Annotated in this window: 96 protein-coding genes and 1 riboswitch; of the genes, 41 read left to right on the top strand and 55 right to left on the bottom strand. The window is 40.9% G+C overall.

The window, feature by feature from the left end; genetic code table 11:
* Window positions 1–428 precede the first annotated feature (428 nt).
* Window positions 429–659, top strand: coding sequence for a hypothetical protein (locus H6G83_RS19775; RefSeq protein ID WP_190475426.1), 231 nt, complete (start codon window positions 429–431; stop codon window positions 657–659).
* Between the two features lie 71 nt (window positions 660–730).
* Window positions 731–871, top strand: coding sequence for a hypothetical protein (locus tag H6G83_RS35440; RefSeq protein ID WP_313936538.1), 141 nt, complete (start codon window positions 731–733; stop codon window positions 869–871).
* Window positions 872–1070: 199 nt separating this feature from the next.
* Here the strand turns inward: H6G83_RS35440 and H6G83_RS19765 are convergent, their stop codons facing one another.
* Window positions 1071–1505: an AMP-binding enzyme gene (locus tag H6G83_RS19765; RefSeq protein ID WP_190475424.1), complete on the bottom strand. Its 435-nt coding sequence runs from the start codon at window positions 1503–1505 to the stop codon at window positions 1071–1073.
* Between the two features lie 54 nt (window positions 1506–1559).
* On the bottom strand, window positions 1560–1721 hold the full coding sequence (locus tag H6G83_RS19760; RefSeq protein WP_190475422.1) for a TubC N-terminal docking domain-related protein: 162 nt from the start codon (window positions 1719–1721) through the stop codon (window positions 1560–1562).
* Between the two features lie 748 nt (window positions 1722–2469).
* On the opposite strand from H6G83_RS19760, the gene H6G83_RS19755 reads away from it, so the two are divergent.
* Window positions 2470–3786, top strand: a complete 1317-nt coding sequence (locus tag H6G83_RS19755) for an MFS transporter (RefSeq protein WP_190475420.1) — start codon at window positions 2470–2472, stop codon at window positions 3784–3786.
* A gap of 117 nt (window positions 3787–3903) precedes the next feature.
* On the top strand, window positions 3904–4920 hold the full coding sequence (locus tag H6G83_RS19750) for a S66 peptidase family protein (protein ID WP_190475447.1): 1017 nt from the start codon (window positions 3904–3906) through the stop codon (window positions 4918–4920).
* Here H6G83_RS19750 and H6G83_RS19745 read toward each other — a convergent pair.
* Together H6G83_RS19745 and H6G83_RS19740 are read right to left on the bottom strand one after the other, a co-directional pair.
* Window positions 4917–5054, bottom strand: a complete 138-nt coding sequence (locus tag H6G83_RS19745) for a hypothetical protein (protein WP_190475418.1) — start codon at window positions 5052–5054, stop codon at window positions 4917–4919. The genes H6G83_RS19750 and H6G83_RS19745 overlap by 4 nt on opposite strands.
* A gap of 234 nt (window positions 5055–5288) precedes the next feature.
* Window positions 5289–6176 (bottom strand): UTP--glucose-1-phosphate uridylyltransferase, encoded by an 888-nt coding sequence (locus H6G83_RS19740; protein ID WP_190475417.1) that lies wholly within the window; start codon window positions 6174–6176, stop codon window positions 5289–5291.
* Between the two features lie 768 nt (window positions 6177–6944).
* Here H6G83_RS19740 and H6G83_RS19735 point away from each other — a divergent pair.
* Both H6G83_RS19735 and H6G83_RS19730 read left to right on the top strand, forming a co-directional pair.
* Window positions 6945–7859 (top strand): M23 family metallopeptidase, encoded by a 915-nt coding sequence (locus tag H6G83_RS19735; protein ID WP_190475416.1) that lies wholly within the window; start codon window positions 6945–6947, stop codon window positions 7857–7859.
* Window positions 7860–7985: 126 nt separating this feature from the next.
* Window positions 7986–8522: a late competence development ComFB family protein gene (locus tag H6G83_RS19730; RefSeq protein WP_190475413.1), complete on the top strand. Its 537-nt coding sequence runs from the start codon at window positions 7986–7988 to the stop codon at window positions 8520–8522.
* A 69-nt stretch (window positions 8523–8591) separates the two neighbouring features.
* On the opposite strand, the gene H6G83_RS19725 is transcribed toward H6G83_RS19730, so the two are convergent.
* Window positions 8592–9395, bottom strand: a complete 804-nt coding sequence (locus H6G83_RS19725; protein WP_190475411.1) for a L,D-transpeptidase — start codon at window positions 9393–9395, stop codon at window positions 8592–8594.
* A 272-nt stretch (window positions 9396–9667) separates the two neighbouring features.
* On the opposite strand from H6G83_RS19725, the gene H6G83_RS19720 reads away from it, so the two are divergent.
* The 3 genes from H6G83_RS19720 (at window position 9668) to H6G83_RS19710 (ending at window position 12440) form a co-directional block, all read left to right on the top strand.
* The gene (locus H6G83_RS19720; RefSeq protein WP_190475409.1) at window positions 9668–9820 is read left to right on the top strand and encodes a hypothetical protein; all 153 of its coding nucleotides are present in this window, start codon (window positions 9668–9670) and stop codon (window positions 9818–9820) included.
* Window positions 9821–11022: 1202 nt separating this feature from the next.
* Window positions 11023–11679, top strand: coding sequence for a sigma-70 family RNA polymerase sigma factor (locus H6G83_RS19715; RefSeq protein ID WP_190475403.1), 657 nt, complete (start codon window positions 11023–11025; stop codon window positions 11677–11679).
* A 155-nt stretch (window positions 11680–11834) separates the two neighbouring features.
* On the top strand, window positions 11835–12440 hold the full coding sequence (locus H6G83_RS19710) for an anti-sigma factor family protein (RefSeq protein ID WP_190475401.1): 606 nt from the start codon (window positions 11835–11837) through the stop codon (window positions 12438–12440).
* Window positions 12441–12611: 171 nt separating this feature from the next.
* Here the strand turns inward: H6G83_RS19710 and H6G83_RS19705 are convergent, their stop codons facing one another.
* Window positions 12612–13898, bottom strand: a complete 1287-nt coding sequence (locus H6G83_RS19705) for an RNA-guided endonuclease InsQ/TnpB family protein (RefSeq protein WP_190475445.1) — start codon at window positions 13896–13898, stop codon at window positions 12612–12614.
* Window positions 13899–14308: 410 nt separating this feature from the next.
* Between H6G83_RS19705 and leuS the strand changes: the two genes are divergently transcribed.
* A complete protein-coding gene (gene leuS / locus H6G83_RS19700) occupies window positions 14309–16927 on the top strand; it encodes a leucine--tRNA ligase (RefSeq protein WP_190475399.1) in 2619 nt (872 codons plus the stop codon).
* A gap of 183 nt (window positions 16928–17110) precedes the next feature.
* Here the strand turns inward: leuS and H6G83_RS19695 are convergent, their stop codons facing one another.
* From H6G83_RS19695 to H6G83_RS19665, 7 genes are all read right to left on the bottom strand, one after another.
* A complete protein-coding gene (locus H6G83_RS19695; RefSeq protein WP_190475397.1) occupies window positions 17111–17719 on the bottom strand; it encodes a hypothetical protein in 609 nt (202 codons plus the stop codon).
* Window positions 17719–18351 carry a ParA family protein gene (locus H6G83_RS19690; RefSeq protein WP_190475395.1) on the bottom strand — a complete coding sequence of 211 codons (633 nt, stop codon included), beginning with the start codon at window positions 18349–18351 and terminating at the stop codon, window positions 17719–17721. The genes H6G83_RS19695 and H6G83_RS19690 overlap by 1 nt, the downstream gene beginning before the upstream one ends.
* Before the next feature lie 142 nt (window positions 18352–18493).
* Window positions 18494–19240 (bottom strand): cobalt-precorrin-6A reductase, encoded by a 747-nt coding sequence (locus tag H6G83_RS19685; protein ID WP_190475393.1) that lies wholly within the window; start codon window positions 19238–19240, stop codon window positions 18494–18496.
* Window positions 19241–19345: 105 nt separating this feature from the next.
* Window positions 19346–19747, bottom strand: coding sequence for a DUF1636 domain-containing protein (locus H6G83_RS19680; RefSeq protein WP_190475391.1), 402 nt, complete (start codon window positions 19745–19747; stop codon window positions 19346–19348).
* Between the two features lie 22 nt (window positions 19748–19769).
* Window positions 19770–19945: riboswitch (cobalamin riboswitch) on the bottom strand.
* A 3-nt stretch (window positions 19946–19948) separates the two neighbouring features.
* Window positions 19949–20443: a hypothetical protein gene (locus H6G83_RS19675; RefSeq protein ID WP_190475389.1), complete on the bottom strand. Its 495-nt coding sequence runs from the start codon at window positions 20441–20443 to the stop codon at window positions 19949–19951.
* Window positions 20444–20654: 211 nt separating this feature from the next.
* Window positions 20655–22829: a pentapeptide repeat-containing protein gene (locus H6G83_RS19670; RefSeq protein WP_190475388.1), complete on the bottom strand. Its 2175-nt coding sequence runs from the start codon at window positions 22827–22829 to the stop codon at window positions 20655–20657.
* A 57-nt stretch (window positions 22830–22886) separates the two neighbouring features.
* Window positions 22887–23210, bottom strand: coding sequence for a hypothetical protein (locus H6G83_RS19665; protein WP_190475386.1), 324 nt, complete (start codon window positions 23208–23210; stop codon window positions 22887–22889).
* Between the two features lie 475 nt (window positions 23211–23685).
* Here H6G83_RS19665 and H6G83_RS19660 point away from each other — a divergent pair, with 475 nt between their 5' ends.
* On the top strand, window positions 23686–24147 hold the full coding sequence (locus H6G83_RS19660; protein WP_190475384.1) for a hypothetical protein: 462 nt from the start codon (window positions 23686–23688) through the stop codon (window positions 24145–24147).
* A 108-nt stretch (window positions 24148–24255) separates the two neighbouring features.
* Here H6G83_RS19660 and H6G83_RS19655 read toward each other — a convergent pair whose 3' ends face one another.
* The 7 genes from H6G83_RS19655 to H6G83_RS19625 form a co-directional block, all read right to left on the bottom strand.
* Window positions 24256–24531: a hypothetical protein gene (locus H6G83_RS19655; protein ID WP_313936522.1), complete on the bottom strand. Its 276-nt coding sequence runs from the start codon at window positions 24529–24531 to the stop codon at window positions 24256–24258.
* Window positions 24532–24890: 359 nt separating this feature from the next.
* Entirely contained in the window at window positions 24891–25136 is a 246-nt protein-coding gene (locus H6G83_RS19650; protein ID WP_242044695.1) for a hypothetical protein, read from the bottom strand.
* Between the two features lie 402 nt (window positions 25137–25538).
* On the bottom strand, window positions 25539–26036 hold the full coding sequence (locus H6G83_RS19645) for a PEP-CTERM sorting domain-containing protein (protein ID WP_190475380.1): 498 nt from the start codon (window positions 26034–26036) through the stop codon (window positions 25539–25541).
* A gap of 236 nt (window positions 26037–26272) precedes the next feature.
* Window positions 26273–28189, bottom strand: coding sequence for an alkaline phosphatase (locus tag H6G83_RS19640; protein ID WP_242044694.1), 1917 nt, complete (start codon window positions 28187–28189; stop codon window positions 26273–26275).
* Window positions 28190–28391: 202 nt separating this feature from the next.
* The gene (locus tag H6G83_RS19635; RefSeq protein WP_190475376.1) at window positions 28392–28595 is read right to left on the bottom strand and encodes a hypothetical protein; all 204 of its coding nucleotides are present in this window, start codon (window positions 28593–28595) and stop codon (window positions 28392–28394) included.
* Window positions 28592–29437 (bottom strand): cation diffusion facilitator family transporter, encoded by an 846-nt coding sequence (locus tag H6G83_RS19630; RefSeq protein ID WP_242044693.1) that lies wholly within the window; start codon window positions 29435–29437, stop codon window positions 28592–28594. The genes H6G83_RS19635 and H6G83_RS19630 overlap by 4 nt, the downstream gene beginning before the upstream one ends.
* Window positions 29438–30198: 761 nt before the next feature.
* Window positions 30199–30882, bottom strand: a complete 684-nt coding sequence (locus H6G83_RS19625) for an SAM-dependent methyltransferase (protein ID WP_190475374.1) — start codon at window positions 30880–30882, stop codon at window positions 30199–30201.
* Window positions 30883–31199: 317 nt separating this feature from the next.
* Here H6G83_RS19625 and H6G83_RS19620 point away from each other — a divergent pair, with 317 nt between their 5' ends.
* The gene (locus tag H6G83_RS19620) at window positions 31200–31454 is read left to right on the top strand and encodes a hypothetical protein (RefSeq protein WP_190475372.1); all 255 of its coding nucleotides are present in this window, start codon (window positions 31200–31202) and stop codon (window positions 31452–31454) included.
* A gap of 13 nt (window positions 31455–31467) precedes the next feature.
* Here H6G83_RS19620 and H6G83_RS19615 read toward each other — a convergent pair whose 3' ends face one another.
* Window positions 31468–33087: a serine/threonine protein kinase gene (locus H6G83_RS19615; RefSeq protein ID WP_190475370.1), complete on the bottom strand. Its 1620-nt coding sequence runs from the start codon at window positions 33085–33087 to the stop codon at window positions 31468–31470.
* Window positions 33088–33428: 341 nt separating this feature from the next.
* Here H6G83_RS19615 and H6G83_RS19610 point away from each other — a divergent pair, with 341 nt between their 5' ends.
* A complete protein-coding gene (locus H6G83_RS19610; protein ID WP_190475368.1) occupies window positions 33429–34169 on the top strand; it encodes a class I SAM-dependent methyltransferase in 741 nt (246 codons plus the stop codon).
* A gap of 198 nt (window positions 34170–34367) precedes the next feature.
* Window positions 34368–35375, top strand: coding sequence for a biotin synthase BioB (gene bioB / locus H6G83_RS19605; RefSeq protein WP_190475366.1), 1008 nt, complete (start codon window positions 34368–34370; stop codon window positions 35373–35375).
* 72 nt (window positions 35376–35447) lie between these two features.
* Here bioB and petL read toward each other — a convergent pair whose 3' ends face one another.
* A complete protein-coding gene (gene petL / locus H6G83_RS19600; protein WP_190475364.1) occupies window positions 35448–35543 on the bottom strand; it encodes a cytochrome b6-f complex subunit PetL in 96 nt (31 codons plus the stop codon).
* A gap of 183 nt (window positions 35544–35726) precedes the next feature.
* Here petL and H6G83_RS19595 point away from each other — a divergent pair, with 183 nt between their 5' ends.
* From H6G83_RS19595 to H6G83_RS19565, 7 genes are all read left to right on the top strand, one after another.
* On the top strand, window positions 35727–36332 hold the full coding sequence (locus H6G83_RS19595; protein WP_190475362.1) for a Uma2 family endonuclease: 606 nt from the start codon (window positions 35727–35729) through the stop codon (window positions 36330–36332).
* A 362-nt stretch (window positions 36333–36694) separates the two neighbouring features.
* Window positions 36695–37786, top strand: coding sequence for a 3-dehydroquinate synthase (gene aroB / locus H6G83_RS19590; protein ID WP_190475358.1), 1092 nt, complete (start codon window positions 36695–36697; stop codon window positions 37784–37786).
* An 882-nt stretch (window positions 37787–38668) separates the two neighbouring features.
* Window positions 38669–39421 carry a peptidylprolyl isomerase gene (locus tag H6G83_RS19585; RefSeq protein WP_190475356.1) on the top strand — a complete coding sequence of 251 codons (753 nt, stop codon included), beginning with the start codon at window positions 38669–38671 and terminating at the stop codon, window positions 39419–39421.
* 1186 nt (window positions 39422–40607) lie between these two features.
* On the top strand, window positions 40608–41207 hold the full coding sequence (locus H6G83_RS19580) for a helix-turn-helix domain-containing protein (RefSeq protein WP_390822373.1): 600 nt from the start codon (window positions 40608–40610) through the stop codon (window positions 41205–41207).
* 567 nt (window positions 41208–41774) lie between these two features.
* Window positions 41775–44789: an ABC transporter transmembrane domain-containing protein gene (locus tag H6G83_RS19575; RefSeq protein WP_190475353.1), complete on the top strand. Its 3015-nt coding sequence runs from the start codon at window positions 41775–41777 to the stop codon at window positions 44787–44789.
* Between the two features lie 121 nt (window positions 44790–44910).
* Entirely contained in the window at window positions 44911–46452 is a 1542-nt protein-coding gene (locus H6G83_RS19570; protein ID WP_190475351.1) for an HlyD family efflux transporter periplasmic adaptor subunit, read from the top strand.
* A gap of 387 nt (window positions 46453–46839) precedes the next feature.
* Window positions 46840–47607, top strand: coding sequence for a peptidylprolyl isomerase (locus tag H6G83_RS19565; protein WP_190475349.1), 768 nt, complete (start codon window positions 46840–46842; stop codon window positions 47605–47607).
* A gap of 332 nt (window positions 47608–47939) precedes the next feature.
* Here H6G83_RS19565 and H6G83_RS19560 read toward each other — a convergent pair whose 3' ends face one another.
* The 10 genes from H6G83_RS19560 to H6G83_RS19515 form a co-directional block, all read right to left on the bottom strand.
* Window positions 47940–48221, bottom strand: a complete 282-nt coding sequence (locus H6G83_RS19560; protein ID WP_190475347.1) for a HetP family heterocyst commitment protein — start codon at window positions 48219–48221, stop codon at window positions 47940–47942.
* A gap of 113 nt (window positions 48222–48334) precedes the next feature.
* A complete protein-coding gene (locus H6G83_RS19555) occupies window positions 48335–49438 on the bottom strand; it encodes a T3SS effector HopA1 family protein (RefSeq protein WP_190475345.1) in 1104 nt (367 codons plus the stop codon).
* A gap of 180 nt (window positions 49439–49618) precedes the next feature.
* Window positions 49619–50797 (bottom strand): aminoglycoside phosphotransferase family protein, encoded by a 1179-nt coding sequence (locus H6G83_RS19550; protein WP_190475343.1) that lies wholly within the window; start codon window positions 50795–50797, stop codon window positions 49619–49621.
* 110 nt (window positions 50798–50907) lie between these two features.
* Window positions 50908–51153 (bottom strand): hypothetical protein, encoded by a 246-nt coding sequence (locus tag H6G83_RS19545; protein WP_190475341.1) that lies wholly within the window; start codon window positions 51151–51153, stop codon window positions 50908–50910.
* A 129-nt stretch (window positions 51154–51282) separates the two neighbouring features.
* Window positions 51283–51528 (bottom strand): hypothetical protein, encoded by a 246-nt coding sequence (locus tag H6G83_RS19540; protein ID WP_190475339.1) that lies wholly within the window; start codon window positions 51526–51528, stop codon window positions 51283–51285.
* 126 nt (window positions 51529–51654) lie between these two features.
* Window positions 51655–51906: a hypothetical protein gene (locus H6G83_RS19535; RefSeq protein ID WP_190475338.1), complete on the bottom strand. Its 252-nt coding sequence runs from the start codon at window positions 51904–51906 to the stop codon at window positions 51655–51657.
* Window positions 51907–52032: 126 nt separating this feature from the next.
* Window positions 52033–52284, bottom strand: a complete 252-nt coding sequence (locus H6G83_RS19530) for a hypothetical protein (protein WP_190475336.1) — start codon at window positions 52282–52284, stop codon at window positions 52033–52035.
* A gap of 395 nt (window positions 52285–52679) precedes the next feature.
* Complete coding sequence (locus tag H6G83_RS19525; protein ID WP_190475334.1) at window positions 52680–52937, bottom strand: hypothetical protein; 258 nt, start codon at window positions 52935–52937, stop codon at window positions 52680–52682.
* Window positions 52938–53246: 309 nt separating this feature from the next.
* On the bottom strand, window positions 53247–53528 hold the full coding sequence (locus tag H6G83_RS19520) for a hypothetical protein (RefSeq protein ID WP_190475332.1): 282 nt from the start codon (window positions 53526–53528) through the stop codon (window positions 53247–53249).
* 897 nt (window positions 53529–54425) lie between these two features.
* A complete protein-coding gene (locus H6G83_RS19515; RefSeq protein ID WP_190475330.1) occupies window positions 54426–56120 on the bottom strand; it encodes a DUF3352 domain-containing protein in 1695 nt (564 codons plus the stop codon).
* A 438-nt stretch (window positions 56121–56558) separates the two neighbouring features.
* On the opposite strand from H6G83_RS19515, the gene H6G83_RS19510 reads away from it, so the two are divergent.
* The 3 genes from H6G83_RS19510 to H6G83_RS19500 all read left to right on the top strand — a co-directional run bounded on the left by H6G83_RS19510 (window position 56559) and on the right by H6G83_RS19500 (window position 57794).
* A complete protein-coding gene (locus tag H6G83_RS19510) occupies window positions 56559–56858 on the top strand; it encodes an RNA recognition motif domain-containing protein (protein ID WP_190475328.1) in 300 nt (99 codons plus the stop codon).
* 161 nt (window positions 56859–57019) lie between these two features.
* The gene (locus H6G83_RS19505) at window positions 57020–57325 is read left to right on the top strand and encodes a P-II family nitrogen regulator (protein WP_190475326.1); all 306 of its coding nucleotides are present in this window, start codon (window positions 57020–57022) and stop codon (window positions 57323–57325) included.
* A gap of 178 nt (window positions 57326–57503) precedes the next feature.
* Window positions 57504–57794 carry a hypothetical protein gene (locus H6G83_RS19500; protein WP_190475324.1) on the top strand — a complete coding sequence of 97 codons (291 nt, stop codon included), beginning with the start codon at window positions 57504–57506 and terminating at the stop codon, window positions 57792–57794.
* A gap of 267 nt (window positions 57795–58061) precedes the next feature.
* Here the strand turns inward: H6G83_RS19500 and trxA are convergent, their stop codons facing one another.
* The 5 genes from trxA to H6G83_RS19475 form a co-directional block, all read right to left on the bottom strand.
* Entirely contained in the window at window positions 58062–58388 is a 327-nt protein-coding gene (trxA, locus tag H6G83_RS19495; protein WP_190475322.1) for a thioredoxin, read from the bottom strand.
* Between the two features lie 422 nt (window positions 58389–58810).
* Entirely contained in the window at window positions 58811–59278 is a 468-nt protein-coding gene (infC, locus tag H6G83_RS19490; protein ID WP_313936535.1) for a translation initiation factor IF-3, read from the bottom strand.
* A gap of 160 nt (window positions 59279–59438) precedes the next feature.
* Window positions 59439–59852, bottom strand: a complete 414-nt coding sequence (locus H6G83_RS19485; RefSeq protein WP_190475320.1) for a hypothetical protein — start codon at window positions 59850–59852, stop codon at window positions 59439–59441.
* Between the two features lie 96 nt (window positions 59853–59948).
* On the bottom strand, window positions 59949–60137 hold the full coding sequence (gene rpsU, locus H6G83_RS19480) for a 30S ribosomal protein S21 (protein WP_190475318.1): 189 nt from the start codon (window positions 60135–60137) through the stop codon (window positions 59949–59951).
* Between the two features lie 87 nt (window positions 60138–60224).
* A complete protein-coding gene (locus H6G83_RS19475; RefSeq protein WP_190475316.1) occupies window positions 60225–60524 on the bottom strand; it encodes an RNA recognition motif domain-containing protein in 300 nt (99 codons plus the stop codon).
* Window positions 60525–61341: 817 nt separating this feature from the next.
* Here H6G83_RS19475 and H6G83_RS19470 point away from each other — a divergent pair.
* Window positions 61342–63942, top strand: coding sequence for a M1 family metallopeptidase (locus tag H6G83_RS19470; protein WP_190475314.1), 2601 nt, complete (start codon window positions 61342–61344; stop codon window positions 63940–63942).
* Window positions 63943–64164: 222 nt separating this feature from the next.
* On the opposite strand, the gene H6G83_RS19465 is transcribed toward H6G83_RS19470, so the two are convergent.
* The gene (locus H6G83_RS19465) at window positions 64165–65271 is read right to left on the bottom strand and encodes a hypothetical protein (RefSeq protein ID WP_190475313.1); all 1107 of its coding nucleotides are present in this window, start codon (window positions 65269–65271) and stop codon (window positions 64165–64167) included.
* Between the two features lie 597 nt (window positions 65272–65868).
* Here H6G83_RS19465 and H6G83_RS19460 point away from each other — a divergent pair.
* From H6G83_RS19460 to H6G83_RS19450, 3 genes are all read left to right on the top strand, one after another.
* Window positions 65869–67587 (top strand): ABC1 kinase family protein, encoded by a 1719-nt coding sequence (locus tag H6G83_RS19460; RefSeq protein ID WP_190475311.1) that lies wholly within the window; start codon window positions 65869–65871, stop codon window positions 67585–67587.
* A 28-nt stretch (window positions 67588–67615) separates the two neighbouring features.
* Entirely contained in the window at window positions 67616–67993 is a 378-nt protein-coding gene (locus H6G83_RS19455; protein ID WP_190475309.1) for a hypothetical protein, read from the top strand.
* A gap of 496 nt (window positions 67994–68489) precedes the next feature.
* Complete coding sequence (locus H6G83_RS19450) at window positions 68490–69242, top strand: D-Ala-D-Ala carboxypeptidase family metallohydrolase (protein WP_190475307.1); 753 nt, start codon at window positions 68490–68492, stop codon at window positions 69240–69242.
* Window positions 69243–69605: 363 nt separating this feature from the next.
* On the opposite strand, the gene H6G83_RS19445 is transcribed toward H6G83_RS19450, so the two are convergent.
* From H6G83_RS19445 to H6G83_RS19415, 7 genes are all read right to left on the bottom strand, one after another.
* Window positions 69606–70535, bottom strand: coding sequence for an Npun_R2821/Npun_R2822 family protein (locus tag H6G83_RS19445; protein WP_190475305.1), 930 nt, complete (start codon window positions 70533–70535; stop codon window positions 69606–69608).
* 9 nt (window positions 70536–70544) lie between these two features.
* Window positions 70545–71540, bottom strand: coding sequence for an Npun_R2821/Npun_R2822 family protein (locus H6G83_RS19440; RefSeq protein WP_190475303.1), 996 nt, complete (start codon window positions 71538–71540; stop codon window positions 70545–70547).
* Between the two features lie 74 nt (window positions 71541–71614).
* Window positions 71615–72568 carry a glycosyltransferase family 10 domain-containing protein gene (locus tag H6G83_RS19435; RefSeq protein WP_190475435.1) on the bottom strand — a complete coding sequence of 318 codons (954 nt, stop codon included), beginning with the start codon at window positions 72566–72568 and terminating at the stop codon, window positions 71615–71617.
* A gap of 122 nt (window positions 72569–72690) precedes the next feature.
* Window positions 72691–73893: a glycosyltransferase gene (locus H6G83_RS19430; RefSeq protein ID WP_190475301.1), complete on the bottom strand. Its 1203-nt coding sequence runs from the start codon at window positions 73891–73893 to the stop codon at window positions 72691–72693.
* Complete coding sequence (locus H6G83_RS19425) at window positions 73890–76163, bottom strand: ATP-binding cassette domain-containing protein (protein WP_190475299.1); 2274 nt, start codon at window positions 76161–76163, stop codon at window positions 73890–73892. Before H6G83_RS19425 ends, H6G83_RS19430 begins: the two co-directional genes overlap by 4 nt.
* A 108-nt stretch (window positions 76164–76271) precedes the next feature.
* On the bottom strand, window positions 76272–77468 hold the full coding sequence (locus H6G83_RS19420) for a glycosyltransferase family 4 protein (RefSeq protein WP_190475297.1): 1197 nt from the start codon (window positions 77466–77468) through the stop codon (window positions 76272–76274).
* Between the two features lie 567 nt (window positions 77469–78035).
* Window positions 78036–78266, bottom strand: a complete 231-nt coding sequence (locus tag H6G83_RS19415; protein ID WP_190475295.1) for a hypothetical protein — start codon at window positions 78264–78266, stop codon at window positions 78036–78038.
* Window positions 78267–79251: 985 nt separating this feature from the next.
* Between H6G83_RS19415 and gloB the strand changes: the two genes are divergently transcribed.
* Window positions 79252–80025: a hydroxyacylglutathione hydrolase gene (gene gloB, locus H6G83_RS19410; RefSeq protein ID WP_190475293.1), complete on the top strand. Its 774-nt coding sequence runs from the start codon at window positions 79252–79254 to the stop codon at window positions 80023–80025.
* A 362-nt stretch (window positions 80026–80387) separates the two neighbouring features.
* Window positions 80388–80846 (top strand): 50S ribosomal protein L9, encoded by a 459-nt coding sequence (rplI, locus tag H6G83_RS19405; protein ID WP_190475291.1) that lies wholly within the window; start codon window positions 80388–80390, stop codon window positions 80844–80846.
* Here rplI and H6G83_RS35975 read toward each other — a convergent pair.
* Window positions 80839–80970, bottom strand: a complete 132-nt coding sequence (locus tag H6G83_RS35975; RefSeq protein WP_277876373.1) for a hypothetical protein — start codon at window positions 80968–80970, stop codon at window positions 80839–80841. The two genes, rplI and H6G83_RS35975, sit on opposite strands and share 8 nt — an antisense overlap.
* A 66-nt stretch (window positions 80971–81036) precedes the next feature.
* Between H6G83_RS35975 and dnaB the strand changes: the two genes are divergently transcribed.
* On the top strand, window positions 81037–82905 hold the full coding sequence (gene dnaB / locus H6G83_RS19400; protein WP_190475289.1) for a replicative DNA helicase: 1869 nt from the start codon (window positions 81037–81039) through the stop codon (window positions 82903–82905).
* Between the two features lie 67 nt (window positions 82906–82972).
* Here the strand turns inward: dnaB and H6G83_RS19395 are convergent, their stop codons facing one another.
* Window positions 82973–83494 carry an FKBP-type peptidyl-prolyl cis-trans isomerase gene (locus H6G83_RS19395; protein WP_190475287.1) on the bottom strand — a complete coding sequence of 174 codons (522 nt, stop codon included), beginning with the start codon at window positions 83492–83494 and terminating at the stop codon, window positions 82973–82975.
* 76 nt (window positions 83495–83570) lie between these two features.
* Window positions 83571–83894 carry a phasin family protein gene (locus H6G83_RS19390; RefSeq protein ID WP_190475285.1) on the bottom strand — a complete coding sequence of 108 codons (324 nt, stop codon included), beginning with the start codon at window positions 83892–83894 and terminating at the stop codon, window positions 83571–83573.
* Between the two features lie 132 nt (window positions 83895–84026).
* Here H6G83_RS19390 and H6G83_RS19385 point away from each other — a divergent pair, with 132 nt between their 5' ends.
* Window positions 84027–84335: a TIGR03792 family protein gene (locus tag H6G83_RS19385; RefSeq protein ID WP_390822389.1), complete on the top strand. Its 309-nt coding sequence runs from the start codon at window positions 84027–84029 to the stop codon at window positions 84333–84335.
* 405 nt (window positions 84336–84740) lie between these two features.
* Here H6G83_RS19385 and nifH read toward each other — a convergent pair whose 3' ends face one another.
* Window positions 84741–85634, bottom strand: a complete 894-nt coding sequence (gene nifH, locus H6G83_RS19380) for a nitrogenase iron protein (RefSeq protein WP_190475283.1) — start codon at window positions 85632–85634, stop codon at window positions 84741–84743.
* Between the two features lie 1718 nt (window positions 85635–87352).
* On the opposite strand from nifH, the gene H6G83_RS19375 reads away from it, so the two are divergent.
* From H6G83_RS19375 to H6G83_RS19340, 8 genes are all read left to right on the top strand, one after another.
* Entirely contained in the window at window positions 87353–91078 is a 3726-nt protein-coding gene (locus H6G83_RS19375) for a HEAT repeat domain-containing protein (protein ID WP_199328506.1), read from the top strand.
* 225 nt (window positions 91079–91303) lie between these two features.
* Window positions 91304–93640: a type I restriction-modification system subunit M gene (locus H6G83_RS19370; protein ID WP_190475281.1), complete on the top strand. Its 2337-nt coding sequence runs from the start codon at window positions 91304–91306 to the stop codon at window positions 93638–93640.
* The gene (locus tag H6G83_RS19365; RefSeq protein ID WP_190475279.1) at window positions 93640–94056 is read left to right on the top strand and encodes a XisH family protein; all 417 of its coding nucleotides are present in this window, start codon (window positions 93640–93642) and stop codon (window positions 94054–94056) included. The genes H6G83_RS19370 and H6G83_RS19365 overlap by 1 nt, the downstream gene beginning before the upstream one ends.
* A complete protein-coding gene (locus H6G83_RS19360) occupies window positions 94044–94379 on the top strand; it encodes a XisI protein (protein WP_190475278.1) in 336 nt (111 codons plus the stop codon). Before H6G83_RS19365 ends, H6G83_RS19360 begins: the two co-directional genes overlap by 13 nt.
* 40 nt (window positions 94380–94419) lie before the next feature.
* Entirely contained in the window at window positions 94420–94629 is a 210-nt protein-coding gene (locus H6G83_RS19355; RefSeq protein WP_190475276.1) for a hypothetical protein, read from the top strand.
* Window positions 94630–94633: 4 nt separating this feature from the next.
* Complete coding sequence (locus H6G83_RS19350) at window positions 94634–95044, top strand: pepsin/retropepsin-like aspartic protease family protein (protein ID WP_190475274.1); 411 nt, start codon at window positions 94634–94636, stop codon at window positions 95042–95044.
* A gap of 39 nt (window positions 95045–95083) precedes the next feature.
* On the top strand, window positions 95084–96373 hold the full coding sequence (locus H6G83_RS19345; protein ID WP_190475272.1) for a restriction endonuclease subunit S: 1290 nt from the start codon (window positions 95084–95086) through the stop codon (window positions 96371–96373).
* 270 nt (window positions 96374–96643) lie between these two features.
* A complete protein-coding gene (locus H6G83_RS19340; RefSeq protein ID WP_190475270.1) occupies window positions 96644–99607 on the top strand; it encodes a type I restriction endonuclease subunit R in 2964 nt (987 codons plus the stop codon).
* A 15-nt stretch (window positions 99608–99622) separates the two neighbouring features.
* Here H6G83_RS19340 and H6G83_RS19335 read toward each other — a convergent pair whose 3' ends face one another.
* From H6G83_RS19335 to purD, 6 genes are all read right to left on the bottom strand, one after another.
* Window positions 99623–99994 carry a zinc ribbon domain-containing protein gene (locus tag H6G83_RS19335; protein WP_190475269.1) on the bottom strand — a complete coding sequence of 124 codons (372 nt, stop codon included), beginning with the start codon at window positions 99992–99994 and terminating at the stop codon, window positions 99623–99625.
* 506 nt (window positions 99995–100500) lie between these two features.
* Window positions 100501–100974, bottom strand: coding sequence for an RloB family protein (locus H6G83_RS19330; RefSeq protein WP_242044689.1), 474 nt, complete (start codon window positions 100972–100974; stop codon window positions 100501–100503).
* Window positions 100967–101305 (bottom strand): AAA family ATPase, encoded by a 339-nt coding sequence (locus tag H6G83_RS19325; RefSeq protein WP_242044687.1) that lies wholly within the window; start codon window positions 101303–101305, stop codon window positions 100967–100969. Before H6G83_RS19325 ends, H6G83_RS19330 begins: the two co-directional genes overlap by 8 nt.
* Window positions 101306–101448: 143 nt before the next feature.
* Entirely contained in the window at window positions 101449–103386 is a 1938-nt protein-coding gene (gene nblS / locus H6G83_RS19320) for a two-component system sensor histidine kinase NblS (protein ID WP_190475267.1), read from the bottom strand.
* Window positions 103387–103434: 48 nt separating this feature from the next.
* Entirely contained in the window at window positions 103435–104604 is a 1170-nt protein-coding gene (locus tag H6G83_RS19315; RefSeq protein ID WP_190475428.1) for an RNA-guided endonuclease InsQ/TnpB family protein, read from the bottom strand.
* A gap of 354 nt (window positions 104605–104958) precedes the next feature.
* Window positions 104959–106236, bottom strand: coding sequence for a phosphoribosylamine--glycine ligase (gene purD / locus H6G83_RS19310; RefSeq protein ID WP_190475265.1), 1278 nt, complete (start codon window positions 106234–106236; stop codon window positions 104959–104961).
* Between the two features lie 361 nt (window positions 106237–106597).
* Here purD and H6G83_RS34995 point away from each other — a divergent pair.
* Window positions 106598–106786 (top strand): hypothetical protein (locus H6G83_RS34995; RefSeq protein WP_206758997.1); only part of this gene is annotated, 189 nt, incomplete at its 3' end.

Raw genomic sequence — 106786 nt, 5'->3', positions numbered from 1 at the left:
TTGGCTAACGATCGCAATCCAACTGTTTAAACCCGAATCTTTGCTCATGACCTGCTTTGTGTCACGACGATTTATCTTAACATCTGATTCTTCAAAAAACCTGCCCTTGAAAGGATGAGGGAGTGGGGGGAGATGAGGGAGTGGGGGAGATGAGGGAGTGGGGGAGATGAGGGAGTGGGGGGAGAGTAGCAACTGATAACTGATAACTGATAACTGATAACTGATAACTGATAACTGTCAATTGTTGAATTTTATGTTCAGGGTCTTTATATGGCTGACCCCGTTTGATTACAATATTTATAGCTTTGTTTAGATTTACATCTAATTGGTGAATATTTGTAATATTTAAGATTTTCTTTAGATTTTATAATTTAAGATTTTCTTTAGGTTCTCAATGACACCTTTATGTAGATGCAGGAGAAGTTGTGATGAATATCTGCCCTGTGAACTCAAAAACACTACGTCAGCTTTGGTCTTTGGTGGAACAAACCCAATCCAGTACACTTCTCAGACTGAGTGATTCAGATTTAGTGCAACAATTGCTGACGCAGCTTGATAGTCAACAAGCTCTTAGCAATGAAGAAATTAGTTCTGTAAACAGTTACCTATGGTCTAGAACTAATCTTATCCGCGATTTAGCGATCGCTCGATTGGCTTAAGGTTAGAGGCTAGGGTGTGTTTTCCAACTATTCGTTGAGCAACTTAACGTTTCAGATACCCTGACCTCGACATAATCGACCGACTTTGGATTAAATACAGCAATGGACGCTTCGGTTTTACTGTGCGTACATTTGGGAAAGCTTGGGTGGTAAATTCGTCTAAAATCATTGTGACGCGGCTACTGTGCAATTACTTGTGCTTGAGGATATAGCAGGGGACAGGAGACAGGTGACTCTTGACAGGGCTGAAAGTCTTTGAAATGAAAGGTTTTAAGATGAGATAATGTCCTAATCTATCAGGCGACTGCTATAATAGTGAACAGTTAAATACGTTGGTGAAACACCAATTGGTAGGGCGCTTCTTTATACCCCACCATCCGCCGTCAGAACTGATAACTGATAACTAATCTATCAATTAACCTTTCGTGAATAGCCTTGCCAAAAAGGTTCTCGGAGTTTGCCTTTTTGTACTTTACCGCTTGGTGTTCTGGGTAAAGATGCTACAAATTCTACACTCCTGGGTAATTTAAAATCAGCTAATTTACCGCGAACAAAATTAATTATATCAAACGCTGTGGCATTCATACCTGGTTTTAAAACCACGATCGCTTTAATACTTTCCCCCCAGTCTTCATCAGGGACACCGATAACGGCGACTTCTGCGATCGCCTGATGTTCATATAAAATATTTTCCATCTCTGCTGGATAGACATTCTCGCCTGCATAACAGATCATATCTTTGAGGCGATCGCAAATATAGACATATCCCTCTGCGTCCAGATAACCTGCATCTTGGACGGTAAAAGCTAGATTGTAAGCCCCACTTTCTGGAGCAAACTGGTACATAAACCGTAAGCCTTTTTGACCGTAAGAAAGCGGGTAAGTTTTCCAGGTGGAACCCTAACGCAGTAATTCGATGATTTCCGGCTTATGCTGCTTAATTTGCTCTAGCAATGTCGGCGTTAACACCTCTTTAGATCCGCGATAACGCAGACGTTCACCATTAATGAATAATTCGACATTTTGCTGGGAAAGGTCTTGGAGAAACTCAGCTACATTCATAGTTCCCCTTCCAACAATTCCTCAGTTTTGCTGGGAGATGCAGATAAACTAGAACCTTGATTTGTCAGTCGTTCGCTCACCTATATTGCCAAGTCAGCAATAGTAAATTTCGTACATATTCAAGGATTTTCTACATCTGACGCACCCTACTACTGTGCCATTTGCGTAAGTCCTGAATTTATGGAAGTCGCTTAAAGCAACCATATCGTCATACCAAGTTGTGTTTAAAGATGTTTGTTTTAGCAGGAGGGGAAGCAACCCACCTCTAGCCCCTCCCTGGAGGGGAACGGGAAGTAGCGGAGAGTAAGATACTATCTTTGACTGCAACTTAGTATCAGTAATTAGCCAGACTTGATATTAAGAGTAATTAGCGCCTCAAGCCGAGTAGCTACGACAAAGAGTTTGAACCACTATCCTCAGAGCTTTGGCAGTAAGATTTACAACTGAATTAATATTTTCCTAATCTTTATGTTAAGTTTGACAAGCTATAATTTGACTTAAATAGTGAGTTAATTTAATATCAAATAGCTACTTTTCGGCATTCGCACAATAAATATTGCTTGAAGAAAAAGTCTTTATACAAGGTCATGGTTGGAGCTAGGATAGCTGAATCATGATGTGCCTTAAGTTGCCTAATATCAAGATTAATAATTGATGAAGATGAATACCTATAAATGGTTTAATGAAAATTAATAGCTTTGATTAGCTAATAATTACAAGATTTAAATAACTAAAAAATATATAAAACATGGGAAAATCAACAGTTTCCAGCAATGACAAATTACCTCTTTGGCAGCCGTTGACTGTAAGAAATTTTCGCCTTTTATTTATTGGTGAAAATGTGTCACTAATAGGAGATCAATTTTTTTTAGTAGCCTTACCTTGGTTGACTATACAGTTAACTAAATCCCCCATCAGCTTGGGTGGAGTATTGATGGCGGCGGCGATTCCTCGTGCTATTTTGATGTTGGTTGGCGGCGCAGTCAGCGATCGCCTCTCACCCAGGTTGATGATGATAGTTTCTCATATCTTGTGTGCGCTCCTCACAGGTTTACTCACGGTTTTAGTCATGCTGCCAGGTACACAACAGATATGGCTACTTTACTTGTTCGCGATTAGCTTCGGAATTGTTGAAGGTTTTTCGATCCCAGCCGCGAGATCAATTATTCCCACCCTCGTCACCAAGGAACAGTTGATAGCTAGTAATACCTTGAGTCAGGGAAGTACTCAACTAATTATGCTGATAGGCCCTACTTTAGGCGGTTTGCTAATTGCTAGTGTAGGTATTGAGAAAGCATTTGCCATTGATGCAGCCAGTTTCCTGTTCTCAGCTGTGACACTTTTGTTGATCAAAAAAAGTGACAAGCAAACTATAGCCCAAAGACAAGAGTCAGTGGTGACAAACGAATTACCACAAACCCCAGACTCCTCTCCCAGAAAAGCCTCTTTCACTCATCAGATCAACAGCTTAATTGCTGGTATCCGTGAGGGACTAAATTATACTTGGCATAATCCAGCATTGAAAGTAGTTTTACTGGTCATAACCGTAATTAATTTTTTCTTCTTAGGCCCATTAGAAGTTGGGATCACCTCATTGGCGCAGACTCGCTTCTCAGGAGGTGCGATCGCATTAGGAGTCATGAGGTCAGCTTGGGGTGGTGGTGCGTTGTTAGGCACACTAATGACAGCAGTTCTGACCAATCTTCCAGCCTTGGGAATAGTAATTCTGAGTCTGGGCGCTGTACAAGGCTTGGGCTTTTTCTGTATTGGCTTTTTAGGAAATTTAACCTTGACAAGTCTGGTAATTGCTGTTCTTGGTGGCTGTAGTGGCTTTTTCACTGTTTTAGGCATTACTTGGGTGCAAAAGCAAACTCCCCCGGAAATGTTAGGCAGAGTTATCAGCTTGGCGACCTTTTCTGCTGTTGGGGTGGCTCCCTTTTCCTATGTATTAGCTGGTTTCCTCGCTAATATAAATCTAGTTCTCTTATTTACTATTTCAGGCGGCATGATAGTTATTATCAATGCTTTACTAGCGACTAATCCATCAGTCAGAGCCATTGAGTAATAGACAAAAGTTTTGTATTGGGTCTGTTCGTATCTGATAAGCTGTTGTAGTTTTAGCTCGACTTTATCCAAAATTATAAACTTGGCTTTCTTGATTCGACAAAAACCCAATCCCCGCATGACTACCAAGCGTCGCCAATTTCTCAGAACTTGTGGTTTAGCTACCCTGGCTACCCAAATTCCTATGCTTACAGCTCAAGGTAAACCGCCAAATACCATCATCAAGCCGCCACGCTTACAAGTGGGCGACACAGTAGGGTTAATTGCACCGGCGGGTACTTTTGAACCTCGATATATAGAAATAGTCCAGCAATATCTGACTAACTTGGGGTTAAAAGCTAAGTTGGGCAAACATATTTTAGACCGTTATGGTTACTTAGCGGGTAAAGATAGCGATCGCGCTCAAGATGTAAATGATATGTTTGCTGATAATTCAGTCAAAGCAATTCTCGCTATGCGTGGCGGTTGGGGTTGTAATCGCATATTACCTCTACTCAATTACCCCTTAATTCGTTCCCATGCAAAAATTATCATGGGTTATAGCGATATTACTTCCTTATTATTAGCCATTAATGCCCGGAGTCGAATTATCACCTTTCACGGGCCTGTGGCTACATCCACCTGGACTCCCTTGACGCTGAACTATCTCCAGCGCATTCTGTTCAACGGGGAAGCAGTAACATTACAAAATACCAATTCTCCAGAAGGAAAAGTGCAGACAATAGTATCAGGAAAAGCCAAAGGTAAATTAGTAGGGGGTAACTTATCTGTACTAACTGCAATGCTTGGTTCGCCCTATTTACCCGCTTGGCAAAATAGAATTTTATTTTTAGAAGATGTCAACGAGGATATATATCGAGTAGATAGAATGTTAACGCAGTTAAAAAATGCGGGAATATTATATCGAATTTCCGGTTTTATCTTCGGACAATGTACTGATTGTAAACCCAGCGAGGGCTACTCGCTAACTTTAATGGAAGTATTACAAGACCACATCACCCCCTTAAAAATACCTGCTTGGTATGGTGCAATGATAGGTCACATTCAAGATAAATTTATCTTACCAATTGGTGCAGATGTAGAAATTGACGCTAATGTAGGAACAATAACTTTATTAGATGCGGCAGTCAGTTAATTATAGCCTTTCCTAATCTGTTGAGGTACAAATTTATCGGCGTTCATCTGCGTACCCTTCGGGTACTCTGCGAGAAAGCGGTAGCGTTGCCAAGCATTGGCTTCTCTACGAGACCCTACCGCGAACGCCAACATCTGCGTTTAATTATTCTTACTTCTCACTGGATCAAGAAAAGCTATATTATATCATGTCCGCTTAATCACTTATCACATCTTGGGGGTTGGTAATTGCTAATTGCTAATTGCTAATGGTAGAAAACAATTACCTATTCGCTATTACCCATTACCGACCCTAGCAACTATATCGTAAGTAATTAGCCGGACTTGATATTACTCAACTGTCACCTGTCACCTGTCACCTGTCACCTGTCACCCACTATAAAAATCAATAAATGTCTGCCGATAGGTATCTGGTAAACCTGTATCAAAACACTTACCTTTGACAACATATCCAGTCATACCTTCTGCTTGACACAACTTATCTAAACAGGTTGTTACTTGAAATTCGCCATAAGCGCGTAAATTTTTATTTATACTTTCTTCCAAAAAATCAAATATCCTTGGCGTAATTATATACAAACCAAAGATACATAAAAACTCATCTTCTGCCACGCCTTCTACCCGCAAATGCTCGCGTGCATAATCTATGCTGGGTTTCTCCGCCAGTTGTGTTACTGTCAGTATAGAATTAAAATCTTGCCAAACCCCTGTGACACATCCAGCTTTATTAATTATTGCTGCTGGCATTGTAGTTAAACTAACAACACTTTGATTAACTTGCTCATAAATTTCCACCATTTGCCGCGTACAAGATTTATCAATATCAGATTTATAAACATGATCACCTAACATTAATAAAAATGGTTCATTACCTACCCAATCTTTGGCACAATATACTGCATGACCATATCCTTCTTGTTCTTGTTGCGTTAAGAATACAACCTTATTGCCTAACTCTTGTAGGTATTTACTATATTCTTGATTTTGTGGAGAAAGTTTTTGCAATAGTTCTGGTGGCGGGGGATTTTTAAATAATTCAGCAAAAATTGCCATATCATCTGGCTGTACCACAATACCAATTTCTGTAATTCCCGCGCTAATTGCTTCTTCTACAATTGCTAAAATTACAGGCTTGGCTCTACCATCTTGATCAATAATCGGGAAAAGTGCTTTTTTCACAACTTTAGTAGCTGGAAATAATCTAGTACCAAAACCAGCAACTGGAATTACCGCCTTTCTTACTTTCCTTGTTGACATAAATTCTTTTTAAATTAGTTTGCAATGCCTGTGTCACTTGTTTTTTATACAGTCACAAATTTATCAATAGCCGTTATAAACTCCTTAAACCTGTAAAAATGGGAATTATTAACTTATCCCAATTCAAAAAATATTTACAACACATCGATTATCTGTAGGGGCGCACAGATGTGCGCCCCTACCCATATATCTGTCGCATTCTTTTTTCATAGGACTTACGCAACTGGCAGATTTTTTCTGTAGGGTGTGTGAGGAGCGATAATATTTGAACCTAGTCATGAGACTTGTAGCGTCACGCACCAACCACCAATTGTGACACTTGCGAGTCCTGTTTCAAATTGGTATCATTACACTTTTAAATTGTATAGTCCCTCATGGGTTTGTTGACAGTTGACTGTTAACTGTCAACCGTCAGCCGTCAACAGCCAATACGAAAAGATGTGCAACTTAGATGTATGACAGATCATTCTGGCATTTTTGCGTCTGTCTTGGGAGCAATTCCAGTATGCAAACAACTTAGGCTACTTTAGGGGATCATGTACTCTCAAGCCACGAATATTTTTAACCAAATCTTGCCCTGTGCAATTGCTTAATAGTTAAGATAATTATCATTTGCCATTTTATACATTACGATTAGTATAGTTTAGTGCATAGAGCAATTTTCCAGACTATGCTTTATGGTCAAAAAAATTTGCTTCAGTTAGGAAACACTAGCAACTATGAGCTAGTCTCTTTCTCAGAAGAAGTAAACAATTTTGATTGGGTTATATGGCTAAGGAAGTTCCCACAGTTAATTATCATAAAAATAAATACGGTTTTAATATTTTGCCAGCAAACTTATTTATAGGTTTATGTGCGATTTTACCAGCAATATCGGCATTACCTGTAGAAGCATTGCAAGTCCAGGTTAATCCCACCAAACCCCGACTAGGGGATACAGTGTCTGTATTTATTAATCTCGATAATCCCGACAATACTAATAACCCAACAATATCTGTTGGCGAGAAAACTTACCCAGCTTTTCAGGTAGCACCTAATAAATATCGAGCATTTATCCCCACAACTCCCTTAGAAAAGCCAGGTACTAGAAAAATTAGAGTGTCTGGTGATGGTCAAGTTACAGAGTTATCTTTACCAGTGACTAACCGTAAGTTTCCTGTACAGCGTATTACTCTACCACCAGGGAAATCTGCTAGTGGCGCAACTGAATACGAACTTAGACGTGCGGCTGAGTTGAAAGCTTTACAAACACCGCAAAAATACTGGAATGGGGCATTTCTGAGGCCAAATCAAGGACGACTCAGCACTGGTTATGGTGTACGTCGCTACTACAACGGCAAATTTGCCAAAGATTACTACCATCGTGGTATTGACTACGCAGGTGCAGCCGGATCTCGTGTAGTTGCCCCAGCAGCTGGCAAGGTAGCATTAGTAGGTAGAGTATCCCAAGGATTTCGGGTGCATGGTAACGTCGTCGGCATTGACCACGGTCAAGGAGTTGTCAGTATTTTCATGCACCTGAGCCAAATTAATGTAAAAGAAGGTGATTTTGTCAAAGCAGGGCAATTAATTGGCGCAGTGGGTTCCACAGGGGCTTCTACAGGCCCGCACTTACACTGGGGTCTGTATGTTAATGGTCAATCTGTTGACCCAATTCCCTGGAAAAACAAAACCTTTCCATAATCGGGGTGTGATTAAGGGGTGCTAATGTTGACTTTGTATATTTTTTGTCGATAATAAATTAGGCAAAAAAGTTTAACTGGTTCCGTACTTACCTTGCTTGGGTGGCTTAAATAAAAGATGAGCGCTATGAGTATTGAAAAAATTGTAGAACAAGCTCTCCAGGATGGTTATCTTACACCAGCAATGGAAGCAGAAGTCGGACGCATCTGTGATAACGCCTCAGAACTCTCAATAGAAGAGTACATGGCGCTAGATCGGTTGATGGGAGCGTTATTAACTGGTGAGGTAGTGGCAGTTCCTCGCAAACAGTTTATTAACGTTATGGAAGAATTAGTATTAACTGAGGCGATCGCTAGAGTAGCAGAAATTGAAGCTACCAGCGAAAGTTCCATTGATGTGGGCGATATAGCCGCCTACGCCCTCAACCGTCTACCCCCCCTATACGCCACCACAGAAGAAGGTGCTAGTTACCAACGCATACGTGCTAGGGCTGAACTTCAAGAATTAATCTCCCAGCAAGTAAGTGAGGCAATTAACCTTAACCTTAACCAACGAAACGACCACAGAACCCCTGTGTCCACAAAAACAACGGGCAATGAAGTCTTACGCCAGGTTAGCAGTTTACTACAAGTCTACGCTCCTAGCTTTGAACAGAAATCTTAGAATTAGTCATAAGTCATTAGTCAACAGTTAAAAGATGAAGCTTTTGGACTATAGACTATGGACTCTTAACTAATTCTGTACTATCACGGGTGTACCTACCTCTACTTGGTCATATAGCATACGGACATCAGAATTACGCATTCTTAGGCAGCCGTGAGAAATAGCGGTTCCTAAAAGGTGGGTATCTGGTGTGCCGTGAAATCCGATTTTATTACGTCCATCTGACCAAAAACCTATCCATCTCTCCCCTAAAGGACTGTCAGACCCGGCAGGAAATATTTTACCTGTAATCGGGTGTTTCCAGATGGGATCATGTTCCATGTGTGACACGGTGAAAGTCCCTGTAGGCGTTTCCCAGCCTTTCTTACCTATAGCTATTGGGTAACTGGCTATGACAACATCCCCAGCATAAACGTAAGTACGGCGATCGCTCAAATCAACCACTACTTCCTTCTTCGCATTCTCTACAAACTTATTGGAGGTTTTTTGGTGGGCTGAAGGTTGAGGTGAACGCAACTCGCTAGAATTGCTTAATTTTGATGAAAATAGCTCTGTTTTTTTGGGTACGTTAGTCGCTAAAGCTACATTTTGGTTAACAGTGTCCGACTTATTATTAGGCTCAATAGCCGAAGACTGTGGTTGAGATATTTGAGATGAAGTAGAGTCCCCTGGAGGTACAGGCGCACCAAAAGCCGTTTCGCCTATCCCCCCCCTGTAAACCCCCCCTTGACGGTTTAAGGTAGTCAGAACTGGTTTTTTAAACTGTTCCTGCGCCGTAGTAACGCGCCAATGCACAGCTAGCGATAAGATGGCTGTGCCGAAGCCCAGAAACATTACCATACGCCCTACTGATTCATTTCTTACCATTGCCATCGCCTATTGTTTATCCCTGACATATCCGACCGACTAATTGAACATTTTTATTTTCTAATTATCAAGAATTTATAAATTCTTATCTGTTTGCCCGTAACTATGCCTAAGCTCTTGGGCAAACTAAGAGTATAGAGGTATTAGAGTTAAACAATTTCTCATACAGAAGTTTGTTTAACTGGAGTGTCAAACAGAGAATTTTTAACATCAAACTTACTGCTAGCACTTGCCAAGTGCGGAAATTAATCATAAATGGTGTGTGTGGGAGAAAGACCATGTTAGAAAAACTATGCCTAGCAATCACGATTACGTTTGCCCTCAACTTATTTTTCCAAGTTCATGTCCCTGATCAAACTAATTCTGGGGCTAGTTATCAACAACACATAGACACATCAACAACAATTTTAGTCAAAAGACCGGAAAAATGACATTCCCCAGCTACTACAACCCAAGAAATCCCTGATACTATACTTTTTACTAAGGTTCAATCACCCAGCTTTATAGTAGGGGATAGGGGATAGGGAACATAAGACAGCTTCAAAAGCTGTTTACTATCAATATTTTATGGTTTATCTCTGTCATAAGCTATGTGGTGACTACTATAAATAAGCAATCTGGAATTTCTGGAGTAACTGTAGGGTGCGTCATACCCAAGAATTTCCTATACATTTAAGGATTTTCCACATCTGACACACCCTACCCCAAGTGCCAGTTCCGTAAGTCCTGTATAAATCAGCAATCTGGAATTTCTGGAATGAGAATTACCTTTCAATTTCCAGGTTGTGTGCATCAATCTTGCATATAATTTCTGCAAACTGGTATTACTACTAAAAATAGTTTCTACCGGATTCAGTTTCTGTCTGCCAAATAACTAAGTTTTCTATTTTAATAGAACCTAATTGGCTTTGTCAGAGATTGACAATCCAGCATGAGCAATCGTGACTATCATAGACATATTTTCATAGTTATTTCTGTTATGAAATCATAGTTTATTACTCCAGGGCGAGTTAGTTCTTAGTTGTTATTTGTCAAGGTTTAAAGATTAGTTTTGTAGAATAATGACTCATCACCAATGACAACTGATAAAAAAGTTTTACATTCGATATAATGCTAAAGTCAATTTCAGAAATTTTACCCAAAAGTTTTACAAAAATTACTTTCCTCCAGTTTCATCATTCATATACATAGATGAATTTCTATGTATTTAGAAAAGCCACCTCTAGATTAACTTAACCTGTAGAGAACAAGAAGTGCTTTTTTCCCCTAGACATGGCATTATAGCTATGCACATTTTGCATAAATTGTCAACCGAAAGTGGTCACTTAGCAGGAGAGCCACAGCCATAGGTAATATAGCCTGGAGTTATAGCCTTGGTCACATAGGTGAGGACATTTTCAAAGCTTGAATGCTAGGAGTAGTAAGACTTTACCTCCTGCCTACTTTCTGCCTCCGCCTATAACAGGTGAACAAAAAGAATCCACAAACAGCGAGATTGACGCACTACAGCTGAACAAATGCACCCAATCCTAGACAAGTTGGTGTTACACTCCTAAATCCGTCACTTAATTCTGGAACAAGCGACTAATTAGCAGGTCTAATAGATAGGGATGAATTAAAGCCAGTACGATCTATGAGTCAATCGATTACTGTATCCTGGTCAACGGTTGATGCGAGGTGTCCAGAAGCATCGGTGCAAGTTGACAAACTTTCTAACCACGATTTAATCTTGCGCTGTCAAGCCGGGCTGCGTCCTGATCGTGCTGCGTTTGCTGAACTTTTGCGCCGTTATCAAACCCAGGTTGATAGAGTTTTGTACCACCTAGCCCCAGACTGGCCAGATAGAGCCGACTTGGCTCAAGAAGTTTGGATTCGTGTGTATCGGAATATTAACCGATTACAAGAACCTTCTAAGTTTAGGGGTTGGTTAAGCCGCATTGCCACCAATTTGTTTTATGACGAGTTGCGTAAACGGAAGCGGGTTGTCAGTCCTTTGTCGTTAGATGCTCCTCGTTCTGTAGATGATGGTGAAATGGATTGGGAAATTGCTGGGGATACACCAGGCCCAGAGGAAGAACTGACAACCAGAGAGTTTTACGAACAACTGCGCTCAGCGATCGCTGATTTACCCGAAGTATTCCGTACTACTATTGTGCTGCGGGAAATCGAAGGCATGGCATACGAAGAAATTGCCGAAATTACCGGGGTATCCTTGGGAACAGTCAAATCCAGAATTGCCAGAGCTAGATCCAGATTGCAAACTCAGTTGCAAAACTATCTTGATGCTTAATTTACACTATTTTTCATCTATCTTATGGGAGAATTTAATTATTGATTAAGAATCATCAAGGAACTAAATTATGCCTCCGCCATCAATAAAACAATTGATGAATATCTCAGGCTTGCCCTCATTCTCCCCCTAGATGAATTAGTAAAAATGTTAGTATGACTACTGATTCTGATTTTAATAACTGTTGTCGGCAGCAATTTTCGAGAAATTTAGCAAAAAAGATGGCTAGGCATACCAAAGAAGCAACGGGTGCTATGGATATGGTGAAGCGCGATCGCTTTGAATTATTGAGTGCATACCTCGACGGCGAGGTGACAGCAGCAGAACGCAAGCAAGTTGAAGACTGGTTAGCAAACGATGTAGCAGTGCAGCGCCTTTATTCACGGCTATTAAAGCTCAGGCAAGGCATTCGCACCATGCCCATACCCACAACCCAACAATCTCCAGAAGTGACAGCCCAGCAAGTAATTACCAAAGTTAACCGTCGTTCTCGGTCAAGGTGGGTTTTTGGTGGTGCTGTGGCAGCTTGTGTAGTTGGTGCAGTTTCCAGCTTGCTACCAGGAAGGGAAGCCTTAACACCACAACTGGCCCAAACACAGCCAGAACAACGAAATCAAACTTTTGTCCAACCCAGCCCCCAGATCAAGGTAGCTTTAAACAACCCAGTTATAGAAATTCCTAAAGCAGCCGTAGCTTCCCCAGAAAAAGTGATCAATCGTAGGCGATCGCAACTCAGGGAAGTTCCGCCTAATATTAATTAATATTCCGTTCGTTGTTGTAGAGACGTTGCATGCAACGTCTCTACAACATTAGTGCTGAATATATAAGGACTAAAGTCCTTACTACAAACTCCACCAACCGTCAGGTAGGTAAATACCTCCTAGCTGTTTAACTCTTGCTGGCTGCATCAAGTGAACTACCCAACACCGACCCTATCGGTTACGGTGTGGGCTTCCCAATTCATGGGAGACTGCCTCAACCTTCGTAGATTTTTTACGTCCAGAAGACTTTGGTCTTACATCCCCTCCAAGGGCAGAAGCGCTAGTTCCTAACGCCCATAATCGCAAACCTTCATTTTTTATATTTATGGCAGCATTGATGTCTCTATCATGCTGCTTGTGACAGTGTGGACAATCTATAAACCTAATGCCCAATGAATCATAACCATGTTGCAACATTGGAATGGGTAGTAGAGTCTCACTACAAAGTTGAGAGGATGGGAAAAATCGACCTATTTCAAGATAGGTGTGTCCGAACTTCTCTGCTTTGTACTTGAGCATGGTTTGAAACATTCCCCACCCTTGGTCTGATATCGACTTAGCAAGATTAGGATTCTTAACCATGTTCTTAACTGCCAAATCTTCTACACAAATCACTTGGTTTTCGTATGCTATTTTGCGAGATAGCTTGTGTAGAAAATCCTCTCTAACTCTAGCTATTTTGCTAGATATTTTAGCTACTAAGCGTTTAGCTTTACGACGCTTGTTAGATGTTTTGTCTGTCTTCTTAGCTAGTTTACGTTGCTTGCGCCTTCTATTCTTTTCTAATTTTGCTAACTGCTTTTTAGGAAGGTCATATTTTGAACCTTCTGAGGTGATCGCAAAGTTCTTTAATCCTAAGTCAATCCCAATAGCTTCATTGATTGCTGTACGGGCGGGTTTACTTGGATCTTTGTTAATGAATGGGGATATTTGTGAACCCGCCCCTACTGGGTTATCTTCTTGATTAAAAAGAATAGAAGCATAATATCTACCATCAGCATTTCTCGAAATTGTTACAGTCGTGAATTTAGCGTCAGGTAGCTCTTGATGAAACACGGTTTTCACTCTTCCCAAGTTGCCAGGAAATTTGATTACAGAATCCTGTGGCAATAATTTGACGTTTTGGGGATATTGAATAGATTGTTTACCATGTTTAGATTTAAAGTTTGGATATTTAGTCCGTCCCTCAAAGAAATTGACAAACGCACTAGAAAGATTAAATGTGACTCGTTGCAGAACCTGACTATAAGCAAGTCCTAACCATTCATATTCTTTCTTCAACCCAGGCAATAACTTATCCATTGCAGCCTTAGAAAGACCTTTCCCACTTTCTTTGTATGCAGTAGTCGTGGCGTTGAGCATATAATTCCACAACCATCGAGTATTGCCAAAACATTGAGCTAGATAGGATTCTTGCTCATCGGTGGGGTAGATTCTAACTTTAACTGCTCTATACATGGTGAGTCCAGTTGGCGGTGTCGGTTTGCGTCCCGCCAAACTGGCGAACCCGGAGGGTATCAACCTTACCGCGTTTACATATTCATGCTAACATAAATAATCATGATTATGTTAACTCAAAACAAATATTTTGTTCGTTTCCTCCATGTCCTCTTCCCTCTCTACGAGACGCTACGCGAACGCCTTCGGCATTGGTCAGAGGACTGTCGCCAACTCACTCGCAATTCATCTCAACACTGAACGGAGTACCGTTACAGTGTGAGCCTTCTTGCTGTTTCAGGTAAACAAAAACCTGCACTCCGCCAGAAAAGCTTGTATTTAATTCAGCCATAGCCAGTTTTCAAACCTTTGCCTACCATCAACTACAATATGAAGGCAGACATGATTACAGACGAGTAGGAGAATTTTCGGTGGACTCCCGATATACACCCGCAACAATTGAGGAAAAATGGCAAAAAACATGGGTAGAACTTGGTTTAGATAAGACCCCCACAGATAGTAATAAACCAAAATTCTATGCACTCTCCATGTTCCCCTATCCATCGGGCAGCCTGCACATGGGTCACGTCCGTAACTATACAATTACAGATGTGATTGCCCGCCTCAAACGTATGCAGGGTTATCGGGTACTGCATCCGATGGGATGGGATGCCTTTGGCTTACCAGCAGAAAACGCCGCCATTGACCGTGGTGTACCGCCTGCCAAATGGACTTATCAAAACATTGCCCAAATGCGGCAACAGTTGCAGCGTCTGGGTTTATCCATTGACTGGGATAGCGAAGTCGCCACCTGTTCGCCAGACTATTACAAATGGACGCAGTGGATTTTCTTACAATTCTTGCAAGCCGGGTTAGCTTATCAAAAAGAAGCGGCGGTAAACTGGGACCCCATTGACCAAACTGTATTAGCCAACGAGCAAGTTGATAGTGAAGGACGTTCTTGGCGCAGTGGCGCGATAGTTGAGCGTAAATTGTTGCGGCAGTGGTTTTTGAAGATCACCGACTACGCTGAAGAATTATTAAACGACCTGGATAAATTGACAGGTTGGCCGGAACGAGTCAAATTGATGCAGGCAAACTGGATAGGGAAATCTTCCGGGGCGTATTTAGAATTTCCTATCGTCGGCAGCAGTGAAAAAATAGCCGTGTACACCACCCGTCCTGATACAGTTTACGGTGTCAGCTATGTAGTCTTAGCTCCTGAACATCCCCTCACCAAGCAAGTCACCAGCAAAACACAACAAGCGGTGGTAGACAGCTTTATTAAAGAGGTGACAAACCAAAGCGAGTTGGAACGTACCGCCGAAGATAAACCTAAACGCGGTGTAGCTACAGGTGGTAAGGCAATTAACCCATTTACAGGGGAAGAAGTTCCTATCTGGATTGCCGATTATGTACTGTATGAGTATGGTACTGGGGCGGTGATGGGTGTGCCTGCCCATGATGTGCGGGATTTTAAATTTGCTCAAAGGTATGATTTACCAATTGATTTTGTCATCGCCGCCCCTGATGATGTGGCGGGTTTTGACTTAACCCCAGCATCACAGACTCAAGAAGTTACCCAAGTCGTGCAAATTGAATATAACGAAGCTTATACAGAACCAGGAATTTTAATTAATTCCGGGGCTTTTACTGGTATGAGTTCTACGGATGCCAAGCAAGCTATAGTTAAATACGCCGCAGAACAGGGTTTTGGTAAAGAGCGTATTCAATACCGCTTGCGGGACTGGTTGATTTCTCGCCAACGTTATTGGGGCGCACCAATTCCTGTGATTCATTGCCCCAATTGTGGGATAGTTCCAGTACCTGACAAAGATTTACCCGTCACCTTACCCGAAGAAGTTGAGTTTACTGGGCGTGGTGGTTCACCCTTGGCACAGTTGTCAAGTTGGGTGAATGTACCTTGTCCTAGTTGTGGCACTCCTGCCAAACGGGAAACAGATACGATGGATACTTTTATTGATTCTTCGTGGTATTTCTTGCGGTTTACTGATGCTAAGAACGAAGAACAGGTATTTGAGTCGGCAAAAACTAACGACTGGATGCCAGTAAATCAATATGTAGGCGGTATTGAACACGCGATTTTACACTTATTGTATTCGCGCTTCTTTACTAAAGTATTGCGCGATCGCGGCTTGTTGAACTTTGACGAACCCTTTGAACGTTTGTTAACTCAAGGTATGGTACAGGGTTTAACTTACCTCAACCCGAATAAAGGCGGCAAAGATAAATGGATACCTTCCCATTTGGTTGATCCCAACGACCCCCGTGACCCCCAAACAGGCGAACCACTGCAACGCCTTTACGCCACCATGTCCAAATCTAAAGGTAATGGTGTCGCGCCGGAAGAGGTTATTGGTAAATACGGCATAGATACAGCGCGGATGTTCATCTTATTTAAAGCGCCGCCAGAAAAAGATTTGGAATGGGATGAAGCCGATGTGGAAGGACAATTCCGCTTCTTAAATCGGGTTTGGCGTTTGGTAACAGATTATGTTGCTTCTGGGGTTAAGCCTCAAACTATATCTGGTGAATTGAGTAAGTCAGAAAAAGACTTACGCCGGGCAATTCACACTGCTATTAAATCGGTGACGGAAGATGTACAAGACGAGTATCAATTTAATACTGCTGTTTCCGAGTTGATGAAGTTGAGTAACGCCCTCACTGATGCTAGCGGTAAACATTCCCCAGTTTATGCTGAGGGTATCCAGACGTTAGTGCTTTTGTTGGCTCCCTTTGCACCACACATCGCTGATGAATTGTGGCATTTGTTGGGCAAGGGCGAATCAGTACATACTCAAACTTGGCCTGCTTTTGATACGGCGGCTTTAGTTGCTGACGAAATCACTCTGGTAATTCAAGTGAATGGCAAAAAGCGGGCTGATATCCAAGTTCCCGCGCAAGCTGATAAAGCAGAGTTGGAAAAATACGCCCGTGAGTCAGAAGTTGTGCAACGTCACCTGGAAGGTAAGGAGATTAAAAAGGTAATTGTTGTGCCTGGAAAGTTGGTTAATTTCGTAGTAGGGTAATCTCTCTCTGTGTCTTTGTGGTTTATTTACCACAGAGACACGAAGGCACAGAGAGTTATAGCGACTGGTTTTTGTGTCATTTTATATGAAATTTCCTCTAAAACAAGTAGAGACGTTGCATGCAACGTCTCTACATTATTTATGCAGTGCAACTTCATAGAGAAGTGTTATCAGCCTCAACATCTAATCGTATAACCAAGTATTGGAAGCAAAATCATCCTTGATTTCGTTTGTTGTTTGAGTTGGTTGTGTTGGTCGATTGTCGGGAAGTCGAGTTGATTTTCTATAAGGTACTGGTTTATAGATGTCTTTTTGTTTTTGTAGTTGTTCCTGTTTTTGTTTCTCTTGTTCCAGTCTTTGTTGTTCTAGTTTTTGTTGCTCTTGTTCTTGTGCTAAAGCTAAAGATTTATGTTCTTCTATCAGTTGAGAGTTAGCTTCTGCTAGCTGTAGAGCAGTTTTTTTGGTTTCTTCTAACTCTTTTGTGAGTTTTTTAAAGGAAGATTTTTGCTCAGATAAAGCTGCTTGTAATTCGTCTATTTTTTGCTGTAAGGTTTTTTCCTGTTGTGTGGATTTTTTTAAACTTGCTTGTAATTCTTTGATGGTCGCTTCTAAATCTGCTTTTGTGCTACCTTTATCACCATTATCTGCCGATGTTGGTGATGCTTCTGGAGTTGCAGCAATTTCTTCAACCACTGCTTGTGCGGTGACTTCAATTGCATCTTCACCAGCAGAGGGGGTAAATTTTTGGGCTTCCTCTTGAATTAAATCGGAAAGGTTCTGTTTTCTAGGCATTATTTTCTCCAATCACGCTGTAGTTCTTCGGCCACGCGGTGGTAATCTGATTCCGCTTCTCTAGCATTTTTGCCTCGCCATTGGTCAATAGCTACACCATCCAAAGCGGCTCTTTCATGGGCTTTATAAATCCGAATAAAAGCCTTGCAGACGGGGATTCCTAGCCTTTGGAGAGTATTTTGTGCTTCTATTGCTTCATTTACACTCCGGGTATCGACCTTTGTGAGTAACACCCGATGGGCAACTCCAGCCGGAACTACAGCCGCCTTGACTGTCTCAATTAATACAGCCAAGTCCATTGCGGATGGTGGTGTAGGTAAAACTAGATAATCTGCGATCGCTACTACTGTGGCTAATGCTTCAGAGTGTAGCGCAGGTGGCGTATCTACTACTACTAAATCGTATTCTTTGATAGTTTGTAACCTACCTAAAAGCTGAGGATTGGTTTCTTGGGATAAATCAAACCCCATACCATTTTGACTTCTGCCAAACCACCAACTGGCAGAACCTTGTACATCTGTATCTACAAGAATAACCTTTTTTTTCTTCGCAAACTGAGCAGCTAAATTGATGGCGGTAGTCGTTTTACCGACACCCCCTTTACCGTTGATAATAGTGATGATTTTTGGCACTGCTTATTTCCGACCCTGCCATACTTGAATATACCGCTTTGTGTGACTGTCGGAAATAGGGGAGTGGGGGAGATGGGGGAAAGGGGAAAGGGGAAAGGGGAAGGGGGAAAAGGATCAACTGTCACCTGTCACCTGTCACCTGTCACCTGTCAACTGTTTCCTTTAGCCACTTGACAGCTGCATCAACATCTGCAACTTGTTCTCCGGGTGGTACTGGTGGACGCTTGACCATAACAACTTGTACGCCTAGTTCTCGTGCGGCGATGATTTTGGCGTAGGTGGCGTTACCGCCACTATTTTTACTGACGATGGTGTCAATATGGTGTTGAATCAGGATTTCTCTTTCTTGTGCGAGGGTGAAGGGGCCGCGATCGCACAATATCACCCCAGGCGGCACTAAAGCATCCGCACCTGGGGGATCAATCATCCGCATGAGAAACCAGATGTCTTGCAGATGGGCAAAGGCGGCGAGTTCTTGTCTACCAACGGTTAAAAATACTCTTTTTGCTTGGTTTTCCAACACATCGGCGGCGGCGCTGGTGCTATTAACTTCCATCCAGCGATCGCCGACTTGTTTCTCCCAAGGGCGACGGATTAACATGAGATGTGGTATGCCCACTTCCCGCGCCGCCACCGCCGCATTCTCGGAAATTTGTGATGCAAAGGGATGAGTGGCATCAATTAATACATCAATCTGCATTTTCCGGAGATACTCAGCCAGTCCATCTGCACCGCCAAAACCCCCGACTCGGACATTACCGGAAGGAAGGATAGGTTCACGGGTGCGACCAGCTAAAGATGCGATCGCCTCAATACCAGGGATATTTGCTACTTTGGTACTCAGTTCGGCTGCATCTCCGGTTCCACCCAGAATTAAAAGGCGTTTCATAAATTAGGCACTGGAGACTGGGGACTGGGGATTGGGTTGATCAAAGTAACGAAAAAACATGATTTATTCTACCCTTACACCCCTACACCCTTACACCCCTACACCCTAGTTATTAATAGCTGGAATCTTAGCGAGGATACCTTTTTTCAAAGGTTCGGGACGTTCTGCCCAAGGTAGTAAGCCGTCGGCTTTCTCGTAGTATTTACTGGCACATTCCAGCACCGCAGAGACATTATCATCTAAAGTTAAATCACCAAATAGATAGGTCAACTTGCCTTTACCAGTAAAAGCAACAACGCAAGAACGGTTGCAAGCACTCATACATTCAACTTCTTGGATGGGAAATTTGTCTCGTAATTCCCAATCTTGGGCTAGCTGCTGGAGTTGGTTTAAGAGTTTTTGACCGCCGCTTTCACCTACACGTTTACCATCTTGCCAAACACTCGCACAGGTTTTGCAAACAAATAAGGTGTGTTCAGCCACGCCCAAAGAATTATCAGTAGTCATCCGTACCTCGCAGATGTGAAAAACACATAGATAAAATTCGGCGGGCATTCTGGCTGGGAAAGTTAAGATAACTTCTTTCCTTCACAGTTGCGGGACAGCGCCGGATTTTCACCGTTAGCCTACGGTACTCCGCAGGCGTACTTTCCCCGTTACCTCTGGTGACTGCTCCCCACCAGAACCGAACATTCAATCAATGGTAACTTAAAAGCGTAAACCTACACCACCCTGGACAGCAACAGCCGCACCACCACCATCACGATAGGCATCAAAAGCGATAACGGCATTACCAAACAGCACAGTATTACTATTAGGAACGACGTAATCAATACCTGGTTGTAGAGCAAAACTAATTTTGTCGCCTACAGGAGAGGCGCTATTTCCACCAGTCAACACTAACCCAGCACCTAAGTAAGCATCTGTTTGCCAATTTAAGGGGAGGTCATAGGAAACTGTGGGAACAACTGCGGTATTCTGTCCTACTAAAGCTTGAGCGCGAAAGGAAATAGGTGATTCTAGCAATTTGTAGCGAAAAGCTAAAACTCCCCCTACTTGGATACCATCGGTCAAACCAATAGTCGGCCCAATACCCACATAACTACCGTATGCGACTTGTGCCTGCGCTGGTTGAGTGTTGATTACAAGACTCACAGTAGAACTAGTTGCCAAAGCTGCCACTAAATAAGGTAAATACTTCATCACCCGATTCCTCACACCATCTTGGATTTTGCAAGTTCCTTTGAATACTTATGTTATCGCTGATGTTGCTCGTAGGTCATGGGTAATTTATTAGGGAATTGGGGACTGGGAACAGAGAATAGGTGAGAAAGTGGCTGAATATCTTGATTTTTTTGGGAAAAAAGGGCATAAGGGTATCAAGAATCCCTTATACCCCTACAAGCTTAAAAGACTACGGACAACGGGGATGAATCCCGCCTTGAGTGCAAATGTAAGCTAGTTGCTTGGCATCTAAATTTTTAGCTTGACTAAAATCTACGCCTTTCACTACCGCCGATACTGAACCTAAATCTGGGGTTTGGACAAATTGATCAGATGGGTTTTGTTTGCTGGGAGTGAGAACTGTATTTTTAAAATCAGCGCCAGCAACGTTGGCTCCCCGTAAATCTACCAGACTTAAGTCGGCATTTTGCAAATTAGCATTTTCCAGTTGAGCAGAACGTAAAGTCGCGCCTGTCATCCGAGTGGCGCTGAGGTCAGCATTACTGAGGTTAGCTCGTTCTAAATCAGCGCCAGAAAGGTCGGAACTTTGCCAGTCGGTTTTAGTTAGGTTAGCAAAAGACAATTGAGCGCCTATGGCGATGACTCGACCAAGACGTGCGCCAAAGAGGTTGGCTTCTTGTAATTTAGCGTCGCCTAAATCTGCCCCTGTCAAGCTGGCATTTTCTAAAACTGCACCCCGTAAATCGGCTCCTACTAATTGAGCGCTGCTGAGGTTAGCACCAATTAAGCGTGCATTTGATAAATTGGCTCTGTTGAGGGTGGCGCGGCTTAAATCGCTACGAGTCATGAGGACGCGGCTGAGGTTAGCATCTGTGAAATTGGCTTGTTTCATCTGTGCTTGACTTAAATCAGCGATCGCATCATCAAAAGTATCCCAGCGTCCATCTTCACCAACGCCGCGAAAACGGCTACCCTTAAAACTAGCTTGGTTGAGATTGGCAGATTTAAACTTAATCCCCGATAAATCACTGTTGTCTAACACCAAACTGAAGAAGGAACCACCTACACTACCACTTTGACCCAGTTGAGTCCGGCTGAGGTCAAGCCCTACAGTTTTACCACTGTAAACATTAAGGATTTTATTAATTGTCTGCTGGTTAATTTGTAGGCGCTTTTGTCGAGTTTCCCGTTCTGGAGAGGCGCTACCAACAGCGTCTAATTCTGAAGCTAAAAACTGATTTTTGTCTTGTAATTCGGGGATGGCGGCGGTTCCCACACTGGTTAGCGCCTGTTGGATGGTATCTATGAGGATGGGGTTAGTTTCCTTCACCATCATATCCGTCAAAAAGTTGATAGACTGGAAATCCTTGAGACTACCCAAAGCCAAAATTGTCCTCTGGCGGTCTTCAATGCTAGCCCCAGACTCAGGATTTAATTGTTGCACAAGTGCCAAGAACTGCTGAGTGCTAACTGGTGGCGCTTCCCGACTTCCTTTGTGAGTTTGGATATAAACTTGCGTACCAATTAAGGTGGCTAGTACTGCCGTCATACTGGTGAGGGCGACACCAAATAAGGTGAGGCTGGGGTTTTGCTGCATCCGTCGCCACAGTCCAACCGAGCTGTTATTATCTATAGATATCGCCTGTGGTTGAGGATAACTCATAGCCATTGCTGTCGCAGCTAATCCTTTGCCCTCTTCTGTCTGATTAGTCGCCGATAAACCACGTCCACTAGCGGCTTCTGCGGCTTGTAGCGGTTGATTGGCATCTATTACGTAAGTCCCCGCTAACCAATCATGCAAGGCTTTCCTCCCACGACTTGCGGGTAGGGCTAAACCTTCGCCTAAAACCATTAACACTGCTAATGAGGTGAATAAGCCCAAGTTGGGGAAAGCGAAACTGTAGCGCCAGAGAATATAGGCGATAGACACAGGTACAGTCCAGCGACCAATACCTTCCCGGACGACGACGGCGGCTAAACCAGGCGGAGTACCTTCATCGTTGACGACCTTAAGACCAAACCAGCGTTTGGGCATGGTGCTACCTGTTTTGGCTAGTAAGTATAATTGCCACCATGAAAGGGTAGTGGGTGCTATTAAAGCTAACATCCATAAGTAATTGGTCGGCGCAGCTACACTAGGGATGCCGTAGTCTGCTGGTAACGCCAAAGGTCTGGCGATCGCTCTTTGTGTGACCACTAATACCGGGTGTAGCGGTTCGCGATTAAAATCACTTCTGGAATTGACATACACACCAATACCATAAGGAATCAAGCCTGCGGTAGCCAATAAGGTGATTTCTGCCGCCCAAGCAGCGAAGCGTCTTGTAACTAAGGGTAGTGAACTTGCTTGTGCTGGACTTTTACCAAGTGGATTATTAGTTTTTTTAACAATTGGCGTTGTCATTTAGATAATTCCCGTTAGAGTTATTTGTTTGCCCTGTCCGGCATAGTTAACATAAGACTATTGCTTATTTTGCGAATTGCCAGATACAAAAAATTTGTATCCAAGATACACCAACCCGGCCAATAGCGCCAAAGATATTGCCGAGACAACCACCTTTAACACCATTTGGGCGATCGCTAGACCTAATATTACTGACACACCCACAACTATGAGCTTATTTGTTGCCGATAAGCCATTAAACCACAGTTGGATTTTTGGGAAATTAGGCCGCCAATTTAACCAACTCAACGGGGAATTTTTCTCTGGTGCTGAAGACTGAGACTTAATTTCTGCCTCCAACTGTTGCAGACGACGCTCTAAATCATCTTCTGGTTGATTCATAGGATAGTTCCAATGGGAATGGAGATGAGAGGATGAGGGAGATGTGGTTCGACTACGCTCACCAACCAGGGGATGAGGGGGATGAGGAAGATGAGGGAGAATAATATTTTTTAGTTACTCAATAAATTGCTAATTTTTCTCCCCCCACTCCCCCCGCTCCCATCTCCCCCAGTCCCCAGTCCCTAATCCCTCTTTCAATACAGCTATCTTCTTAATTAGATACTTTATCTAATCTTTAATATTTAGCCACATATTTATCAATTTAATAGATAAAATTTTATATAGCAGTCGAAGCATAGGTTAGGACATCATACAATTTTAAAACTTTTAATTTCAAAGGCTTGCAGCCCTGTCACCTATCACCTGTCCCCTGCTATCCAATTTATTTTGGAACATAGACTTATAGGCAACGTCTCATAACTCAGACTATTTGTATCTATAATCGCTCTAGAAATAGTCGGGAGCATTAATTCATATGAAAAAGTTTAACTTATTTAAAGTTGTTCCCGCAGCTTTGGCGATGATTTTGGCATCAAGTCAAGCCAATTTGGCTCAAGTACCACCAGTTCAAATTAATAAAAAATTACCCTCAGATCCATTAGTTTTGAGTGGACAGTCTAACGGATCACAGAAAAGTAATTGCGGTAATGTCAGCGCTACACCCAATCAAATTATTCAAGTGACAGAGGCACTACCTTACTTACGACTGACTGTTGAAAGTGAAGGTAAACCCACATTATTGATTGATGGCCCTGGTGGACGTTTTTGCGTTTTAGCAGACAGCTACTCAGGTAGTAAACCTGAACTGTCCGGTTACTGGCAGCCTGGAAGGTACGCACTATTCATAGGAAATTTATCACCAGGTCAGTATAACTACAAGCTCTTAATTTCGCAAGAAAAACTGCCAAGCAACAACAAAGTTAGGCAGGCGAGGTAAATTGAGGATTGGGGACAGAAGAGGCAAGGGAGCAGGGAGAAGGGAGCAAGGGAGAGGAGTTTTCCCCCTGCACCCCGCCCCTCTGCTTATTTCTCTCCCTCATCTTCCTCATCTCCTACTCCCCACTCGCCACTCCCTACTCTCCTCCTTACAACTAGACAAACAAGCTTCTAGGTGCGGACAGTCTTCACACTGAATTTCTTTACCAGGGTTAGGACATCCACAGGGAGGATTGACAAAACAATCTTTTGGGTTTGTAGAAAATACACGCCTTTTGGAAAAGAATTCTAAAGCAGCTTCTTGTAGACAAAAAATACAATCTTGTACCATCTTCACCTCTTGAACAGCATCTGGCTTGCAGCGCACTAGCTGCAATATATTCATGACTTATGCACCAAGGTTATCTGTTGAAACTGGGTGTGTTAGTGAACAGTCATCAGTTATAGCAGGGGACAGGTGATAGGTTACAGGGGACAGGCAAGAGAAAGCCTTGGAGTAAAGATTTGATGATTCATCAATGTCCGCGCCCTATGTGGCGACTGCTATATCAGTCATCAGTGAACAGTTAACATACAGCATATTTTGGGTAAATGAGGTACAAGCGTAAAACCCAAAACCATGTAGAGACGTTATATGTAACGTCTCTACAGTATTTCACCAATAGCGAAACTGCTGTAACTTGATAACTGATTGAGTCTGCCTCATCCCCAATCCCTACTCTCCATATTTCTTGAAAAATACGATTATGACGCTACTGACCACCTAATCCAGGCTGAAACCTTGTCTTCAACTACAAATACCCGCTTTTGCGAATTAGCTGTTTCAGCCACAAGCACTTTTAATGTCGCCGTATCTACTTGATTAAGCTGGTAGTTGCCATAACCAACAACCTTACCTAAATGCCCAGTTTGTTGATTAAGTACGTAATCTCCAATGGAGAACATAACAGTATTACAACTTATAAAAATAACTTCAATATCTCTATCCATTGTTAATTAATGCTTTGGTTAAAACTTCATACTTCCAGATTGTTTATAGCGAAACTTCAGTAATATTTTCAGGCTATTTATTCTCTTCCCTTGGATATAAGTAATTAATCCTTGTTGCAATATTCACCATCTTGTCAATTTGTTTATGTACGAAAAAACCTTATTTAAACTAAAAAAATAATATTTATTAAGCTTATATTGACAAAAACAAAGCAATAATTAATAAAACTCTGTTAAGCTACATTAAGCTTAAACTAGCCTAGTTTTTTATTCCATAAACCTAATTAGTTTATATACAAAGTTTAAGTTACATCTACCTAAAATTAAACTGTGGTGCTTTATAGTATACACCACAGTTTATTGATTAATAAATTAAGAACGGCATCGAAAAATTAAATTAATTCAAGCTTTTTTGTTTGCTGACTGGAAAAAATTCGTTTTTTTCCCCACTAACAAACCTAGTCCAATTACGGATAAGCCAAGTATGGAAGATGCTTCAGGAACAGCGCTGTAATTGACGGACTCTACACTGGTCGCGTCAACAAAATAGTCCCTGTAGACTGAAAATTGATTTGGTACAACAAATTCTAAGCCTAAGAATTGTTGATTAGCAATTTTTCCCGAAAAATCAGTCCAAACTGACGCATTAGAGTAGTCTGCTTCAGTAAATGTCTGACCACCGTAGTTAGCGACAATTTTTAAACCTTCGCCAACTGTAGCTTGTTGGTCATCTGCTACGGCTGCTTCGTCAAAAGATAAAAAGCCGGTGAGGGTTTTACTTGTGTTGAAAAAGTTATAGGTGATAGTGGCGGCTTGAGCTGGAATACTCTCACCCAAGGTAAATATTAAAGTGGTTCCGGCTGTTACAGCTGCTAATTTCTTCAGGATAGAGCGAGTCATTTTGTTTCCTCGATTAAAGAACGTTGACACAGCACTGTATTGAATCAGTTATCAGTTATCAGTTATCAGTTCTGACGGCGTATGGTGGGGGATAAAGAAGCGTCAACGGCCCACCAATTGGTGTGGTGTTTCACATTCGTATTTAAGTACGGGCGGGTTTAACGAACATATCGGTTTTTACCATGAATTACTCAATGAACCCGCCCCTACAACTGTTCACTGATAACTTTTCACGGTTAAACAGGCGATGCAGTTAAGGCGGCTTTCATTGCTTGGAAGATATGGGTTTGATCCAGCACACTGGGAACACCGGGCGCAGTGTATGTCCCAGATTTGTCTGTAAACTGAACTGGTTGACCTAAATATCTAACGAGGGTGGAAGAGTAAGCACCTTGGAAATATACGGGTACAATTCTTCTGCTGTGGCTTCCCCAGAGGTATTTTTGATTGGGATCTGAACCCCAGAAATGACCTGCATCTTTGGGGTTGTGTTTGTTGTAGGTGATTTCTTTGGCGTTGTACTTCAAGCCTCTGGATTTGTTGGGGTTGGAATTGGGAGTGAGCTTAGAAACGAAGTCATTGTTGAGAGTTAGGTAATGGTCATGGTCAGCTGTGACGATTAACAGATTCTTACTCCAACCACCATTTTTGTTAATCCAACTAATCACTTCTTGGACAGCCTTATCAAAGTCATTGACTGTACCGATGAGGTTATCCATGTTGTCATCATGAGCCGCCCAGTCAATATCACCGCCCTCAATCATTAGCCAGAAGCCGTCTTTGTCTTTACCTAAAACGTTGAGAGCGGCTTTGCTTAAATCGGCTAAGGTGGGGTTTTCGTTAATCTCTCTAGCAACGAAACTTGCGTCTGTTTCCCCAGGTGCTAAGGGACGGACTGTATCGGGTGTGGGGCCGTTGACTGGATTACCGTTGGCATCAAGAACGGGTACACATTCAGCGACGGATGCAGGAATGATCTGTCCTGATGGGCAAGGAGATGTTGCTGTGGCACTTCTGACAACGGTGCTGTAGAGGGAGAAGTTATCTAGACCTGTGGTGCTGTAGTCTCCTTTGGAGGAACTTGTAGGTAAGTTGCCATTTTGCCCACGAGCGCCATACAAACCAAATAATCTTTCGCCTTTATTTGGGTCTACTTGTGCTGCTTTGTTTAATAAGGTTTTAGTGGCGTTGGGGCCACGCTCTAGGAAGTTGTAACCGTAACGGTTGGATGCGGGATGGGGATTATTTTTGAGATGCTCGTAAGTGTCTTGGGTGATGTAAGTATATTTGAGGATGGGGCTTGTGTCAGTTCTGTTTTCAAAGTCTAGAGGATGTCCACCACCTAATAAGACGTTAGGTTTGAAGTCCAGCAAGGTCTGTTGCAAGATGCTGTCTTGGTTGGTCTTGTTGGGGTTATAAACACTGTCGTATTTGCTTCGACGGTTGACGTAGGAAGCAGCCGCCCCTGGTGTAGCATGGCTCACGGGTACGGATGTTACTAGTCCTGTGGCTTTGCCTTGTTCTTTGGCAATTTCTAGGATGGTTTTCAATTTCTGCTCGTAAACATCTACCCCCATTGCGTTGTTGTAGCTCTTAACACCTGTGTATAGGGTGGTGGCGGTGTTCGCCGAGTCGGGATAGCTGTGTTTGATGTATTCTTTATCGTAATTACCAGGAGTGGCGGGTGATAAAGGTATCCAAGGTGCAGGGCCGCCTTTGCTGGGGTCGTAACCTGTTAAGTTACCGGGTGCTTCACTGTTGCCATCGGCGCGATCGCCTGGATTAAATGGAGTGGGCAAAAATGAAAAGTTGGGACGTACAGGACTCGCACCTGTCAATGGGTTAGTCCCATCTAGGGCTGAGTTATTGGTGAAGTGTGTCTGATCGGTAGGGTCTTCCGGTGTACTATCTTGAATGGTTGTACCGTAAGTAGTTACTAGTCCATATCCGGTCAGCTTTTGGAAGCTCAGACCAGTACCTTTCCCACTGGTATAGAAAGGAGCGCCTTTGGCTAAGGCGGCGGTGCGTGCCATTTGCCAGCCCATACCATCACCAATCATGATAATGACGTTAATTCCATTACCTGCGGCTAGGGCAGATTCAACACCAGGCGTGGCAAATACCAGCCAGATAGCGCAAAAAAAAGTTGACATGGCAAAGCATAGCGCTCGCCTGTAATTTTGCCAAAATGAAATCATTGCAGTGCGCCTTGTCGTTAATTTAACTAAGTGTTAGACCAATTGCCCAAAATTAAGCAGTAGATGCTGTCCTAGATCAGTCTTGTCGCATCTAGTTTCTGAATTAGGTAGGCGTTAGTCTTTCCGTAGAGTATTAAGAATTGGTAGTAACTATTGACTATTGATAAAAATTGGGTTCTTCATGACTGGCGAAAAATTCAGGATTTCCCGATGTTGGCTGAGTCACCGAGAGATTTTGTTGATTAACTGCGATCGCCAATGCTGGTTGTTTTGCAGTTCCCAAGTACAGTAGAATTACTGCCAATAAACCTGATAGGAACCAAGCTACAAACATTTGATGACGCTGAAGTAAGGAAATCATCGCAAACGTCCCTCTAATGTGGGAAACAATAGTTTTTCTGCCTGCTGTCGCTCTTGACAAACTTCCGATTGTGGAGGACACATACAGGCAAATTCACCAATATCGACTATTTGACCCCGTAAACACTGTACGCTTTGAATTAGTAAATAAGCGGCAAAACAAGCTATTAACATCGCTACCACTAGGCTGATGACACCATCAGCCCATGTCCAATTTAGCCAGATAATAGCGATCGCTGCTAGCACTGCGCCGACAGAACTGGCTAAATCCGCTATTAAATGTAGTAATGCACCTTTAATATTCAGGTCTTGATGGCTGCATTTGTGTAGATACAAAGCGTTAAAACTGTTAACTCCTACGCCAATTAATGCAGTTGCTAACATTGGTACACCTAAAATCTCTGTGGTAGGAGATTGCAACCGTACCAAGGCTTCTTTAACTATCCAACAGGCAATACAAGCTAAACTGATACCGTTGATTAAAGCCGCGAGAATTTCTAATCGGTAACGTCCAAATATAGTTTTTTGGGATATTGATTGAGATAACCAAGCGGCAATTAGTGCCAAGCCTAAAGCTGCTACATCTGAAAGGATATGTTCCGCATCTGCCAGCAGGGAGAGACTGTGACTCCAAATACCTGCGCTCAGTTCCACGCAAAAAAAGATGCTGAGTAAAATTAATGTAGTCCAAAGCGCTTGGATATTTTGTTTAACCTGGCTTTGGTGCATTGAACCTGAACTCAGGGAGCTACTAGGGATTGACTCAGATTTCGAGCTATCCATCAGACGCTCCTGTGCTGAAAGCACCATTTTTGATACCTGAATATCTGTACGTTCCTTCATCAATGTATCAGTAATATGGTTAACTATTTTTTAAGCAAGGTTTAATAGATATTAAAATCTACGTAATACTCTCTTATATAATAATGGTTCTCATTATTTTTTAAGTGATGTTTTTTGACATATGTAACTTAAATTACTATAACAGTCCATTTGCATTTTTGAACTGATGTACTTATGTAGGAAGTAGGAATTAGCCTTTTCGGGAGATACTGATTTTTTAACAGTGAAATATAATTTTTTTATAAATAAGTAGAGAGACTTAATTAAATATAAGTTTGTAGTCAGGACTTTAGTCCTTTCAAACCCAGCAATAGAGCGATAAATCGCTCTCTACGTTCCCTACGGGACGCTACGCGAACGCCTAGCGTGTCGTAGACAGACGCTGTGCGAACACTACGAACAACTCATTTTATATTTATAGGACTTACGCAACTGGCAGATTTTTTCTGTAGGGTGTGTGAGGAGCGATAATATTTGAACGTAGTCATGAGACTTGTAGCGTCACGCACCAACCACCAATTGTGACACTTGCGTAAGTCCTGATGTTGTAGAGTGGGCAATGTCTACCACTCTCTGAAGTTAATACCAATTCTCTATGAAGTTGCGCTGAATAAATGACGTTGCATGCAACGTCTCTACAGTTCAGAATAAAGTGCATTTTCATCAAGAAACGGTATAAAAATCACAAGTTAACTTCCGCTTTTATTGGTTTGCGTTAATCTTGTGCCAACCATCTCCTCTTTTCCACATCCCGTGAAAATTCAGGAATGCCTACGAATAATTTTCAACATTTGATTACCATCTTTTTGAAACTCATAAGCAACCGATTGTATTTGAACATTAAAACCATTGCTGGTTAACTCTTGAATAACTGGTTCAACATATGGAGATAGCTCACCTTCAAGGTTAAGTAAAGGAAAAATCCTAACTTCTTGTGCAGTTCGTAAAAGCTCATGAATTGAAGCAATGTGAAACTCAAGCGGCAGCTGTTCTGAATATAGGAAGAGTAAATGAGAACAAAGACATAGATCAAATTGATCGTCAAAGAACTTTAAATTTGGCAATGATTGAACTAGGTAACGTCCTTCCGTTTTTCCTACTTCATAATCTAAGAAAAATTTTTCCATTGTTGCAAGACGGGCTTGCCCAAGCTCATCTACATTGTGAAAGTTTTTCCAAACGTAACGATGTGCATTTGTTTTTATGTGCGATGTAACTAGCTCGTATATTTCCTGAACACGCTTCTTAATTTGCTCTGAGGAAAACTGATAAATCGGATCTATAGAGACAACTAAATGTCCTAATTTTGCCATTTCTGCATTAAAGCTAGCTGGCCCATCCCCACAACCGAGTATTTTATTGTTTAAATCGGCATCAGACAGATTAAACATTAATTTATATTCTGCCAAGTTTCTGCCCCAAGGCACAACTTCATGAAATTTCATAAGCGTTTATACTCACAGTTTGCGTAATGATATTTATCAAAGCCTTGCTGTATAAGGACTTTAAGATGTTGCTCAAAAGATATATCTTAAGATAGATGCGTGTCAACCGCTTTTAATCAGTCTAGTTACAAACTTATTATTTGTTTACATTATTTTGGGCTGGAAAAAATTGTTATTGCAAATAATGATTTTATTAGGTGTTAATTTGAGCTTTTTATCGGTAATATCAGAACTTAAAAAACTAAATTTAAGCGATAATCGCTGTAAGCAATCCATAGCACCCATTAGCATCCAATTGCTCCACCGGATACTGCTGTATGATCTTTGGCAAGGCCACCGCCTCCCCATCCGGTGTGTACACTACCTCACCCGACATAGCAATCACAATCCTCTCCTTCCTTACCCACTCAAACCAAGCAATCACAACAGACTTAGCCTGCTGCACCTCCGGTTTCCTACCTTCAGTAGACCGAAAAGTTTGGCAACCACCTACGGTGGGGTTCTTGAAGAAAGAAGTTTTACCTCCCTACGGTGCATTAATGAAAAATCTCAATCTTGTTTATCGGCGGTGAATTGCTTCTAAATTTATAAATTGCCAGTTGGTGAATTATCTGTTGATTTTTCGTTTTTCTGTGATGGGGTTTGGCTATCAGTAGATGAATTTGGCTTGACTTCTACTGTGGGAACTACTATGGAAGAATCGGAATTTTTTGGTTCTACAGTTTGTGTTGGTACAATGACCGAATTTGGTTGTGGCTGAATTTGGGGTGTGCTGGAATTTTGAATCGGGGCTGGTGGGGTAGTATCTGTAGTGTTAGTTGGTTTTGCTTGACGAGATGAACTGTATTCTCGCAGTGTTTCTACTAAGGATGGTGTGGGAGAATTGCTAGGTGAGGTTTCAGGACGCGGTGATTCTCCCATGTTGGGTTGTGGCGATGGTTCGGGAGAATTATTGTTGGTATTGGGGGATGGGGTTTGTTGATAAGTTACGCTGCGTCTGCGTCGTCTAAAAGTGGAAACAGGCTTAATGTTTTCGCTGCTGGCTGAGGGTTGAGAATTTTGTTCAGTGTTATCTTGTGCTTGATGAGGATTAATGCTGGGTTTTCCGCCAACTGGAACCATTGGACGTTGTTCAAATATGGGTTTTGCGGATGGCTGCGGCTGAGGACGAGAAACGAAGTGGGTAATACTAAATCCGGCTGTGGCTGCTACTAAAGCGATGCTAACACCGACTAGGGCTTGAGAATTGGCATATTTGGGAAGGGCAAAATTTTTGCGGGGTGATGGTTTTTTGAGGCTGCTGGGTGTGTTGGCTGGAGAAAACTTTTCTTGCAGATGCACTGATAAATCAATGGTTGGCACTGCTTGAGTGGGTAAGTTGTGAATTGGCATTACCTGGCTACCTGGGAGTAATTGTAGCCATTCGGCGACTGTTTGCGGACGAAAGCGTGATTCTACTGCCATACCGCGCATGACTGCTTGATTGACGGCTGCGCTCAGGTGGGGTTGGAGTTCGCGGGGGGCTGGCATTTGTTCGCGATCGCGCAATAATGCTGGTAAAGGAACTTGTCCTGTTAACAGTGCATACAATGTTGCGGCTAAACCATAGACATCTGTGGCGGGTGTGCGCTGTGCTTGGGTTAAATATTGTTCTATGGGGGAATAGCCTTCAGATACTAAGCCTGTGTGTGTTTGCCGCACACCGCTATTAAATTCACGGGCGATACCAAAATCAATTAGCACTACCTCCTGTGTACCTTGCCGGAGGATAATATTGTCTGGTTTTACATCCCGATGCAGTAAACCATTGTTGTGTACTACCTGCAATGCTGCCCCAATTTGGCGGATGTAGTGAATTGCAGTTTCCTCTGGTAAAGGTATGGCTGGTAAAACAAAAGCATCTCCTAATGTTTCCCCTGGTATATACTCCATTACCATGTAAGGTAGTCCATCCTCAACAAAAAAGTCACTAACTCTGACAATATTAGGATGGATACAAGTAGCTAATCTTCTGGCTTCATCTTGGAATTGACGCTCGAACTTGGCAAAGTCAGGGTGTTGGCGTAGCTTTTCGTTGATGGTTTTGATCACCACCTCATGTCCTAAGTAGTGATGAGTAGCCTTGAACGTAATACCAAAGCCACCACGTCCTATTTCCTGCATGAGGGTGTATTTTCCCCCCTGTAAAATTTTGCCTGCTAACATAGAGAGTTTAAAGTCCTGAGTCTTAATTCCTGAAGGTGCGAAAACAATTCAAAATTCAAAATTTAAGAGTGTTTTTTTAATTTGGGGTTGAGTTATGGCTGTATTATAGGCAGCTATCCCTGGCGTGGAAATTCTAATTGCTTCCCATATATTGTATGAAGTAATCAGATTTTTCTCATTTTTACCATCCACAATACTCTGCGGTTAGCTTGAACAATAATTTTTTGCAGAAAAATCTCATTCCCTTCACATAAAACTTTATTAAGAAAACTCTCCTTAGTTTAAAACCTATCCGATTTTACTTTGTATTTTCCTTAAATTTCAGGAGCCATGTAATTCTAATGTCGCAAAAGTCATCTTTCAGTCATCTGTCTACTACACAAAATCTTTACACAAACAACAGCAATGGTTCAGATAAATGGCAACAAAGAGTAGCACAGGTAGCATATCGCTTTAATCAACAGTATCAAAATCAATCTTGGGAACTACCAGCAGAAGTACAGGAAATGCCGATTTATCGAGAGTGGGTTTCTGGCATATTGGCTGGAAAAACTGCTTCTGCTTTCTGGGAAATTGCCCGTCCGCAAAAAAATCAGCATTGCTTGGATATTGGTTGTGGTGTCAGCTTTTTGATTTATCCTTGGCGAGATTGGCAAGCGTTTTTTTATGGGCAAGAGGTGAGTAATGTAGCCAGGGACACGCTTAATTCTCGCGGTTCGCAGTTGAACTCCAAGCTGTTTAAGGGGGTGGAATTAGGCCCAGCCCATCAGCTAAACTACACATTGTCTTATTTTGATTTGGCGATCGCTACCGGATTTAGTTGTTATTTTCCCTTAGAATATTGGACATTGGTTTTACAACAGGTGAAACGGGTACTGAAACCAGGGGGACATTTTGTCTTTGACATCCTCAACGCCGAACACCCGCAAGCAGAAGATTGGGCAGTTTTGGAAACTTACTTGGGTGCGGAAGTATTTATCGAACCCATCGCCCAGTGGGAAAAAATAATTAACGCGGCTGGTGCTAAAGTAATTGGACGACAACCAGGGGAGTTCTTTGATCTGTACAAGGTGCGGTTTTAAGATTCAGTTATCAGTTATCAGTTATCAGTTATCAGTTATCAGTTATCAGTTATCAGTTATCAGTTACCAGTTATCAGTTATTAGGTTATTTCCACTGTTCACTGTTCACTGTCCACTGTCCACTGTTCACTGTCCACTGTTCACTGTTCACTGTCCACTCCCTACTCACTAAATACTAAAAGAAGGATACTATAACTGATGTCGGTGGGAAGAATACGCTACGATTGGCAAAATGCAGAGATTCGGGCAATATATGATACGCCGTTGCTAGAGTTGATTTATCAAGCTGCTAGTGTGCATCGGCAATTTCATAATCCTCAACAAATACAAGTATGTAAGCTGATATCGATTAAAACAGGCGGGTGTCCAGAAGATTGTAGTTACTGCGCCCAGTCTTCGCGTTATCAGACTGAGGTGAAAGCGCAAGCACTGCTTGATAAACAAACGGTGGTGGAAATTGCCCAAAACGCTAAACAAAAGGGTGTTAGCCGTGTATGTATGGGTGCGGCTTGGCGAGAAGTGCGGGATAATTCTCAATTTGACCGAGTTTTAGAAATGGTCAAAGATGTTACAGATATGGGTTTGGAAGTGTGCTGTACTCTGGGAATGCTGACGGGTGAACAAGCCAAGCGTCTGGAGGAGGCTGGATTGTATGCTTATAATCATAATTTGGATACATCGTCTGATTATTACAGCACAATTATCACTACCAGAACTTATGGCGATCGCCTAAACACTATCGAAAATGTGCGGCAAACTAATGTTACTGTATGCTCTGGTGGCATTCTCGGTTTAGGTGAAAGCGTTGATGACCGGGTGTCAATGTTGCAAACCTTAGCGAGTCTCAATCCTCATCCAGAATCAGTACCGATTAATATATTGTCCCAAGTAGAAGGCACGCCATTGGAAAATCAGCCTGATGTGCCTATCTGGGATGTAGTGAGAATGATTGCAACTGCACGTATAATTATGCCTACCTCTGATGTACGCTTAAGTGCAGGTAGGGCGAGACTATCTCAGGTAGAACAAGCCTTATGCTTCATGGCGGGGGCAAATTCCATCTTTTCTAGCGATGATAATAAGATGCTGACGGTAACGACTCCTTGTCCAGATTACGATGCTGACCAGGAAATGCTCAACCTTTTGGGTTTGGAAATGCGTCCGCCCGCCCAAAGACCAAATCTTGTAGGAGTGACTAATTCTTAATAATTTTAGATCCCCGATTTTCTTCAACAAGTCGGGGATCTAGTTTCTCAAGCAGGATTGATGATGGACAGACTACAGGATTTTAGCAGAACGCAGACCAAACAGTAGTCCTGCTGCTATTGCTGTGAACAATGCCAAACCGCCAATATACGCTACTATTGCTAACATTTATTTTTCTCCACAATACTTTACTATATCTATTGAATCATTTATTTTTGGTCATTGGTCAATAGAAAGGGGAAGGGGGAAAGGGGAAGGGGGAAAGGGGAAGGGCAGTGTCTTTTTCCCAGTCAACAGTCAGCGTCAATGTTACTGTGGAACTAACTGAAAGAATAAATATTTTGGTTCTGGATGAGTGAAAGTAACTTATCTCCAACTCTAGCTGTTAATATTCCGCCTACACTCACGCTGACAGTCTCTCATGAACAGTTTGTGGAGTTAGCGCTGGCTAACCGAGATTTGCAATTGGAACGAACTGCTAGGGGAGAGTTAATTGTTATGCCGCCTACGGGGAGTGATACTGGTAGAACAAACAGCGATATTAACGGACAATTGTGGTTTTGGAATCGTCAGGCTAAATTAGGCGTAGTTTTCGACTCTTCTAGTGGGTTTCATCTTCCTAATGGAAGCGATCGCTCTCCTGATGCAGCCTGGATACGTCAAGATAGATGGGATGCCCTTAGTATAGAACAGCAGGAGACTTTTGCCCCAATCTGTCCTGATTTTGTGCTGGAGTTACGGTCTAAAAATGACTCGATAGAAAAGTTACGCGCCAAGATGAGAGAATATATAGACAATGGCGCAAGTTTAGGTTGGTTGATTGACCGCAAGAATCAACAGGTAGAAGTTTATCGTCCTGGTCAGGATGTAGAGGTGTTAAATCGTCCTGTCAATTTGTCGGGTGAAGATGTTTTACTGGGGTTTGAGTTGGATTTAACTGAGGTTTGGAGTTTGTAGTTGGGGCTTTAGCCCTGATAATCAATAAGCAATCTGAATGTAGTAGACTGTCTAAGATTAATTAACCACAGAGGCACAGAGACACAGAGATAAAATAGGGCATTCTTATTCATCTGCGTTCATCTGCGTTCATCTGCGTTCAATTTTTCCCAATCTATTGCCACATTTTAGCCTTGTCAGTCCATTAGTCTTACTTTTTGATTAACCAGAAAAAACATACTAAGCGACTGACAAGCCTGTCCCCTGTCCCCTACCATAATAAAAACACAAAAACATTCAATACTGATATAAAAATATATCCTCGCCTCGCCTAGCCAGAATGAGGTAAAATACAGCGCACGGCGCTCGTTAGGGTTTGGGTGATGGCTTCTGTAATTAATGTGAATTTACCAACGCAATCTTATGAAATTGCGATCGCACCTGCAAGTTTAGATCAAATCGGTCAAAGTTTGGCAGGACTAAAACTAGGCAAAAAAATCTTAGTGGTTTCTAATCCCACTATTTTTAAGCATTTTGGCAAAGGTGTAGTAGATTCTCTCACATCGGCTGGATTTCAAGTATCTAGCTACTGCTTACCACCAGGGGAACGCTACAAAACTCTTAATTCGGTGCAAAAACTCTACGATATTGCCTTAGAAAATCGCCTCGAACGTTCCTCGACGATGGTGGCTTTGGGGGGTGGGGTAATTGGTGATATGACTGGTTTTGCCGCCGCTACTTGGCTACGGGGTATTAATGTGGTGCAAGTGCCTACTACACTCTTAGCAATGGTAGACTCGGCTATTGGTGGTAAAACTGGTGTTAATCATCCCAACGGTAAAAATTTAATTGGTGCATTCCATCAACCAAGATTTGTGTTAATTGACCCCCAAGTATTAAAAACTCTACCTGTGCGGGAGTTTCGCGCGGGAATGGCAGAGGTAATTAAATACGGGGTAATTTGGGATGCAGAATTATTCAACCAGTTAGAACAGAGTAAACGTCTCGACCAACTCCGCTACATTAAACCGGAATTGATAGATGCAATTTTAACCCGTTCTTGTCAAGCTAAGGCGGATGTGGTGGGCAAGGATGAGAAGGAAGGCGGACTCCGGGCGATTTTGAATTATGGACACACCATCGGTCACGCTGTGGAAAGCTTAACTAACTATCGGCTACTCAAACATGGCGAAGCAGTAGGTATCGGCATGGTAGCGGCTGGACAAATTGCTGTAAATTTAGGACTGTGGCAACAAGAAGAGACAGACCGTCAAAAAGCTTTAATTGAGAAAACTGGTTTACCGACAAAGTTACCGACAGGGTTAGATATTGAAGGGATTATTGAGGCATTGCAATTAGATAAAAAGGTTAAGGATGGTAAAGTGCGCTTTATCCTACCCACTCAAATTGGTGTAGTGACCGTTACAGATGAGGTGACATCAGATAACATTCGGCAAGTTTTGCTACAGATGTAAATAAATCACTAAATTCTGCCAAAATGGCAAAATTCCAGTAATGTGATCTTATACATTAAAGATAGCTACTCAAATTGAGGTCATTGATCAATCAACCTATTTTTAGGGTGATGATCAATGATTATCTAACTATGAAACCTCTGCTACTGATTGCTATTGCTGAAGCACTCAATGTTAGGGAAATTGCTTAAATCCTACAGCAAGACGCACAAGTTAACCAGCTGTTACGCATCTAAAAAAACATATCCTTTGGTTTTGGGCTATTGACGGTTAACCGTTAACTGTCAATTAACAAACCTTGTAAGTGATTATGTCATTTCAACGCTTAATAGCTGATTACTAGCGGTGCTTTTTTTCAAGAAAGTTGAGCAAAGATTAAGTTTGGTATGCTGGCCCGTCCAAATGATCATCTTTTATGCTCTATGTCGGGTTTTCATGTGGTGGTGAGAACTGCGAATTACTTTCTATACTAGGGATGGTGTTGCTTGAACCAAACCAAAGGTAGCAAGAAAAAAGAATCGCTATAGTAGTTTAACAATTGTCTTAGCTGGTAGAACTTATAGTTCTTGCCTTTTTTAAAATTTAGTAATCCTCGTCCTTGCAGATAGGATTACTTTTGCTAGATAAATTTGCAATTTATACAGCAACTCTTAATTTTGCTGGATGCTCAGTTAATTAGCATCCAGTTTTTTTATGTGTTAAGAAATTGATAGATTACGCACGATCGCTGGAAATATATAGTAAATGACAGGGTGTAGGCAAGGGAAGCTGTTGGCGATAAAGTAGGGCGCTGCACTGTTCACCAAAACCATGAGATTTAATTGCGAATTGTAAATTGTAAATTGTGCCAGAATCGAGGATAAATATCTTCTAATTAAATCAATGAATGACTTAACAAAAGTATTTATTGCACCTGATGAAATTGTCAACTTCCTCAAACGAGATATGAAGTTGAAGGAAGTATATCAAAAGATTTTATTCGCAAGGGTGATTTGGCAGGTAGCAGAAGCGAGAGGAGTCACGGTGACAACGGAGGAAATTGAGGCTGAAGCCAACCGCCAGCGCCGGGAAAAGCACTTGGAGAAAGCTGTAGACACGTTGGCTTGGTTGGAGGATCAGTTGATTTCCCCTGAAGATTGGGAAATGAGTATCCGCGATCGCTTATTATCTCAAAAGCTAGCTCATCTGTTGTTCGCTGAGAAGGTAGAAGCTTTTTTTGCTCAAAATCAACTGGAATTTGAGCAAGTTAGTCTTTATCAAATTCTAGTCGATTCTCAAAAGCTAGCCCAAGAAATTTACTATCAAATCGAAGACGAAGAAATTAGTTTCTATGAGGCAGCACACATATATGATATTGACATTGCTCGTAGAGAAAAATGTGGTTATGAAGGGAAGCTTTATCGGTTTGACCTGCCAGCTAATCTAGCAACTATTATATTTAGGTCATCACCAAAACAACTAATCGGCCCTCTGCAAACTAGTCAAGGTTATCACATATTTATGATAGATAAGTTCTTTGCTGCTGAATTAACGCCTGAGAGATATCAAGAAATACTCAGAAATATGTTCAATCAATGGCTAGTCATGGAGTTAAACAATATGCTTAATTCCTTGGTTTATCATGAATTACAATAATTTTCCATCAATAAATTTTCTGATGAAATTATGAATTATTTGGCAATTTGGCTAAAGTAGTTTTAATGCCAGATACCTCATGTAAAAACCGTAATGAGCTACAAGTTAATGTATAAATAAAAGTAAATATTATTTTATGAGCAAAGAAAAATATTTTACTCAGTAAATATGCTATCTTAAAAATATAACAATATATTTATTGTATCCAAAATGAGCTATTAGCTTCTATCTATAGCATGATGCTAATTTAATTGATTGTTTTCAAAAAAATGTGCTTTATCAATTGGCAATAGTATTAATGGTTTCGATTGGGTTTGAAACAGATAGAAGAAAATCTAAGAAAGGTTTTCTCAACCCATAATTAATGTTTAATTTACAATGAAGCTAATATAAAGATTGTGTAAACCTAGAGTTTTTTTGATAAAAGGTATTGACTATAAGCTGAAAAATCTTTAAAAGAATAACAGGGGTGCAATACAACAAATTGAGGAACTGTCCCTTTTCTGCTAATTGGCTCTTTTAGTTAAATATCCAAACATTACCTACGGCTGGTTAGAACAGTGTTATTGTTAGGTTGATGTAAATATATCGTTTACACCTATACCTAACCATATATATTTTTGTATTTCCATGTGTCATAGGCTTCAACCTCTTTTTTGTCTCCAAAAATCTAACTTTAAAGAATAAGAGGTTTATCTCTGAACCTGAATTGCAGAGTTCAGCAACATCCTAAAAATCAGAGTTAATATGCAGCTTCAGTATTGAGCTAACTACCAGCATTACACCAAGCTTCAGCAAAGACTATCAAATTATTAAGGTAGACTACTACATTTTGATGGGACGTACTGATAAATAACCCTGACTTTTCACGGGATGTGGAATAGCTAACGCTAGACCTAACCCCTCAGTTCTTCCCTAGTAGGGAAGGGAGAGAAATGAAAGTCTCTAATGTCACTTGAGATAATACGGGAAACCTACGCAACGCAGTGACTCCTGCTTATAGGAGAGAGGTGTTTTAAATATCGTGAAAAGTCAGATAAATAACCACCCTACCTAATTCCTAAAGTAACAGGTAGGTAAACAGTGCTTATCTGTATATCGACGAGATTGATTTTACAACTAAAACAAGAGTTGTAAGACAGAATTTGACCGCAATTTGACATTACGATCGCAACTGGTAATGATTATGTCACAACCTTTTAGCCAAGACACAGTTTCTGCTATTTATGAAAATCAAGAAAGCAAGTTTTTAACTCCTTTTCAACGCAAGGCTTTACTCAAACATTTACAAAATAATTTACAGCCAGAATATCGCCGACGCATCGAAATTATATTAATGGCAGATATGGGTAAATCCCAAACTCAAATCTGTGACATATTAGGTTGTTCTCAAGAAATGGCGCGTTATTGGATTGGCATAGCAGAAGCAGGTTTAGCACATAAATGGAATGAAAGACCAATAGGTAGACCGAAGATTGTTAATACTCAATATCTAGATAGATTAAAAGAATTAGTTAGCAATAGTCCGCGTGATTATGGCTATGCTTTTACTCACTGGACTGCTCAATGGTTAAGCAAACATTTAGCAGCAGAACTAGGTATTACAATTAGCGATCGCCACATCAACCGCCTGCTCAAACAAATGGGATTATCCACTAAACGTAAAAATTCCCCAGCAAAAGATACTAATTCAATTCCAGATGGTGCAATTACAATAGGTGATTTAAAAACCTCCTCCGAACCTAGTCTTAATTGGTCATTCAATTTGGTGGAAAACAGTAATTAAATCAGTTATCAGTTATCAGTTATCAGGTGTATGGTGGGGAATTGAGATTTACGAATAAATTACTGATAACTGTTTACTGTTTACTGACTTTTCACTTCATGTGGAAAAGTTAACGTCAGACCTAACCCCCCAGCCCCCTTCCCTACAAGGGAAGGGGGAGCAATCAAAGCCTCTGGACTTGTAGGGGAGAGGAATGGAAGTGGGGTTTTTCAGATTCGGTGAAAAGTCGGTTTCTGTTTACTGTTAATTCATAATTATGAATTACATCTAATGTGAATAAAAATCTTGTAATTGGGTAGACATTTGTAGCGGCGGGTTCACCGAGATCATCGTTAATTGTTGATGATATTTGATTAACCCGCCCCTACCGAGTCTCATAGGCTCCAAGCATAGGCTATTTTTTGGATATAAAAGGTTTTCCTAATTCACATCAGACGTGAATTGCTTTCAGGAGTTCAAAATTTACTTGATAATTTTGAATTTTGAATTTTGCGGAAAGTTCTGTAGAAGTGTTTCCCGTCGTAGGAAACTTTCCAAGACAAATTTTGAATTGTTGGAGGTAGGGGAGTGCTATCAGGGTTTTCCCGGCAATATTTAGCGCAACAACTCACCCAAAATTTGGGTGATTCTTTATCAGAAAAGGAATTAGACAAGTGCATCCCAGCTTTAGAAATTATTGAACCGCCAATAGCTAAACAATTTTGGCAAGCAGCAACAGCACCACCTGGGATTTATATCTTGCTTGGGGGTAAAGTCAGGCTGCTGGATACCAATAACAACTTAATTTCTACCCTCTCGACTGGTGCATCTTTTGGTGAATCAACTCTGTTTCCTGACGCAGACTTTATTCCTTATGTGGCTAGAGCGTCGGTAAATTTGAAGTTGGGTTTTCTTCCCCAAGCAATTTTACAAGAGTTGATGGGCGAAAACTCTAGTATTCGGGATGGACTCAAAAAACGCGCCGAAACTTGGGATTTGTTGGTGTTATGTTGTCAAAACTTTTTAATACCTCAAAATAGCCAAATAGAGGAGATAATCAAAGCTTTAGCCTTATTTGAACGGCATATTTTAGATGTTGGTTCACTTCCGCCTTCATTATGCCAAAATACTCAGCTTTGGTTATTAGGTCGGGGAGAATTAGTAGACAATCATGGCTGCACATTCTCGGCGGGGAAAATTTCTCAATACAGCAAGCAGGATTGGCGGGTTACGCAATCAGCAATTATTTACATTCTCAAGCGTGAAAATTGGCAAGTTGTGCAGGAGTATTGGCCGGGACTGGGGACTGGGGAAGGTGATTCTCAAGCACCTTTACCTAGTTCCCGAACGCCAATCACTTATGAACCAGAACCTAAGCCAAAACCTAAGCAGCGACGTGCTTATTTTCCTCGTCCTAATGTCAAAGTTGGTCATTGGTGGGGGAGGCTGACTAAGCGCTATCCCATATTTGAACAACAAAGTGCGGCTGATTGTGGTGCATCTTGTTTGGTGATGGTTAGCCGCTATTGGGGTAAGCGTTTGAGTGTGAACCGACTGCGGGATTTAACTAATGTCAATCGTAGTGGCGCATCGTTGAAGGGTTTAACAGCAGCAGCTGAAACTATTGGTTTTACCACCCGTCCGGTAAGGGCTAGTCTCGATAAATTGGCACAACAACCTTTACCTGCGATCGCACATTGGCAGGGTAAGCACTACATTGTAGTCTATGAAATTAACAAGAAACAGGTAATTGTTGGTGATCCGGCGATCGGACAACGTAACCTCAGCATTGCCGAATTTAAAGCGGGTTGGACTGGTTACGCCTTGCTATTACAACCTACAAGCCAACTGCAAGAAACCGAAGCAGCCAGTGTCCCCTTCTGGCAAATGTTTGATTTAGTTAGACCCCATACGCGGGTGCTGTTAGAAGTATTCACAGCTTCGATATTAATTCAGGTGTTTGGATTAATTACACCCTTATTTACTCAATTATTGTTAGACCGTGTAATTGTTCAAGGAAGTACTCTGACTTTAAATGCAGTAGGTTTTGGGTTAGTAATATTTGGCTTATTTCGAGTTGCCCTCAACGGACTAAGACAATATTTGTTAGACCATACAGCTAACCGCGTCAGCATATCGCTACTGGTAGGTTTTATTAAACATACCTTCCGTTTACCTCTGTCCTTTTTTGAGTCGCGTTATGTGGGGGATATTGTTTCTCGCGTCCAAGAAAACCAAAAAATTCAGCGCTTTTTAACTGGGGAGGCATTGTCAATAATTTTAGATTTATTGACAGTATTTATTTATCTGGGGTTAATGTTTTGGTATAGTTGGGCGATGGCGTTGATTTGTTTGGCAATTGTCCCGCCTTTTGTATTGTTAGCGCTGATTGCTACCCCATTTTTACGCCGCATTAGTCGAGAGGTTTTTAGCGCCACAGCTAGCGAGAATAGTTATCTGATTCAATCCCTCTCCGGTATTCGCTCAATTCGCTCGATGGCAATTGAACAAACAGTACGTTGGCATTGGGAAGAATTGCTAAATGATGTTGTGAGGAAAACTTTTAGTGGGCAGATAATTAGTAATGAATTACAAATCTTTAGTTCTACTCTAGAAACTCTGGTAAATACGGGATTACTTTGGTTTGGTGCATGGTTGGTAATTCAAAACCAATTGACAATTGGGCAGTTAGTCGCCTTTAATATGTTGTTGGGTAATATTATTCGCCCTTTCCAAAGATTAATAGTTTTGTGGAATCAATTACAAGAGGTAGTGATTTCCACAGAACGAATTAACGATGTTTTGGAAGCAGAACCAGAGGAAGATTTACAACATCAACATCGGCAATTTTTATCTAAATTACGCGGTCAAATTCGCTTTGAAAATGTGACATTCCGCTATCATCCAGAGAGCGATCGCAACATCTTAGAAAACCTCACTTTTGAAATTAAACCAGAGCAAACTGTAGCTGTTGTGGGGCGGAGTGGTTCCGGCAAAACCACATTATTTAAACTAATGCTGGGTTTATATCCGCCGACAGATGGCAAAGTTTTAATTGATGGTCATGATGTGACTACTATAGCTCTGCGATCGCTCCGTTCCCAAATTGGCGTTGTTGACCAAGATACATTTTTATTTGGCGGTACAATCCGCGAAAATATCAGCATTGCTCACCCAGAAGCAACTTTAGAAGAAATTATTACCGCAGCCCGTTTAGCTGGGGCGGATGACTTTATTAAACAAATGCCAGTAGGTTACGAAACCCAAATTGGCGAAGGCGGGGGAATGTTATCAGGTGGACAAAGACAACGTTTAGCGATCGCCCGTGCATTATTAGGAAACCCCCGCCTCCTATTATTAGATGAAGCAACTAGCCACCTAGATGCCGAATCAGAACGCATAATTCAAAACAACCTCAAAACCATACTCAAAGGGCGCACAAGTATCATCATTGCCCACCGCTTGTCCACCGTGCGCCACGCAGACCTCATTCTGGTATTAGATAGAGGCTTATTAGTCGAAAGCGGCTCCCACAACGAATTAATTGCCAGAAGAGGACATTACTTTTATCTCAATCAGCAGCAGTTAGGGGCTGGGGAGTAGGGGGGAAAGGGGAAGGGGGAAAGGGAAAATATCGTCTCCTCTGCTCCTGTGCTTTCCCAGTCCCCAGTCCCCAGTCCCCAGTCCCCAATCCCCACATATCCCACATTCCGTTCAACAATTTATGCCTAACCCATCTCTTAATTCATTATCCGTACTTGTTCAACCACAAACGGATCAGTTGCTGCGAGGTCAAAATTCTCATGACTTCGTTGATTATCGGAAACAGGCGGAGGTAAACGATTGGTTTTACGGCACAGAGGAACTATTAGATGCTTTACCAAAGCGTTGGACGCGCTTGATGCTGTATTTACTCATCAGCTTTACAGCGATCGTTTTACCTTGGGCGATGTTTAGCAAGGTTGATGAAACCGGAAGTGCAAGAGGGCGTTTAGAACCCCAAGGGGCGACGCAAAAGTTAGGTGTTGCGGTTACTAGTAGTGTCAAACTTGTCAACGTTGAAGAAGGCGCAACGGTAAAGGCTGGACAGGTGCTATTAGAGTTAGATTCTGATGTGCTGCAAACACAGGTAGAACAGGCGCAGACAAGGTTAGAGGAATTAATCAATCGCCAAGGACAACAAGAACTACTGAAGAATCAGTTGATGTTAACGATTAACATCCAACAACAGCAAAATCAAGCCCAAGAGTTAGAGAAAATAGCTCAAGTCAATCAGGCGCAGCAAAATTTTGATGCTAAACAAAGTACATATAGCTTACAGAAATTAGAACAGATGGCTCTAGTTGAACAGGCTAGACAAAATATCAATTCAACCCAACTAGCAAGGCAATTAGCTAATAGTCGATTGCACAGAGATATCAAAGAAGTGATGCGTTATCGCCAACTTTTAAGACAAGGTGCGATCGCTCAAATTAAAGTTGTAGAATTAGAAAAGATTGCGGAAGAAAGCCAGCGATCGCTATTACAAGCCAACTCTGAATTTACTCAAGCCCAACTACGTTTACAAGAACAAATCAGCCGCTATCAAACAACTGTTAGCCAAACAGCCTCTGAGATTGAGCAAGCAAAACTCCGTCTCCAAGAGCAGCAAAATAGTTATCAAAGTATAGTACAAGCTGGTAAGTTAGCTCTGTTAAGAAGTCAGGAACAACTCAAAGACATCCAAAACCAACTTACTACCTTAAAATCAGAAATCATTCAAACCAAGAGCCAGATTAACGCTTACAAGATTCAAATCCAACAAAGAGTAGTGCGATCGCCTGTTGATGGTACTGTGTTTGAATTACCCATCGACAAACCAGGCCCAGTAGTTGAAGCCGGACAGATAGTCGCGCAAATTGCCCCCAAGAATGCCCCATTAATCCTAAAAGCGACAATGCCTAGTCAACATAGTGGTTTCCTGAAAGTCGGAATGCCAGTCAAAATTAAATTTGATGCCTATCCTTTCCAAGATTACGGAATTTTACAAGGACGAGTTAATTGGATTTCGCCTGACTCGAAGATACAAACTACAAATCAAGGAAATCAAGAAACTTATGAAATGGATATTATTCTAGAGCATCCTTATATTCAAAATGGCAATAAGCGTATTCCTTTAACCCCAGGTCAAGCAGCAACCGCCGAAGTAATTGTCCGTCAACGGCGAGTTATTGACTTTATTTTAGACCCATTCAAGAAGTTACAAAAAGGTGGTTTGGAGCTTTAAGTTTCATCTTGTGTAAATTTGGATATGGTGGGCAATGCCCACCATACATAAATTCCCATAGATAGGATTTTTAAATATTTATAGCTTTTTTTATCCTAGTAAGAAAAAAGAATAATTAAACGCAGATGCACGCAGATGCACGCAGATAAATTTGTCTATCAGCATACTAGGAAACGCTATATAAAAGTTTTCCTAACAATGTTTGACTAACTAAGTGCTTAATACAAGACAGACTTATAACTTGCATCACTTGCTTATTGCTAAAATTACAAGCCAAAAAGTTTATTATTTCGTAGGGTGGGGAGTGCAGGGAGCCATCTACTTATTGAGAAAGTGCAAGATATCAAAAGACGGATTTCATCTTACTAAAATAGGAAAAGATATATCATGGAAAAGTATTTAAAATTTTCGACTGAAGAGATAATTAGCCATCTCAAAATAACTTGCCAAGTGCCTAGTATATTAGAAGCGATCGCCACTCAAAGAATTATCGCTGAGACAGCCCAAGAGTTAGGGATTGAACCAACTGTAGAAGAACTGCAAGAAGCAGCAGATAGTCTGCGTTTAGCTAACGGCTTAATTAAAGCTGATGATACCTGGGCTTGGCTAGACAAACATTATCTAACCATAGACGATTTTGAGGAAGTAGCTAAAACAAACCTACTGTATATTAAACTAGCCGAGCATTTATTTACAGACAAAGTAGAACCTTTTTTTTATGCCAACAAAATCGATTATACTGGTGCTGTAACCTATGAAGTCATCTTAGACGATGAAGACCTGGCTTTAGAGTTATTTTATGCCTTACAAGAAGGCGAAATTAGTTTTCAAGAAATAGCTCGTCAATACGTGCAAGACCTGGAAATTCGCCGTGCTGGAGGTTATCAAGGAATTCGCTATCGTCAAGACTTTCGTCCAGAAATAGCAGCCGCAGTCTTTGCAGCATCACCACCACAGCTTCTTAAACCAATAATTACGCCCAAAGGAGTACATATAATTAATGTGGAAGAAATCATTGCACCAGAGTTAACTGAGCAACGTAGGATTCAAATTATTAAAGATTTTTTCAATGAGTGGTTACAGCAACAAATCTCAGGAATAGAAGTCGTAGCTGAATTTTATCCCTCATCTTCAGAACTCCCAAAACCAGCTTAAAATTCTTTCTCTGTGACTTTGTGTCTCTGTGTTTTCAATAACCACAGAGGCACAGAAAACACAGAGGGAATACATTTATATAATATTTTTTACTTCAGGACTTACGCAAGCTTCACAATTGGTGGTTGCTGCGTGACGCTACAAGTCTCATGACTACGTTCAAATATTATCGCTCCTCACACACCCTACAGAAAAAATATGCCAGTTGCGTAAGTCCTATACTTAATAGCAGTAGCCAGATAGGTTAGGACATAGATAAATCATAAAATCTTTTTACCAAGCCGCTTGAAAAGCTGTTACCTGTCCCCTATCACCTGTCACCTGCTATAGCTTTAATCTAAATCAATCACATGAGTTTTAATAGCCACAAATTTAACACCAAGACTATTATTTTTACAAGCTCGAATTACATTAGGCATATTATTACTTTTCACTAGACGTAGATAGGTACTATATGGTATATAAGTTAAAGGATTATGACCAACAGTTTCGAGCATTAAAACACAAGCCCAAGAATATTTACCACAAGATATAGCTTTTAAGATGGCTTCCCACTCTTCAGTAAGAATTAAACAATCAGAAATTTGATGAGAGGAAGAAAATTTTTGATTCATAAGTGTAAAAATAGTAACTAATAAAAGCCTTGTTGCCCACCGGAAATAGCTCTACAAACCTGTTTACCTAATATCAACCAAGTGAAACCACTATCTATACATCCTTGGCGTTTTTACCAGCACAAAGATGTATAAATATCTTCAGAGTCAGCATTGAGGTAAGGACGCTGCAATTCAATTTTGAGTGAAGAGAAATGTTGCAAAATTGCTGCCATCCTACCTGCTGGTGTATCATCACCATGCTGCCAAGCTTCCATTAAACCGTTAGCCACAATTTGACAACGGTGTGTACCAAAACTTTCCTTTTCGTTAAATCTGTGGTTTGGTTCTTCAGCGATCGCTAACCCTGGTGCGATAGGCTTAGTAAATAAGGGTACTTGGTTTTGGAAGTGCGATCGATGTTCTGCATATATCATTTCCAGCACAGGTTGAACTTGTTCATACTCACTTTTATTAAAATAAAGTACGCCTGAGTCATAACGTCCATAATCAGAAGGGTTATATAAAGCTTTAAAGGTAAAAGCCATAGGTATGGCGTTAAGATGGGTAGTCAAACTGTCCATAACTGCAACTGCACCATCTGGAGTCACATTAAAGTAGACACGTACCAAAATCTCATCCTGTGTTTGATACTGTTGTGATGCACCTGCATCAGCCACCGCCATATAGAATCCGTTCTGCACAAGGTTTTTAGGCATTTTAATCGGGATTAAATCACCTACGCTAACAGGTGCTTGCAGAGAATCCTGTTCAACATACAATGTCAAACCATCGCGATGAACAGCGACAGCACCATCTGCTTCTTCTCTAACCACAAGCCAATCATAGCTCCAGTAGCCTTGACCTCGGTTACTTTCATGCAGGCGATCGTAAAAAGCTAAGTCTACACCCAAAAATGTGTTGTTCTCTAGATTTTGGTTGACCGCTAAATTAGATATTTCCCCATCAGATGCCAGAGACTTTGTTAAAGAGCCATTGTAATAGATGCCATAAAGAAAACTTCGTAACTGTTGACTCAAATACTTATTTTGTAAATCTGTAGATAATTTTTGAAACCTAGCAACTGAAGACTCAGGTAATTCCAGAGGTTTGTAATTTGGATGCTTAATACAATATTGAGATTGGATTTCAACATTATGAATAATATCTTGTAAAGATATCTGCAATGACTCTGGAATATCAGAAAATTGGACAGATAGCGAATCTAATAGCTGCATAGAGATTTGCCTGTAAATGATATGGAGGGATGAGGAGGACGTAAGTAACATGAACTAAATAAATCAAGGTTTGTAGTCAGGACTTTAGTCCTTTTTTAAGTTTTTGAGGACTAAAGTCCTGACTACAAACTGCATATTGAAATTAGATTCAACTCTTGTAGGGTGGGCATCTTGCCCGCCCTATTGATGCAAATTAACAAGCAAGTGTGTAGGTAAAAGTTCCGTTGCTTCCACACCAAAAATGCTTTGTATAGATGTTTCTGGACGACATAATAAACTTTTAGCAACTTGCAGCATACAAATACCAGCATTCCCAAAAGTTTTTTCGTATTGAAGTTGAGCGTGAATAGCCTTAATCAGCGCTAAACCACAAAACTGCATAACCCGTGGTAAGAAATTTGGATAATGTGCTAAAATTTCTGGGAAATTAGTAAAATAAGCAGTTACCAATTCTCTAATTGAAGGTTGGAGAACATACAAAGGGGTAGCTGCTAAACGCAAAGACTCTTCAATCGCAATTGACTGACCTGTTACCATGCTGTGTAGCCAGATTTGCAAATAACTAGCGATGAGTGTCCCTAAATCATTGGCTGGGTCTCCCCAATTACCTCGTTCCCAGTCAATGAAGCGAACAATATTTTGCTCAGTAGCTTCTTGCCAATCTAGGGAAAGAAGAATATTGTTTAACTTCAGATCATTATGGGTGAGACAACAGGGATTAAAGCTATTGGTTAATTGTGCGATCGCCTGACCCAAACTATCGTAACGTTGATATAAAGCAAAAAACTTAATACCATCAGCAGGAACTTTACCAAAAATTTCTGGAGTCAGCCTATCTAATCCACGATTTAAACTGGGAGAACGCTGACTAGATTCATCAATATTCTGTTGAAAGAACTTTCCATATGCTTCACTGTTCATAGAAGCACGATGAACCAATGCCAAAGTATTTCCTACAGCATTTGCAATTTTACTAGGAAAAATGTCCAAGTTTTCTTTAACATAAAAATCCATCAAATCTCGATAATTATCGAGATAATTGAAAATTATAATTGAATCATTTGCATTAAAGTGTAAGACTTCTGAAAAATAGGGTCGAAGATAGCTAAGTTCTGGAAATGTTCTTAGAAAATCGTGGATGCGCCATTCTAGTAAAAATTCACCAGATGTTTTTCCTTCCAGGTTATGACGTTCTTGCTTGACCAGAAATTTTCTGTTCTCAGGTAAAGTGACTAATAAGTTAAAATTTTTAGCAGGTTTTAGCTCTATTTCACTCAATACTTGCTCTGACTTAGTACACAAGTTTAGTGATATTAGGTACTCAAACACATTTTGAGAATTTAAAATAAATGGTGGCATAATCCTAGATTAATTACTAAATAAACAATTGTTTTCTGTGCCAAAAACAATACAGTCTTAGCTAGATTAAGTTCTTTACACCTTAATCTAGCTTAGTAAGTCATTAAAAATTAATAACCATCATGAGAGCTAAAGGACTTCACTAAGTGTCCAATCGCATCAATACCAAAAGTGATAGCGCCAAACTCAAAGCCTTTAATACCATACGCTAGAACGAAGTTGGTAGCCGAAGAATAACCATCATCACCACCATAAACAGAATTATCTATATTATTAAGTTCATGAAGAAAGCTTTCAGAATCTTGGAATAATTCAGAGCCGGTTGTCTGTAGTTCGGTCAGATTAATAGATGCCATGATTGACTCCTAAAACAATTGTGATTTTTTGAAAAATTGCAGGCGATTAAGCTATTATTTTGCTCAATCGCTGATGCAATAATTTCAGTTGAACCATTTACTTAATTCATAAATAGTTCAGAATTATTACTAATATTTATTGTCGCTGAAGGACTTAACCATGTGTCCAATAGCATCAATACCAAAAGTGATAGCACCAAATTCAAAACCCTTCAAACCGAAATCTAAAACGCCATTGGTAGCTGAAGAATAACCACTACCACCACCATTCACAGCAATAGTATCGACATTGTTCAATTCATTGAGGAAGCTTTCAGAATCTTGGAATAATTCTGCACCTGCATTTTGTAATTCTTTAACAGCAATAAATGCCATGATTGACTCCTAAAACAATTGTTGATTTCCTGATAAATTGCAGGCGATTAAGCTATTGACTTAGCTTAATCGCTCAGGCAATAATTTCAGTTGAACTATTTACTTACGTCACTAAATAATTCTGAATTAGTACCAACCGCCCTCATCACTGAAGGATTTAACTAGATGTCCGATAGCATCAACACCAAAAGTGATAGCACCAAATTCAAAACCTTTCAAACCGAAATCTAAAACGCCATTGGTAGCTGAAGAATAACCATCACCACCACCATTCACAGCAATGGTATCGACATTGTTCAATTCATTGAGGAAGCTTTCAGAATCTTGGAATAATTCTGCACCTGCATTTTGTAATTCTTTAACAGCAATAAATGCCATGATTGACTCCTAAAACAATTGTTGATTTACTGATAAATTGCAGGCGATTAAGCTATTGACTTTACTTAATCGCTGATGCAACAATTCCCATTGAACTATTTACTTGCGTCAGTAAATAGTTCTTAATTAGTAGCGATAGCCATTATCGCTGAAGGATTTAACTAGGTGTCCGATAGCATCAACACCAAAAGTGATAGCACCAAATTCAAAACCTTTCAAACCGAAATCTAAAACGCCATTGGTAGCTGAAGAATAACCATCACCACCACCATTCACAGCAATGGTATCGACATTGTTCAATTCGTTGAGGAAGCTTTCAGAATCTTGGAATAATTCTGCACCTGCATTTTGTAATTCTTTAACAGCAATAAATGCCATGATTGACTCCTAAAACAATTGTTATGTTCAGTCGTTTTCTTTAGGCGATTAAGTGTTGCTTAACCGTTGATTCAATTTTTATTTGTTTTTTTAGAGAAAATCAAGCTAAAAAACTTGATTTAAAAGACATAATTAGGTGGCAAATGTCCACATTATTTTGTATATTTATTAGGCACAAAATAGATTGGTAAACATGAAAGTTATATGTGCAATAATAGATATACTTCTAAGAAACACAGGTGACAGGTGACAGGTGACAGGTGACAGAAAATAGGGAATAGTTGTGTTTCTTTCATATTTTGCGGGAGCGTTAACCGCGCTCGTGGGAGGCTTATATCTTGCAACGGGTGACTAGAAATCACAACTACACAAGCAAAACCCGCACTTCTTGAGCTTCAGTGACCACCTGCGCGGGTTAAAAAACCTTTATTTTGTGTTAGTCGGCGCAGGCGGTGAGTGCAGCCACAAGTGCGGGATGAAGCGCCGGGTGGACTGCCGTAGCTTGCTTCTGGTGTAGGAGTACCAGGAGGGACTGGGTTTGTATAGCCACGATTTCTAATCGCTAAGGCTAGATGCAAGATGTTAGTGTATACCAATTTTTTATGAATTTGCACTACATAAATGATGTAGAGACTTTGTATGCAACGTATCACTGACTTTTCACGTCATGTGGAAAAGATAACGACAGACCTAACCCCCCAGCCCCCTTCCCTACAAGGGAAGGGGGAGCAATTAAAGCCTCTCTCCTTGTAGGAGAGGGGTTTTCCAGATCCCGTGAAAAGTCAGAACGTATCAGAGCGTGAAGAATAAAGCTATTTCCGCTTTCTCCGTTTCTCCTGCTTGCCTAATGGATGAATAGATCAAGGGGCGTAATTTTCAAAAAAAAACGTGTGTTTAACAGCATAATAATTCAAAAACACACGAATTAATGAGTATTCATTTGTTATTAACAGAAAACGATGTCAAATTCCCAATCTTCCGCGTATATCTCGAAGTTGTACTTCTAGATTATCCATCAAACTACTAATGCTTCCACTCATACCATTTAATGAAAATCCTGATGTTTCTGATGATGTTCCTGATGATGTTCCTGATGGTGTTTCTCCGGATGAATCAGATAGGGTGTCTCTTCCAAACCTTCTTTGCATTCCAGCATACACATTCTTTATTTCCCAAGCAGTGAGTTCATTAATTGATTTGCCTTCTTCATTGGGCGAAAGGTCGGTGATTTTTATTCTTACCATTGCTTTGTCTCCTTAAAGCAAGTGATTTTGACTGACAGAATTAGTGAAATTGAGGATGCTTATATAAAGATAAAATCCTCACTTATATTTTGAGACAGAATTTTATAAAATCAAGATTTAAGTACTAATTTTTAGGACAAAATTCAAGTTTTTTTGTCTATAAAAGCAATAAATTCTCCATCTATTTTTAACGTGAGTCCGATGGATGTAGACAACGCCTCTCCAAACCTCTGAGCCGATGTTAGAAAATAGTACAGGTATATAGGGGGAGAAGTTAGGGCTTGTTTTCAAACCCCAAATTAGACTTCGATATAGGTTTGATTGAGGAACGTAAACCCGTAGGGGCTTTTTGCAGGCTAACCCAACCTACTTTTAGAGTTGGAAAACAGTCTCTAGCCTCTAGGACTAGAGTGATGCACCTCATCTAGATGGAAAATGCTGTATTTATCTTGCTATAAACCGGATCATGGTGAGGAGATTCGCAGAAAATTTGACATCTTAGAACTTTCCAAACATCTTCCAACTAAATTTTAGGTTATTAAAGTTACATACTGTGAATATTTTACGTAAAATTACTGTAGTTGTTGTTTTAACACCTGATTTTATATTGTGGGTAGTTAACCTAAGTCAAATTTTCACGCTGTACAGCATGTGAGCGAAAAATACTGTAAATTTAATAGGGGCTTACGGTCGTAAGCCCCTATATAGGACTCATACTTGATTTTTGAAATATACGTAGTAGGGTGGGCATTGCCCACCATATCATGGCTTTGGTGGGCAATGCCCACCCTACAGATACTACAGATACTGAGATTTTTATGGCTACGCTCCCGTAAGGGATACAGAAATCAAATCGGATTCCTATATGATGAGCGATGTTTTGAATTGGTATGATTTCTACTTTGCAGTGCTGGGTTTGAGGGCTAATAACATTTCCACTTGGCTGGAAGATTTATCGGGGCTATTAGCAGTCATACTCAAACCACGAATGGAACTGAGAATAGCATTAGCTTCCGGGGGGATGGGTTGCTGTGTTTGCGTTGCAAAACGATTGACTAAGGTCATGGTTCTATCCATATCTATATAGAAGTAACCACCGTTTGGTTTTTGTAAAGACCCGGCGATCGCTTTAAAATTATCACTATTGTCTAGAGTCTGGTTCTTGGCGTTGGCTAAGGTTTCCGCAACAGGGCCGCCAACTGCTAAAAATACGGTGTCTTCATCTAACCAACCATGAGCGAATAAAGCTCCTTGTTGGGGAATTTCCCATTGGGTAATGTCTTTACCACCAATGTTTCTGCTGGTGATGTTAATGTTTTGGGTTTTGGCGAGGGTATCTAGCTTAGTTAATGTGGCTTCTGCGGTTTTGCGATCGCTTGTATCAAACACCCAAGCGCCACCAAAACCTACACTAGCCAATATACCTTGGTTTGATGGAATCGCACCAAAAGCAAATTCTTTATCCATCCAGCCAAAAATGTCTTTATCCAGGTCAATATTTACTAATTTCGTTTGGGCGCGAACCTGTTCTATGGCCTGCTTAAATTCTGGATAATCTTGTGACTGTTCGACCACTGTTGACCAACCACGGCTAATTCCTTGTCCACTGATGAGGGCAAAAGTCTCAGCTGGGAATTTTCCTAATATTGTCGATGGTGTGCTTTGATATGGGAATTTATTCAGTTGGGGATCTAAATTAGCGATCGCCTTCAATCTTACCCCAGCATCATCAACACCCACAGCCGCAACCATTGACTTTACCTGTTCCAGTTGTTTCAATGTCTGCGGATTTACCTGACTTGCTTGAGGATTTGCAGCCAGTAGTTGTTTCACCATCCCTGGATAATCAGGAATATAGATTTGAGCCAGAGAATTTTTAACATCCGCACCCTTGCTGAGAATATTACTCGCATCTTGTTTAGTTACAAAGGATGCTTGACCTTTATAAGTATCTATAGCTTTTTCTACAGGCGCTTTTTCGGGAGACAACACTATATAACTATTATTTAAAATAGCACTGTATGTTGGCTGTCCAGATTCTGTCTTGACTTCTGTAATTTTTTCGCCTTTATAGTCAGTTTCTTGGGATTTGATGCCCTTTTGCTCCTTTAATTTATTCCCAAAGTTTAAAGCACTGAGTTTATCTTTAATCCCCACTACCATTAAAACTTGTGGTTCTGGCTGCGATGCGGTTGGCAAAGTTGTTCCCGGCGCAGGTGTACTAAATTGAGCAGGTTTGGTTGCATTTGCAGGTAGCAAAGCCACCATCACCCCACCTACCCAAGGTTTAATGTCTTTCTCATAAGAAATGTTGCCATCCTTCGACATTTGTTTATTAAAATTTTCCAACTCTTTAGCAACTAACTTTTGGGCTTCAGGCGTGCCAAATTGCCGTAACTTCTCCCAGGCTTGCGGGTCAGTGGTAATATAGGTAGCCATTAATGCTGTTGAAGGCACTAGTTTAGCGCTACCTAAAGCGCCAGAACTATCCCCAGCAGGCCCTCTCAGATACATATAGGCGGCTAAACTGCCGACAACAACTACAGTTGCACCGACAACAGGAATGAGAATTTTTGACTTTGATTCGGGCATTGTATACTCCTCGTTTGCTTAAATTGTCACCAAGGTTATGCAAAACGTCACTGTAGACTTTTCGGAATTATTGCTAATTTCTAGGCATTTTGATAATTTTTATGTAAAAAATATAGCTTGTTTATCACTAAGTGAAAAAGTATTCCAGAAAATACTTCAAAAGCATGAAGACCGAATCCGCAAATGATACAAAAACAAGGTAGGGAATGTTGCTAGTTGTGTTAATTGAGCAGCCTGTTGAGAAAAAATAACTTATAACTTTATGTAACGCTTTTTGTAAATCCCCCCTAATATTTGATTGCTATGCCATACTAGAAGGTGAGAGTTAATTCGGCGACCGCGTTTGTTTTTAGTATTGACGGGCTTTTTCCTTTTGGTATTTACAGACTTTTCTCCGAAACCTAAATCTCCACATACCTATGATTTCGGAGAAAATTTATGTCAGTTTATGTAGGCAATCTTTCTTATGATGTTACAGAAGATAGTCTAAATGCTGTTTTTGCAGAATATGGTTCTGTAAAACGAGTTCAGCTACCCACTGACCGTGACACAGGTCGGATGCGCGGCTTTGGCTTCGTGGAAATGGGTAGTGATGCTGAAGAAACAGCAGCCATTGAAGCACTTGATGGTGCTGAGTGGATGGGACGTGACCTCAAAGTTAATAAAGCTAAACCTAAAGAAGATAGAGGTTCTTTTGGTGGTAATCGGGGAGGCTACGGCGGACGGAACCGCTACTAAGCTTTATTAATTAAGTGCTTGAAGCTAATCCATTAATCCAGCATATCTATTGTACTTAGGACTGGCTCAAGCAGAAATGTTTGAGCTTTTTTTTACAAGGTTGGGATTAGTTAACGAAAGATTAAGCTTTTTGCGCCAAAACCTCATCTTTGGAGTTATTTATGTCAAACCTGTCCACTATCGTCGAACCTGCTGTTTTAATCACCATCATTGGTGAAACTGTTTTAAAAGACCGTATTGTGAAGCTACTGAAGAAGCATGATGTAAGCGGCTACACCATTAATCAAGTGCAAGGTGAGGGAGGTCACGGAAGACGTTTGTCAGACTTAGCAGGCTACAACACTAATATTGAAATCAAGACAATTGTTTCATTGGGTGCATCAGATGCAATCCTGGTGGCGCTGAAAGAGGAACAGGGTAATCACGCCTTAATAGCTTTCCGACAAAATATAGAAGCTTTCTATTGATGCAATTTTTTGGCTCAGTGAGTGCTGACAGCTATTTTGCAACGACAAGTTTTATCAGTTGACAATTGCTGAAAAATTGGATATGACTAGGCTTAACTTAATGCAGCTAAAAGTGTAATACTTAGTCGTATCGAAAGATGATCTTTGCCCTAACAACAGGTTTTAACCTGCATAAATTATGGAAATTACGTCAAATACAATTCCAGAATTTGAGAAATTATTTAGAGAAAAATTACATCTAAATAATTGTAAGTTGAAAAAGAAAAAGCAGGAAAATAATTATGAAATTATTACTCCTGCCAAAGATATATTTTTGATGTATTGGTGCGAGTTTCCCGAAATTAAGTTGGTATATCAGCCAATAGGAATACGCACACAACAAACTATGGTTTATGAGCAGGCTATCCGCTCTCATATTAATTTTTGTGTGAGTAATATCCAAGAATCTATGAAGCTTAATGTCAACTAGGGAATCTGCCCATGATGCTCTTACTTCACCACAATAATCTTTAAGTATTTATTTACTCTTTCTCAGCAATACAACCTTCATTTATCTATGTATTGCTGAGAAATTGCGTTTACTAAGTTCTCAAAACTAGCTATTAGGACTTACGCAAGTGTCATAATCGAACTAAATGTAGGGTGCGTCAGCCCCAATAATTTCGTACATATTCAAGGATTTTCCACATCTGACGCACCCTACCCCAGGTGCTAGTTGCATAAGTCCTGGCTATATCTAAACAAGCTTTTCAACAGCAGTGGTGAACTGCTCATAAGGAGAGACTCCGACAATTTTTTCCGCTAATTCACCATCTTTAAAAATCAGCACGGCGGGAATACTACGCAGTCCAAATCTTTTAAAGATTGGTTTGTTGTTGTCCACATCGACCTTAACAACTTTAACGCGGTCTTTGTATTCTTCGGCAAGTTGATCCATTAACGGACTGACAAGACGACATGGGCCACACCAAGTTGCAGTAAAGTCAACAACAAGAACTTTTTCTTGAGTTAAAAGCGTATCAAATTCATTTTCCTGAATATAAGCAACTGTGTCAGTAGACATTATTTATTTTCCTGCATCAAAGTAAAATTATAGTCAACAGATGACTATAAAAATATACACTTTTTTTGTTGACTGACATCTTGCACTTTCTCAACAAGTATATGGCTCCCTGCACTCCCCACCCTACGAAATAACAGGGGTTTTAGGCTTTGATTTTCGCAATAATGTAATGGTGCAATATATGAGCCTCCCACTAGCGCGGCGCAAAGCGCAAAATATAGAAGAAACACTTTTTTCTTCCCCTATACCCCTATACCCTTACACCCCTACACTCCTGTGTTTCTTGAGAGTTGAGTAAATTAAGTGTATTGCACAGACACCTGATCAGCAGATACTGGCAAAATTTCTATCATTAAAAAAACACTCTCATAAAATTAATAATTAGCGCTCTATGCTTCACAGACTAGAGCGCTGAGATTACTTTAAGCGGGCATAATTTGCACAATCAATGAACGTTTATCAAGTGATTGGACTTTACCTACTTGACCTAGATCCGTGACAATCCGTTCTAGCATTTGTCCAGCTTGCTCTCGATATTGATTTTCTCGCCCTCGTAAGCGAATAGCAAACTTAACTGAATCGCCTTTACTCAACCATTGAAGCGCTTGCTCGATGCGTAAATTATAATCAGCCGCACCGACGTTGGGACGGAATCGAACTTCTTTTACGGTGGGTCTAGCACTTTGACCCTGACGTTTTTTCTTTTGATACTGAAGCTTGCCATAGTTAACAATCTTCGCCACTGGAGTGTCTTTACTCTGAGAGACTATAACTAGGTCAAGTTCCACGCTTTGCGCTAACTGTAGAGCTTCATGGGTGTCGATGAGACCACGATTGTTATTTTCATGATCAATCAAGAACACCTGGGGGGACTTGATTTGTGAATTAATCAGCTGCTTTTGGACTACGATAATTATTTCCTCCTATTTTCAATACCTGCAAGAGCAAGTATTACTAAGGTAACACAGTACTATCTATTTGTTGACTATAAATTTTTACTTCTTTACTTGCTAGGCAACTGGCGATCGCTACACCTTCCCCCAACCACCTCTATTGTAAATTATCTATATTTAGTTCTTTAATCACCTCTACTGAACGATTTACATCGTTAGTTAATACTTCTTTAGTAAAATACTTTAAAGTTGAAGCTAAAGCTAGTTGAGAAGCTATTTGATGAACCACTTCCTGAGAAATTTCTTTTTGTTGATTTAAGACTTCAACAAAACTTTCAAAATCACGCATTACACAATATCTATGTAAAGCGGATTTATTATCTATTTGAGTAAACTTTTCATCAATCTTTTCTTTCGCTTCTTTTTCTGCCTCAGAAATTGAGTTCACAAATCCGCTATCATGGCATAATTCACCAGAAATCTTATAATAATAAGCTTTGCCGCTTAATGATTCCTCCTCAATACTGATCGCATGAAATTTGTAATCAATTTTGTACTTGTTAGATTCCATAGACAGAAAGCATCAGGTTACTAAGTTAATATGGTTTCTCTAATCTGCTGCTAAAATACTGATAAGATTAGAGAAATAAGGCAAATTTTTGCAGACTCAATTGCGAAAACTTCTCTTACGCTGTCTGTGTCTAGCAACTTCCTTCCGCTTACGTTTTTGCTCTGGCGTTTCAAAATACCGAGATTTTTTCATATCTGGAAAAATACCAGCATGGGAGACTTTTCGTTTAAAACGACGCAAAGCAGACTCAATCCCCTCATTCTCGCCTATTATGATTTGAGTCATTTCATGTCCTTACTTAATTATCACTGGTTAGTGTTAAGCCACCCAGTCAATCAGAGAAAAATTACCAACTCATGTTTTGCTCAAACTTCAGTAGCGGTTACGTCCACCGTAATTTCTTTGGTTCCCGCCAAACGAGTCTCTGTCTTCTCTGGGTTTAGCCTTATTAACTTTTAGGTTACGTCCCATCCACTCAGCACCATCAAGAGCTTCAATAGCTGCTGTTTCTTCTGCATCTGTACCCATCTCTACAAAAGCAAAGCCCCGCACACGTCCTGTTTCCCGGTCGGTGGGTAGGGTAACTTGTTTTACAGAACCATATTCTGCAAAAACACTATTGAGAGTCTCTTGTGTAACATCGTAAGAGAGGTTGCCTACATAAAGTGACATAAATTGTCCCCGCAATCATAAGTGTGTAGAGATAGAATTGTCGGAGACAAGCCTGTTAATACCAAAAGGTACTAGCCTGTTAATATATAAAACAAAATTTGTAACCGAATTTTATCCTTATCTTCTATTTTAACACGACATTCAACAACTCTCCAAAATCTCTCTCTAAAGCAGGAGCAGTGGTTTTATAATCATCAGTAATTGATAATATTTACACAAAGCAACTGGAAGAATGCAAAATAAGTCGCTTCTCTACGAGACGCTACGCGAACGCTCCAATTCAAAATTCACGCATTACAATCCCCATAAATAAATGTAGAGGCTTGTATCCTTTTCATCTTCGGTCATTATTGGTAGGCGGTGAGATAAAAAAGTGTTTAATAGCTTTTTAGAGAAACGCCTACTTGTTCATAAGAGATCACTTAATTATTAAATAACAAGAAAATCTTTAATTTATATGAGGCTAGTATATAAGTTTTGCACAAGATTCAATACCTATCTAGCCCTTCTTAACTGTCTCCTGTTCTCTGCTTACACCAATCATGAATCAAATATCTTGCACCTTCTCCATAAGCTAATGCCGATGCAATGCCCATCCTACGAAATCATCAAGGTTTCAAGCTCAGGTTTTCGAGTGGAATTAAAAATTACTTTTTTACGTAAAAATACTGTTCAAATTGTATTATATAATTTACTTTATAGATAGTTTTAGACAGTTGACTGCCGAGTTACTGGATTTGGAAATTCCCAAAAATAGCGCTATTTTTGGAAAATATACTCAGGGAAAATTTTCAAAATAAAAGGGTATTTCGCATCAATGCCACAATCTTATTCCTTTGACCAAGATAATAACGGACACAAATCATTTGCATTACCTGGAGCCAGACCACACTATAACCCCGATCGCCCTGGTCAGGTAGAGCATATTTTTCTCGATTTGCATTTAGATATCCCCAACCAAAGTTATGAGGGTACTTGCAGCATTCGTTTGTTACCCATTCGCAACGGGATAGATCGCTTAATTTTAGATGCTGTAAATCTGCACATCAAGTCTGTACAGGTAGACGAGGTAACACAGAATTTTGACTATGATGGCGAACAGCTAGTGATTCAGCTATCCCAACCTACCGAAATGGGGAAGCGGATATTAATTGCGATCGCCTACTCTGTAGAAAAACCCCAACGCGGTATCTACTTTATTCAACCAGACACACATTACCCCAACAAAACCGTGCAAGTCTGGACTCAAGGCGAAGATGAGGATTCACGCTATTGGTTCCCCTGTTTCGACTACCCCGGACAACTTTCCACCTCAGAAATTCGCGTGCTTGTTCCTAAACCCCTGGTGGCGATTTCTAACGGCGAACTGATTGACACCCAAGAAGATGGTGAAGACAAAATTTACCACTGGTCACAGCAACAGGTACACCCTAACTACTTGATAACTCTGGCTGTAGGCGACTTTGCCGAAATTCGGGATGAATGGCGCGCCAAACCAGTTACCTATTATGTAGAAAAGGGACGTGAAGCAGATGCTAAACGTAGCATGGGCAAAACGCCACGGATGATGGAGTTTTTGAGCGAAAAGTATGGTTATCCATATCCTTTCCCCAAATATGCCCAAGTTTGCGTCGATGACTTTATCTTTGGGGGGATGGAAAATACTTCCACCACCTTATTAACAGATAGATGTTTGTTGGATAAACGCGCCGCTTTAGATAACCGCAATACCGAAAGTTTGGTGGTTCACGAACTAGCCCATCAATGGTTCGGGGATTTACTAGTGATTAAACATTGGTCTCATGCTTGGGTGAAGGAAGGAATGGCTTCCTATTCGGAAGTGATGTGGACTGAACAAGAATATAGTCCTGAAGAAGCAGCTTATTACCGTTTATTAGAAACCCGTAGTTACCTGAGTGAAGATAGCGATCGCTACCGCCGTCCTATGGTAACTCATGTTTACCGCGAAGCCATTGAACTTTTAGATCGCCACACCTACGAAAAAGGGTCTTGTGTTTATCACATGATGCGGGCGGAATTGGGAGAAGAATTGTTTTGGCTAGCAATGCAAACTTTTGTCCAAGATAACGCTCACAAAACGGTAGAAACCATAGATTTACTCCGGGCGATTGAAAAAGCTACCGGACGAAATCTCACTTTCCTGTTCGACCAATACGTTTATCGTGGTGGTCATCCTGATTTTCAAGTTGCTTACTCTTGGGATGGGGAAGCGAAGTTAGCTAAGGTGACTGTTACCCAAACCCAAGTCAGCGCAGATCAGCAAAAAGATGTATTTGACTTGCGAATCCCTATTGGTTTTGGTTATAGTCAATCAGGAGAACCCGCAAAACTGCAAACTTTCACAGTGCGGGTGCATGAACGGGAACAGAGTTTTTACTTCCCATTGACCCAAAAGCCAGACTTCATCAGCTTTGATGTTGATAATCACTGGTTGAAAACGGTGTCTTTGGAATATCCCATACCAGAGTTAAAAGCGCAGTTAGCATCTGACCCTGACCCAATTTCACGCATATATGCAGCGACGGCTTTGGCTAAAAAAGGGGGATTAGAAGCGACTAAAGCTTTAGCTGCATCCTTGAAGCATGACCCATTCTGGGCTGTGCGGGTGGAAGTTGCCAAACAGCTAGCAGAGATTAAGTTAGACCAAGCCTTTGACGGATTAGTTGAGGGATTGGCGGATAAAAATCCTTATGTACGGCGGGCGGTGGTGCAAGCATTAGCAGAAATTAAAACTCGCGCTAGTTATAAGGCTGTCAAAAATGTTGTTAAAGATGGTGATGATAGTTACTACGTAGAGGCGGAGGCTTGCGTGGCTTTAGGTGCGATCGCCGCCATTAATTTCGATGACAAATCTAGAGAAGAGAAGGCAATCAAGCTCCTACAATCGGTTTTGTCAGAGAGGACTGGTTGGAATGAGGTGGTGCGTAGTGGGGCAATTAAGGGTTTAGCTGAACTTAAAACCTCAGAAGCAGCGTTGGATTTGATACTTGAGTATAGCAAACTAGGTGTACCGCAACCATTGCGATTGTCAGCTATACGCGCATTAGGCAAGGTTTCCGTCGGTCAAAATCCGGTTAACGTAGAACGGATAATAGAACGATTAGCCGAACTAGCCAAAGAAAACTTCTTTTTCACCTCAATGGCGGTTGTGACTTCCTTGGGAGAAATGGAGACAGCAAAGGCGATAGGCGTATTGCGATCGCTTGCTGATCAAACTACCGATGGACGTGTGCGTCGTTTCGCTGAAGAACAATTAGCTCATGTGCAGAAAAACATCGGTGCAGACAACGCCTTACGCCAATTACGCGAGGAACTTGACCAACTCAAACAGCAAAATCAACAACTCAAAAGCCGTCTGGAAACCTTAGAGGCTAAATCCCAGGCTGCAAAGAGTTAGTAATATCTTGTCCGCTTAAACACTTATCACTTCTTGGGGGTTGCTAATTGGTAATTGGTAATAGGTAATTGGAAAAGACAATTACCTATTACCAATTAAACCAACCAGATCGTAATTAGCCGCACTTGATATAATTGCTAATTCAAATGTATGGTGAGCATTACACCTTGTTATGGTTTTGGCGCTGCACTGCCCAACCTACTGTAACCTGTCACCTGTCACCTATGGTGCTGGTGGTAATGCTGGAGCTAGAGAAGCGCGTCTTGTGCTACCACCTCCACCTATGGTAGTTGAAGTATTATTGTTAACGATGTAGAGCGCCTTATATAGCTTCATCACATCCTCATAAAAATTGCCAGAGCCGCCCTCGATGCTGTAACCATATTTAGCTTGAAACTCTTCGGGAACTCCTTGTTCCATTGCGATGTAATGAGCATCCCAGGCTGCATCATCAACAACGTAGCCACCGTAATTTTGTAAAACCTTAAACAATTTTTTGCCTGCTGCGGTTTGTAATTTCAGGCTGGATTCGGTGACGGATGGAGGAATCGCTAGTAAGGTTCCTTGGACAAAGTTAGGGTTTGTACCCTGATAACTAGTGGAGGCTCCAGTATCAGATCGGTCTGCTGGCCAGCGATATCCAGGTACACTAGATGAATAGTAGTAGTATTTTTTACTCCAAAACAATAATTTGATGGCGTGGCGAATTGGTTGGTCGTTAGTTAATTCACCTTTACGAATAGAACCGCCAATGGAAGATAGTCCAGAGCCGAAATGCGCTCCGCCTATTCCTTGGCCATATAAGGTCAGGTCAGGGAAATAGCGCCAGCCATAAATCGGCCCGCCCTTTTCACACCGCGCCAATGGTTCAAGTTGTACTAAGGTTTTCCCATCTGGCATGAGAAAAGCCGAGGCATTGTTGGGAGTATTATAAGGATCGAGGGTAGCGTCAGGAATAATTAAGCTATCGGGAACGGGTAAAGAGATATTGACGGAGTTAGGGTTAGTGCCAGAACACCTTTTAGTCCAGCTACCCGGAGAATAAACAGGACGTAGAGGATCACTATCCTTGAGCTTGTAAAAATACTCTCGATCTACGCCAAACCAACCAGCTTTTTGAATGTTAGCTGCTACGTATTTAGCGCCTGAGCCAATTGGCATATTCCAAATTGATGTGGTGGAAAATGGCCATAACCAAGGATCTCTGGTAGTGGGTGTTTGACTACTAGCGATCGCATTTGTCAAGCTAATAGTTAATAAAGCACTTATTGCTACCGCAAATATACGCAACCTGAATTTGCGGTTTCTGAATATTGAAAATGATTTCATCAAAATCTAGCCCAGCAATTTTTTTGGGAACTTAGCTATTACTTACGCTATCAGCAGAGGAATTCGGGGCAACTCCGCTTGACCAGCCTGAGCCATTCTACATACGATAAATGAAAAAAGCAAGCGTTTAAACGCCTGTAGCCAATGTATCTGGCTCAGACTACGTAAATATGCAGCTATGTAAAGTATTCCCAAAGTTAAGTTATAAATAACATCGACAAAGTTGTACTTTTATAAAGTACAATTAAGAAAAAGATAGAAATATCTGAAAAGTCCAATAGGTTAGCATACCTGCGAAAAAACGCAAAAATCAAGAAGATTGACAGTTTTTTTGCAGAAAACTAGCCAAAATAGACTAGCAACCAACTTGCTTGTCAAAACAATAAATCAGTGAACAGTGAACAGTGAACAGTTATCAACATAATCTAGTGGAGGATTGAAACCAAGCACCAATTGCTGTAGTGTTTTCCCAAGGATGGAACTGATAACTGATAACCCTTACGGGTTCGCCAGTCGCTCATGGGGGAAACCCCCAAGACCGCGCTGGCTCACTGATAACTGAGAGTAAATTTCCCAGTAGAAGAGGCAGACAAAGGCGTGGGTCAGTATCAACCTGGTCAGCTTAAGCGCTACAATCCCGATGCGATCGCCAGTTACTATCGTTATCGTCCCTGGCTAACTTTAGGACGGTTGTTCAAAATAACGTGGTATTTTGCAACGTTTATTTTGGGCTTGAAGTGGGATGAATGGCAAAATCAAGAAGAACAGAACAAGGGAAAACGGGCTAGCCAGTTACGAAACATACTAACCCGTTTAGGCCCGACTTTTATCAAGGTAGGTCAAGCCCTCTCCACCAGACCAGACCTGATACGGAAAGATTTTCTAGAAGAACTGATTAAGCTACAAGACCAATTACCACCATTTGATAATGCGATCGCCTATCAAATCATCGAAACAGAATTAGGCAGATCCATAAGTGATATATATAGTGAACTTTCCCCATCTCCAGTAGCGGCGGCGAGTTTAGGTCAAGTCTACCGAGGACGCTTGATTAGCGGTGAAGAAGTCGCAGTCAAAGTACAACGCCCCAATCTGCGCCCCATCCTCACCCTTGACCTCTATATAATGCGTTGGGCGGCTGGTTGGTTAGCACCTTGGCTACCCCTCAATCTCGGTCATGACCTGACCTTGATTGTAGATGAGTTCGGAACCAAGTTATTTGAAGAAATTGATTACCTCAACGAAGGACGCAACGCGGAAAAATTCGCTCACAACTTCCGCGATCATCCCGAAGTCAAAGTACCGAGTATTTATTGGCGGTTTACAGCTAGTAAAGTTTTAACCTTAGAGTGGATTAACGGCTTCAAGCTGACAGATACCAAGAGTATCCGCGCCGCAGGTTTAGACCCAGAAGCGATTATCCGCATCGGTGTTACCTCTGGTTTGCAACAATTGTTAGAATACGGCTTTTTCCACGCTGACCCCCACCCAGGTAACTTATTTGCCATGCCTGATGGTCGCATGGCTTATATTGACTTTGGCATGATGGATCAGTTGGAGGAACTCACGAAAGAAACTTTGGTAGATGCGTTAGTGCATCTGGTGAACAAAGACTATAGTGATTTAGCCTTAGATTTCGTCAAATTAGGATTTCTCACCCCCAATACAAATATTGCCCCCATCATTCCCGCATTAGAGGCAGTATTAGGAAATGCGATCGGTAAAAATGTCGAGGACTTTAACTTTAAAACCATTACCGACCAGTTCTCAGAACTGATGTATGAATATCCCTTCCGCGTTCCCGCCAAGTTTGCTTTAATTATCCGTTCCCTGGTGACACAAGAAGGGATTGCACTAAGTCTCAACCCCAACTTCAAAATTGTGGAAGTGAGTCATCCTTATGTAGCTAAACGCCTACTAACTGGAGAATCTCCCCAATTAAGAAGACGGTTGTTGAATGTGCTGTTTAAAGATGGTAGATTTCAGTGGCAGCGCTTGGAAAATCTGATTGCGATCGCCCGCACCGATGGCAACTTTGACGTATTACCTACAGCCAGAATGGGGTTAGAATTTCTCCTATCTGATGAAGGTCAATTTTTACGCCGCCAATTGGTGCTAGCACTCACAGAAGATGACCGCCTGCACACCGAAGAAGTCCAACGCCTATGGTTTTTGGTGAAAGATGACCTCAAACCAACGCGCATTTTTAATGTGGCGATCGGGTTGTTGACAGATTTATCTAGAGAAAGCGTTGCTGCCATTTTACCCCAAGCAACATCTCTCACGTTTTTTGACGAATCCGCAGCTAAAAATTAAATTTCATCTTATAAAATTGGGAGTTTTCATGTACTATTACCCTTCACAACCGCCATATTTCTTATTAATTTTAGGTCTGTTTGTAGCGCTTACTTCTGGCTTTGCTCTCTCTGGAACACTAAAATTATTAGTACAAAATTGGCAAGTCAATAGCACAGAAAACTCTCAAACTAATTCAGCATTTAAGAAACAGTTGCCTTTCCCATTTTTAGGCATCACTATCGGTATTTGTTTATTTGTCTCCTCTGGTTTAGAAATATTCGGCTTTCCCAATATTCTTGCTTTAGGCATCGGTTTACCCCTCAGCTTAGGCACTTGTCTACTAGTTTGGTTCCAATTAGGCAGTATGTTAACCTACGCCGAACGCCGAGGAATGAAATCACTCGATTTAGACTCTTTATCTTAAATGATGTTTGGAAAATCGTAGGTCTTTAACATTTTGATCTCAGGAATCATACTTTTCAAACATCCTCTAAAAGAATGTTTGAAAATTATGCCAAATCATCTTGACGTACTCCCCACAGCTAAGAAAACGAGCGATAGTGATGTTTTCATAAAAAGCTGGGGGATTCTTCTATGATACTTAAGCTCGAAAAATGTTTCCACAATAGGACTTACGCAACTGGCATATTTTTTCTGTAGGGTGTGTGACTGGCGATAATATTTGAACATGGTAATGAGACTTGTAGCGTCACGCACCAACCACCAATTGTGACACTTGCGTAAGTCCTGCACAAGCAAGGTTTCCCCTGCCCCCTGCCTTGTTTCTTGAAAGGTAACAAGGGAATAATGCAAATTTTCCACATAAATTGCATATTTAATGACGAAATTACTGAATATTCCTTTAGATAGAGGTTTTTTCAACGTCTACTTAAGCGCGATCGCACCAAGGAATAAAATTTATGAGTTCTCAAATCAAATCGCTATCCGAATTTATTCAAGCAAACGCACCTACTATTTCCATCATTGATGGTTCTCCAGAGCTAATTAAAGAAATACAGGAAATCCTAAAAATAGAAGTAGACGGTATTGTAGGTTCTATAACAAAACAAGCTTTTGCAGACTTCAAAGAAGATAATCAACTAAAGTTCCCTTTACTACTGGGAGTAACTACTGCTAAAGAGTTGCTAGATGTCAAAGATCAGGAAGAGAAGGCAAGCACAACTGATGACAGTAGTGACTCACAACCCAAACTCAATCCAGATGCTGGAACACGCACTGGAAAGTCAATGAAACTTCCTAATGGTGAAGTAGTTTATGAGAACCAATACATTGTTGCTGGTATACCTTTAACTTGGGGTGAAGCAACTAAGGGCTGTACTCGCATTCCTACTATTTCCGAATATGTACAGAATGCGGTTAGGCTTGCTAAAGTTTGGGGAAAAGTGAGAGAGAAGTTTGGCTCACCTATAGTAATTACTTCTGGCTACCGTCCACCTAATGTAAACAAGGCAGTTGGCGGGGTTCGCAACAGTCAACATCTATACTTCCGTGCGCTTGATATGCAACCTATGAACGGCGACTTCAGGAAACTTTGGGAAGTGTTAGAAGTTTCTGACTTTGTTGGCTTGGGAGATGCAGTGTTCAGGGGACGTAATAAAGGATTCTTCCACGGTGATATACGACCGGGTACAAAAACAATATTTCCCTACTAGCAGGAATTATTCTTTGAATCATACAGGACTTATACCAAATTAATATGAAGCTGCATAGAATAATATGTCGAGAATAATTGAACGCAGATGCACGCAGATAAACGGGGATAAATCAATGGGTTTTATATTATGTGCAACCTCATATAAAATTGGTATTACGCATTAAAGTTGTTTGTTGAGGCTGGGGGTCATGGGTGTAAGGGTTTTAAAGATTTACACCCCTACACCCTTGCCCAAACTCTTGATTTTTCGTTTTTATGCTTAAGTCCTAATACTTTTCAAACATCCTCTAAGGGTTTTATTGTAGTATTTAGCCTCATCCAAGCGCAAAACGTTGTCAGTAAATTAACTTTTCTCAGCAACTTACTTAATGTGTATTTGCCGCAATGGGTTTTTCAGGAGATTTAATACTTTTTGCCATTGGCTTTGCTTTGCTGGCGCGGGTATAGCAGCCGCAGGGAAGTCAGGATTCAAATTGCGGTGATATTCCCAGATATCCCAATAGGGACAACCCGGTTGAATGCGAATACCTGCCCAATGCAGATATTGTAGAGGTTGATTAACATTAGGGTCAAATACTAAGTTACCTTGAGTTTGAAAATGGGGAGAACCCGCCCAATTACCAGGTGCTTTACCTTCACGGCGGACAATGTTGAAGCGGCGAGGAATGCGCTTGAGCAACATATAATTAATAATTGGTTGGTCAGAAGTCTTTTCGGAAAAATCAAAGTATTCGGGGTGGGCTGCACATTCAGTAAAGGTAGCAAATAAATCATCTGCCGAAATTAAGTTTTTCTTAGAACCCCAAAAACCACCGTTAAAAATATCTTGAACTTCTGCTTGAGTAAAAACCTGATCTTCAAAAACTTTAGGGGTAAATACGTTTTTGATACCGCCTGCGTGTTGATAATCACAACATATAAAATCTGCTGCGGCTAGGTAGTTCAGATTATCGATGATTTTTTCAAAGACAACAATATCGGTATCAATATAGAGAAATTCATCGAAGGGGCCAAACCAACAAGCTTGCTTGCGAAATTGATTAGGACGGGCGAAAAATTTCCCACCAAAAGTTTGATGCAATCTTTGAGAAAGTTGGTCTATAAAAGCTAAATCACTATAGAGTTGCACCCCATAGTGTTGGTTGAGAATATCTGCGATTTTATGATAATTATCATCGTAGGGAATCATCACAACTGGAGTATCGGCATCATATAAGCGGATACTGTTAAGGAGTGCGATCGCCTGATCAATAACTTTATCATTAGCTATAATATAAATTCCCCGACTCATATTTTCACCTCACACTGTTAAACCTAATTTTCTTAAAATCCGCTTACCCAAACTGGGGTAATTTTCGATAACTTTTGGCTTGGTTGTAAACTGTGGACGTTTGTTTGGTTCATGCAGATAACGATAATGCAAGAACAAATCCCGGTAAGGAAATTCCAGGTTTTCCCCTGCACAAATCCTTCTAAATAAACTAGAACTTAGCCCAATATAGTGAATATAAGTAAGCCGTTTACCTTGGTCATACAAGATATTATCGCGGGCTTTAAAGTGGGGAGAAGTTACACAACAACCAGTCTTTTCGTTATTTGGTAGATTGAGAGCAAAATTATAATTAGATATGCCTAACCGCATTACCATATAATTGAGAATTGTTTGATCAGGAGCCATATCATAAAGAACTTCAGCTTCTCCCTGACGCAACTTATCTAGAATAATTTTTTGGTTTTGGGCATTAAATAAACCTTTTTTAGCTGCATAAAAACCAGAACAAAATACTTCTGTTTGTAATTGTTCTTGGGTAAATAATTCTGTTAATTTAGCAGAATTAAGGTTATAAACGTGAGATAAATCTTTATACTGAAAATCGTACACCACCCAATCATAATGATTGAGTTGGTCAAAAACTGCGTCTAATGGACTCATTAATAATGTATCAGCATCCATGTAAACAAAGCGGTCAAAAGGCCCATCAAAGGCGCAGTAACGGCGATGAGTACCGACACGATGATACTTTTCCTGACTAATTTTCTGCCAATGTGCTTGAGCAGTAGGATGGATATCCCAGACACTACAAACAAATTCATCCCATTGCTGAATTGACTCTTGATGATCATAAAGCTGCACTTGGGGACGACGGGCAATTTCTGCCGCAATTTGTGTTGTATTGTCGTCATAGGGATAAATACAAACAGGCATTTTCTGCCCATAAATTGCTTCAATGCTATTGAGTAAAGCAATTAGTTGGTCGAAAACTCGGTCATTAGCAAGGGTACAAATACCATCCATATAGTTTTGGGGAAGGGGAAGGGGGAAAGGGGAAAGGGGAAGGGGGAAAATAACAACTGATAACTGTCAACTGACTACTGACTAACAAATTCTGACAACCAGTTGAGTAGGTTTAGTTTGTGGAGGATGATTTGTCTAGCTTCGGCGATCGCATCCTTAGCAGCATACCAAGCATCAGGTGTAGCTGTCACTTCTTGGATGTAAGCCACACCTTTTTCATCCAAGCTGGGTAGGCGTAAAAAACTGCCTGGAGGTAACAATTTATCTGCGGCTGGGCCACCATAATATATTGGTAAACACCATGCCAATAAAGCATCCCATAACTTTTCACTTACATACCAATCATTTTCCGCATAATTTTCAATTGATAGGTTGTAATAATATGGAGCCATTCCATACCATTTATTACCCAATTCTCCCGATGATTTTGCCCATTCCGGTAAACCCCGTCCATACAAATTCAACTTAACTTCGCTAGCTTGGAGTAATTCCAAAAACTTTAATCGGCGACGATGGTTAGCAGTACGACTAATACCAGAAGTTATCCAACTGCAAGGGAATACTTTTTCGGGTACAGGCATTTCATTCAGTTCTCGAAATGCGTTGTTATGATACCAAATAGCGGGCATATAATCAGGCTTAGGGGCAAAATCATCAGGCCCGGAAATATAACCGCAATATTGTTTTGCTGCTTGATAATATGATTTATTTTTCTCTACAATCTCTTCTAAGGGAGGTTCACGCAATAGATAAATTATACGTTCCTTCGGTACATTTCGGAGTAAAGATTCCACATTAATTTGTTGATTTTGTGGTTTACGGCGTAACTTATCTAACCAAGATGGCTGTTTATCATTCTTAGGAAAATCAAATTGATACATCAACAGAAAATCAGGTTTTTCTGCCAACGCTTCTATTTGAATATTTCGCCACACGCCAAATTGTTGGGGTGTCTGTTGCCATAACCAATCTGCTCTTTTTGCTAGATTGTTATAGCTAGAAATCATGCCAATTTTTTTTATATCCATTGAGCCAAGATTCATTATTGATAATGTGATTTTTAAGAGGTTTGTAGTCAGGACTTTAGTCCTGATTTTAGATATAATAGGACTAAAGTCCTGACTACGAACTTAAAATTAAGTACCATAGGTTAATTTATTAATTGCGGACGCAAAGATTCATCTACATAACTAAGAATTTTATCTATACGATTTTCCCAAGAAAATGGTTTAGCTAATTCAATATTTTTGGTATAACCTTCTATCTTTCTTGGATATATTTCCAGAGCCTGTTTTAATGCTTGAGCTAATTTATTTGGGTTATCAGGTTCACACCATACAGCAGCTAAAGGCATATCTTTAAACAGCATTAATGGCGGAATTTCGGTAATAACTATGGGAGTTCCTGAAGCCATATATTGAAAGAATTTTACAGGATTGGTGAAGTTAGCCGACTTACCAGAACAGTGAGGATGAACCAAAATATCAGCAGCTTGAAATAAACTGACTAAGCGTTGGCGAGGTAATACCCAGCCTAGAAACTTGATATTTTCTACTTGTTTATCTTTAGCTAATTGTTGATAGGCTGTTACTTGTTCTGTCTTACCACCTGTAATGGCAAACTGTACTTGTGGTAATTCTTTAGCTGCATCAATCAAAACATCAATACCTTTAAATGGGTATAAAGCGCCAGAATAAACTACTAGGCGTTGACTTTCATCTTTGAGTAATTCCTTACGCCATGCGGCGGCTTCTTCTGGCTGTTTTAATAAAAATGATTTCTCAAAACCGTTATGTAGCCAGACAACTTTTTCAGGGGGAAACCCCTGTTCAATAAGGCTTTGTCTAATAATTTCTGACTGGGTAATAGCTATTTGCAAAAAAGGACTTTCAGCAATAGCTTTAGGAACCTTTTCTTTTTGGAAATAGTGGCGTTCGTAGATAGTAGGGATGCGATTTTTAACTGCGGCTTGGACAAAATTCCAATCTCTAGTATGGACAATTTTGGTATGTGATAAAAGATGAAATGGTAAATAATATCGCGTTACTATTGTACTTGATGCTGTATATTTGCCTCCAACACAATCAATAGGCCAAGGCATTGGTAGGGAGGCAACTTTTAACTTATCTTGTACATCGTAAAATTCGACAAAATCCTTATCTGGTTGCTTGGGTTGGTAAGGAGAAAACAATGAGAATGTATTCAAAGAACCACGTTTTGCTTCTGGATACACTAAAACAGAAGCATATCCTAAATTAGCGGCAGCATTAGCACAAAGAACATCATGAATTTCGTGGGCAGTGTCTGGTTGCTGCGATACGTTTCTAGTATAAAAGATATATTGATTTTTCATTGTTGAGTTGGGGCCAATAGTTCTGTGTGCGTTGACAAGATGTCATTTTCAAAATTTTCTAAATAATTCAGGAGATTCATCGACAGATTTAGAGCCTCTTTGAGGATTGAATATTCACTTTGTGTTAACTCGCCTGTAAAATCAGTCAATGAACGTAGCGAAAGTAATATATTGTCAAACTGTATATGAAAGTCTTTAAAATTTTTTAAATTTTCACTCTGCTTGTTACTATTTTGATTTTCCTCCATTAATAAATTAGATGAATATTTAATTTGTTGTTGTAAACTGTCCTCAAAAATATCCAGGGTGTTAATGATTTTAAATGCTGATTTGTATGAATCTTCAATTAACTCCTGATGTTCTTGACTATTATCTATCACATCATCTAATAACAAGCGTAAAACCCCAATCATTGAGTTAAGGCGGGTGCGGATTTCATAGGAAATTCGCAAGTAGGTTTGATTGGTTTTATTAGCTGTTTCTGTATTACTAAACTGCATTTGATACAGTCGTGAGTAGTAGCCACCTTTTTGTAAGAGTTCTTCGTGGGTTCCTACCTCTACGACTTTTCCCTGATCTAAGACAGCGATTTGATGAGCTTTGCGGACTGTAGAGAGGCGGTGTGCTATGACTAATGTGGTTCTATCGCGACTGAGTTCTTCTAATGCTGCTTGTACTAAGCGTTCGGAAACGGTGTCTAAAGCACTAGTCGCTTCATCAAGAATGAGGATATCAGGATTTTGTAGGAGTGCGCGGGCGATCGCTAGTCTTTGTCTTTGTCCTCCCGATAACATCACACCGCGATCGCCTACCATCGTATCAAATTGCTGCGGTAATTTACTAATAAATTCGTAGGCATTTGCCCGTTTAGCCGCTAACACAATCTCTTCGTCTGTAGCATCTGGTTTACCATAGGCGATGTTATTACGGACTGAATTATTGAACAGAAAAGTATCCTGGCTAACAATTCCCATACATCTGCGTAAAGATGCAGTATCAAACTCACGCAAATCTACATCATCAATACTAATAAAGCCACCAGTAGGGTCATAAAATCTAGGTAATAAGTCGGCTAAAGTTGACTTACCTGCACCAGAACCACCCACTAATGCTAAAGTTGTGCCACGGGGTAAATTTAAGGTGACATCTTTGAGTACTTGCTTATTATGCCCAGGATAAGTAAAGGAAACTGATTCAAAAGTAATCCCTTTTTGTAACCCGTTGTAGGCAATTTTACCATTAACTAGAAATGGTTTATTATCTACTCGTAATAATTCACAGACTACATCTACACTAGCACCCGTACTAGCAAAGCTACTACGGAGACTATTGAGTTGAGAAACTAGCGGTAGCAGGCGCAATAAGATGAGTAGATATGTTAAAAGTACAGCCGAAATGGCGCTAACTTGGTCAGCAAACAAAGTCTTACTTAAAAGTACAATTCCCAGTAAAGCTGCGACTCCCAAAAATTCGCTGAGGGGTGCGATCACATTTGAGTTCATCTGATCCTTAAAGTCTGCTGCTTCCCGCTCCCGAATTAATGTTTTAATTCTATTAAATTCTTTATTCTCATTCGCCGTAGCCTTGACAAGCCGAATCCCATTCAGGGTTTCTAACACAGCTATTGAGTAAGCTTTTGACATATTACTCAATATTTTGCCAAACTTGCGGGAACGGCTAATGGCAAATTGATTGACTAATGTTACTATCGACAATAAGACAGTCGCCATGATAGTTAACTGCCAAGAAATTGACAGTAATAGGCAAACAAAAACGAAAATTGTACTAGTTAGAATAATTAACTTGATTATGTTGCCTAAATAAGTAGCAGCACGACCAATTTCTCCTCCTAAACTGTTGATTAAGTCACCAACTTTGGTTTTAGCATAATAATCTATATCAATATTTAGTAATAAATTCACACTGGCTTCTCGCATATCCGCAGTGAGCCTACGAGTGAGAGAACTTGATGCTAATGTGCTAGTGTATGTTGCTAAATTTTTTAAAGCAATTGTCAGGAGAATTGCCCCTGCCATTACACCAACGCGGTAGTTTTCCGGCACATGATCAAATGGTGTCATGATGGCTTTAAGTAACCCTGGAGCGCCTTTCAAGTCTACTGGTTGCCCAACTATTCTTAAAATTATCGGTACAATCAGCGTTGTACTAATCCCATTAAATAAAGCTCCAGAAAATCCTAATATTATCGTCAGTAGAATTAATCCTGGGTATGGTTTCGCAAATTTGAGTAAGATGCGTTGATTAGGCATTTAGTTTATGAGGGTAACAATAGAATTATTTTTAACACAATCCATCAAGGCTTGATGATCTCTTCATTTACTATTTACTACCAACCATTGCCGTTTCCTTATAAATACTTACAAACTGGCAATAACTGACTCTAGGGTAGTAGCCATAGCAGATATGCTGTATGCTTCTATACATCTTATCCTAGCTTGGCGACCGCGATCGCTTGCAGCATCCCAATCTGCAAAAATCGACTTAATCTGCAATGCCATTTCTTCAGGACAAGCAGGCTCAACTAAAAAAGCCGTTTCTCCCACAATTTCGGGAATATCCCCTACTTTTGTCGCTAAAATCGGTTTAGCCATTGCCATCCCATCAGTTAACTTCAAGGGAAACTGCGCCAAAGCAGCTGGCGTATTCCGTTGGGGAACCACAATAATATGTGCAGCTGCGACAATTTTCGGCATTTGCGTAGGTGGAGACTTGGGTAACTTAATAATCCAACGTCCCCACTTTTCCATAAGTTGAGCATCATAGTCATCATAAGGGCTACCACCGACAATGACGAGTCTTAAATCGGGTTCGTTGAGAATATCTAACGCCGTGAGGATATCTTCCACGCCTTTATATGGTCTTGGCGCACCAGGAAACATTAAAACTCTGTAGTTGGATAACCCATAAAAAGCTCGGCTTTCTGCCGCATCGTAGTTGATGGGGTTAAACAAATCAGTATCTTTACCATTAGGTATATAAACCCCACCGAACCGTTCTTGTAAGAATTTAGTATGAATTGTGACTGCATCAGCTTTTGGTGCAATCCTCTCCACAAATTTTAAATATAGGGGATGATCAGGATTGCGTAACGCTCCATCCGGCTTAAAAATATCACGATAAAGTTGCTTCCAAGAGGGACGATATTGCCATTCTTCCCCCCCATACCAGCTTAATTCCCAATCATCTATATCTAAAATGACTGGGCGACGAGTTCTGAATTTTTTCCATAAAGAGAGGCCTAAAGTTGTAGGTTTAGGTCTCATCGCATAAATAATATCACCATCAATTCTTTTTAACAGTTCCGCCGCCGAACCTAAAAACTTGGGGTAATTATGACCGATGAATTGATGAATCTGAATTTCTGATTGAGGAAATACTGCTGCTTCACCAAAGACAAATCCTAAAATTTCGACTTCATAATTCAGCTTTTGCAGTGCTTGAGCTAGGAGAAAAGAACGTACCGAACCGCCTCCCCACCTTCCTGCTCCCGCACTGGATAAGTCGCTGACAACTATGGAAACTTTTAAGTTGGATTTGTTCGCTTGTAGATTCACAATTTAATATTCTTGGGATAACTGAACCTGTCCAAGATAATCATAAATCCTCATTCAAGATGTAGCCATAGGAAAACGAGCTAAGGCGTGTTTTCGCGCGTCTGACGATCCCCTGATCCTTCCCTTAAATCAGTTATCAGTTATCAGTCAGCCAGGGCTTATGGTGTGGTGTAACAGCGCACCAATGCCTTCCACCAATTGCTGTGGTGTTTCACTTTTGTATTTAAGTACGGGCGGGTTTAACGAACATATCTGTTTTTACCATGAATTTCTGTAAGGGCGGGTTTAACTGACATATTTGTTTTCCTCATGAATTTTTTACTGAACCCGCCCCTACCCGCCCCTACAACTGTTCACTATTAAAAAGAGGGGTGTAAAAGCTCTAAACCTATACCCCTACACCCTTACACCCGGTTACTGAGCGCAGTCGTACCACTCCGTGGAAGCAAGCTACGGGTAGCGTCCCGTAGGGAAGTATACACCCTGTCTCAATAGATAATCTCGGTGCGTAAGTCCTAACTATTTGAGGCTTGCCACTTCAGTAGGTTTGTGAATGGCGAATTGCTATTACCAGTCAATCAGTTTTAATTGACCTGTCTGGATCTGGTCAAAGATGCGATTAATTTGGCGACGTTCTGCTTCACTAATATCATTGCCATTGAATACTACAGAGGTCAGCAAAGCATGATCTTGGGGACTTAATTTGCCGAAGCGTAATATTCTATCTACAACTGGCTTAATTGCAGTTTCTGACTGACTATAAACACTGTTGTAGCTGTATCTGTAGTCACTACTCATATTTTTTCCTGTGGTCACTAACTGAATGTGGGAATGAATATCTGCTTTAGGTATAAAAAGAAACTACTTAAGCAAGATACTGAGTTTAGATAAATTTTTCACTAAGAACAGATATTCATGTATGTATATTCATGGTGTTTAAATATTCTAGCAGTACAAAAGAATCCAGTTAATTAAACTTTATATTTATACATCCTCCTACAGAGGTATCACTGATAAATATTTGGATATATTTTTATATTATTGTACAGTATCCGTGTTATTACGGTTGTACACTATCATGGTTTCTGTAGTCTTAAGTAGCCACAGCAATATATAAGTTTTTTTTAAAGCTAAGTGGGAAGGGGGAAGGGAAAAGCTTTCAAGGGCAGGTTTTTTACACTTCGACCCAAAAACACTGATTTTAGGGTGTAGGGGTAGATGAAAGTCTGATAATTTACTGAATCTTATAGTCCTCACTGATTACTTTATGAAAAACCTGCCCTTAAGAGACTCCCCCTACTCCCCCTCTCACAAGTTTAGGTTTTTAATCTAGCAGTGAGTAAGGACTCTAAAACTAACGAGAAAATCATTGTTTTATTCACCCCTACACCCCTACACCCTTACACCCTTACACCCCAAACCAAGGTTTTTGGAACACCAATAAAAAACCTACACCTGTCAGGAAGGGAAAAGGGGAAAGGGAAAAGGGGGAAGGGGGAAACCTTTGCCTTTTACTATCAGTTATCAGTTATCAGTTATCAGTCAGCCAGGGCGTATGGTGGGGGATAAAGAAGCGCCACGCGAAGCTTTCCAGCAATTGGTGTGATGTGTCACTAACTTATCTAAGTACGGGCGGGTTTAACGAACATATCTGTTTTTACTATGAATTTCTGTAAGGGCGGGTTTAACTGACATATTTGTTTTCCTCATGAATTTTTTACTGAACCCGCCCCTACCCGCCCCTACAACTGTTCACTGTTCACTGTTAAAGGAGATAAATATCATGCAGGTAATTCGTCTAACAGCACTCTCAGACAATTACGTTTTTTTACTACATGACCCTCAACAAAATATTGCGGCTGTTGTCGATCCAGCAGAGGCGGAGCCAGTCCTTCAGCAACTGGCGCAATTAAATGCAGAGCTAGTGGCAATTTTTAATACACACCACCACAATGATCATGTAGGTGGGAACCAGCAGTTAATCCAAAAGTTTCCCCAAGTAAAAGTCTATGGTGGCGCGGAGGATATAGGCAGAATCCCTGGGCAGGAAGTATTTTTACAACAAGGCGATCGCATCCAATTTGCTGATAGAGTAGCTGAAGTCCTCTTCGTACCCGGACATACCCGCGCTCACATTGCTTACTACTTCCCTCCCCAAACACCAGACGAGCCTGGGGAATTATTCTGTGGCGATACCCTGTTTGCTGGTGGTTGCGGTCGCTTATTTGAAGGCACACCAGCACAAATGGTAGAATCTTTAACTAAACTACGTTCTCTCCCAGAAAATACCCGTGTCTGGTGCGCTCACGAATACACATTAAAGAATTTACAATTTGCACTCAGTGTAGATAGTGGGAATACTGAATTACAAAAGCGCCTTGATGAAGTAAAAACACAACGCAATCAGGGAATAGCCACAGTACCATCATTACTAGGTGTAGAAAAACGCACCAATCCTTTTTTACGCTGGGAGCAACCCTCATTACAAGCAGCAGTTAACAGCAACGACCCCATCCAAACCTTTGCGCGTATCCGAGGATTGAAGGATAGGTTTTAGGTAGTTGTCAGTTGACAGTTGACAGTTATCAGTTGTCAGTTATCAGTTATCAGTTGTCAGTTGTCAGTTATCAGTTGTCAGTTATCAGTTATCAGTTGTTTTCCCCTGCTCCCCTGCTCCTCTGCTCCCCTGCTCCTCTGCTCCCCTGCTCCCCCAGTCCCCAGTCCCCAGTCCCCAGCCCCCAGTCCCCAGTCCCCAAACATTTTTCGATTTTTTGCCAACAAAGAGTTGCGATCGCCCCCAGCAGTTCGCTAGGATCTGTAAGCTTTAGGGTATAGAAATGCTGGGAATAGAGTTACACTAACGTGGGCTATCCTGCTGCAACCCAAGTTAATGAGATTTTACAGGAAAAATAGAAAACAATGGCGAAGCGCGTACAATTAGTTTTAACAAAGGATGTCAGCAAGCTAGGCAGATCCGGCGACTTAGTGGAAGTAGCTCCTGGCTATGCTCGTAATTATTTGATTCCTCAGAGTTTAGCAACTCATGCTACTCCTGGTATTCTCAAGCAAGTAGAACGTCGCCGCGAACAAGAACGGCAACGTCAAGCAGAACTCAAACAACAAGCATTAGAGCAGAAAGCAGCTTTGGAAAAAGTTGGCAGCTTGAAAATTGCCAAGCAAGTTGGTGAAAACGAAGCTATTTTCGGTACAGTCACCAGCCAAGATGTTGCAGATGCAATTCAAGCAGCTACCAGTCAAGAAGTAGACCGTCGTGGTATTACCATTCCTGACATTGGCAAGTTAGGTTCTTACAAAGCAGAAGTCAAGCTATTCTCCGACGTGACAGCAGTAATTGATATCGAAGTCGTAGCTAGCTAGAAAGAGATGAGGGAGATGAGGGGGATGATGGGGATGAGGGGGATGAGGGAGATGAGGGAGATGAGGGAGATGAGGGAGAACTAAGAATTATAACTACCCCAGCTTTCCCTGTTCTCTTCCCCATCTCCCCCTACTCCCCCTACTCCCTCATCTCCCCCCACTCCTCCTACTCCTCACTCTCCCCACCCCTATGGCTGAAGAATTAAGTTTTCATGGCGATGGTAGTAATCGCCTTCCGCCCCAAAACATTGAAGCAGAAGAAGCGATTTTGGGTGGTATACTGTTAGATCCAGAAGGTATTGGTCGAGTAAGCGATCGCCTGGTTGCCGAAGCATTTTATGTCAACGCTCACAAAGACATTTACCAAGCCGCCCTACGTCTCCACGCCCAAGGCAAACCTACAGATTTACTCTCGGTCACAAGTTGGCTGGCTGATAATGACTTGTTGACGCGGATTGGTGGGAGAAACAAATTAGCTACACTGGTAGACCGTACAGTGTCGGCTGTCAATATTGATGCCTTAGCAGGGTTGGTCATGGAAAAGTACCTGCGAAGGCAATTAATTAAAGCTGGCAATGAAATTGTTCATCTCGGTTACGAAACAGATAAAGAATTACCGATAGTATTAGACCAAGCAGAACAGAAAGTTTTTGGGGTGACGCAAGAACGCCCCCAGTCAGGTTTAGTTCACATAGCCGACACCTTAATTAATAATTTCCAAGAAATTGAGGAACGCAATCAAGGCATTGCTTTACCTGGAATTCCCTGCGGGTTTTATGATTTAGATGCCATGACTAGTGGTTTTCAGCGATCGGATTTAATTATCGTCGCTGGTCGCCCATCAATGGGGAAAACAGCATTTTGCCTTAACCTAGCTAATAACATTGCGGCGGGAATGAGGCTACCTGTAGCTGTTTTCAGTTTAGAAATGTCTAAAGAGCAACTGGTACAACGTCTACTCGCAAGTGAAGCCCAAATCGAAAGCGGTTATCTGCGGAGTGGTCGTCTTAGTCAGACACAATGGGAACCATTAAGCCGGGCAATTAGTATGCTTTCGGAAATGCCCATTTTTATCGATGATACACCAAATATTACCGTTACTCAAATGCGGAGTCAAGCCCGCAGGTTGCAAGCCGAACAGGGTGTCGAACTAGGTTTGATAGTAATAGATTATCTGCAATTAATGGAAGGAGGCGGTGATAATCGTGTGCAAGAATTATCAAAAATTACCCGTTCTCTTAAAGGATTAGCTAGGGAATTATCTGTACCTGTGATAGCTTTATCTCAGCTAAGTCGTGGTGTAGAAGCACGTACTAACAAGCGTCCTATGTTATCTGATTTGAGAGAATCAGGTTGTCTCACTGGTGATAGTCTAATAACGTTAGCAGATAGCGGTTTACAAGTACCAATTAAAGAATTAGTAGGTAAGTCTGGTTTTGCAGTTTGGGCTTTAAATCAAGCAACAATGAAGTTAGAAAAGGCAATTGTTAGTCATGCTTTTTCCACTGGTATTAAACCTATATTTACCCTAACAACTCGTAAGGGGTGCAAAATTCGTGCTACAGCTAATCACAAATTCCTAACCATTCATGGCTGGCGTAGACTAGATGAGTTAGAAACGGGAGCTAGCCTAGCTTTACCAAACCCTTTATTAACTAATTTCAGCAATTCTGAATTGGTGTTTGCTAGTAGTCAGAAGAGTGGAAGATTAACTACTGTCGTCAAAAAAGAAAATATAAATTTATTAGCTCAGAGTGATGTTTATTGGGATGAAATAGTGGCAATTGAATATAGCGGTGAGGAAGAAGTGTTTGATTTGACTGTTCCTGGGCTGCATAATTTTATTGCTAATAACATCGTTGTTCATAATTCTATTGAACAAGACGCGGATTTAGTCATCATGCTATACCGCGATGACTACTATAACAGCGATAGCCCCGATCGCGGTATTGCCGAAGTCATCGTAGCCAAACACCGCAACGGCCCCACAGGTACAGTCAAACTCTTATTCGACCCGCAATTTACCAAGTTCAAAAACTTAGCTAGATCAGGTTATTAAAAGGCAGGAGGCAGGAGACAGGAGGCTTTCCCCTTTCCCCTTTCCCCTTTCCCCTTTCCCCCAATACCTACTTAACCTCTAACAATTCCACGTCAAAGATTAAGGTAGCGTTGGGAGGAATGACACCACCAGCACCGCGAGAACCATAACCCAATTCGGAGGGAATGATTAATGTACGACGACCGCCGACTTTCATCGTGCTGAGTCCTTCATCCCAGCCTTTAATTACCTGTCCAACGCCGATTTTGAAGCTGAAGGGACTATTGCGATCGCGTGAACTATCAAATTTAGTACCATTTTCTAAAGTACCAGTGTAGTGAACTACAACAGTTTGTCCAGTTTGAGGAGTCGCACCAGTTCCTTCTCTTACCTCTATATACTTGAGTCCAGAAGCTGTAGTGACGGCGTTAGCATCAGACATATTATTTTTCTTGGTTGGAGTATTGTTTTCTTTAACACTTGTGACTGCTGGTGTAGTTTCAGGTAGATTAGCAGCAATGGCAGAGTCCTGTTTACTGCCTACTTGTGCTAACACCAAAACTACAACACAGACCAGCATCAAACCTATGCTGAGTAAAATTCCTTTCAAAATTAGCCCCCCAATGAGGTAGTTTGGCAACTAAAATTACCAACAGGACACCATTAGTTTAAAACACAAGCGTATCCTAACGCCAAAGCTTATTTTCTAAATCGCGTAATTGACGTTCTAAACGGTCAATTCTTCCCCGCAGTTCATCCACTTCCGACTGACGCGCTACCCCTAAATCGTGCATCATATTTCGCACTTGTCGTTGCATTTGGGCATCCCAGTTTCCCTGCTCCGACTTTAACTGCTGTACAATGTCATCCATTACCGCCTTAGCCTGCTCTGGATTGAGCTTACCATCCTTCACCAACTCATCACTAGCCTGCTTGAGTTTTTCCGCCATGATAGAGGTTGTACCAATACCAAGCATCATTAGCTGCTGCAACCAATTACTGCTATCCATATTCCTTTCCTGTTCCTTCTTTCAAACCAGCCCCCTTGCTCCTGATGTATGCAATCAAGCTATGCTGGAAGCGTAGTTATTCTAGCCTATAACTCTATTTTGGCAGATGGAAAAATAAAGGGATGGATGGGTGTGGTTATAGAATTTCTGAAGTTTAAAGTTAACCCCGATTTACGAGAAGCTTATCTTCAAAAGGATGCAGAGATTTGGACAACAGCATTAGCGCAATATCCGGGGTTTTTGGGTAAAGAAGTTTGGATTAATCCCCACGACTCTACAGAGGTTATCTTTGTGATTCATTGGGAGACTAAGGAACATTGGCAAGCCATACCAGCCAAGGATTTGGAGGAGATTGAGCAAAGGTTTAGGCAAGCTGTGGGTAACTGTTATGAGTTCGTGGAATTTGGGGAGTATCAAGTACGGAAATTCCCCCATAATTAAAAAATCTAGACTAGTTCATAATCTAACATCTTGCACCTTCTCAATAAGTACATGGCTCCCTGCACTGCCCACCCTACGAAATAATCAGCTTTTCATCTCGTTATTTTGTCAATAAGAGGCTGGTGCAAGATATAAGCCTCCCACTAGCGCGACTACGCGAAGCGCAAAATATAGAAGAAACACAACTATTCCCTATTTTCTTGTTTCTGTCACCTATCACCTGTCAACTGTCACCTGTGTTTCTTGAGAGTAATCAAGAGTTTAGTTAAAACAACACAAAAAATAACCCCAACTTTCAACAAGCTAGGGTTATTAACTATATCAGGACTACATCACATTATTTATTTAGTAGGGCGCTGCACTGTCCACCAAATTCATATTGAGAAGATGCAGGTTCTAAGTTATTTACTTAGTGGTGCTTTCAGCAGGAGTAGCAATCATTTTGGCAGCATTTTCTTCACTTTCAAGAATACCAAACTCAATCAACAACTCTTCTAGTTCTTCCATTTCAATTGGCGTAGGAACCTTCAGGTTTTGATTGTTGATGATTTTGTTAGCTAATATCCGGTATTCGTTAGACTGGTTGCTGTCGGGTGCATATTCGTTAACTGTCATCCGACGCAATTCAGCGTGTTGAACAATGTTGTCGCGGGGTACGTAGTGAATCATTTGGGTATTCAAACGTTTTGCCAGAGTTTCGATGAGTTCGATTTCTCTATCAACGTTACGGCTGTTACAAATCAAACCACCCAAACGCACACCGCCAGTATGGGCATATTTCAAAATACCACGAGCAATGTTGTTTGCAGCGTACATCGCCATCATTTCTCCTGATGTCACGATGTAAATTTCTTGCGCTTTATTTTCGCGGATAGGCATTGCGAAACCACCGCATACAACGTCACCTAGTACGTCATAAGATACGAAGTCAACATCTTGGTAAGCACCATTTTCTTCTAAGAAGTTGATGGCAGTGATGATACCACGACCAGCACAACCTACACCGGGTTCTGGGCCACCAGACTCCACGCACTTCACACCACGGAAGCCTGTAAGCATGACTTCTTCTAGTTCTAAATCTTCGACTGCACCGCGTTCAGCTGCTAAGTGAAGTACGGTTGTTTGAGCTTTAGAGTGTAGCATCAAACGGGTGGAGTCTGCTTTGGGGTCGCAACCTACAATAAGGATGCGCTGACCCATTTCTGCCATAGCTGCCAAGGTGTTTTGAGAAGTGGTAGACTTACCAATACCGCCTTTACCGTAGAAAGCAATCTGTCTAATTTTTTTGTCAATACTCATGGTTTGTGTTTTCCTACAATGAATGTAAATGCAAAGTTCTAGAGTAAATGTTTGGTTAGAGGTTGCGTAGATGAGGATTTAAATCAAGGAAAGATTGCAAGTATTACCAGAGGCAAAGCGAGATAGTTTTCTCAGATGAAGTAAATACAACTTCATCTTCAGAAAAAGTTGGTACTCAGACAGACTAAAGCTGAGAAAAGCTTGAGATATACATTGCAGGTTGTTGTGATAAATCTCCATTGGTTGCTCAAGCCTTAAGAGTGGTTACAGCAGCAATTTAACTTTATTCAGGAGGTTTACCTGAACCCAACTAACCAAAATTGCTAACCACTCTGAATGGTTTTGACAAGTTTCCTGCTCTTGTATTTGTCTGGCTGCTGAGTAATTCTCAGTTTGACTGATATGCTGATACTTCTAGCTAATATTCCTGCAAAAATCACTCACTATGCTCATAATTCATACAGGTAAATAAGTATTTACCTCTACCATTAGAGCTATACATTAGCAACCCCTAAAACCACGATTTGGGCAATGTATTGGTGATTATTTACAATATGCTAAAACTCCTGAATCTCTGAGAACGGTGTCTGCTATTTGTTGCAGGTTCCTTGCCAAAATTAGCAATTGTTAGAACATAGCTTGTGAATCAAAATAGTTAATTCTTTTGATACTATGTTCAATAACCGTTCTGATTGCTTTTGAATTGCCAACTTGTACTAAGAGTCTTTCTTCCCAGGCTCCTAGAGTAATTTGCGCTGGCTAGTAATACTAGCTATGTTAGGCAATTATGACTGACTATTATTACCTAAGCCAGTGACGATTGACTTCAAGTTTGTTTTGAGGTTACTATCCTCTTTACCTGGATTATTTCTATCGCTATACAAAAGCATAACGATATTGAAGTGGATTTACCAGAGCAAAAGGACTTTATTGAGTTACCCCAATATTTAACTTGAAGTCTTTTCGCTTGCTTACTTTTTTGATTCCTATTGTTAGCTTAACACAGGTTTACTAATTTATTGATTGAATCTCTAATTATTTTTTGTGGAGACGTATTATAGAAATATGATTTATTTTTTGCTGGGTATAATAATGGTTAAAGTCTTGCAGTGAAAGGGTTATATGTTGATTTTTCTTAAAATAAAAATATAAATTTTATCTTTTTTGAGTATTTAAATTATCAATTAGTGCAAGATTGACATTTTAAAAATTACTGAAAGTTTTTGCTAATTTGAGTATTTATTTTTTCTTAATTTTAAATTAATATTTATATCAGATTTATTTTTAGTGATGATGTCAGAATAAGGGAAGTAAAAATACTGCGATCGCTAGGATAAAACCCATATACTATTGATTGAATAATGCGTCTGAAGTATTGACTACAAACCTTTAACGTGAACAGTTGTAGGGGCGGGTTCATTGAGTAATTCATGGTAAAAACAGATATGTTCGTTAAACCCGCCCTTACTTAAATACGAAAGTGAAACACCACACCAATTGGTGAAAGGCATAGAGTGAAGCTTGTTTATCCCCCAATATACGCCCTCAATACTGATAACTGATAACTGATAACTGATAACTGATTTAAAACTAGCTTATTACTAAGAGTATCCTTCTACACTTTACTCACTGTATTTCTTCAAATATGCTAAAATCTACAGTTATTCCTACCGCTAATAGATATACTCAAAGTTTAAAGTTAGGCAAACGCGGGTATTATGTTGGATTGGTTGGCTGTCTGGGGCGTAACTCAAGCTGTGGGTTTTGCTTTTAAGTCGATTTTTGAAGACTTAGCAAAGGACGCTGTGAAAGACTGGGCTAAGGACTTATTAAAATCTGTCCCCAACAATATTTTACAGAAACTGCAAAAGGAAGATGTGGAAATTGCTGCTGGTACAGCCTTGAAGGAGTTTTTACAGTTAATGCAGCAGGAACTAGAAGATGCAGATTTAGAAGAAGCAGAACTGCAAAAATATACTCGTCCTTTAAGTATTTTTATTCACAACAAAACTCTACAAAATATTTTGAGTTTACCTTTTAAACCAGATTGTCAAGTTATTAATGCTCAGAGTTTAGCCAAGGTTTGGTATGAAAATAATCTCCCACCTTTACCCCAAGACTTTGATTGGGAAAGACTAGCTAAACGTTATCTCAAAAAAGTTAAAGCTATTATTCGAGAGTCAGATAAGCTACGCCCGATTTTAGATTCTCAACATTTAGAAGATATTAGGGAAAGCTTGCAGCAAATCGCTACTATACCTACGAAATTTGATTTGCTTGGCTATCAAGAAGCACTGCGAGAACGATATGGTAACTTGAAGTTAGATAGTTTAGATACTAGCGGTTATGCCTACAATGAGTTGAAGTTGTGGCAAATGTTTATTGTGCAGAATGTGCGGGAAGTTCATCAAGTTGTGCCTCAAGTCCATGAACTACCGAAGGAACATTTAAAACAACTAAAAGAAAGTAACCAAGTAGAGGATATTTCTGTAGACGAATTAGCTTATTACAAACAAGCTTATATTAATCAGCCATCTGTTTCTGTATTAGATGTGATAAATAATCGCCAAAGTTATCAATATATGGTAATTTTAGGTGATCCAGGTTCAGGCAAATCGACTTTATTACAATTCCTCGCCTTAAATTGGGCGGAAACGCCACTAGGAAATGCTATTTCTCAGCCGCTACCTTTATTAATTGAGTTACGGACTTATATGCGGCGGCTAGAAAATAACGAATGTAGTAATTTTATCGATTTCTTTGATAAAAGCAGTGGTATAGTTCACCATCTTAATCAACACAAACTGCATGAACAGCTAAAGACTGGTAATGCTTTGGTCATGTTTGATGGTTTAGATGAGGTATTTGAACCTGGACAAAGGGAAGATATTATTACTGATATTCATCGTTTTACTAATGAGTATCCTGATGTGCGAGTAATTGTTACTTCTCGCGTTATTGGCTACAAACCTCAACGTTTGCGAGATGCAGAATTTCGCCACTTTATGTTACAAGATTTGGAGGTGGAACAAATACAAGATTTTATCCATCGTTGGCATGAATTAACGTTCAGTGATGCAGGTGATAGGCGAAGGAAAAAGGAAAGGCTGCATAGGGCTATTGATACGTCGTATGCGATCGCTGAACTCGCAGGTAATCCTTTACTATTAACTATGATGGCTATCCTCAACCGTAACCAAGATTTACCCAGGGATAGAGCCACGCTGTATGAGCAAGCATCAAGGGTATTACTGCATCAATGGGATGTAGAACGCGCTTTGGTGGAAGATTATCGCCTAGACCCGAAAACCATCGATTATAAAGATAAGCAAGCCATGTTACGTCAAGTGGCTTATCATATGCAAACCAGCGCCAAGGGTTTGGCTGGTAATTTGATTAGTACAAGCGATTTAGAAAAGATTTTAATTCGTTATTTGAAAAATATCGAATTTGACCAACCTATCATAGTTGCCAGAGTCATGATTAATCAACTACGGACTCGCAACTTTATGTTATCTTACCTGGGCGCAGATTATTATGCTTTTGTCCACCGGACTTTTTTAGAATATTTCTGTGCTTGGGAATTTGTCTGGCAATTTAAAGAAACACAAACTCTCTCTATTCATGATTTAAATCAAGAAGTATTTGGCAAACATTGGCGAGATGAAACTTGGCATGAAATTCTGCGTTTAATTACAGCCATGATTGAACCCAGGTTTGTCTGTGAAATTATCGAATATTTAATGGCTCAGAATGGTGAACAAGATAAATTTATTAATATTTTTCTCGCCGCTAAATGTCTGGCAGAAGTACGAAATCGCTTATTAGTAGCATCCACAGCGAATAAATTATTGCCAAAAATCAAAGCTTTAACTAAATATGACCTTGGCTACTATTATCAACATTATTTTGATGAGGAAGAAACTCAGCTAGTACAAGAAATTCGTACCAAAGCCGTGACATCTGTCGCTACAACTTGGAAAGATGACTCAGAAACTTTGCCTTGGTTGCAACAACTAGCTACAAGTGATGAACGGGACTATGTGCGCTGCGCCGCCTTGCAAGAATTAGCGCGGAGTTTCAAAGATGACCCCGATATATTACCTTGGTTGAAAAAATGCGCTACCACAGATAATGACTGGACTATCCGTCAAGCCGCAGTGCAAGAATTAGCTAGGGGTTTTCGAGATGATCCTGATACCCTGTCAATTGTCAAGCAACGGGGAACAATTGATGATAGTGAGTATGTCCGTCAAACCGCAGTGCAGGAGTTAGTCAAGAGTTTTAAAGATGACCAGAATACCCTACCTTGGTTGAAAGGACGCACTGTAGCCGATAATTCGGGGGCGGTGAGACAAGTTGTGGTGCAAGAATTAGTCAGAGCTTTTAAAAATAATCCCGATACTCTATCTTGGCTGAAACAATGTGCTATTAGTGATGATTGGACTGTGCGCCAAGCCGCAGTGCAAGAATTAGCGAGGGTGTTTAAGAATGACTCTGCAACTTTATCTATTCTTAAACAGAGTGTAGCTAGCGATGATAATGAGTATGTGCGCCAAGCCGCAGTGCAGGAATTAGCGAGGGTGTTTAAGGATGATGCGGATACTTTATCTATTCTTAAACAGAGTGCGATCGCTGACAATTCTTTTAATGTCCGTCAAGCCGCAGTGCAAGAATTAGCTAGGGGTTTCAAAGATGAACCGCAAACTCTCCCCTGGTTGAAAGCACGCGCCACCATTGACAATGATAAGTATGTCAGGCGGGCGGCTGTGCAAGAATTAGCTAGGGGTTTTAAACATGACCCCGATACAGTATCAATTCTCAAACAACGTGCGGTTGTTGATATGCACTCGGATGTCAGGCGGGCATCTGTGCAAGAATTAGCTAGGGGTTTTAAACATGACCCCGATACCTTACCAATTCTTAAAGGGCGCACCACATCTGACGATAATGAGTCTGTGCGCCGGGCGGCTGTGCAAGAATTAGCCAGGGGTTTTAAACATGACCCCGACACCTTATCAATTCTCAAAAAACGCGCCACATCTGATAAATACGCCAACGTCCGCCAAGCTGCATTACAGGAATTAGCTAGGGGCTTTAAAGATGACCCGGATATCTTGCCAATTTTGAAAAAACGTGCTATTGCAGATACCCATTTGGATGTGCGACACACAGCATTGCAAGAGTTAACCCGCAGTTTTAAAAATCACCCTGATATGTTTGAAGTGTTTTATCACTGTGCGATGAATGACCCCTTTCAGCGTGAGTACAACTTCCAGCAAAACCCCCGCCAATTAGCCTTAGAAAGCATTATCGAACAATATCCCCACCATCCCCAGACTATACAATTATTCCGCGATCGCGCCCACAATGACCCAGATGAGCAAGTCAGGGATTTTGCTGGTCAGAAGTTGAGAGAATTGGATTTAATGCGTAATTTGTAATTGAGTATGATGTAAACTCTGTGCCTGGGTGGTAAAAAATAATGTATAGCAATCCCCTGATAGGTTAGGACACCGACTAAGCATAAAATGCTTATAAGAACAGGCTTTAAAGACTGTTACCTGTTACCTGCTATATTAAACCACCCAGGTGCAGACAACCCAGTATCATGTTTTTGGTAGGGATTACCCAGCCTACAAATAATAGCTTTTTTAATTACAAATTACATGGATTTATCGCTGCAAAACAAAATCGTTTCCTTCATTTGGGCGATCGCTGATGATTGTCTACGGGATGTCTACGTGCGGGGTAAGTATCGGGATGTGATTTTGCCGATGTTTGTCTTACGGCGGCTAGATTGTTTGTTGGAAGAAACGAAAGATGCAGTGATGGAAGAAGTGCGTTTTCAGCGAGAGGAAGCAGGTTTTACGGTGCTTGACCCTGTGGCTTTGCGGGAAGCATCGGGTTATGTATTTTACAACACCTCTGACTGGACGTTAAAGAAATTAGTCAAAACGGCTGCGAATAACCGTCAAATATTAGAAGCAAATTTCAAAGCTTATCTAGACGGGTTTAGCGACAACGTTAAGGAAATTATTGAGAAATTTGAACTCCGCAACCAAATTCGGCGCATGGTGCAGGCGGATGTATTATTGGATGTGCTGGAGAAATTCACCTCACCTTACATTAACCTCAGTCCCCACGATACCTTAGACCCAGATGGGCGAAAACTTGTAGGATTAAGTAACCTGGGAATGGGTTATGTATTTGAGGAATTAATCCGCAAGTTTAACGAAGAAAATAACGAAGAAGCCGGCGAACACTTCACCCCCCGCGAAGTGATTAAGCTGATGACTCATCTATTATTTATCCCAGTTAAAGATAAATTACCGCCAGTAATTACTATCTATGATGGTGCTTGCGGTTCGGGGGGAATGCTAACAGAATCACAGGATTTTATTAAAGATTTAGCGGGAGAAATTAAATATCAAGCGGCGGTTTATTTGTATGGTAAGGAAGTGAACGGCGAAACCTACGCCATCTGTAAATCTGACATGATGATTAAGGGCAATGACCCGGAAAATATCAAGTTTGGTTCGACTTTAGCAACAGATGAATTTACCGGGATGCGGTTTGATTTTATGTTATCAAATCCGCCTTATGGTAAGTCGTATAAATCAGATCAAAAATACATTCTTGATGGCAAAGATATTTTAGATGGTCGCTTTGAGGTGGTACTGAAAAATTTTCGAGGTGAATCAGAAATAGTCCCCGCCATTCCCCGTTCTTCCGATGGGCAATTGCTGTTTTTGATGGATATGGTTAGCAAAATGAAGCGGCTAGATGAGAATCAATTGGGTAGCCGCATTGCTTCAGTTCACAATGGTTCTTCGCTGTTTACCGGAGATGCAGGTAGCGGAGAAAGTAATATCCGCCGATATCTCATTGAAAATGACTGGTTAGAGGCAATTATCCAGTTGCCTAATAATTTATTTTATAACACTGGGATTACTACATATATTTGGGTTTTATCTAACAAAAAAACAACGCAGAGAAAGGGCAAGGTACAATTAATTGATGCTTCGGAACTATATCAAAAGTTACGTAAGAATTTAGGGGCAAAAAATTGCGAGTTTACCAAGGAGCATATTGAGAAAATTACCCACCTTTATTTAGAAATGCCCAATCAAGGTATTTCTAAAGTATTTGATAATCAAGATTTTGGATTCTACAAAATTACAGTTGAACGCCCTTTACGTTTAGCGGCACAATTTACGCCGGAACGGGTGGCGACATTGCGTTATCAGCCTGCGCTGCGTGAGGTGATGGCATGGGTTTATGAGCAATGGGGTGAGGAGATTTATACAAAATTAGATATACATAAGAAGGCAATTGAGGACTATATTGACAGTGAAGAAATTGCCCTATCTCCCAAAGCTAGAAAAGATTTATTCTCACCTAAAATTTGGGAAGCACAACGCAATTTAATGATTGTGGGTGAGCGTTTAATGGAAGCGGTAGAAGATGAATTATCACTTGATTTTAATGAGTTTGTTGTTGCTGTTGATACAGCATTAAAGTTGTTGGGGTTTAAGTTAACAAACAGTGAGAAGAATCAGATTTTAAATGCTGTTAGTTGGCGGGATGAAAACGCGCAAAAGGTGGTGAAGAAGGTACATAAATTGAAGGGTGAACAACTGAGTGATTTATTAACCCAATTGGGTACAACTGAGGATAATTTACTTGATTATGGTTATTTTCCTGGGAAGAAAGCGGGGGAATGGGTGGAGTATGAAGCCGATAGTGAATTGCGAGATACAGAAAATATCCCGTTGAAAGCACAAATACACGATTATTTTGTGCAGGAAGTGCGTCCCCATGTGGCTGATGCGTGGATAGCTTTGGATAAAACGCAAATTGGTTATGAGATTAGTTTTAACAAGTATTTTTATCAGTACAAGCCGTTGAGAAAATTAGAGGAAGTCACGGCGGAACTTTTGCAATTGGAACGTGAGACGGAAGGGTTATTGAAGCGGTTGGTGAGTTTTGGGGAGATAAACTGATGTCTGCTAAAGATATCTTCCATGAAAACGTCAAAAAAGCTCTCCAAAAAGAACAATGGGTGATTACAGCCGACCCGTTAAAATTTAAGTATGGTAACGTTAACTTTCAAATTGATTTAGGAGCAGAAAGAGTTTTAGCAGCAGAGCGACAAGGTGAGAAAATAGCAGTAGAAATTAAAAGTTTTCTCAATCCCTCAGCTGTGACTGATTTTTATGCAGCTTTAGGTCAGTTTTTAAGCTATAGATTAGCATTAGAAGCAACTGAACCCGACCGCTTATTATATTTAGCTGTTCCTTTAGATGTTTACGAGACGTTTTTTCAGTTTGAGTTTACACAAGCAGCTATCCAAAGGTATCAGCTTTTATTAATTGTCTATGAGCCTGTACAGGAGGTAATTGTGCAATGGATAAATTAGCTAAGTATCGGGAGTGTGTACAAAGTTTATTAACTCGTTATGCTAACGAAGATATCGCTCTTGGTGAAGTGGAAGTACAGCTAATTTTTGATGACAAGCGCGACCATTATCAGTGGATGAATGTAGGATGGGAAGGTTTAAAGCGTGTTTATCGCTGTATCATTCATTTTGATATTAAAGATGAAAAGATTTGGTTACAGCAAAATTTAACTGACCAAAATCCGGCTGAGGAATTGGTAGCAATGGGTGTACCACGAGAGGATATTGTTTTGGGTTTACAACCTGCTTATAAACGGCAGTATACAGATTATGGTGTGGCTTAGATTGGTAAAATAAATTAATTGCAAATAATAGGGTGAAAGTATGACACTAGCTGAATTATTACCTGCTGTCCGACAGCTTTCTCAAGTTGAGAAACTGAAGCTAATTCGCATTTTGGCAGAAGATTTAGAAAAGAGTGAGGATATTGCCCCGCTACAGCCGTTTAAGACTTATGATTTACCAACACCTTATGATACTTTTGGGGCTGGTGCAATTCTGATGGAAGCAATACAGCCTGTAGAACCTTCCTAATTTTATGCGATTTCGATATTCAACCACCAATCCATCTCAAAATGAGTTTGATAGTTTACCTCGGCTACCGCTTTTATTGTACAGAAGTGATGGTAGTAACATTGAGGCACTAGGCTTGGTTGATAGTGGTGCAACAATTAATGTTTTACCTTATGAAATTGGGATTCAGTTAGGTGCTGTTTGGGATGATAATCGGGCAATTATCCAACTGGCTGGTAATTTGAGTCAACAAGGAGCAATGCCGTTTTTTATGAATGTAAAAATTGCTGATTATACTCCTGTTCGACTTGCATTTGCTTGGGTAAACAAAGCTAATGTTCCTCTGATTTTAGGACAAACTAACTTTTTTCTAGAGTTTGATGTGTGTTTCTATCGCTCCAAGTTGGAGTTTGAGGTTAAACCTAAAGATGAATAGATTGTTGCAGCAGTTGGTAAGTTTGGGGGAGGTTGAATAATGGCTTTTCCCAAGTATGAAAGTTATAAGGATAGTGGGGTTGAGTGGTTAGGAGAAATACCAGAACATTGGGATTTACAAAATATCCGTGCAGTGACAGAATTAAAAAGTAAAAGGAATCGGCCTGATTTCCCAGTTCTCTCAGTTTACCGAGAATATGGAGTTTTGCTCAAAGATTCTCGTGATGATAATCACAATGCAACTGGATTAGATATTTCTAGCTACAAAGTTGTTGAGATTGGCGACCTTGTTATCAACAAAATGAAGGCTTGGCAAGGCTCAATGGGGGTTAGTGATTATCAAGGAATTGTCAGTCCTGCCTACATTATATGCCGAGTGAAGTCAGAAAAAGTTGAACCCAAATTTTTGCATTATTTACTGCGTTCAAAACCCTATATAGGTGTTTACAATGCTTTGTCCTGTGGTGTCCGAACAGGACAATGGGATATGCACTATGAAGATTTTAAAAAAATTCCTATTCCACTACCTACTTCTGAAGAACAAAAACGAATAGTTGCTTTTATAGAACGCACTACTGCCGAAATTGATGAAGCCATAGCTAAAAAACAGCATCTCATAAAACTGCTACAAGAGCAAAAATCCATTCTCATCAATCAAGCTGTCACCAAAGGGCTAAACCCTCAAGCACCTATGCGGGATAGTGGCGTTGAATGGATAGGGGAAATTCCTGAGCATTGGGAGGTAAGAAAACTAAAACACCTACTAAAAAGTATGGATTATGGACTTTCTGAAAGTGCTTTATCTGAAGGAGATTATAAATACTTGAATATGGGTCACATTCAAGCTGGAAGAGTCATATTAAAAAATACTGGATATCTCAATAATATTCCTGATGACTTGATTCTAGAGCCTAATGATATTCTTTTTAATAGAACAAACAGCTTTGATTTAGTAGGCAAAAGTGGAATATTTCAAGGTAAAAAAAGCGATAATGTGACTTTCGCATCATATTTAGTAAGATTGAGAGTTACTGAAGATGTTGAGCCTGTTTGGTTTAATTATTTATTAAATGACTTATTATTTTTAAAGTATATTCGTAGTCTTGCATTGAGAAGTTTAAATCAAGCTAACTTAAACCCAAATAGGTTGAGTGTTGTTTACATACCTACCCCACCTTTTGAAGAACAAAAAAAAATTGCTAAAATTCTCTCTTTAAAAGAAACCGAGTTTGAGCAGCAAATTGAAAATATTGGGAACAGTATTAATTTATACGAGGAACTAAAAAGTATTTATATTGCTAATGCCGTTACAGGAAAAATAAAAATATAGTGGCATTGAATTAATATTTTTCCAATTTTTATCACTTCAACTCATTACCCGCCAAAACAACCTGCAATTAATTATCGTAAATGTGCAACAGGAGGAAATTGTGCAATGAATACTCTAACCCAATATCGCCAACCTATTCAAGCAACGATTTAAAAATACTATAATTAGCGATCTCCTGATTTTACACAAACAACCTTCTGATCACTTCCTGCCCACTGTATAAGCAGTTATCATAGGAATCATACAAGTATAAAATCAAACGGACATCCTATGGTCAGCCAAACCAACGAGCAAGCACTAGAAAACTGTATAACAAATGCACTCGTTCAACGCGCTGGCTATGAAGCAGGAAACCCCGCAGACTTTGACCGGGAGTTTGCTATCGACAGGGAGAAGTTCTGGCGATTTTTGCATACCACCCAACCGGAAGAACTAGCCAAACTCCAAGACCGCCCCAACTGGGAGAGATTGATTTTAGAACGGTGCGATCGCAAAATTAAAAAAGATGGCATTCTTTCAGTCCTCAAAAAAGGATTATCCATCGATGATGCCCATCTCACATTGCTTTACAGCCAGCCCTACAACGATGTCAACCCGGCTATAGTTGAAAATTTTGCTAAAAATATCTTCTCAATTACCCGTCAGGTGCATTACTCCGAAAAAGATGCAGCCTTATCCATTGATATTGTCTTATTTGTGAATGGATTTGCGATCGCCACGATGGAATTAAAAAATCCTTGGACAGGACAAACAGTTTACCACGCCAAAAAACAATACCGAGAAGACCGTAACCCCCAAGAACCACTGTTACAATTTGCCCGTTGTCTTGTCCACTTTGCCGTAGATACCGATGAAGTATGGATGACAACAAAGCTAGACCGGGAAACAACTTACTTTCTCCCCTTCAACAAAGGATTTAACTTTGGTAAAGGGAACCCACCAAACCCCAATGGACACAAAACCGCCTACCTGTGGGAATCTATACTTACCCGCCAAAGTTTCACCAACATTATTGAACACTTCGCCATTCTCATCCCCGGCGACAACAAAACACCCCTCGCCCAAAAAAACCTCTACTTTCCCCGCTATCACCAACTTGATGTAGTCCGCCAACTCCTAGACCACGCCAGAACCCACGGTACAGGACAGACATATCTCATCCAACATTCCGCAGGTTCAGGTAAATCTAACTCCATCACCTGGACAGCATATCAATTAATCGAACTCTACGCCCAAGGTGCAGACAGTCCCCTATTTGACTCCGTTGTAGTAGTCACAGATAGACGCATTCTTGATAAACAACTCAAAGACAACATCAAAGATTTCTCCCAAGTTAAAAACATTATCGCCCATACCACCAGTTCCCAAGAATTAAAAACAGCTCTAGAGAACGGTAAAAAAATTATTATTACGACAATTCAAAAATTCCCCTTTATTGTCGATGGTATTGAAGATTTAAGTCACAAAACTTTCGCCGTCATTATCGATGAAGCCCACTCTTCACAAAGCGGCAAAGCTGCTGATAACTTAAATATGACCCTCAATAAAGAAGAGGATGAGGAAGAACCCGAAGACATTCAAGAAAAAATTCTCAAGGCAATGGCAGGACGCAAATTTGGTAAAAATGCCTCCTACTTTGCCTTTACCGCCACACCCAAAAATGCCACTCTAGAAAAATTTGGTCAGCCCATAGCAGAAAATAAATTTGTGCCGTTTCACCTTTATTCTATGAAACAAGCAATAGAAGAAGGTTTTATTTTGGATGTACTAGCTAATTACACCACCTATAAAAGCTATTACGAAATCCAAAAATCCATTCAAGATAATCCCATCTTCGACACCGCCAAATCTCAGAAAAAAATTCGCGCTTATGTAGAAGGACATAAACAAACAATCGCCACCAAAGCTGATATCATAGTTAACCATTTCCTTGAGCAAGTATGGCAACCCAAAAAGCTCAAAGGTAAAGCCAAAGCAATGGTAGTTACCCGCAACATTGAAGCGGCAATTCGCTATTTCTTCGCCATCAGAGACGCTTTAACACAAGCGAAAGCACCCTTTAAAGCCATCATCGCCTTCTCAGGAAAAAAGACTGTAGACGGCATCGAATATACCGAAGACATCATCAACGGATTTCCCGGTAAAGATATTCCTGATGAGTTTAAAAAAGACGAATACAAAATTTTAGTTGTCGCCAATAAATTCTTAACTGGATTTGATGAACCCTTACTGCACACCATGTATGTTGATAAAAAATTGCAATCGGTGCTGGCAGTGCAAACCCTATCCCGGCTCAATCGCTGTAATGAGAAAATGGGTAAACAAGACACTTTTATACTTGATTTTTACAATACAGTTAGCGATATTAAAACAGCCTTTGACCCCTTCTATACTGCCACAACTTTAAGCGAACCAACTGATGTTAATGTCCTGCATGACCTCAAAGAAGCTTTGGATGATGTAGGGGTTTACGAATGGTACGAAGTCGAACAATTCAATGAGTTATTTTTCAATAAAGCTGAAGCCGAGAAACTAAGCCCTTTAATTGATATTGCCGCAACTCGTTTTAATTCCGAATTAGAACTAGGACATGAACCCAAAATTGACTTTAAAATTAAAGCAAAACAATTCGTCAAAATTTATGGGCAGGTAGCTTGTATCATTCCCTATAACAATATGCAGTGGGAAATGCTGCATTGGTTTCTTAAATTTCTTATTCCCAAGTTGGCTGTAAAAAATCCTCACCAAGAACAAGATGAACTCCTAGAAAGTGTAGACCTTTCCACCTACGGTATTGAGCGAGTTAAACTCAACTACAGCATTGAACTTGATGCTTCAGAAGCGGAAATTGACCCACAAAACTCTAACTTGCGCGGTTATCACAACGACGCACCACAAAAAGACCCCCTTGATGATATAGTCACAGCCTTTAACAATCGCTTTTTTACAGGCTGGGATGCTACGCCGCAAGAACAACGGGTAAAATTCATTAATATAGCTAAACACGTCATTGACAATTCTGATTACCAAAATCAAGTCCTCAACAACTCAGACGAACAAAATCGCCGCCTCGCTTTAGAAGAGTTAATTAAACAAGCCATCAATAGAGAACGTAGACGCGAACTTGATCTATATAAACGTTACGCTTCAGACCCGGAATTTAAACGCGCTTTTGATGCTACGGTTATGCAGCTACTTACGCAAATCAATTTAGAACAATCTCACTCCTCATAAAACTAGGGATTCCCATTAAGAGGTTAACAGAACTATAACTAAACATATGAGTAATAAACCTAACACCAATATCAAAGCTTGATTACGTTTCATCCAAATTTTGATAGATGTGTCAAAACTATTGGAGGTAAGCTGTTCTTCTATCTGCGCCTTTCTCTCAGCCATGTTTTGGTAAAGGGTGCAGTCCTTAGCATAGGGACGTTGGGGAAAAGTACAACTATCATCAGCGTGGTATGTACAAGTGTCGCACAAATAAGTGCCTTTAGCAGCACGGTGTAGAGTAATACCTGGATGACCGTAAGCTTTGAGTGTTGTACGACAGTAAGGACAAGTTATAGCCTGACTATCAACTTGTTGCTGGCACTGGGGACAAGAAATTTTCGCCACAATACTAAAAGTAAAATATATCAGTAAATAATTTGATTTTATAGCAGGGGACAGGGGATAGGTTACAGGTTACAGGCGCTTAAGTCGCTTAGTATCTTGACTTGGCGGTGAATTTGTGTGCTAATCTAATAGGCGATCGCTATAAGCTTAGGATTTACGCAACTGGCATATTTTTTCTGTAGGGTGTGTGACGCTGCGAAAATCTTTGAACGTAGTCATGAGACTTGTAGCGTCACGCACCAACCACCAATTGTGACACTTGCGTAAGTCTTAAAGCTAAAAAACATTTGGCGTTGCATATTGAAATAACATCATACTCTTGTGGGGTGGGCATCTTGCCCGCCCTAGTTATGCAAGTTAAATGTGGAACAGCTTACAATATATTAGCGAATAAACTTGTTTAGCTCTTGCACTAAAAGATGTACCGTTGTTGAAGGATTATCTTTTGCGGGATTGCAAGGTTGGTACTGATTCAGCAAATTTTCAGCATTTTTGATAGCGATATGTTACTTACTCAGCAATTCATCATATATTAAATCACTGTTTTTCAAATACTTATGCCCAAGTAGGCGTGATAATTTTTGTGAATACTCACTCCGGGAAACTGCTGTATTGAGAAATTCAAAATGCAGAATATACCACAACTCGAAGGATTCATTGGAATAAGCTATTCTAAAACCTTCCTTATGAGCATTTTCAATAGCAAAACAGAAGTCTTTTTCAGACCATGAGTCTCGATCAAAAACACACCATATTTGATCGTAATCCTCTTTATCTCTATATTTTTTAGCTTCATCAACTAGTCTACTTGGATTTAGCCCTAACCCTTTCACCTCTATGACTAACTTGGGAACACGAAAATTCCTAAAATAGTTTGGCTCTGTTTCCTCTCCTTCACATACAATTAAAAATCTTTGTCGAATTTCTCTTATATTTACTTTTCTCTGTGAGTAGCCGTAGGTGCTTTTCTTTTTAGCCATGAGCATCAATAAGATGGCTTAGATTTCCAATATAGGGAATTGCACCATATCGACCTTTAATATAATCATTTTCAAATGAAGCATCATCACTAAGTTTATATTCTGCTAATGAGTATAAATCAGTTACGCCATATCTATTTTTCTCAGTAAACCAGATTTGGTCTCTTCTAAAAAGCTTTTTCGTCAGCAAATTAGTGTCATGAGTGATAAATATTAATTGTGAATTCTTGGGGTTAGTTTCATGAGAATTGAACAATTCAACAATTGCACAACGTAGTGGCGTGGCAAGGCTAAAATAGTGCAATGAAAATAAATCTTGTGGTGTGGGCATCTTGTCCGCACCGGACGGGCAAGATGCCCATCCTACAAGAAAGGAATAATGCAACATTTTAGCCTTGCCAGTCCAGTAGTATCATTTTCAGTCGGGGTTTAAATCCCCGACTGTTCGCGTAGCGTGCCGTAGGCAAAATGTCTTTAATTTTGAATTTTGAATTTTGAATTTTGAATTGTTAATGCTTCATCCTCAAACAAACTCAAGTCGAACCAAAATGTAGTACCGACCCCGACTTCACTAACTAAGTTGACTCTACTGTGGTGTCGTTCCACAATATTTCTGACAATCGACAACCCTAAGCCTGTACCCTCCAAGGTGTGAACCCTGTTTTCTACCCGGAAGAAACGGTCAAAAATGGCTTGTTGGTCTTCTGGGGCGATACCAATACCAGTATCGGAGACTTCTACACGCACTTGAGGAGATTGATTAGGAGAATTGGCTTTAGCATCTAACTTGTAGGTACGAATGGCAATTTGTCCGCCTGCGGGAGTGAATTTCAGAGCATTCCCGACCAAATTTGCTAGGACTTGTAATAACAAATCGTAATTTCCCAAAACTAGCGGTAAGCCAGGGGCGACATCTTGAATGAGTTCAATGCCTTTATCCTTAGCATTGAGTTGATAGGTACGCAGCGTTTGTTCAATTGCCTGAGCTAAATCTACACCATCAAAGTTGTAGCTACGACCAGATTCTAGCTTAGATAAATCTAAAACATCATTAACTAGGCGCGTCAAACGGTCTGTTTCATGGTTGACCGTTTGCAGAAACTCCTTGCGCTGTTCTAAGCTTAAGTCCTCGCCGTAGTCGTGTAAGGTTTCAATAAAAGATTTGATATTAAATAGCGGCGTTCGCAGTTCGTGGGAAACGTTGCTGATAAATTGGCTTTTGGCTTCATTTAGCTCTACTTCACGGGTAATATCCTGTACTGTGATGGCAATGCCTTTGATATTTTCCCGTTGCAAGTTGAGGACTGTAGTCAAAAGGATACGGATGGTGCGGTTGCTGGGTTGGTTGAGGGTAAGGCGAAACTCGGCACTTTCACATTCACCAGATGCCATATCATAGAGGGTTCTGCTGACTTCCATCTGTACTGTCGGGGGCAAGTGGTGTAATACATTACTACCAACAATATCATTAGCACCTTCCCAGCCAAAAATATGTCTTGCTGTGGGGTTGACTAAAACCACCTGCATATTGTTATCTATCAACACAGCACCGTCGGCGATGGTGGAAACTAGGGTTTCGAGTTTGGCTTTCTCTGCTGTTAGTTCCTCAATATTTTGCTCTTCATAACGCTCTAGGCGCTCCGCCATCTCGTTAAAATTAAGGATTAACTCCCCTAATTCGCCCCCCAAGGGTAAATCAATACGCTGCTTGAAATTCCCGGCGGCGATTTGTTTTACCCCCACCAATAATTCCTTGATGGGTTTGGTGATGGTCAAAGCGTTGACCACTCCCGCTAAAATCACCATTACCCAAATCGTGATAAATACGGCAATGGTGACATCGCGGGTGAAATTGGTAGAGGTGACGGCTATTTGGTTGGGGTTGATGCCAATAGCCAATACACCTAAGTATTTTTCATCGACAATTAGGGGAATAAACACATCAGTCACAACGCCATCTGGACTCATGTGTTGCCGCACCATTGGCTTGTCACCATCACCAGGGTATTCTTCTGGTAGTTGTATGCGTCGCTCAATGGAGAGGGAGTTTTCCACCTCTGGTTGCCAAAAGGGAATGCCAAAAAAGATTTTCCCAGTTTCATCAGCGTAGAGCATATAGCGCACGCTAGAGGTGGTGCTGTAAAAGCGTTGGGAAAACTGGGCAACCTCAGTCAAATTATGGTCAGCAATTAGGGGGGCAACATTAGCAGCCAACAGCAGTCCCAAGTCTCGCCCAAACCGGGTGTCATTCATTCGGGCATCTTGCTGAATTGTGTTTACCGCCCAAAAGGTCAGACCACTCATCACCAAGGAGACCACCAAAGTAGCTGCGGCTAACAGTTTAGTCTGGAGAGTGAACTCTGACCACCAGTTGGCGATCGCTTCTCGAATTGTTTTTAACAGCGCCAGCATCTCAATTAAAGTTGTTAGTAGCTCTGGATATCAACCGTTCATAATTTACTAACGTTTGCGCTCCAAACTGAAATTTTCCTGCTTCATCTCGGAGAAGTCGGCTTCACCCGATCCACAGGCTGACACGGTGTGACTCACCGCGTTTTTGAGATTAATCGATGCGTTCAAATCTCTGTCGCATTCAAAAGAGCAATGCTCACACTGGAAAACACGCTCTTGAAGTGATAGAGATTCTTTCCTTGTTCCGCAATTAGAGCAAGTTTTACTACTGGGATAAAACCTATCTACAATTACTAACTCACCACCGTAGAGCTTGGTTTTGTACTCTAGCTGACGGCGAAACTCATAAAAACCCATATCAGCTATTGCCTTGGCTAGCTTCCTGTTTGCCATCATCCCCGATACATTTAGATCCTCAATCACTATCACGCCGTGGTTCTTAGCCAGATAAGTGGTGAGTTTGTGCAATGTATCTTTGCGGATGTTGGCTATGCGTTGGTGTAGCCTAGCAATCTTGATTTGCGCTTTCCTCCAGTTAGTAGAACCAATTTGTTTGTGACGGTTGAGCCATTGTATTCTAGATAGTTTCGCCTCCAGTTTTCGGTAAGAGTTTGCACCTTCAAATACTCGTCCTGTTGAGAGTCTTGCTAAGGATTTAACGCCAAAGTCAACGCCCACAACGTCAGATGCTTTGGGTGTATTGGTTGGTTCTACCTCAATGCGAAATGAGATATACCAACGGTCAGCAGTACGACTAATAGTGACTGATTTGGGTTGAACTTGCGGCAAGTTCTCATAGGTTTTGAGTACACCTAATCGAGGAAGCTGAATCTTGCGAGTACAGCCAATCCAGATTTTTCCGTCTAACTCAAATGAATCACCCTCCCCTTTCTTTTTAAACCTGGGAACACCCGACACCTTTTTAAAACACCTATCCCAAGCTATTCTTAGGTCACGCAACGCATATTGCGGAGCGCATTTTGATACTTCAAAGTACCAAGGGTTCTCAGGCTTCACCAGTGCTACCAACCACTTATGTAGGTCAATTGCGGAGGGGAATTTAATTTTTTCCCCTGGATTGGCTTTATTGTGGTCGATTACTTGTTTGGTTAAAGCTAATCCCCAATTCCAAGCATGACGAGCTACACCACAGTGTTTTAACAACTGAGTACGTTGCTTATTGTTAAGTTTGAGTTCTGTTTTGAATCCTAGTAACATATATACATTGTACAGCATAAAGCCAGACAATGAAAGACGAAAGAAAGCTAACGATAAGGATTCCACAAAAAGAACTGGACTTACTAGAGTCATACTGTGAACAGGTGTCAAGGACTAAAACTGATGTGCTGCGTGAGTTTATTCGTGGGTTGTCAAAGAAAGTTAGGAAAAGTGAGGCAGTGGGAGTCTTCTCTTCGAGACGCTCCGCGAAGGCGGTTCCCGTCGAGTCCGAACTGCCGAACCCGAAGGGTGAGTAATTGTTAGCTTATTGTGTGCTGTTGATTAACCCCAAAACTTAAAAATTAACAGTTATTTTGGTCATTTGGTCAGTTGACAGTTGACAGTGGGCAGTTGTCAACTAAGAACTCTATGACCAATGTCTTTGCGGTAGTATATACCGGAAAAGTCAATGGCTTTAATTCCAGTGTACGCCTGCGCGAGGGCTTGTTGAAAATTTTCTCCGATTCCCGTTACGTTCAGGACTCTACCGCCGTCTGTAACTATTTGTTGTTCATGGTTTAATTTTGTGCCTGCATGAAACACTGTCGCGCCTGTGGCTTCTGCTTGGGGAATACCTGTAATGATTTTGCCTTTTTCATAATCCCCTGGATAACCGCCAGACGCGGCGACTACGGTGGCGGATGCGCCGAGTTGCCAGGCGATAGGGGGTAATGAGCTTAAACGCTGTTCTACACAGGCTAGAATTAACTCTTCTAAGGGGGTGGCTAACAGGGGGAGAATAACTTGCGTTTCTGGATCACCAAAGCGACAGTTAAATTCTAGGACTTGGAAATCGCCATTGGGTGTGATCATCAAGCCGGCGTACAATACACCGCGATAATCTATACCTTTGGATCTTAAGGCGGCGATCGCTCTTTCTAAAACCTCTGTTTGCACCCTTGCCATAATCTCCGGTGTGGCAATGGGTGCTGGGGCGTAGGCTCCCATCCCTCCTGTATTTTCTCCTGTATCACCTTCTCCTATCCGCTTATGGTCTTGGGCTGGTAGCAAGGTACGAATTGTTACTCCATCTGTCAACGCTAATACTGAGACTTCTTGCCCAGTCAAGCATTCTTCAATCACGGCAAACTCCCCCGCACTGCCGAATTGTCCTTGAAAGATAGCATCAATAGCGCTTTCTGCCTGTGCAATTGTCTGGGCAACGGTGACACCCTTACCCGCCGCTAAACCATCGGCTTTAACTACTATCGGCGCTCCCTGCGCTCTGATGTATGATTTAGCGGCTGCTGCTTCCGTAAATACCGCAGCCTTAGCCGTGGGAATTCCCGCTTCCTGCATGAGTGCTTTTGCCCAAGCCTTACTCGCTTCAATTTGCGCCCCGGCTCTACTTGGCCCAAACACCTTCAATCCTTTATCTTGTAGATAGTCGGTGATTCCCTTAGCTAGAGGCACTTCTGGCCCGACCACCACCAAAGAAAAACCTTGACTCAAGGCGTACTCACTAATGCCTGCAAAATCGTCCACGGCTAACGGGACATTTTGGCAACGTGGCAGAGTTGCCGTCCCCCCATTTCCTGGCACACAGGCGACTTGTTCAACTTGTGGCGATCGCAACAATTTCCACGCTAGAGCGTGTTCCCTTCCCCCGTTACCTACAACTATAACTTTCACTGATTCCCTCTTGCGTCTCTGGCGAAACGAGAAGTACCAATTCAAAATTCAAAATTCAAAATTCAAAATTAAGAATCCCAGATATTGCCTCCTGGGGAATTGGTATCAAACTACTCGCGGATCAATTTTTCACCAAATCTGACCCTGATGCAAGCCCTGTGTGGGGAGTGGGGGGAGATGGGGGAGATGAGGGAGTGGGGGGAGATGGGGAAGTAGGATATCTGACATCTTGCACCTTCTCATTAAGCTAGTGCCGATGCACTGCCCACCCTACGAAATCATAAGGGTTTCAAGCTCAGATTTTCGCAATAACAGAGTGGTGCAAGATATAAGATATGAGTTTAGTAACTGGAAAAAATGATTGTTCCTTTTTGATCACCTTCTCCCCCTCATCTCCCTCATCTCCCTCATCTCCCTCATCTCCCTCATCCCCCTCACTTTCAAGGGCAGGTTTTTTGAAGAATCAGATGTTAAGATAAATCGTCGTGACACAAAGCAGGTCATGAGCAAAGATTCGGGTTTAAACAGTTGGATTGCGATCGTTAGCCAA

The organism is Anabaena azotica FACHB-119, assembly GCF_014697625.1.
Classification (GTDB): Bacteria; Cyanobacteriota; Cyanobacteriia; order Cyanobacteriales; family Nostocaceae; genus Trichormus; species Trichormus azoticus_A.
Note: the sequence above shows the minus strand (reverse complement) of the source record. Positions and strands in the feature narration are given on the sequence as shown.

What these genes read in the sequence shown, in the direction of transcription:
- H6G83_RS19775 (WP_190475426.1), top strand. Translation starts at nt 429, where the DNA reads ATGAATATCTGCCCTGTGAACTCAAAAACACTACGTCAGCTTTGGTCT.
- H6G83_RS19765 (WP_190475424.1), bottom strand. Translation starts at nt 1,505, where the DNA reads ATGTACCAGTTTGCTCCAGAAAGTGGGGCTTACAATCTAGCTTTTACC.
- H6G83_RS19760 (WP_190475422.1), bottom strand. Translation starts at nt 1,721, where the DNA reads ATGAATGTAGCTGAGTTTCTCCAAGACCTTTCCCAGCAAAATGTCGAA.
- H6G83_RS19755 (WP_190475420.1), top strand. Translation starts at nt 2,470, where the DNA reads ATGGGAAAATCAACAGTTTCCAGCAATGACAAATTACCTCTTTGGCAG.
- H6G83_RS19750 (WP_190475447.1), top strand. Translation starts at nt 3,904, where the DNA reads ATGACTACCAAGCGTCGCCAATTTCTCAGAACTTGTGGTTTAGCTACC.
- H6G83_RS19745 (WP_190475418.1), bottom strand. Translation starts at nt 5,054, where the DNA reads ATGTTGGCGTTCGCGGTAGGGTCTCGTAGAGAAGCCAATGCTTGGCAA.
- H6G83_RS19740 (WP_190475417.1), bottom strand. Translation starts at nt 6,176, where the DNA reads ATGTCAACAAGGAAAGTAAGAAAGGCGGTAATTCCAGTTGCTGGTTTT.
- H6G83_RS19735 (WP_190475416.1), top strand. Translation starts at nt 6,945, where the DNA reads ATGGCTAAGGAAGTTCCCACAGTTAATTATCATAAAAATAAATACGGT.
- H6G83_RS19730 (WP_190475413.1), top strand. Translation starts at nt 7,986, where the DNA reads ATGAGTATTGAAAAAATTGTAGAACAAGCTCTCCAGGATGGTTATCTT.
- H6G83_RS19725 (WP_190475411.1), bottom strand. Translation starts at nt 9,395, where the DNA reads ATGGCAATGGTAAGAAATGAATCAGTAGGGCGTATGGTAATGTTTCTG.
- H6G83_RS19720 (WP_190475409.1), top strand. Translation starts at nt 9,668, where the DNA reads ATGTTAGAAAAACTATGCCTAGCAATCACGATTACGTTTGCCCTCAAC.
- H6G83_RS19715 (WP_190475403.1), top strand. Translation starts at nt 11,023, where the DNA reads ATGAGTCAATCGATTACTGTATCCTGGTCAACGGTTGATGCGAGGTGT.
- H6G83_RS19710 (WP_190475401.1), top strand. Translation starts at nt 11,835, where the DNA reads ATGACTACTGATTCTGATTTTAATAACTGTTGTCGGCAGCAATTTTCG.
- H6G83_RS19705 (WP_190475445.1), bottom strand. Translation starts at nt 13,898, where the DNA reads ATGTATAGAGCAGTTAAAGTTAGAATCTACCCCACCGATGAGCAAGAA.
- H6G83_RS19695 (WP_190475397.1), bottom strand. Translation starts at nt 17,719, where the DNA reads ATGCCTAGAAAACAGAACCTTTCCGATTTAATTCAAGAGGAAGCCCAA.
- H6G83_RS19685 (WP_190475393.1), bottom strand. Translation starts at nt 19,240, where the DNA reads ATGAAACGCCTTTTAATTCTGGGTGGAACCGGAGATGCAGCCGAACTG.
- H6G83_RS19680 (WP_190475391.1), bottom strand. Translation starts at nt 19,747, where the DNA reads ATGACTACTGATAATTCTTTGGGCGTGGCTGAACACACCTTATTTGTT.
- H6G83_RS19675 (WP_190475389.1), bottom strand. Translation starts at nt 20,443, where the DNA reads ATGAAGTATTTACCTTATTTAGTGGCAGCTTTGGCAACTAGTTCTACT.
- H6G83_RS19670 (WP_190475388.1), bottom strand. Translation starts at nt 22,829, where the DNA reads ATGACAACGCCAATTGTTAAAAAAACTAATAATCCACTTGGTAAAAGT.
- H6G83_RS19665 (WP_190475386.1), bottom strand. Translation starts at nt 23,210, where the DNA reads ATGAATCAACCAGAAGATGATTTAGAGCGTCGTCTGCAACAGTTGGAG.
- H6G83_RS19660 (WP_190475384.1), top strand. Translation starts at nt 23,686, where the DNA reads ATGAAAAAGTTTAACTTATTTAAAGTTGTTCCCGCAGCTTTGGCGATG.
- H6G83_RS19655 (WP_313936522.1), bottom strand. Translation starts at nt 24,531, where the DNA reads ATGAATATATTGCAGCTAGTGCGCTGCAAGCCAGATGCTGTTCAAGAG.
- H6G83_RS19650 (WP_242044695.1), bottom strand. Translation starts at nt 25,136, where the DNA reads ATGGATAGAGATATTGAAGTTATTTTTATAAGTTGTAATACTGTTATG.
- H6G83_RS19645 (WP_190475380.1), bottom strand. Translation starts at nt 26,036, where the DNA reads ATGACTCGCTCTATCCTGAAGAAATTAGCAGCTGTAACAGCCGGAACC.
- H6G83_RS19640 (WP_242044694.1), bottom strand. Translation starts at nt 28,189, where the DNA reads ATGTCAACTTTTTTTTGCGCTATCTGGCTGGTATTTGCCACGCCTGGT.
- H6G83_RS19635 (WP_190475376.1), bottom strand. Translation starts at nt 28,595, where the DNA reads ATGATTTCCTTACTTCAGCGTCATCAAATGTTTGTAGCTTGGTTCCTA.
- H6G83_RS19630 (WP_242044693.1), bottom strand. Translation starts at nt 29,437, where the DNA reads ATGAAGGAACGTACAGATATTCAGGTATCAAAAATGGTGCTTTCAGCA.
- H6G83_RS19625 (WP_190475374.1), bottom strand. Translation starts at nt 30,882, where the DNA reads ATGAAATTTCATGAAGTTGTGCCTTGGGGCAGAAACTTGGCAGAATAT.
- H6G83_RS19620 (WP_190475372.1), top strand. Translation starts at nt 31,200, where the DNA reads ATGATCTTTGGCAAGGCCACCGCCTCCCCATCCGGTGTGTACACTACC.
- H6G83_RS19615 (WP_190475370.1), bottom strand. Translation starts at nt 33,087, where the DNA reads ATGTTAGCAGGCAAAATTTTACAGGGGGGAAAATACACCCTCATGCAG.
- H6G83_RS19610 (WP_190475368.1), top strand. Translation starts at nt 33,429, where the DNA reads ATGTCGCAAAAGTCATCTTTCAGTCATCTGTCTACTACACAAAATCTT.
- bioB (WP_190475366.1), top strand. Translation starts at nt 34,368, where the DNA reads ATGTCGGTGGGAAGAATACGCTACGATTGGCAAAATGCAGAGATTCGG.
- petL (WP_190475364.1), bottom strand. Translation starts at nt 35,543, where the DNA reads ATGTTAGCAATAGTAGCGTATATTGGCGGTTTGGCATTGTTCACAGCA.
- H6G83_RS19595 (WP_190475362.1), top strand. Translation starts at nt 35,727, where the DNA reads ATGAGTGAAAGTAACTTATCTCCAACTCTAGCTGTTAATATTCCGCCT.
- aroB (WP_190475358.1), top strand. Translation starts at nt 36,695, where the DNA reads ATGGCTTCTGTAATTAATGTGAATTTACCAACGCAATCTTATGAAATT.
- H6G83_RS19585 (WP_190475356.1), top strand. Translation starts at nt 38,669, where the DNA reads ATGAATGACTTAACAAAAGTATTTATTGCACCTGATGAAATTGTCAAC.
- H6G83_RS19580 (WP_390822373.1), top strand. Translation starts at nt 40,608, where the DNA reads ATGTCACAACCTTTTAGCCAAGACACAGTTTCTGCTATTTATGAAAAT.
- H6G83_RS19570 (WP_190475351.1), top strand. Translation starts at nt 44,911, where the DNA reads ATGCCTAACCCATCTCTTAATTCATTATCCGTACTTGTTCAACCACAA.
- H6G83_RS19565 (WP_190475349.1), top strand. Translation starts at nt 46,840, where the DNA reads ATGGAAAAGTATTTAAAATTTTCGACTGAAGAGATAATTAGCCATCTC.
- H6G83_RS19560 (WP_190475347.1), bottom strand. Translation starts at nt 48,221, where the DNA reads ATGAATCAAAAATTTTCTTCCTCTCATCAAATTTCTGATTGTTTAATT.
- H6G83_RS19555 (WP_190475345.1), bottom strand. Translation starts at nt 49,438, where the DNA reads ATGCAGCTATTAGATTCGCTATCTGTCCAATTTTCTGATATTCCAGAG.
- H6G83_RS19550 (WP_190475343.1), bottom strand. Translation starts at nt 50,797, where the DNA reads ATGCCACCATTTATTTTAAATTCTCAAAATGTGTTTGAGTACCTAATA.
- H6G83_RS19545 (WP_190475341.1), bottom strand. Translation starts at nt 51,153, where the DNA reads ATGGCATCTATTAATCTGACCGAACTACAGACAACCGGCTCTGAATTA.
- H6G83_RS19540 (WP_190475339.1), bottom strand. Translation starts at nt 51,528, where the DNA reads ATGGCATTTATTGCTGTTAAAGAATTACAAAATGCAGGTGCAGAATTA.
- H6G83_RS19535 (WP_190475338.1), bottom strand. Translation starts at nt 51,906, where the DNA reads ATGGCATTTATTGCTGTTAAAGAATTACAAAATGCAGGTGCAGAATTA.
- H6G83_RS19530 (WP_190475336.1), bottom strand. Translation starts at nt 52,284, where the DNA reads ATGGCATTTATTGCTGTTAAAGAATTACAAAATGCAGGTGCAGAATTA.
- H6G83_RS19520 (WP_190475332.1), bottom strand. Translation starts at nt 53,528, where the DNA reads ATGGTAAGAATAAAAATCACCGACCTTTCGCCCAATGAAGAAGGCAAA.
- H6G83_RS19515 (WP_190475330.1), bottom strand. Translation starts at nt 56,120, where the DNA reads ATGCCCGAATCAAAGTCAAAAATTCTCATTCCTGTTGTCGGTGCAACT.
- H6G83_RS19510 (WP_190475328.1), top strand. Translation starts at nt 56,559, where the DNA reads ATGTCAGTTTATGTAGGCAATCTTTCTTATGATGTTACAGAAGATAGT.
- H6G83_RS19505 (WP_190475326.1), top strand. Translation starts at nt 57,020, where the DNA reads ATGTCAAACCTGTCCACTATCGTCGAACCTGCTGTTTTAATCACCATC.
- H6G83_RS19500 (WP_190475324.1), top strand. Translation starts at nt 57,504, where the DNA reads ATGGAAATTACGTCAAATACAATTCCAGAATTTGAGAAATTATTTAGA.
- trxA (WP_190475322.1), bottom strand. Translation starts at nt 58,388, where the DNA reads ATGTCTACTGACACAGTTGCTTATATTCAGGAAAATGAATTTGATACG.
- H6G83_RS19485 (WP_190475320.1), bottom strand. Translation starts at nt 59,852, where the DNA reads ATGGAATCTAACAAGTACAAAATTGATTACAAATTTCATGCGATCAGT.
- rpsU (WP_190475318.1), bottom strand. Translation starts at nt 60,137, where the DNA reads ATGACTCAAATCATAATAGGCGAGAATGAGGGGATTGAGTCTGCTTTG.
- H6G83_RS19475 (WP_190475316.1), bottom strand. Translation starts at nt 60,524, where the DNA reads ATGTCACTTTATGTAGGCAACCTCTCTTACGATGTTACACAAGAGACT.
- H6G83_RS19470 (WP_190475314.1), top strand. Translation starts at nt 61,342, where the DNA reads ATGCCACAATCTTATTCCTTTGACCAAGATAATAACGGACACAAATCA.
- H6G83_RS19465 (WP_190475313.1), bottom strand. Translation starts at nt 65,271, where the DNA reads ATGAAATCATTTTCAATATTCAGAAACCGCAAATTCAGGTTGCGTATA.
- H6G83_RS19455 (WP_190475309.1), top strand. Translation starts at nt 67,616, where the DNA reads ATGTACTATTACCCTTCACAACCGCCATATTTCTTATTAATTTTAGGT.
- H6G83_RS19450 (WP_190475307.1), top strand. Translation starts at nt 68,490, where the DNA reads ATGAGTTCTCAAATCAAATCGCTATCCGAATTTATTCAAGCAAACGCA.
- H6G83_RS19445 (WP_190475305.1), bottom strand. Translation starts at nt 70,535, where the DNA reads ATGAGTCGGGGAATTTATATTATAGCTAATGATAAAGTTATTGATCAG.
- H6G83_RS19440 (WP_190475303.1), bottom strand. Translation starts at nt 71,540, where the DNA reads ATGGATGGTATTTGTACCCTTGCTAATGACCGAGTTTTCGACCAACTA.
- H6G83_RS19435 (WP_190475435.1), bottom strand. Translation starts at nt 72,568, where the DNA reads ATGGATATAAAAAAAATTGGCATGATTTCTAGCTATAACAATCTAGCA.
- H6G83_RS19430 (WP_190475301.1), bottom strand. Translation starts at nt 73,893, where the DNA reads ATGAAAAATCAATATATCTTTTATACTAGAAACGTATCGCAGCAACCA.
- H6G83_RS19425 (WP_190475299.1), bottom strand. Translation starts at nt 76,163, where the DNA reads ATGCCTAATCAACGCATCTTACTCAAATTTGCGAAACCATACCCAGGA.
- H6G83_RS19415 (WP_190475295.1), bottom strand. Translation starts at nt 78,266, where the DNA reads ATGAGTAGTGACTACAGATACAGCTACAACAGTGTTTATAGTCAGTCA.
- gloB (WP_190475293.1), top strand. Translation starts at nt 79,252, where the DNA reads ATGCAGGTAATTCGTCTAACAGCACTCTCAGACAATTACGTTTTTTTA.
- rplI (WP_190475291.1), top strand. Translation starts at nt 80,388, where the DNA reads ATGGCGAAGCGCGTACAATTAGTTTTAACAAAGGATGTCAGCAAGCTA.
- H6G83_RS35975 (WP_277876373.1), bottom strand. Translation starts at nt 80,970, where the DNA reads ATGGGGAAGAGAACAGGGAAAGCTGGGGTAGTTATAATTCTTAGTTCT.
- dnaB (WP_190475289.1), top strand. Translation starts at nt 81,037, where the DNA reads ATGGCTGAAGAATTAAGTTTTCATGGCGATGGTAGTAATCGCCTTCCG.
- H6G83_RS19390 (WP_190475285.1), bottom strand. Translation starts at nt 83,894, where the DNA reads ATGGATAGCAGTAATTGGTTGCAGCAGCTAATGATGCTTGGTATTGGT.
- nifH (WP_190475283.1), bottom strand. Translation starts at nt 85,634, where the DNA reads ATGAGTATTGACAAAAAAATTAGACAGATTGCTTTCTACGGTAAAGGC.
- H6G83_RS19375 (WP_199328506.1), top strand. Translation starts at nt 87,353, where the DNA reads ATGTTGGATTGGTTGGCTGTCTGGGGCGTAACTCAAGCTGTGGGTTTT.
- H6G83_RS19370 (WP_190475281.1), top strand. Translation starts at nt 91,304, where the DNA reads ATGGATTTATCGCTGCAAAACAAAATCGTTTCCTTCATTTGGGCGATC.
- H6G83_RS19365 (WP_190475279.1), top strand. Translation starts at nt 93,640, where the DNA reads ATGTCTGCTAAAGATATCTTCCATGAAAACGTCAAAAAAGCTCTCCAA.
- H6G83_RS19360 (WP_190475278.1), top strand. Translation starts at nt 94,044, where the DNA reads ATGGATAAATTAGCTAAGTATCGGGAGTGTGTACAAAGTTTATTAACT.
- H6G83_RS19355 (WP_190475276.1), top strand. Translation starts at nt 94,420, where the DNA reads ATGACACTAGCTGAATTATTACCTGCTGTCCGACAGCTTTCTCAAGTT.
- H6G83_RS19350 (WP_190475274.1), top strand. Translation starts at nt 94,634, where the DNA reads ATGCGATTTCGATATTCAACCACCAATCCATCTCAAAATGAGTTTGAT.
- H6G83_RS19345 (WP_190475272.1), top strand. Translation starts at nt 95,084, where the DNA reads ATGGCTTTTCCCAAGTATGAAAGTTATAAGGATAGTGGGGTTGAGTGG.
- H6G83_RS19340 (WP_190475270.1), top strand. Translation starts at nt 96,644, where the DNA reads ATGGTCAGCCAAACCAACGAGCAAGCACTAGAAAACTGTATAACAAAT.
- H6G83_RS19330 (WP_242044689.1), bottom strand. Translation starts at nt 100,974, where the DNA reads ATGGCTAAAAAGAAAAGCACCTACGGCTACTCACAGAGAAAAGTAAAT.
- H6G83_RS19325 (WP_242044687.1), bottom strand. Translation starts at nt 101,305, where the DNA reads ATGCCCACACCACAAGATTTATTTTCATTGCACTATTTTAGCCTTGCC.
- nblS (WP_190475267.1), bottom strand. Translation starts at nt 103,386, where the DNA reads ATGCTGGCGCTGTTAAAAACAATTCGAGAAGCGATCGCCAACTGGTGG.
- H6G83_RS19315 (WP_190475428.1), bottom strand. Translation starts at nt 104,604, where the DNA reads ATGTTACTAGGATTCAAAACAGAACTCAAACTTAACAATAAGCAACGT.